Raw genomic sequence first — 111,608 nt, 5'->3', positions numbered from 1 at the left:
GCAGGTGCCGGCCAGTCGGCGGACCAGGGCGAGGTTCTGCTCGACCAGGAGGACGGGCACGGCCGCCGCGGCGCGGGCCAGCACCTCGGCCACCTCGGCCACGATCCTCGGGGCCAGGCCCTTGGTGGGCTCGTCGGCGATGATCAACCGGTTGCGGTTGAGCAGCGTCCGGCCGATCGCCACCATCTGCTGCTGGCCACCGGAGAGTGTCCCGGCCAACTGCCCGGCCCGTTGCTCCAGTTCGGGGAAGAGCTCGTGCACGAGCGGATAGTCCGGCTCGACGGCTCCGGCCCCGCCCTGGGTGCCGCGCTCGGCGAGGCGGAGGTTCTCGGCGACCGTCAGGCCCGCGAAGATCCCCCGGTCCTCGGGCGCGTACCCGATGCCATGACGAACGACCAGATACGTGGGAAGGGAGGAGAGTTCGGCGCCGGCGAAGCGGATCCTGCCGGTGCGCGGAACCAGGCCCATCAGGGCCTTGACGGTGGTGGTCTTGCCCGCACCGTTGCGGCCGAGGAGCGCGGTGACCCCGACGGGGGCCACGTCGAGGTCGACGCCGTGCAGGATGTGCAGCCCGTCGATGACGACCCGCAGATCGCGGACGGAGAGGAGGGGTTCGGTAGCGGAGGAGGGCACGGAGAACGGTACGGAGGATGAGTCGGAGGACGACGAGGAGAGCGGAGAGGAGGTCACAGCGCCTCACCCAGGTAGGCCTGTTGCACGGTCGGGTCGGCCATCACGGCCTCGGGGGTGTCCAGGGCGAGCAGGGTGCCGTGGTGCATCACCGCGAGTCGGTCGGCCAGACCGAGCAGGACGTCCATGTGGTGCTCGACCATCAGGACGGTCCGGCCCAGGTCGCGGTGCACGGAGCGGATCAGCTCGGTGAGGGCGGGCACCTCCTCCGCGCTGACGCCCGCCATCGGCTCGTCCAGCAGGATCAGCCGCGGATCGGAGACCAGCAGGACGGCCAGCTCCAGCTTGCGCTTCTCTCCGTGCGAGAGAGTGCCGGCCAAGGTGTCGGCGCGGTGGGTGAGTTCGGTGCGGTGCAGGGTGTCGGCCAGCTGGTCCTCGTAGTGGTCGGCGCGACGCCAGAGCCGGTACGAGGCGCGGGGCCCGGCCGCCGCCTGGGCGGCCAGGCGGACATGGTCGGCGACCGTCATCCCCGGCCAGAGTGAGGAGGTCTGAAAGGTGCGGCCGAGGCCCCGGCGGGCCCGGGCGTGCACGGTCTCGGCGGTGATGTCCGCACCATCGAGGTGGAGGCTGCCGTGCGTCGCCGGGTGGATGCCGGAGACCAGGTTGAAGAGGGAGGTCTTGCCGGCGCCGTTGGGCCCGATGAAGGCGATGAACTCGCCTTCGCCGACGGAGAAGGAGACGTCCTCGACGATCGGCACACCGCGGACGGACCAGCCGAGCCCGTCCAGGCGCAGCACCGGGGAGGAGGAACGCACCGACGACGCCGAGGGTGTGGAGGCAGTACCGGCGGAGGGCGTACGGGCGGAGGCAGAACGAGAGGAGGACGTACGGGCGGGCACCGGGATCAGCCCGCCATCGGGGCGACCGGAGGGGCCACCTCGTCCGCGGTCAGGGTCTTCTCCACCTTGGGCTTGGCGGCGGCTCCAGTGCCGGTCAGCCGGACCTGGAACATCGGCTGGAGGAGGGCGTGGTCCTCGGCTCGTACCGTGGTCTTCCCCTTCACCCCGTCGAAGCTCCAGCCCTCCAGCGCCTTGACCAGCGCCGAAGTGTCGTCGGCAGAACCGTGGTTGGCCTCGACGGCGTGCACGATCAGCTGCGCGGCGGTGAAGCCGTCGGGCGTGAAGATGTCGCTCTTCCCGCCGGCGGCGGTGACGGCCTCGTCCATGGCCTTCTCCACCGGGGTGCCGGCGGCGCCGCCGAAGTAGTGGTTCAGGAAGGAGATCTTCTCGCCGGCCGGGCCGAACAGCGGGTAGGAGGCGGCCAGGTCGAGACCGGTGACGACCTTGGTGTCGGTGAACACGTCCTGCTGGTTGAGCGCCGTCCACAGGGCCGAGGCGGTGTCGCCGGCCCAGGCGACGAACAGCAGGTCGGGTCTGGCGGTCTTGGCCTGGGTGGCGAAGGGGGTGAGGTCGGTGGCGCTCGGCGGGGCGAGCACCTGCTCGACGGTCGCCCCCTCGGCGCCGAGCACGGCCTTCACGGCGGCCACGTTGGCCTGCCCGAAGGCGTTGTCCTGCGCGAGCACGGTGACCTTCTTGCCCTTGGCGTCACCGACGAACGAGGCCGCGGTCCTGATGTCCTGGTAGGACTGGCGGCCGGAACGGAAGGTGTACGTGTTCAGACCGGTGACCTTGTCGGCGGCGGCCGGGCCGCTGATGAAGAGCACCTTGTTCTGGGCCGCGATCGGGCCGACCTGGAGGGCGACGCCGGAGGCGGTGGAGCCGGCCAGCACCTTGTAGCCCTTGCCGATCAGGTCCTTGGCGGCGGACACCGCCTTGGCCGGGTCGCCCGCGTCGTCCTGCTCCTCGAACTCGATCCTGTGCCCGTCCACCGCGCCGGTGCCCTTGGTCGCGTAGCCCAGGCCGGCCTTGAAACCGTCCAGGTACTGCTTGCCGTAGGCGGCCAACGGTCCGGTCTTGGAGTAGACCAGGCCGACCTTGATCGGGCCCTTGGCTCCGCCGTCCGCAGCGCTCGTCCCGGCGGTGCCGGCCTTGGCGCAGCCTGCGGCGAGCAGGACGCACGCCGCGAGGGCGGCGAGCCTCCGGGCCGGGCCGCCGCCGGCCTGGGGCCCGCCCGGGCGGTCGCCGGAGGCGGTCCTGGTGGGGACTGTCGAGCTGCGCATGGTGACCGACTCCTGAGGTCCGGCGGGGTGGATGCCGGAACCGTAGGTGTGCGGTGGGAAGGGCGACATGTGCCCGGGCGACGTATCAGCCCGGCGGGATGTGGCTGCGGTCGACATACCGCCGACCCGGAGCCGTCCTCCGGGTGCCCGGGTGTGGTGCACCGACACGGGTCATCGCGCACCCATGGAGCCGGCCGCCATGGCTGCGAGGGCCCGCGCCCGGTGACGGTTGGGGGACACCCCTCCCCTCTGCCCCTCCCTCCCACTCCTCATGAGGTGATCCCTTGGACAAGGTCCTGAACTCCCCCGCCGACGCCGTCGGGGACATCCCCGACGGTGCGGTGCTGGCCGTCGGCGGCTTCGGGCTCTGCGGCATCCCGAGCACACTGATCGGTGCGCTGGTGGACGCCGGCGTCACCGGGCTGCGCGTGGTCTCGAACAACTGCGGGGTGGACGACTGGGGGCTGGGCCTGCTGCTGCGGGCGGGCCGGATCGCCCGGATGACCTCCTCCTACGTCGGGGAGAACAAGGAGTTCGCCCGGCAGTACCTCTCCGGCGAGCTGGAGGTGGAGCTGACCCCGCAGGGCACGCTGGCCGAGCGGCTGCGGGCGGGCGGCGCCGGCATCCCGGCGTTCTTCACCCCGGCCGGGGTCGGCACCCAGGTCGAGGAGGGCGGGCTGCCCTGGCGCCACGCGGCGGACGGCTCGGTGGCCCTGGCCTCGCCGCCCAAGGAGGTGCGGGAGTTCGGCGGTCGGCGGTACCTCATGGAGGAGGCGATCACGGCCGACTTCGCGCTGGTCCGGGCCGAGGTGGCGGACCGGCACGGCAACTGCGTGTTCCACGCGGCCGCCCGCAACTTCAACCCGCTCTGCGCGGCGGCGGGCCGGGTCACCCTGGTCGAGGCGGACCGGATCGTCGAACCGGGTGGGATCGCCCCGGACGCCGTGCACCTGCCCGGGGTGTACGTCGACCGGGTGGTGGCCGCCGACCCCGGAGACCGCCGCATCGAGCGCCGGACCGTCCGACCCGCACGCCAGGAGGCCTGAGCCGATGTCCACTCCGAGCAGCGCCCGTACCCTGCACGACACCAGCACCGCACCCGGCGCCACCGCCGTCCCTGCCCTCGCTCCCGCCCGCGCCTCCGCCTCCGCCTCCGCCTCCGCCTCCGCCGCCCCTTCCCCCAGCCCAGGTCTCGACCCGCGCAACTTCCTGGCCGCCCGCGCCGCACGGGAGTTGCTCGACGGGCAGTACGTGAACCTGGGGATCGGCCTGCCCACCCTGATCCCCGACCACCTCCCGCCGGGTGTCGAGGTGGTGCTGCACTCGGAGAACGGCGTCCTCGGTGTCGGCCCGTACCCGGAAGAGGGCGCCGAGCACGCCGACCTGATCAACGCCGGGAAGGAGACGGTGACGGTCGCCCCCGGTGCCTCCTACTTCGACTCGGCCTTCTCCTTCGGCATGGTCCGGTCCGGTCGGATCGACGTCTCCGTGCTCGGCGCGATGCAGGTGTCGGCCGAGGGGGACCTCGCGAACTGGATGATCCCCGGCAAGATGGTCAAGGGCATGGGCGGCGCGATGGACCTGGTGCACGGGGCCCGTCGGCTGATCGTCGTGATGGAGCACACCGCCCGGGACGGCTCACCGAAGATCGTCGAGCAGCTGTCCCTTCCCGCGACGGGACGCGGAGTTGTGGACCGGATCGTCACCGAGTTGGCGGTGATCGACGTGACACCGGAAGGACTGCGCCTGGTGGAGACGGCGCCGGGTGTGGGGTTCGCCGAGGTCCGGGCGGCGACCGGCGCCACCCTCCTCCCTCCGGTGTGACCACTTCGGCGACGGAAGACGTGGACGGAAAGCGTGGACGGCACGCGTGGACGGAAAGCGTGGACCGTACGCGTGGACAGAACTCGTGAAGGGAACTCGCGGACAGCGCGGACAGAACTCGTGAAGGGACTTCGCTCCGCTATCACCTCCGGGCGACAGAATGGCCTGGAACGGCAGGAACTTCATGCCTGAGTGGTGATCATTTCTCGGAACGGTTGCGATCACCGTGACGCTCCGGGAGAGTTGAACACGTCGAGGATCCGAGCGCTCGGAGGGGAAGCCGGGACATCCGCCGGGATCCCGCATTCGAAGTCACCGTGCAGGCGCATAACTGAACCAGTCGCACACGTCATGTGCCGAATAGTCACAGCCCGGTGAACTGCCCGAATGGCCGCAGTTCACCGGGCTGTGTTTCTGCGTGGACGGTGGCTCCGCGACGAGGCCGAGCAGCGAAGCAAGGCGCGAAGACTCCGGGGGGAGCAATCAATGACCACGCCGTTCTCGCGACGGAAGGACGTCGGGACGGCCCGCAGGCGAGGGGCCGGGCACCTGGACGAGGGCGCCCTGGGTTCCTTATCCGTGCCCGAAGCCCCGTACGACTACGGCCACTTCAGCCGTCTCGCCGGGCCGGCCCACGATCCGGACGAGGACGACGACCTCGGCGGCGGCGTCTACCGGCCGGAACCGGCGGCCCACGCGATACCCGCGTCACCGCCCACACCCGCGTCACCGCCCACACCCGCGTCACCGCCCGTACCCCCGACGGCCCCCTACCGCGTCCGGTACCGCAGTCTGCTGCGCCGCGAGCCGCACCGGATCCGCGCCGCCCTGCTGCTGACGGCGGCGCCCGTGGTGGAGGCCGTGCTGCTGGTCTGGCTGCTGCTGCCGGAGCACTGGCCGGAGCGGCTGGACGAGACGAACCCCCTGGTACTGCTGGGCGACAAGGTGATGATCGGGATCATCGCCGTGGTCGAGCTGTTCCGGCTGGTCAATGTGGTCTCCAACACCCACGCCACGCTGGTCGCCCGCGATCCGGTACCGGTGACGCCGGAGCCGGGCACCCGGGTCGCGTTCCTCACCACCTGCGTGCCGGGCAAGGAGCCGCCGGAGATGGTCCGGGCCACGCTGGTCGCGGCCCGTGCGGTGCGGCACGAAGGGCCGTACGAGGTCTGGCTGCTGGACGAGGGAAACGATCCTGCAATGCAGGAGCTCTGCGCCGAGCTGGGCGTCCGCCACTTCAGCCGCGCCGGCCGCCCGCACTGGAACCGCCCGAAGGGCAGGTTCCGCGCCAGGAGCAAGCACGGCAACTACAACGCCTGGCTCCAGGCGCACGGCGACGACTACGACTTCTGGGTGTCCGTCGACACCGACCACGTCCCGCTGCCCGACTTCTGCGAGCGGATGCTCGGCTACTTCCGCGATCCCGACGTGGCATTCGTGGTCGGCCCCCAGGTGTACGGGAACTACCGCAGCTCGGGTTCGGCCGTCACCAAATTCTCCGAGAGCCAGCAGTACCTCTTCCACGCCCTCATCCAACGCGCCGGAAACCGTTACGGCGCGCCCATGTTCGTCGGCACCAACAACGCGGTCAGAATCCGCGCGCTCCAGTCGATCGGCGGGTTGTACGACTCCATCACGGAGGATATGGCGACCGGCCTGGAGTTCCACCGGAGCCGAAACCCGGAGACCGGAGAGCGCTGGAAGTCCGTGTACACCCCGGACGTGCTGGCGGTCGGCGAAGGACCCTCCTCCTGGACCGACTTCTTCTCCCAGCAACTGCGCTGGAGCCGGGGTACCTACGAGACCCTGCTGACCCAGTACTGGCGGGTGCTCTGGCAGCTCTCGCCGGGCCGGCTGCTCAACTACTCCCTGATGGTGGGCTTCTACCCGATGGCCGCGCTGACCTGGCTGCTCGGCGGCCTGTCCAGCGTGCTCTACCTGGGCTTCGGAGCCTCCGGCGTGCACGTCTCCTCCGAGCTCTGGATGATGCTCTACAGCGACGCCGCCGCGCTCCAACTGCTGCTCTACACCTGGAACCGCAAACACAACGTGAGCCCGCACGAGCCGGCCGGCTCCTCCGGGGTGGCCGGCATGATGATGTCGGCGCTGTGCGGCCCGATCTACGCGGCCTCGCTGCTGCAGGCGCTGGTCCGCCGCCGCAGCCGCTTCGAGGTGACGCCCAAGGGGCGCTCGGCCAGCACCGACCGCCTCGGCACCTTCCGCTACCACCTCTTCTGGACGCTGGTGTTCGGCGGCGCGATCGCCGCGTCCTTCGTCACCGGCTACGACCACGTCGCGATGCGCACCTGGGCCTGGATCGCCCTGGCGCTGACCCTCCTGCCGGTGCTGATCCTGGCCGGCGACGCCGTCCGCCGCCTCCGCACCCGCCCCACCGCGACCCTCACCGTCACCGGCGGCCCGGCTGCGACCCCGAAGGTCGTCCTGGAGAAGCGCCGCCCCCGCCACGCCCGCGACCCACGCGCAGCCCAGCACGACCATCCGACGCAGCACGGCCAGCCCGCGCACCCCGCCCATCCGACGCAGCACACCCGGGCCGAGAGCGGCACCCCCATCCACTGAGACTGAGGGAGCAACCACCGTGAGGATCCGCAAGACCGGCCGCACCAAGCGCTTCGCCCTCGGCAGCACCGTCGCGCTGACGGTGGCCGGGATGAACGCACCGGCCGTCCTCGGCTTCGCGTCCCAGCAGTACCACCACTACGTGATCAACCGTCCCGAGTACAAGGCGCAGTACGGCCACTGGCAGACCCTGACGCTGCCCGCCGAGTTCCGGGTCAACGCCGTGCACGCCACCCTGCTGCGCACCGGCAAGGTCCTGATCGTGGCCGGCTCCGGCAACGACGAGAAGCAGTTCGGCGCGGGCACCTTCAAGAGCCTGCTCTGGGACCCGGCGAGGAACGGCTACAAGCTGATACCGACCCCGGCCGACATGTTCTGCGGCGGCCACGCCTCGCTGCCGGACGGCCGGGTGCTGGTGGCCGGCGGCACCCAGCGGTACGAGAAGCTGGCCGGCGCGGTGAAGAAGGCGGCCGGCGTCATGCGGGTCCGCAACGAGAGCCCGGAGCGCGACCGGACCTTCCCCAAGGGCACCGTCTTCGTCGCCCCGAACGGCCGCGAGTACGCCACCACCGGCCCGGTGACCGTCCCGGCCGCGACCAAGAGCGGCTCCGGCCGGCAGACCGTCGTCACCGCCGGCGAGCAGCACGTGTTCGTGGAGGCGGTCGGCACCGGCCCCGACTACGTGGCGGGATCCCCGGCCCAGTACCGGATCAAGGGCCTGACCGGCACCGACGCCCACAACCTCTACGGGCAGAGCGACAAGCTGACCCTGGACAAGCAGGAGTACCAGGGCATCCGCTCCGCCTTCGAGTTCAACCCGGACACCGAACTGTACGAGCCGGTCACCGACATGGCCCACGCCCGCTGGTACCCGACGCTGACCGGGCTGGGCGACGGCCGGGTAGTCACCGTCTCCGGGCTGGACGACACCGGGGAGATCCTCAACGGCAACGACAACGAGATCTACGACCCGAAGAGCAGGACGTGGTCCAGGGCGCCGGAGCGCTACTTCCCGACCTACCCGTCGATCTTCCTGACCGCCTCCGGCAAGCTCTTCTACTCCGCGTCCAACGCCGGTTACGGGCCCGCCGACAAGGGCCGCGAGGCCGGCGTCTGGGACCTGTCGACCAACGCCTTCCAGGCCGTCCCCGGCCTGCGCGACCCGGGCCTGACCGAGACCTCCTCCTCGGTACTGCTCCCGCCCGCGCAGGCGCAGAAGGTGATGGTGCTGGGCGGCGGCGGGGTCGGCGAGTCACCGCTGTCCACGGCCCGCACCGACATCGTCGACCTCTCCGCCGTCAAGCCCGCCTTCACCCCGGGCCCGGACCTGCCGGCCGGCGGCACCCGCTACCTCAACAGCGTGATCCTCCCGGACGACACCGTCCTCACCACCGGCGGCTCCAGCGGCTACCGCGGCCGCGGCGACAGCGACCTGCTCAAGGCGCAGGTGTACCACCCGGATTCCAACAGCTTCAGCACCGCCGCCGAGCCGACCGTCGGCCGCAACTACCACTCGGAGGCCCTGCTGCTGCCGGACGGCAGGGTCGCCGTGCTCGGCTCCAACCCGCTCTTCGCGGACAAGGCCGAGACCCAGCCGGGCGGCTTCGAGCAGCGCATCGAGATCTACAGCCCGCCGTACCTGTACCACGGCGACCGCCCGCAGGTGGGCTCCGCACCGTCGACGGCGAAGCTCGGCGGCACCCTCGCCGTCGGCACCTCCCGAGCGGACGCGGTGGCCACCGCCAAGCTGATCCGGCCGAGTTCGGTCACCCACGTGACGGACGTCGAGCAGCGCTCGGTGGCCCTGGACATCACCGCGCGGACGGCGGACGGCGTCTCGCTCACCCTCCCGAGCAACCCCAACCTGCTGCCGCCGGGCTGGTACATGCTGTTCCTGACGGACGCCGCCGGCACCCCGTCGGTCGCCCGCTGGGTCCAGGTCACGGGGTAGCGCGCCCGCGTCCGACGCCGTCAGCGCGCCGCCTGCGCCAGCCCGAGCGCGTACGGCAGCCAGAACTCGCCCGCCCGGGGCTCGCCGCGGCCGCACTCGCCGTCCGACTCCCCCGGGTTCTTGATCCACAGGTAGGCGTCCACCCCGGGTCGGCCGGTGTCGGCGGTCGGCCGCTCGCCGAGCGCCCGCCCGGGCGGGTTGCACCAGGAGTCGCCGCCCAGCGCGCCGTTGCCGCTGCGGCTGGTGTCGATGACGAAGTTCTTCCCGCCCAGCACCGCCGAGAGCCGGGCGCCGTACGCCGCGTTGCGCTCGGTGTCGTAGAAGTTGGCGACGTTCACCGCGAAGCCGTCCGCCGCGGCGATGCCCGACTTGCGCAGGGCGGCGGCCAGCTCCTGCGGGTCCTGCGCCCAGCCGGGGTTGCCCGCGTCCAGGTAGACCCGGACGTTCGGGCGCTTCTTCAACTCCTGGACGGCGAAGGCCAACAGGCCGTACCGCTCGGCGGCCAGGTCGCCCTTGACCCCGCAGGCGTCCAGGGTGTGCGCGACGGCGTCCGGCTCCAGCACGACCCAGGCCCGGCGGTCGCCGAGGGCCTGCGCGACACCGGTGATCCAGGCCCGGTAGGCGGTCGCGTCGGGGGCACCGCCGGCCGAGTACTGGCCGCAGTCCCGGTGCGGGATGTCGTACGCGACGAACACCGCCGTGCGGCCCGTCTCGGCGGCCCGGCGGCTCACCTGCTCGGCGATCTCCCTGGCGCCGTGCTCGCCGAGCCACTGCGAGGAGGGCTGCGAGGCTATCCGCGCCAGCGTGTCGGCCTCGGCCGTCCGGCCCTGGCCGCGCAGTGCGGCCAGCTGGCGGGCGGCGTTGGTCTGGTCGGAGACGTAGAAGGTCTGCCCGGGGAGCTGGGCGAGGGCGCCGGGAGCGGTGGCACCGGCGGTGGTCGTCGGACCGGCGGAGCCGGTCCTGCCCGGTGCGCCACCGTCCGCGCCACCGTCCGCGGCGCCGGTCGTACCACCGTCCGTACCACCGTCTGCGCCACCGTCCGTGCCGCTGCAGCCGGACCCGGCGAGCAGCACCCCGGCCAGCGCCACCCCCACGGCCCACCGGGACACCCCCGACCCCCGCAACGTCCTCGACCGCCGCAGCCCGTGCACGTACCGCCCCTCCCACGACCGGTCCGGCGACCGGTCGGCACCAGCTAAGCACACCCGGCCCAGGCCGACGGCCGACCGCAGTGAACGCCAAGTGGCCGTGGGCGCACGGGAGATCGAACCCGCCCGGCCCACGGCCACCCGACGATCGGGGCCCCGCCCCGGTGCTCAGGCCTGCTTCAGGTTCGGCACCCGCCAGTCGATCGGCTCGCCGCCGAAGCCGTCCAGCGCCTCGTTGATCTGCGAGAACGGGCGGCTCCCGAAGAACAGCTTCGCGGACAGCGGGGACGGGTGCGCACCCTGCACCACCACGTGCCGGGAGACGTCGATCAGCGGCAGCTTCTTCTTCGCGTAGTTGCCCCACAGCACGAAGACGACCGGCTCCTCGCGGTCGCTCACCGCCTTGATCACCGCGTCGGTGAACTTCTCCCAGCCCTTCGCCTTGTGCGAGTTGGCCTCGTGCGCACGGACCGTGAGCACTGCGTTGAGCAGCAGCACGCCCTGCTCGGCCCAGTGCATCAGGTAGCCGTTGTCCGGAGCCGGGATGCCCAGGTCGGCGTCCAGCTCCTTGAAGATGTTGCGCAGCGAGGGCGGCGTCTTGGTGCCGGGCAGCACCGAGAAGCTCATGCCGTGGGCCTGACCGTTGTCGTGGTACGGGTCCTGGCCGAGCACGAGCACCCGGACCTTCTCGTACGGAGTGGCCTCCAGAGCGGCGAACTCCTGACCGCTCGGCGGGAACACCTCGTGCTCCGCACGCTGGGCCGCCACGAAGGCCTCCAGCTCGGCGAAGTACGGCTTGTCCGTCTCGGCGCTCAGCACCTCGCGCCAGGACCCGGGCAGCTCCAGCCCGCCGCCCGCGCCGGCCCCGACCACGCCCGCCCCGACCGTGTCCGCCTCGACCGTGTCCGTCACGACATCTACCTCCCACACCGCGGCTGCTGTGCCGCACGCCCTCTTTCACCCAGAACGCTACACAGGCCCACCGACAACTCACGTCCCAGGAGCGGTCGGGGGAACACTGGCAGGAACGGGAGCGGCGGCGGCCCGGGAGGTGCGTTCCACCCGGAGGTGCTCCAGCACGTTCAGTGCCACCAGCAGCACCGCCAGTGCCACCAGCACCACCAGCGCCGGAAGCCGCACCACGGCCGGCAGCAGCACCAGCGTCACGGCCGCCGCGCCGATCCGGGTCGTCGCGACCTGGCGGAACATCATCCAGCGCGTGTACCCGAAGGTCAGCAGGTACAGCGCGCACCCGCCGTACAGCAGCGCCACCGCGCCCGGGCCGAGCGCCCGCCACGGGTCGGCGACGGTCTCCCCGAAGCCGACCGCCACCCCGATCACGCCGGCGACCAGCGCCAGGTGCCCGTACTGGAAGATCCGCCGGACCACGTCCCGGCGCGAGTCGGCGGTCACCACGGCGTGCCGCATCGCGTCCGCCGCGTACACGAAGTACTGCCACCACAGGCTTGCCGAGATGGTGAACGCAGCTGCCACGGCGGCTAGTTCGGCCGCGTCCAGCCGGGCCGAGGCGGCCGTGCCGCCGATCCCGACGATCGACTCGCCGAGCGCCACCAGCAGGAACAGCGCGAACCGCTCCGGCATGTGCGCCGGGTGGTAGGCGACCTTGGCCAGCCGCCGCCGGAACACCGTCGGCGCGGCCAGGTCGCCGAGGGCGGCCGCCGCCCACAGTGCGAGCCGCGGCCCGTCCGGCAGCAGTCCGCCCGCCACCAGCAGCGGTCCGCTGACCAGCACGCCCACCCCGTACGGGCCGCGCCAGACGCCCGGGATGCGGACCAGCAGGAGCAGCAGTACCACCCGGGCCAGCCAGTACGCGGCGCCGAGCAGCACGCCCCGCCCGCCGTACGCGCCCGGGATCGCCAGGGCCATGAACAGGCCGGCCAGCCCGACCAGCAGGATGCCCAGGCGGTCCCGCGGGTTGTCCACGTCCCGGATGTTGGCCTGCACGGTGGTGCCGACCCAGCACCAGTACACCGGGACGAACACCACCAGCGCCCGGACCAGGCCGGTCGCGTCGTGGTGGTGGTGCAGCAGCCCGGAGACCTGGGTGATGGCGAGGACGAAGACCAGGTCGAAGTACAGCTCCGCCCAGGTGACCCGCTTCTCCCCGACGTCTTCCGCTTCCGCCGGCGTACTCATCCGCCCACGCCTCCCCCGCACCTACGAACCACGAGCACGAACCACGAGCAGGAACCACACGTACGAACCCACACGTACGAAGCGGGCCCCGCCCCGGCGACCGGCCGGAACGGGGCCCACGACAACACCGCAGAGGCTAGACCAGCTCGATCAGGTCCGCGATCGACTTGACCACGCGGGTCGGCCGGTACGGGAAGCGCTCCACGTCGCCGGCCGAGGTCAGGCCGGTGAGCACCAGGATGGTCTCCATGCCGGCCTCCATGCCCGCGACGATGTCGGTGTCCATCCGGTCGCCGATCATCACGGCGGTCTCGGAGTGGGCGCCGGCGGTGTTCAGTGCCTCGCGCATCATCAGCGGATTGGGCTTGCCGACGAAGTACGGGTCGACGCCGGTCGCCTTGGTGATCAGGGCCGCGACCGAGCCGGTGGCCGGCAGCACGCCCTCGGTGGAGGGGCCGGTCTCGTCCGGGTTGGTGCAGATGAACCGGGCGCCCTGGTTGATCAGGCGGATCGCCTTGGTCAGCGCCTCGAAGGAGTAGGTGCGGGTCTCGCCGAGGACCACGTAGTCGGGGTTGTTGTCGGTCAGCACGTAGCCGGCCTGGTAGAGCGCGGTGGTGAGGCCCGCCTCGCCGATCACGTACGCGGTGCCGTTGGGGCGCTGGCTCTTGAGGAACTTGGCGGTGGCCAGGGCGGAGGTCCAGATGCACTCCTCGGGCACCTCCAGGCCCATGCCGGCCAGGCGGGCGCTGAGGTCGCGCGGGGTGTAGATGGAGTTGTTGGTGAGGACGAGGAAGGGCTTGCCGGACTCCCGCAGCCTGCGCAGGAACTCCTCCGCCCCGGGGATCGGCGTGCCCTCGTGGATGAGGACGCCGTCCATGTCGGTCAGCCAGGACTCGATGGGCTTGCGGTCTGCCACGTGCGTGTCTCCCGGAGTGTTGCAACGTCTTGCGTGATGCGAGGGCCCTGACGCGGCACAGCCTAATCCGCACACATGGCCGACGGCAGTGCGTTCCGCCCACCGGTACGGCGCCGGCCACCGACCGGCCACCGACCGGCCGCCCTGGCGCCACCGGTCGGCTGCCCCGGGCGGCCCGGGCGAAACCGGGAGCAACAGGAGCAACGGGAGCAACCGGTCGGGTCGTGATTGAGTAGGCCGCATGACCCCGCAGACGACCTCCCGCCCCCGGCCCGACCGCCCGTTCCGCGTCGGCCTGATCGGCTACGGCCTGGCCGGTTCCGCGTTCCACGCGCCGCTGATCGCGACCACGCCGGGGCTGCGGCTGGACGCCGTGGTCACCGCCAACCCCGAGCGGCGCGCGCAGCTGGCGCAGGAGCACCCCGACGCCCGGGCCGTCGACACCCCCGAACAGCTGCTCGCCGACCCGGACGCGCTCGACCTGGTCGTCATCGCCTCGCCGAACCGCACCCACGCCCCGCTCGCCCGCGCCGCCCTGCGGGCCGGCCTGGCCACCGTGGTGGACAAGCCGCTGGCCGCCACCACCGCCCAGGCGCTGGAGCTGTGCCGGCTCGCGGAGGAGCGGGGCGTCCTGCTCTCCGTGTTCCAGAACCGGCGCTGGGACGGCGACTTCCTCACCGCCGGCCGGCTGGTGCGCGGCGGCGCGCTCGGCCGGGTGCACCGCTTCGAGTCCCGCTTCGAGCGCTTCCGCCCCAAGCCCAAGGCCGGCTGGCGCGAACTGGCCGACCCGGCCGAGGTCGGCGGCACGCTGTACGACCTGGGCAGCCACCTGGTCGACCAGGCGCTCACGCTGTTCGGACCGGTCGAGACGGTGTACGCGGAGATCGACGTGCGGCGCGACGGGGCGGTCGTGGACGACGACGCCTTCCTCGCCCTCACCCACGCCTCCGGCACCCGCTCGCACCTGTGGACCAGTGCCATCACCCCGCTGATCGGCCCCCGGCTGCGGGTGCTCGGCGACGCTGCCGGCTACGTCAAGCCCGGCATGGACCCGCAGGAGGCCGACCTGCGGGCGGGCCTGCGCCCGGACGGCGCCCGCCCCTGGGGCGCCGACCTGCCCGCCCAGTACGGCACCCTCGGCACCGACGAGTCGGCGGTCCCGCTCCCGACCGACCCGGGCGACTACCCCGCCTACTACGCGGGCATCGCCGCCGCCCTGGCCGCCCCCGGCACCCCGCCCCCGGTCGACCCGCGCGACGCGGTGGCCACCCTCACGGTCCTGGAGGCCGCCCGCACCTCCGCCGCCACGGGAACGACGGTCCGCCTGGGCTGACGGCTCCCCGGGCTGACGGCTCCCCGGGCTGACGGTCACCTGGGCTGACGACCGTCCCACCGAGCGCCGCCCGGGCCGACGGCCCGGCACCGGCGGCGCTCAGATCCCGATGACCTCCACCGCCGAGCCCAGTCCGCGGAAGTCCGCCACGTTGCGGGTGTACAGCGGCAGCCCGTGGGCGGAGGCGACGGCGGCGATCATCAGGTCGATCCGGCGCGGGCGCGGCTGGCGACCGGCGGCGATGGTGAGGGTGACCAGTGTCCCGTAGCGGGCGGCGGCGGCCGCGTCGAAGGGCAGCGGGTCGAAATCGGCCATCGCCGCGCCCAGCACCTCCAGCCGGGCGGCCCGGCTCGCCGGGTCCCGGGCCATCGAGACGCCCTGCTGCAGTTCGGCGAAGGTGATCGCGGTCAGCTCCGGCACGGCCGGCAGGTCGGCCGGGCTGAGCAGCGCCAGGTCGATGTAGACGCAGGTGTCCAGCACCCCGGCCGGCCGCCGCCGTGGCGACCGCCGGCGCTCAGCCACGCCGCCGCTCGAACGGGTCGTCGCCCTCGTCCCCCACCAGCTCCTCGGGCCCGAAGTCCTCCTCGGCCTCCTTGCGCATCTGCTGGTAGTCCACCCGCGGCAGCTTCACGTGCCGCGCCACCAGCTCCTCCGCGGTGAGCCGTCGGCGCCCGGACACCGGCCGCAGCTCCGCGACCTCGACCCCGTTCCTGGTGATGTGGAAGGTCTCCCCCGCCTCCACCGCGTCCATCACCGCGGCGGAGTTGTTCCGGAACTCCCGCTGGGTAATCGTCCTCATCCCTCCACGGTAGCTCCGCGTAGCACCGATGGCTACGGCTCTCGCAGCACCTTCCGGACTTGCAGCACCTGCCCGGCACATCCGGTGCGGAGCGGGAACCCGGGAGGCCGTACGATCGTCCTGCTTGTACGTCCGGACCCGCGGAACACCGAAGGAGGAGCAGGGCCATGGCTGTTGTCGCGATGTTGCTCGGGCTGCTCCGGGTGCTGACCGGGGGCCTGGCGGCCGACAACGGGACGCTGGCGTCCGTTGCCGCCGTCGCGGCCGTGGCACTGGTGGCCGGAGCGGTCGCCGGGGCACTGGCCGGGGCCCGACTCCTGGGGGCGCGGGCGCCCGCGGCGGTGCGCAGCGGGGTGCTGCGACGCCGGGCGTTCCGTACGGCGTTCCTTCCGCAGCGTGATCCGGATGCCCGGGGCCGGCGACGCCCCAGGGCGCCCGGGGCGGCCCTGGCGGCCGCGTAACCCCTCGCCGTACCACGGCTCTTCGCGTCTTCGCGGCCGTCCTCCGCCGATCACTCATGTCCTGAGACCCCGGAGGGCTCGCTTCACCATGTCCGTTCTCGCCGTTCTCGACCCGGCCGTCGCCGCCGCGCACGCCGCCGTCGCCGCCCTCGCCCACGTCCTGCCGACCGCGCTGGCGATCGTGCTGTTCACCGTCGCCGTACGGCTCTCGCTGCACCCGCTGGCGCGGGCGGCGGCGCGCGGGGAGAAGGCGCGGGCCGAGCTCGCGCCGAAGGTCGCCGCCCTGAACACCAAGTACAAGGGCCGGCCGGAGAAGCTGCGGGAGGCGATGGCCGAGCTGTACCGGAAGGAGCAGGTGTCGCCGGCCGCGGGCTGCCTGCCGATGCTGGTGCAGATCCCGTTCTTCTCGGTGATGTACCGGCTGTTCACGACGCCGAACGACCTGCTCGACCACACCCTGTTCGGCGTGCCGCTGGGCCTGCACGTCACGGGCGCGCACGGCGTCGGCCAGTTCGCGGTGTTCGGCCTGCTGTACGCCGGGCTGGCGGCGGTCGGGTACGTCAACTACCGCCGGGCCCGGCGTGCGGCGGCGGCGCAGCCCACCCCGCAGCCGGGGGCGGCGCTGCTGCCGTACCTGTCGTTCGCGTCGGTGCTGTTCGCGCTGCTGGTGCCGGTGGCCGCCGCGCTGTACCTGCTGACGACGAGCGTCTGGTCGGCCGCGGAGCGGGCCTGGCTGTACCGGGACGGGACGCCGGTGCCGGCGGCCGTGCTCGCGGCCTGAGCGCCGGTCGGGACGCCGCTCAGAAGTGGCGCAGCAGCTCGGGGAAGGCTCCGAGCTGCAGCGTCGCCTCGTCCGGGCCCAGGTCCTGGTGCTCCAGCACCCAGGTGTGCTCGTGCGGGATGAAGACGGTGCGCAGGCCGGCCCGGCGGGCGGGGCGATGTCGGACTTGGGCGAGTTGCCGATCATCCAGGTCCGGTCCGGGGCGAGGCCGAGCTCGGCGGTCAGCTGCCGGTAGGTGTCGACGGACTTCTCGGCCACGATGTGGACGCCCCGGAAGTGGTGGTCGATCGTGGACTCCGCCACCTTGCGCCGCTGTTCGTCCTGGTCGCCCTTGGTGAGCAGCAGCAGGTGGTGGCGGTCGGCGAGGGCGGCGAGGGTGGCGGCGACGCCGGGGATCAGCTCGACCTGCCGGCTGTTCAGCGGGGTGAGCAGGTCGTCGATCCGGGCCTGCTCGGCGGACGTGGGGGTGCGGCCGCCGTTGAGCTGCTGCAGGCAGTCGGCGAGGCTCTGCCGGAAGACGGCGGCGCCGTAGCCGAGGGCTGCGGAGTTGGCGGCCTCGATCGCGTCCAGGACGGCGCGGGTGCGGTCCCGCTCGGCGGGGGTGGCGACCCAGTCGAGGAAGCCGTCGATGGCCCGCTCGAAGAGGACGTTGTTCTCCCAGAGGGTGTCGTCGGCGTCGAAGACGAGGATCTGGTCGGTGTGCACGGTGGGTCTCCAGGGGGACGTGCGTCGGGCCGGTGGGGTCAGGTGGGCGGGCTCAGGCGGGCGGGAGCAGGCGGGCCGCGCGGTCGAGGGTCTGGCGGAGGTTCTCCTCGGTGGTGCGCTGCCTGGCCTCCTCGACGGTGAGCCACTCCAGCGGGGAGGCCGGGTTCTCCGGCCGGGCCCGGTCCGGGGTCCCGGTCGCCAGGAGGAAGCGCAGGTCGGCGTGCTCGTGGGCGGGTTCGACGGGCGAGGCCGGGACGGGGACCACGGCGAGGTGGACCAGGGCGGCGTCGGGCCACGGGGTGAGGTCGGTCAGACCGGTCTCCTCCCGGCCCTCGCGCAGGGCGATGTCCAGTGGCAGGGTCTCCCCCGGGTCGCCGTGGCCGCCGACGTGCAGCCAGGCCTGCTGGCGGACGTGCCAGCGCAACAGGACGCGGCGGGTCGGCGGGTGGACGATCAGCGCGGAGGCGGTGAAGTGGAGGGGGAAGGTGCTGCGGGACCAGGCGACGGCCGGGTCGGTGACGTCGGCGAGGCGGCGGGCCCGCTGGTGGTCGGCGGTCTCCACCGGGCCCTGCGGCCGGTGGCGGTCCAGCAGTCGGGCCAGGTCGGGGTTCTGCGGCGAGCCGTCCGTGCTCTCCATGGATCAACAACTCCTCGTTCTGCTCCGGGACCTCGTCAACGGGCTTGCGGGAACGGGTGATCGGGCCCGGGCGTATGGTTCCGGCGAACCCGCGCAGCCTAGCCCGGGGCCGGTCGGCCGGCCCACCGGTTTTCGCCCGCCTCCTCGCCCGCCTCCTCGCCCGCCTCCTCGCCCGCTTCCTCGCCCGCCTCCTCGCCCGCCTCCTCGCCCGCCTCCTCGCCCGCCTGCGGGGCGTACCGCCTGGTCGGGGCGTTTTCCGGAGGCCGTAGCCTGTGGTGATCGTCACGGACAGGTGGAGGGATGTCGTCATGGTGGCTGCTCCGGCGCTCGCCGAGCTGCGCGAGGTGTGCCAGCCGCAGGCCAAGCTGCAGAGCCGCAACGGTGAGCACTGGGCGGGCCGGCTGTACATGCGGCGGATCTCACTGCGGACCACCCGGCAGTTGGTCCGGACGTCGGTGTCGCCGAACACCCTCACCTGGGTGATGGTGGTGTGCGGGGTCGGCGGTGGCGCGGCCCTGCTGATCCCGGGACCGACCGGCGCGGTGCTGGCGGCCGTCCTGTTCCAGCTGTTCCTGCTCTTCGACTGCGTGGACGGCGAAGTGGCGCGCTGGAAGCGCCAGTTCAGCATGGCCGGGGTGTACGTGGACCGGCTCGGGGCCTACCTGGCGGACGCCGCCCTGATGATCGGCGCGGGCGTCCGGGCGGCGCGCGGCGGCTCGGAGCTGTGGGTGTCGGCGGGCCTGGCGGCGGCGCTGGGCGTGGTGCTGCTCAAGGCCTCGACGGACCTGGTGGACGTGGCCCGGGCCCGCAGCGGCCGGCCGCCGGCGGACGAGGAGTCGACGCAGCCGCGCTCCCAGGGCATCGCGACGGCCCGCCGGCTGGCGTCGATCTTCAAGATCCACCGGGTGACCAACGGCATCGAGGCCTCGCTGGTGCTGCTGGCTGCGGCCGCGGTGGACGCCGGGCTCGGCAACCTGGACGCGACGCGGGCGACGCTCGCGGGGATCACGGTGATCACCTGGGGCATGGTGGTCGCGCACCTGGCGTCGATCCTGTCCTCCTCGCGCCTGCGCTGAACTGCGGCCCGGGCGCCGAGCCTCGCCGCCGAGGGGTGAGACGCCCCTCCCCCGCCCGGGGGAGGATCCCGGGCGGGGCCCGCCGCCGGGTGGACGCGGCGGTCCGGGCCGCGCGGGAGGGTGAGGGCATGACGATGACTCAGCCCGTCGCAGCCACCTCCACCGCCCTCACCGCCACCCTCACTGCCGGTCCCGCCGCCGTCCCCGCCCCGCCCCGCTGGGCCGTGCGCGCCGCCCACGTCGCGGCCGTCACTGCGCTGCCGGCCGGGCTGTGGCGGCTCGGGCTGGTCGCGGGCTGGCACGGCGGGTACACCGACGCGGGCTACCAGGCGATGGGCCTCAGCGGGTGGGGTGCGGTGTGGCCGGTCTTCCTGAGCCTGTTCACCGAGGCGCTGGCCCTGCTCACCCTCGGGCTGGTCCGCCCCTGGGGGACGGTGCCCCCGCACTGGGTCCCGTTCGTCGGCGGACGCCCCGTCAACCCGCGGGCGGTGGTCCTCGCGGCCTCCTGCGGCGCTGCTGGGCTGGGCCTGCTGTGGACGCCCTTCGCCGGGTGGTGGGCGATGCCGGGCACGGGCATGACCCCGCTCGGCCACTTCCTGGTCGGCTTCCTCTACCTGCCCGCCGTCGCCTGGGCGCCGCTGCTGGCGGCGGTCACGGCGTCCTACCACCGCCGGCACCGGGCGCGCTGACGCGGCCTCGGGCCGGCCCGTGGGGATCGCCCCCTCCTGTGGAACCAGTCGGACTACATATTCAGTCCAACGACATATACAGTCGTCCGACAGAACAGAAGGGGGCGCGCCCATGCCGCCAGCCACCACACCCCGGCCGAGCCCGCTCCGGCCCGCCACCACCCGGCTCGCTGCCGTCCGGTCCTCGGCCATCCAGTCCGCGGTCATGCGGTCCGCCGCCGCCCGGCCCGGGCTCGTCCTGCTCGCCGGCTACCTCGCCGAACTGCTGTTCCGGCTCGTCCTCGTCCGGCACATGAGCTTCCCGTCCGTCCACCCCGACGAGGACTCCTACCTCGCCCTGACCCGCGTCCTCGCCGGCCGCCCCGCCACCGAGATCCCCGTCGGCGTGGTCATACCGGGCGGCTACCCCCTGCTGATCTCCCCCGCGCTACGCCTGGCCGACGACCCGACGACCGCGTACCACCTGATCATGGGTATCAACGCCGCCGTCAACGCGCTGGCCCTGCCGCTCGCCTACGTCGCCCTGCGCCGCCTCGGCCTGGGCCGGGCACTCGCCTACGTCTTCGGCGCCGCGACCGCCCTGCTGCCACCCCTGGTCTTCTACTCGCAGTTCGTGCTGACCGACGCCGTCCTGCCCGTCCTGATCCTGGCCTGGCTGCTCTGCCTGCACGGCTGGCTCGCCGACGGCACGCTGCGCCGGCGCGCCTGGCACGCCCTCGGGGCGGGCGGGTCCGCCGGTTACGCGATGGCCGTGCACGACCGCGGCGGCGTGGTGGTCGCCCTGACCGCCGTCGCCTTCCTCGGCGTCCTGCTGCTGCGCCTCGCGCCGTGGCGGGCCACGGCCGCCGGGATCGCCGGACTCGGCCTGGGCGTACTCGGCGCCCGACTGCTGGCGTCATGGCTGCACGCGCAGTTCACCGTCGACAACAGCGATGTCGGCGGATACCTGTGGGACGGCCTGACCGACCCGGAGGCGGCCGGACGAACCCTCACCCGGACCGCCGGCCAGCTCTGGTACTTCACCGTCTCCACCTGGGGCATCGGCGGACTGGCCGTCGTCGCCTGCCTGGTCGCCGTGGCCCGCCGCCGCTTCCCGCCCGCGTACCGGATCACCGGCGGGGTGCTGGTGGCGCTGCTGGTCGGCACCGCCCTGGCCTCCGCCGCCGCCCTGCCGCCCGGCGGCCGGATCGACGACTGGGTGTACGCCCGCTACACCTCCTACCTCGTGCCGGCGGCCTTCGTGACGGGCGTCGCGGTGCTCGCCCGCTGCGGGCGCCCCGCCCTGGGCCGGGCGACGGCGGCAGCGGCCGGACTGACCCTGCTGCTCGCCGAAACGGTGGTCCGGTCGGCCGGTTCGCAGCTGCGCACCGGACTCTTCATCCCCTGGTGCATGCCGGACGTCTCGTTCCTGGCCGCCGACTGGGGCCGGCTCAGCATGCTCCGGTCCACCGCCGCCGCCCTGGTCCTCCTCGGCGCGGTGGTCCTGGTGCGGACCTCCGGAGGACGTCGGGTGCTGCCGGCGATCGGCCTCTCGCTGGCGATGTTCGCCGCCTTCGCGACCGCGACGATCACCACCCAGGTCGCCCAGCCGCACGCGAAGTGGCGCGCGGGCCTGGCCACCGGCTTCACCCGCGCCGCCGGGATCGGCGGGGACGACAACGTGGTGTTCGCCTGGGACATCGACTGGGCGCTGCGCGCCGCCCAGGCCTTCGAGGTCTACCGGGGCCGGATCTGGTACCGCGACCCCCGCTGGCAGCCCGTCCCGGCGGAGGCGAACGTCCTGGTCACCCCGCTGCCCGGGGCCGGACAGCCGCCGGAGGCCTACTGGCCCGACCACCCCGCCGACTGGTCCGTCGAGCGGGCCGACGCCGGGCAGAACTGGGCGGTCTGGCGGCGGCACTGAGCGCCGGTCAGCCCTCCTCGTCGCCGGCGCCCCGGCTCTCGGCCCCGGTGTGGGTGCGGGCGTGGGCGGCGAGGACGGTGTCGAGGAGGCCGGGGAAGCGCCGCTCCAGGTCGACCGTGCGCAGGGCGGAGAAGCGGCGGTTGGCCTCCTCGCGCTGGGTGATCAGGCCGGACTCGCGCAGCACCTTGAAGTGGTGACTGAGGGTGGAGGGCGCGACGTCCACCGGGAAGGTGCCGCAGGCGCGCTCGGGTTCGGAGCGCAGGACGCGGACGATGGTCATCCGGGTGGGGTCGGAGAGGGCGTGCAGGACATCGAGGAGGTCGATCTCCTCGGTCGCGGGGTGGGCGAGAGCCGGTCGGCGACGGGTGCTGCGGGGCATGCTCAAACCTCCCTGATCTGCGATGTTCGACATCCATGGAAACGGCGTGGTACCACTGTGTCCGCACCTACTTCGTATTTCGTCGAACATCGTAGCTCAGGGGGACCGACATGCGCGCACTGGTGATGACCGCACCCGGTGGAGCCGAGAACTCGCAGGTACGGGAGGTCGAGGCACCGCGCCCCGGGCCCGGCCAGGTGGCGATCGACGTCGCCTACGCGGGACTGAACTTCGTGGACGTGATGACCCGCCGCGGTGACGCCGCGTACAGCACCGCATGGCCGTACCTGCCCGGCAAGGAGGTGGCCGGAACGGTCCGGGAGCTCGGCGAGGGCGTGACCGGCCTGGCCGTGGGCGACCGGGTGGTGGCCGCACCGGTCGGCGCCGGACTCGCCGAGACGGTGGTCGCCGAGGCCGCGCTCACCGTGCCGCTCCCGGACGGGGTGGGCCTGCGCGAGGCCGCGGCCGTCCCGCTGGGCCTGGCCACCGCGGTCCTGCTGCTGACCGACGCCGGCCGCTTCACCGCGGGCGACACCGTTCTGGTGCACTCGGCGGGCGGCGGCATCGGCACCGCCGTCGCCCAGCTCGTCCCGCTGATCGGCGGCGGCCGGCTGATCGGAACGGTCGGCCGACCGGAGAAGACGGCGGCCGCGATCGCCGCCGGGTACGACCACGCCTTCGCCCGCGGCGAGGCATCGTCCGAGGCCCTGGCCGAAGCGCCTTCCGACGCCCTGGTCGAGGCCGTCCGGGCCGCCACCGACGGCCGCGGCGTCGACCTCGTGCTCGACCCGCTGGGCACCGCGGCCCTCGACCTCGACCTCGCCGTGGCGGCACCCGGCGCCCGGATCGTCCTGTTCGGCAACGCGGGCGGCGGTGCCATCGCCGACCTGCCCCCGCTCGCCCGCCTGATGGCCGGCAACCTCACCGTCACCGGCTTCAGCCACCGCGGCCTGGCCGCCACCGCCCCCGAGCGCGTGGCCCGCGCCATCCGCCGGGTCCTCGACCTGCTCGCCGACGACGGCGCCGACCTGCAGCTCCCGGTCACCGAACTGCCCGACCTGGCCGCCGTCCCGGCCGCCCACGACGCCATGGAGAACGGGCGGGCGACCGGGAAGTACGTGGTGCGGGTGGGCGGTTGAGCCGCCCGAGGTGAGCGCGGGCCGGGCGTCAGACCGTGAAGGTCGCGCCCGGGTCCGCGTGGGCGACCGGACCGGCGAAGCGGGTCCCCGCGCGGGCGACGGCCTCGGCCGGAGCCATGGCGCGGCCCACGTGGGTGACCAGCAGCCGGGCGGCGCGGGCCACGGTGGCGGTGGCACCGGCCTGCTCGGGGGTGTGGTGCACGGGCCCGCTCCCCGACTCGGCCTCCGGGGTCGGACTCTCCGCCTCGCAGAGCAACAGGTCGCAGCCCTCGGCCAGTTCGGTGAGGGCGGCACACGGGGCGGTGTCACCGGAGTAGACGAGCGAGCGGCCGCCGGCCTCCACCCGGAGGGCGAAGGCCGGCATGCCGTGGTCCACCGCCCGGCTGGTCAGCCCGAGCGGGCCGATGTGCACCCGGTGGCCGTCGGCCAACTCGGTGACGGCGAAGGCGGATTCGACCGGACTGCGCCGCGCCGTGTTGGTCAGGAAGTCCGCCAGCCGGTCCGCCGTGCCGGGCGGGCCGTAGAGCGGGATCGGCGCCGCGAGCCGGACGTCCGCGTAGAGGGCGCCGTAGTAGGCGGTGAGCAGGTCGGCGCAGTGGTCGGCGTGCAGGTGCGAGATCCAGATCGCGTCCAACTCGTCCAGCCGGGCGTGGCGTTGCAGCGGGCCCAGGGTGCCGGTGCCGGCGTCCACCCACACGCGGGCGCCACCGCCGGACACCAGGTAACCGGAGCAGGGGTTGTCGGCGCTCGGGTAGGGCGTCGCGCTTCCCAGGACGGCGAGCTGCAGGGGTTCGTCGGACATCCGGCGAGCCTAGCGCCACGGCCCGTCCACGCACCGTACGGGCTCACGTCGGTGGCCGGGCATACCGCCGGGCCGGGCGGCGTTGGGGCGGGCGTGACCAAGGTTCTGGTGATCGGCGCGAACGGCAGTGTGGGCAGGCACGTGGTGGCCTCGTTGACCGAAGGAGGCCATGAGGTAAGGGCGTTGGTGCGGGATCCGGCAAGGTCGGTGCTGCCCGCGGGGGTTGAGGCCGTACGGGGTGATCTGGCGGTGCCGGAGAGCCTGGAGCCGGCGCTGGCCGGCGGGGTGGAGGCGGTCTACCTGATGTGGCCCGGGCTGCCGGTACAGCCCCGGGTGGTGGAGTCGATCGCCCGGCACGCGAAGCGCGTCGTCTACCTGTCGGCGGATGTGCCCGATCTCGCGGACGACGAGCCGGCGGTGATCTTCCACCAGGAGATCGAGCGGCTGATCCGGCGGTCGGGCCTGAGCTGGACCTTCGTCCGGGCGATCGACTTCGCGGGCAACCTGCTCGCCTGGGCCGACCAGGTGCGGGAGGGCGTGGTCCGCTGGCCGTACGGGCAGGCGCGCCGGTCGCTGGTGCACGAGCGGGACATCGCGGACGTCGCTGTGCGGGCTCTCACCGAGGACGGGCACGACGGCGCCCGGTACGTGGTCACCGGGCCGGAGTCGCTGGCGCACGCCGAGCTGGCCCGGATCATCGGCGAGGAGCTGGGCGTCGCGGTGCGGTGGGAGGAGCTGGCGCCGGAGACGGCCCGTGAGCAGCTGACGGCGGCCTGGGGCAACGCGGGGTTCGTGGAGTCCCGGCTACGGGCGTGGGAGTCCTTCACTCGCGAGCCGGAGCGGGTGACCGACACGGTGGAGCGGGTGCTCGGCCGTCCGCCGCGCGACTTCCGCAGCTGGGTGCGGGATCACGCGGCGGACTTCCGGTAGACGGGCTTCCGGTAGACGGCGGACTTCCGGCAGGCGGCGGGCGGGGCCGCGGCGGACGTGACGACGGTCTGCCGCTACGGGACGTTCCAGGCCGAGATGACGGGCTGCCCGTGCTCGACGGCCAGGAAGCTGAGCGTGCCCGGATGCGGATGGCCGAGCAGGCAGGCTGCGGACGCATCGAGCCCGAGCCACCGCACGGTGAGCACACGCGCCAGATGGCCGTGAGCGACCACGGCGACATCGCCCTCGCCGAGCAACGGCCGGATGCGGTCCAGCACCGCATCCGTACGCGCGGCGACCTGCTGGAGCTGCTCACCAGGACGGTCGGTACCGCCGGCAACGACGCCGTCCCGCCAAAGGTCCCAACCCGGCCTGGACTCCTGGATCTGCTCGGCGGTCAGGCCCTCGTAGCCGCCGTAGTCCCACTCCACCAGGTCCGGGTCGGGCTGGACACCGGTGAGACCCGCAAGCTCAGCCGTCCGCATCGCACGGATCAGCGGGCTGCTGAACACCGAAACCAGACGACGAACGAGATGGCTGCTAGGCCGGGTCCACAGCCTCCAGCGAGTCGAGCCAGCGCAGCAGGCGGGCACCCTCGCGGGTCATGACGTCCGGGTCGCGCAGGGCGTTGGCCAGGAGGGACATGCCCTGGTACCCGGCGACGAGGGTGAGGGCCAGGCCGTCCGGGTCGGGCAGGCCCAGCTCGCGGAACTGGCCTGCGGCCCAGTCGAGCAGCCGCCGGAGCATCGCACCTGCCTCCACGTCGAGGTCCCCGTCGGCGCGCTTGTCGAGCTCGACGGCGAGGGTGCCGGTCGGGCAGCCGAACCGGGCGGCGAGGTCGCGCTGGTCGATCCAGGCCTGGACCAGTGCCTTGAGGCGGTCCCGCGGATCGGCCAACTGCTCCAGTCCGCCCGTGAGTTCGTCCAGGTAAGCGCCGTGTTCGGAGAGCGCGGCGCGGACCAGCTCGTCCTTGGTCTTGAAGTAGTAGTAGACGTTCCCGACGGGGACGTCAGCCTCGCGCGCGATGTCGGCGAGGGTCGTTCGCTCGACCCCCTGCTCGTGCAGGACACGGGCCGCGGCGGCCGAGAGCCGTCGGCGCTTCTGCGAGGCGCGTACCCGCCGATCCACTGAGTCAGTCACCCGACTGACTATAGACAACCGCCGGTGGGTGCGTGCTACGGTCCATCTGAGTCAGCCAACTAACTCAGTTGTTCTCACGGGACCATGGGAGGGGATCGCGATGATCACAGTGACGGGCGCCACCGGAAACATCGGACGGACACTGGTGGAGCTGCTGGCCGCACAGGGCGAAGAGGTGGTTGCGGTGTCGCGGCAGGCCCGGCCCGCGCAGCCCGGCGCCGCCGGGGTCCGATGGGCCCAGGGGGACGTCGGCGACGCCGCGAGCCTGCGACCCGCCCTCGACGGGGCCCGGGCGCTGTTCCTTCTGCTGGGCGGCGAGCTCAACACCCGGGGCGAGAGCCCGGACGCCCTGCTGGAAGCCGTCGCGGACGCCGGTGGCGTCGAACGGATCGTCCTGGTGTCCTCGCAGATCAGCGCCACCAGGCCGGACGCCCCGTCGCACGCCCGGCTGCGCGCGTTCGAGGCGGCCGTCCGCACGTCCGGACTGGAAACCACCATCCTGCGACCCGGCGGCTTCGCCTCCAACGCCTTCGCCTGGGCCGAGACGGTCCGCACCAAGCGCACGGTCTTCGCCCCGTTCGGCGACGTGGCCCTGCCCGTCGTCGACCCGGCGGACATCGCGGCGGTCGCGGCGGCCGTACTGCGCGAGGACGGACACGCGGGCCGTGCGTACGAGCTGACCGGGCCCGAGCCGATCAGCCCGCGCGAACAGGCCGCGGTGCTCGCCGAGGCCCTGGGCGAGGAGCTGGTCTTCGTGGAGCTGTCCCGCGAGCAGGCCCACGGCCACCTCGCGCAGTTCATGCCGGCGGAGGTCGCCACCGGCACCTTCGGCATCCTCGGTGCCCCGCTCCCCACCGAAGTGGCGGTCAGCGCCGACGTGGAGACGGTGCTGCGGCGCCCGGCCGCACCGTTCCGGGCCTGGGTCGAGCGCAACCTGCCCGCGTTCCGGTAGGCGGATAGCACCTGCCCACGGCAGGACCCGCCCACCCGGAAGCCGGGCGGGCGGGTCGAACAGACGGGGCTCCGGCTGCCACTCGGCCGGCGACTACGGAGCCGAGGCCCGCCGCACAGGAAGTCGGCCGATCCGACTTCCTGTGCGGCGGGCCTGCCGTCAGGGCATGCGCCAGCAGTCGGCCGGGTCGTCGAGCCACGCCCAGTGACCGTCCGGCATGACGGTCAGGCCCAGTCGTGTGGGCCCGGGGCGGTCATCGGCGGGCCACCACCGATGGGCGGCTTCGACGCCGTTCCGGGAGACGGTGCGCGGGGGCCCGTTGTGCGGTCAGGCGAGGGTGGCGGTGCGGAGGTGGCGAGTGCGGACTTCGCAGAGGGCGCCGAGGAGAGCAGCCGCGAGGTTGAGGGTCAGCAGTCCGAGCATCGGTGGTGGGTGTCCCGGTTGCGCTTGTACTCGCGGAGGAGCGCGAGGAGGTTGATCAGGGTGCTGGCCGGGATGTTGCCGAGGTTGATGAGGCGCAGGCCGTGGAGGTTGGTCTCGCCCGGGGCGGCGGAGGGCCAGAGGAGGCCGAACTCGCGCCCCTCGGTGCGGAGTTCGATGATCAGCTCGGAGAGCTGGCGGATGGTGAGGTGGAGCAGGGCCGGGTCGGCGGGGTGGAGCGGGTGGTGGGCGCTCACGCGGCACCGTCCAGTTCGAACCAGACGGTCTTGCCGAGGTGCTGGGGGTCGACGCCCCATCGGTGGGTGAGGCCGGCGACGAGTTGGAGGCCGCGGCCGGCCTCGGCGAGGACGGAGAGGGGCTGCTGCTCCGGGAGGTCCGGGCCGCGGTCGGAGACGGTGACCCGGAGGGTGTTGGCGAGGAAGAGGATGAGGACGACCGGGGAGGTCGTGTTCGCATGGCGCCACGCGTTGACGATCAGCTCGACCATGGCGAGTTCGGCGTCCGCGATGGAGGAGGGCGGCCAGCCCGCACGGGTCATGCCGTCGCGCAGGGCGTCGCGGGAGAGGCTGAGGGAGGGGGAGTTGAGGTTGCGCACAGGAATCTCCCTGGAATGAGGGGGGATTGAGGTGAGCGGGCTGTCGCCGTGAGCGAGTCCGGACAGGATGCTCTGCGGTGCGAGGCAGCGTTACTGACGCCCGCATCGGTGATCGGTGCATCACCGACTGTAGGGCATCGGTGGTACATGTAGGGGTACTTCTACCCCGCCCTTCACTCGATCGATGGATTGCTGGACCCTTCACGGGATCGAGATGGATGCTTGGGGGCATGCCACCACGAACCACCCCGTCAGCCAGGCAGGAACGAGTAGGCACTGAGCTGCGGAAGATGCGCGACTGTGCCGGCCGCACGACCGCCGACGCTGCCGCGCTGTTCGGGTTTGCCCGAACGAAGATCACCCAGATCGAGAAGGGGCAGTACCCGATCAGCGCTGAGCGGGTGAGGATGCTCGCCAGCGAATACCAGGAGAGCGATCACGCCTTCGTAGAAGCACTCGCGGCCATGGCCGAAGAACGCCACAGGGGTTGGTGGGAGGAGTACCGAGGCTCCGTACCGGTCGGCTTCCTGGACATCGCGGAGGTCGAGTACTTCTCCAAGGGAATGCGCACCTATCAGATCTCGCACGTCCCAGGCGCCATGCAGACCGAGGAGTACGGACGGTCCATCTTCCGAGATCTCTACCCGCCGCTCTCGCCACGTCTGCTGGAAGCCCGTGTAGAGCATCGAGTCCAGCGTTCCGCCTTCCTGATGCGGGAAGATGGCGAACCGTACTCGGCGTTGGTCCATGAAGCGGCCCTGCGAATGCTGTTCGGAGGCCGTGATGCCGCAAAACGACAGATGGACAAGCTGCTTGAGTACTCGGAGCTGCCCCACGTCACTCTTCGGGTGATCACCTTCGGCACCAACGGCTTCATGGGGGCGGGACAAGGCATCGTCTATGCGAACGGCCCAGTGCCTCGCCTCGACACCGTCCAGCTCGATGCGGTCGGCGGTCCTGCGTTCCTCCACGAGCAGCGACAGATGGAGAACTACCGTCACATCATCGACAAGATGACGGAGCGGGCTCTCACCGAGAGCAAGTCTCGCGATGCCATCAGGCTCATCAAGAAAGAGATCTAGCGCCATGGAAACACTTCGCTGGAAGCGACCGGAAGCCTGCCCCGATGGCTCAAGCTGCCCGGAGGTGGCCATAGGCCCCGACGCCGTCTATGTCCGCAGCAGTCTTCTGCCCGAGGCCATCGCCCAACTCACCACCGACGAATGGCGTGACCTCGTCTCGGCCATCCGTGCCGGGGAGTTCGACGTCTGACCTCACCGGGCGGGCGGGCCGTTCCTCGAACGGCCCGCCCTTCCCTCACGCCGCCTTCGCCGTCGCCCGGACGCCGAAGTGCACGTAGCGGCTGCCGTCCGCCAGCGCGTAGAACACCACCGGTATCCACGCGTCCTTCTCGTTCCTCCGCCCCGCGAACACCGTCTTCGCCGGCGTGTGCGACACCGCCGTCAGCTCCCACACCAGCGGGTCGAACGTCCCCGCGAGGCCGTCGGCCCCCTCGTACGTGAGCGTGAGCGCACCGCTCTCCGCCTCCCCGATCGTCATCAGGAAGCCCTCGCGCTTGTACCTCCCGACGAACTCCCCGACCTCGACCGCCACCGGCTCCGCGGGCGGCTCGAAGCCGGGCATCGTCACGCCCGCGAACTCCGCCGACAGCTCCCTGCACAGCGCCTCGAACACCTTGGGCGCCGCTCCCCCGCCGTTCGTCAGCAGCACCACCGCGACGCCCTTCTCCGGCATCGCCCGCAGGTACGCCAGCTGCCCGAACGTGCTGCCGTCGTGACCGAACCCGCGTACGCCGTCCCACTCGAACAGTCCCCAGCCGAGCCCCCAGTGGGCCCCCAGGAACCACTGGTCCGGCATCTCGACCTCGCGGTTCAGCATCGCCTCGACCACCGCCGCCGGCAGCACCCGCGTACCGTCCGGAGCGAGACCCCCGTCCACGAACAGCCTGGCGAACCGGGCGACATCGGCCGCCGTCGCGCAGATCCCGCCGTACGGGCCGGCCGAGCGGGGCAGCATGTTCCACAGCGGGGTGGGCACCGGCTCCTCACCCGGGTCGGCCATGTGCCCCATCGCGGCCCGGAAGCGCAGCACCTCCTCCGGCAGGGTCATGGTGTGCTCCAGGCCGAGCGGGCCGGTCAGCAACTCCTTCAGTGCCGCGTCCCAGGTGCCGCCGGTCACGACCTCCACGATCCGACCGAGGACGTTGTACGCGGTGCTGGAGTACGAGACCGTCGCCCCGGGCGGGTTGGTCAGCCCGACGTTCCGCGCGCCCTCGATGTAGCGGGCCAGGCAGTCGTCCCCGCGGCCGGTGTCGTTGACGTAGTCGCCCTCGATTCCGCTGGTGTGGTTGAGGAGTTGACGCGGCGTGATGCTCCGACTCGCCTCGGCGTCGGCGACGGCGAACTCGGGCAGGACGTCGACCACCGGGGCGTCGAGGTCCAGCTTTCCGGCCTCGGCGAGCAACACCACCATCGCTGCCGTGTAGCCCTTGCTGACGGAGCCGATCTGGAACACGGAGTCGGTGGTCACGGCGACGCCGGTCTCCGAGTGCAGGATGCCGGAGGCCAGTTCGTGGATCTCGCCGCCGGCGAGCACGGCCAGGGTGGCGCCGTGGATGCGGTGCGCGGTGAGCAGTTCGTCGAGGCGGGCCTGCCAGCGGGCGGCGTCGAAGGCCGGCGTCTCCGGCATCGACTCGGGCACGCCCAGCGCGCGGTTGACGGTCCGGGCGACGTCCCGCTCCGTCCGCTCCAGGAGCTTGGCCACCTCCTGGTCGACGACCCTGGACACTGCGCGGCTCAGGTCTTCCGTCATGTGTTCTCCCTCGTGGTCACGACGGTCGGGTGCGGCAGCGGTGGACTCGACATCCGCGCGGCCGGCCGAAGCGACCGTCAACTCCCCCGTGGCCTACGGATACAGGGCTTCGCCCCCGACTGGGTCCGTTGCTGCCGATCACGACACTAGCGCGAACACGACCCATTTCAAACACCGTTTGAAACTCTGCGGCCTTCCACCGCCCCCACACCGGGCGCTGTCGGCCCCCGCGCCTAGGCTGGCGGCCAAGCAAGGGAACGAGGAGCAGAGCTGTGCGGATCGAGCGTCACCAGGTGGACCAGTCGGCGGTTTCGACGGCCCGCGAGGACTTCGTCAACCGGATCGGACGCATGGTCCACTCCTACTCGCGCGCCGGTCTGATGACCGCCACCGAATGGCGGCTGATCACCGACGAGTTCCTCGACTACCTCGGCGCACTCTCCGCCGAGTCCCCGGCCCTGGACACCCCCGAGGCCAAGGCCGTCCTCAAGGACGCCACCGAGGCCGCCGCCGGCGCCATCTCCTTCGCCGCGTACTACTCGTACGACAGCTTCCAGGTCTTCCTCGACTACCCCAACTTCGGGATGAGCTACGACCCCGACGACGCGGAGGAGGGCTTCCGCCGAAGGACCGTCCTCCCACAGCACTGGCTCGACGCGCTCTGCCTGGCGATCCTCTCCGACAAGGTCTCCCGGCACGGCGAGGCCTTCGCCTTCACCTGGCAGGCCATGCCCGCCGGCGGCGGCTACTCCGCCGCCCAACTCGCCAACGGCTTCATGGCGCACCTCTTCGGCGACACCCGCGACGGAGACGCCGAGGACGCACCCGCCGCCGACACCCCCGAACAGCGGCTCGCCGCCATCGACACCGCACTGGAGCAGATCGAGGACCGGGACAGCGAAGCCACCCTGGCGCTGCACACCCTGCGCGCCCTCGCCGCCGAGGACCGCGAAGCCTTCGACACCGGGCTGCACTCCCTCCTCGACCGCACCGGCGGCGCCCTCCCCCGCAGCCTCCTCCCGCTGCTCCCCCTCGCCCTCGCCGCGCTCGCCCACCGCACCCACGGCTGGCTCCCCGCCGTCGACACCGACTACCTGCCGCGCACCGTGATCACCGGCTTCCCGACCTCCGGCCCCCGCGTCGCCGCGCTCGGCCGCGACCGGCTCCCCGAGGCCGCCGCCCGGCTCGCCGCCGGGCCCTTCCACGTCGACCGGCCCACCCCGGCCCTCCCGATCCACCCCGACAGCGAGGCGCTGTACGAGCGGGCCACCCGGGAGGCCGTCAACCCCGGGCCCGACGACCGCCACACCGTTTCCCGCCTCGCCCGCGCCCTGAGCAAGCAGGCGCTCCTGTTCCAGGCCCGCGCATCCCAGTCCGCCGACGTCACCGACACCCAGCTCGCCGGCCTGCGCCTGGCCTCCCAGCTGGGCGCCGCGCTGTTCCGCACCGCCCTCGCCGAGCCCGGCACCGAGGCCGAGGTCACCATCGACGGCCGTACGGTCCGCTACCCCGCCACCCGGGGCGAGGACACCGGGCCCGGGCACTGGCAGCTCGCCCTCGAACTCGCCCTGATCAGCGGTGCCCGCGAGGACCTCGCCCCGATCGTCCTCGCGGGCCCCACCCACTCCACCGCCGACCGCTCCGCGTTCGCCTCCTACCGCGTCGCCCTGCACGACTACTTCCGGGGCGTCGACCCGCTCCCGGCCACCGAACAGGCCCTGCGCGACCTCAAGCGGGCCGAGGACTGGGGGTTCGCCCCGCCGCCCGTCGTCCTCTTCTCCCAGCTGGTCGAGGGCGACGAGACCAGCTTCAACCTGGCACTGGTCGACGCCCTCGAAGCCCACCGCGACCACCACTCCGTCGCCGACCGCGCCACCGACTCCGACGCCGCACTCAACCTCGAAATCCTCGCCCTCGCCTGCCACGCCCGCCGCCGAGGCTGGACCATCCACGTCGACTCCCCGTACCTCCCAGCCCGCCTCCTCGCGTAGCAGCGACGCCGGCAGGCCCGGGGCCCGGGCCGGGACCCGGACCCTGGCTAGGCCCTCGGATGAAATATGTCGACCGGTCTACTGATTCTTCCGGCCCAGGCAGCCGCTCGCATAGGAAGTCGGCCAGGCCGACTTCCTATGCGAGGGCCGGCAGCCCGCGCGCCAGAAAATATGCAGACCGGTCTACATATCGTGGGTGCCCGGGCCGCCGGGGCGGCATCGGGCGGGCGAGCCTGCACCAAAAGTCGGCCAGGCCGACTTCCTGTGCGGGGCGCCCGACTCGGGAGAATATGCCGACCGGTCTACATATTCCCTTTCCAGATAAGCCGGATGCCCGGCGCATCTGCTCGGGCGCCAGAAGTCGGGTCGGCCGACTTCTGGCGTTCGGGATGAGGCGATGTGAGCCGCCGTCGGCGCCGGGCTTCCCCGTGTGCGGCTTAGTGCGTGCGCTGTCTTGCTTAGCCTGCTACCTTGTGATGCATGGTACCTGGCATCACCAACCCGGGCGGCTCTTCCGATGCGTCCGCTGCTTCCGATGGGCCGGTGGCGACCCAGTTGCGCAAGGGCGTGTTGGAGTACTGCGTGCTGGCGCTTCTGCGGGACGGGCCGCGCTACGGCGTCGAGTTGCTGCAGGAGCTCGGCCGGTACCCCATGCTCGCCACCAGCCAGGGCACGATCTACCCGCTGCTGTCCCGGCTGCGCCGTGCCGGCCTCGCCGACACCTTCCTGCGGGACTCCGCCAGCGGTCCGTCCCGTCGCTACTACACGCTCACCGACGCCGGCCGGGAAGCGCTACAGGAATTCGCGGCGCTCTGGCCCGCCTTCCGCGAAACCGTCGACCACGTCCTTGACCTCGACCTCGACCTCGCCCCGGGAGAGAACCCGTGACCAACCCCATCGAGCACCCCCTGGTCCGCGCCCATCTGGACGCGGTCACCCGCTACACCGCGCCGCTGCCCGAGGAGCGCCGCCGCGAGCTCCTGGCCGACCTGCGCGAACACATCGAGGTCACCCTCGCCGAGCACGACCCGACCGACGAAGCCGCCGTCCGCGCCGTGCTCGACCAGTTGGGCAGTCCCCGGCGGATCGCCGACGCCGCACTCCAGGAGGAGGGCATGACCCGGCCCGAGCCGGAGGCGTCCGGCCGCACGAAGCTGACTCTGCTGTTCGCCGTACTGCCGTTCCCTCTGCTGCTCGTCCCGGCCGTCGGGCCCGCGCTGGCGCTGGCCGCCGCCGTCATCGCCGCCACCCGGGTCTCCAGGTCCCAGGTGTGGACGCGTCGACAGAAGAAGCAGGCTGCTCTGCTCCTGCTCGCGCCCGTCCTCACCACTCCGCTGGCCGGCGCCGTGTTCGCCGCCCTGCCGGGCGGGCTGACGCCGGTCAACCTGCTCGCCGCCTGCGCGGTGGGCTTCAGCCCGGTCCTGGTCGCGGCGGCGCTGCTGTCCCGCTCCGCCGCCCGCCTGCGCGGCGCCGCCGCCACGGGCTGAATCAGCGGCCCCGGCGGCGGCGGAACTCCACCAGCCACTCCCGTACCTGCGCCTCGTCGTGCAGGTACGGCCCAGCGGTCGGCCTCGTTCCGGCTCACCCGGCCGTCCGCCACCCCGACGAACCACCGCTCGATCTCGTCCAAGCCCGGCTGCCCGGCGCTCTCCACGGCGTCACCGCGCACAGGTCACCGCTCATAGGTCACCACCCACACGTCGCCGCTCACAGGTCACCGCTCACAGGTCACCTCTCACAGGTCGTCGGACCCGATGACGGCCGGGCCGAGGCCGGCGGGGAGCAGGGCCACCGCAAGGGCGGCCGCCTCCTGCGCCGTCGCTGCCTCGCCGGTCAGGTCCCGGTCGCGCAACTCCGGGTCTTCCGCATGGCCGCGGCTGCACTGCACGAGGAACGGGCGGGTCTCCGTCCCGGGGGTGATGAAGACCGCCAGCGAGCACGGGAAGCCGACGCAGGCCCGGAAACCGACGCGCCACATGCTGGCGAACGGGAACAGCCGCCGCAGCCGCGGTTCGGCATGCGTCGCCTCCACCAGCTCCCCGAACTCCGGGAATTCGGGCGCCTCCGCCGCCTGCCGCCGGAGCCGACCCCAGGCCAGGTCGACCGCCTCGGCCGGGCCGCGCTCGACAGCCTGCGCGAACTCACTGGACTCCAGCCACGGCAACAGCTCGTGCAAGTCCCGCAGGCTCTTCCCGCTCCCCCAGGCCACGCCCGCCCGGACGACGTCCCGGAGGTCCGTGGTGGCACCGCTGATCATCTCGATCCCATGGGTCGTGCCGGTGACGCCGAACCAGCGCCGCTCGGAGCCGATGTGGACGTCCAGTGGCTTGCGGCCGGGGGCCGAGGCGGAGATGCCCGCCGACGTCACACCCCACAACCCCGGCATCACCGTGATGTCCAGGGCCAGCTCGGCCGCCGTCCGCTCCAGGAGCGCGCCCAGGCTGCCGGCGGCGGCGAGGTCGGGGTAGAGCTCAGAATCCATCCCGCAAGTATGGCGATACGGCGATACGGCGATACGACGACCGCGGACCGAGAAACGGCTTGATCGCATCGCTTCCGAACTCCCCGAGCGGAAGGCGGTTTTCCGCTGCGCGAGGCCGGGGTAGTGGTCGAGGCGTTCGCATCCGTACGGTCCACAAGTCCGATGTGGAACCGAATCTTTGACATTCCGTCAATTCAAGGGACTTCCCATGGACAGGCTTCTCCGCAACACCCTCGCGATCGTCGTGACCGCCGGAGCCCTCGGCATCGCCGCCGCACCCGTCGCCACCGCCGTCGACCAGGCGCAGCCGATGGCCGGGGTGCAGGCAGCGGCCGGCGTGCAGGCGCAGGTCCGCAATCCGAAGACGGTCAAGGCCGACGCCTACAACCAGGCCCGCAGCATCCTCGCCAACGCGGGCAGCCAGACCGCCGCCAAGTCGCACCCGATCCACGGCAAGAACGACGTCCCGGTCTCCTACGGCACCGGCCTGCTCGCCTCCGCCCGGGACGAGTTCCGCGCGGCGGACAAGAACCTGCCGGCGGGCCAGAAGAAGTCCGACATGTCGATTCCCCACTACAACGCCATCCACAATGCGGCGAAGGTCATGGGCATCGACCGCTGGTGAGCACCCGGCCGCGTCCGGCGGCAGACCCCAGCGGCAGGCCCCGGTTACCGGCTACCGGCTACCGGCTACCGGCCCGCCGCTACCGGCGGGTGACCTCCGGTCCGGCCGGCCGGCCGTCCCCGTCGACGGTGTAGACCCTGGTCTCGTGCGTCGCGGTCACCGTGATCCGGCCCGGCCCGGTCCACTCGGCCTTCAGGAAGCCGTCGTTCTCCCCCCAGGTGCCCAGGCTCCAGTGCCGGGCGGACCAGCCGCCGCCGGTCAGCAGCTCCACGCGGTAGACCGGGTCGATCGAGAAGGCGATGTCGGTGACCGTCAGCACGTGGTCGGGATGGTCCGGGCCGGGCTTGCGTTCGATCAGCCGCCCGTCACCGCCGACGACGAACGACAACGTCCCGATCGCGATCCCGATGACGATGAGCGGCGACAGGACGGCCGCGAAGCCGATCTGCGCCCATCGCGTCCGGAACTCGAACCGGACCACCACGGAGGCCACCAGGAGGACGACCGCGGCGCCGATCAGCAGCACCGGATGGTTCAGCCGGCGCTCGACCTCCACCAGGCCGCCGGAACGTGAGGACAGGTACCCCGGCAGGTACACCAGAAGCGCCGCCAGCGCCGCGCCTCTGAGCCACCACACGATCCGATTGCGGCGCGTCACCGTCATTTGCTCCCCCCGGAGTTGCCCTTTGCCGGGACTTTACTACGGGATGGCCAGCAGGCCCGGGCAGCGGATTCGCTCCGCCGCCCGGGCCCGGTGGACCACCGGCCGCACCCCCGGTCACCGCCGGTGGAAGACGCTCCTCGACCAGAAGTAGCCGAGCAGCGTCAGCCCGGTGCACCAGGCGAGGGCGCTCCAGGCGCTGGTGCCGATCTCGGTGCCCGTCAGCAGGCCGCGCAGGGTCTCGATGACGGGGGTGAAGGGCTGGTACTCGGCGAACCAGCGCAGCACGGTCGGCATGGAGTCGGGCGGGACGATGGCGCTGCCGATGAAGGGCAGGAAGGTCAGCGGCAGCGGCGTGTTGCTCGCGCTCTCCGGCGTCTTCGACACCAGCCCGATGCCGGCCGAGATCCACGTCAGCGACAGCGTGACGAACATCAGCAGCCCCGCGGCCGCCAGCCACTCCAGCGGGCCCGCGTTCGACCGGAAGCCCATCGCGAAGGCCGCCCCGATCACCAGCACCAGCGCGGCCATGGTCTGGATCACACTGCCGACCACGTGGCCCGCCAGGAACGCCGACCGGGATATCGCCATCGTACGGAAGCGGTTGACGATGCCTTCCGTCATGTCGACGCAGACGCCCACCGCCGTGGCGACCGAACCCGCCGTCGCCGTCATCAGGACGATGCCCGGCGTCACGTAGTCGATGTAGCTGCCGCCGCCGATCCCCGCTCCCAGGGCGCCCCCGTAGGCGTAGTTGAAGAGCGCCAGCATCATCACCGGCATCAGCACGACCGAGAAGGTCATCGCCGGGTACCGCTGCGCGCGCTTGAGGTTGCGCCGCAGCATGGTCAGCGAGTCGCTGACCGCGTAGCTCGTCGTCGCGCTCATCGCGCACCCTCCCCGGTGAGTGTGAGGAACACGTCGTCCAGATCGGCCGTCTCCACGACCAGTGACTCGGCCCGTACGGAGGCGTTGTCGAGCGCGTCCAGTACGGCCTTCACCGTGAGGACGGAGTTGTCCCCCGGGATGTCCAGCCTCAGCGCCTCGGTGTCGACGGCGGCGTAGTCGAACAGTGCCGCGGCGGCGCCCAGTTGACCGGCGTCGGCGAACCGGATCCGGATCCGCCCGCCGGGGACGATCCGCTTGAGCTCCTCGGCGGTGCCCTCGGCGACGATCCGGCCGCCGTCCAGGACGGCGATCCGGTCGGCGAGTTGGTCGGCCTCCTCCAGGTACTGGGTGGTGAGGAAGATCGTCACCCCGTGGTCGGCGACCAGCCCGCGGATGATCTCCCACATGGTGCGCCGGCTGCGTGGGTCCAGCCCGGTGGTCGGCTCGTCGAGGAAGATCACCTTCGGGTCCCCGACCAGCGTCATCGCCAGGTCGAGCTTGCGCCGCATGCCGCCGGAGAAGGTGGCGACGGGTGTGCGCGCGGCCTCGGTGAGATCGAAGCGCCGCAGCAGGTCCTCGGCTCGCCTCCGCCCCTCCCGACGGCGGAGGTGATGGAGGTCCGCCATCAGCATGAGGTTCTCCTCGGCGGTGAGCAGGTTGTCCACGGCCGAGAACTGGCCGGTGACCCCGATCGCCTTCCGTACCCCGTCGGCCTGCCGGGCCACGTCGTGCCCGGCGACCTGGGCCGAGCCGCCGTCGGCGGGGATCAGGGTCGAGAGGATCTGCACGGTGGTGGTCTTGCCGGCGCCGTTCGGCCCGAGCAGGGCGAACACACTGCCTGCCGGGATGGCCAGGTCGACGCCCCGCAGGACCGCCTTCTCCCCGTACGACTTGGTCAGCCCGACTGCGGAGATCGCCGACATCAGGCCCTCCGGATGGTGACGCTGCCGACCTGGGTCTGACCGCGGACCTCGACGGTCTCCCGGGCGTCGCCCGGGCCCTCGCTCGTACCGAGGTCGTGCCGGACGCTGCCGAACTTGCTGTGCACGTCGAGCCAGGCCGCGGTGCCCTCGGCGATGCCGACCTCCAGGTCCCCGACGCTGGTGTTCAGGGCGACCTTGCCCCGGACGACCCGGCCGAGCCGGATGTGGCCGTTGGCCGTCTTGGCGTCCACGCCCGCCAGGGCGACGCCGACGTGGATCCGGCCGTTGGAGGCGTTGGCCGTCAGCTCGCCGTGCACCTCGTCGATCTCGGTGTCGCCGTTGCTGTTCTTGACCGTCAGCCGGCCCTCGACGGTGCCGACCTCGATCCGGCCGGCGCCCGACACCTCGGCGTCACCGGTGACCGTGCCGAGCCGGATGTCCCCGTGGTCGGTCTTGAGCCGGACGTTCTCGGCCCGGTCGAGCTGGATCCGGCCCATGGAGGCCTTCAGCCGGCAGTCGCCGAGCGGGCCTTCGGTGACGAAGTCCGCCATCGGGGACTCGGCGTGCACCTCGGAGCCGGCCGGCAGGTCGAGCAGGACCTCGATCGAGCCCTTCTTGTTGGAGAACACGGTGCGCTGCTTGGGGCCCTTGAGGGTGAGTCGGCCGCCGGAGAAGCCGACCTGGGTCAGCTCGGCGGCCTTGACGTCCGCCTCCCTGGCGGCGTTGGCGGGGCGGACCTCGACCACGGCGTCGGTGCGCTTGCTCGCGCGGATCCACACCGAGCCGATCTCGAAGTCCAGGGTGGCGGAAATCGGTCCGTCGGTCTCGTACGTAGGCATGGCTGTCCCGTCCTGTTGGCTCGTGTTGGTGTTCCCGCTGGTCGGAGCGGGGGTGACGTCGAAGGTGCAGGGGAGGTGCAGAGGGTGGAGACGGAGGCGGTTCAGGCGGTGGAAAGGGTCAGTGGACCCAGCCGGTGAAGCCCTGGCCGCCGCCGCTGCGTGGGGCGCGGGTGCCCGGGTCGGCGGCCGGGCGGGCGGCCGGCTGACCGCCCTCCAGCGCCCCGGCGACGGCCCGGACCAGCCAGGCGTTGAGGGAGAGGCCCTCCTGTCCGGCGGCCTCCTCCGCCCGGGCCTTGAGGTTGGCGGGCAGACGCAGGTTGATCCGGGCGGTGCCGCTCTCGTCCGACTCCGGCACCGCCGCCGTCGGAGCCACCGGAGGCACCATCGGCGGCGCCATGGGCGGCACCATGGGCGGCACCATCGGTGGCACCACGGGCGGCACCACCGGCGCCGCATCGCCGTGGAAACCCTCCGGGCCCGGCGGCGCCGTCACCACGAACTCCGGGTCGAGCCCGCGCAGGCGCACGTCCACCGATCCGGGAGCGAGGTCTCGGGTGACCTCGCCCATGGCGGCCGAGAGCGCATTGAGCAGGGTGAGCCGCACGGCCGACTCCAGCGGGAGCGTCAGCCGATCGGCCAGCGCGCGGGCTTCGTCCCCGCCGGCTGCGGCGGCCACCGCGAGCTCGTTCCGGAGGTTTTCGACGTACGGCGTGAGGTCCATGGCTCAAGCATGGCACAGCAGTGGTGCCATGTCGAGTCATTGATGGCACCACTTTGGCGCCACCCGCTGGAGGGCCCCTCGAAGGGCCCGGAAAACGGCACCGCCCCGCCGGCCGAAGCCGACGGGGCGGTGCGCTGCGGTGCACTACACCAGAGGAAGGGGCAGGTCAGCGCCGCCAGCCCGCCAGGTGGGCGTCGATCTCGCCGACCAGCCTCGCCTTGCCCGCCTGGTCCAGGAAGGACGCCTCGACCGCGTTGCGGGCCAGCGCCGCCACCCCGGCCTCGTCCAGACCCAGCAGCCGCGCCGCCACCGCGTACTCGGTGTTGAGGTCGGTGCCGAACATCGGCGGGTCGTCGCTGTTGACCGTCACCAGCAGACCGGCGTCCACCATCTGCTTGATCGGGTGGTCCTCGATCCGCTCCACGGCCCGGGTGGCGATGTTGGAGGTCGGGCAGACCTCCAGCGCGATCCGGTGCTCGCCCAGGTGGTCGAGCAGCGCCGGGTCCTTGACCGCCTGGGTGCCGTGCCCGATGCGCTCGGCGCCGAGCACCCGGATCGCGTCCCAGACCGTCTCCGGCCCGGTGGTCTCGCCCGCGTGCGGGACGCTGCGCAGGCCGACCGCGCGCGCCCGGTCGAAGTAGGGCTTGAACTGCGGGCGCGGCACGCCGATCTCCGGGCCGCCCAGGCCGAAGCTGACCAGGCCCTCGGGGGCCAGCTCGGTGGCCAGCCGGGCGGTCACCTCGGCCGCCTCCAGACCGGCCTCGCCCGGGATGTCGAAGCACCAGCGCAGCACCACGCCGAGCTCCTTCTCGGCCCGCAGCCGGGCGTCCTCGATCGCCTCCATGAAGGCGACCTCGGGGATGCCCCGCCGGACCGAGGAGAACGGCGTGATGGTCAGCTCGGCGTACCGGATGTTCTGGCGCGCCATGTCCTCGGCGACGCCGTAGGTCAGCGCCCGGACGTCCTCGGCGTCCCGGACCAGGTCCACGACGCTCAGGTAGACCTCGATGAAGTGCGCGAAGTCGGTGAAGGTGAAGTACTCGGCGAGCGCCGCCGGGTCGGTCGGCACCTTGGACGCCCCGGCGTGGCGGGCGGCCAGTTCGGCGACGACGCGCGGCGAGGCCGAGCCGACGTGGTGGACGTGCAGTTCCGCCTTGGGCATCCCGGCGATGAACGCCTCGATGCCGCTCGCGCTTCCGGTGCCACCGGTGCTCCCGGTGTTACCGGTGGGGTTTCCGATCCGACTTCCGTCCGGCTGGACCACGGCGGTGCCCTACTTCCTTCTCCGCGCCTTCTACGCGCGTTCCGACAGTGCTGGCAAGCATAGGCCGAGGCCGGCCCGCCCCGGAGGGACGGCGCCCGGCTCACTCCGGAGGGACGGACACCCCGCCCGCCCCGGAGGGACGGCGCCCGGCTCACCCCCCGAGCGCGGACGCCACGGTGTGGATCAGGAGCCCGGCCAGGGCGCCGACCACGGTTCCGTTGATCCGGATGAACTGCAGGTCGCGGCCGACGTTGGCCTCGATCTTGCGGGAGGCCTCGTCGGCGTCCCAGCCCGCCACCGTCTCGGAGATCAGCGAGGTGATCTCGGCACGGTAGGTGTCGACCAGGTACTGGGCGGCGTCCTGGAGCCAGCCGTCGACCTTGGCCTGCAGCTTGGGGTCGGTGGCCAGGCGCTCGCCGAAGCGCCGCACGCCCTCGCGGATGCGCCGGCGCAGTTCGCTGTCCTCGTCCTCGGCCGCGCCCATCACCAGGGTGCGCACGGCCGTCCAGGTGGAGTTGATCAGGTCCTGCACCTCGGGGCGGGCCAGCAGCTCACCCTTGGCGCGCTCGACCCGGGCAATGGTCTCCGGGTCGGTCTGCAGCTCGGTCGCGAAGTCGGCGAGGAAGTTGTCGATCGCGCCGCGGGCCGGGTGGTCCGGGTCGTCGCGGATGTCGGTGACGAAGCGCAGCAGCTCCTTGTAGACCCGCTCGCCGACCTGGTGGTCGATGAACTTGGGCGTCCAGCCCGGGGTCTTCTGGGTCACCTTCTGCACCACGTCCTCGTGGTTGTCGGTCAGCCAGCCGTGCGCGCGGACGGCCACCAGGTCCACCACGCCGTGGTGGCCGCCGTCCGCGACCACCTTGCCGAGCATCCGGCCCATCGGCTCGGCCACCGAGGTGGCGGCGGCCCGCCTGGTCACCGCCTCGGCGACCACCGCCCGCACGTCGTCGTCGCGCAGCACTGCGAGCAAGCCGCGCAGCGCCGCCGAGGCCTCCTTGGTGACCCGCTCGGCGCTGCCCGGCGCGGCCAGCCACTCCCCCAGCCGGCGGCCGATGCCGAGCGCCGCGAGGCGCCCGCGCACCACGTGCCCGGAGAGGAAGTTGTCGCCGACGAAGTCGCCGAGCGAGCGCCCGAAGGCGTCCTTCTTGGTCGGGATGATCGCGGTGTGCGGGATCGGCAGGCCGAAGGGGCGGCGGAACAGCGCGGTCACCGCGAACCAGTCGGCCAGCGCGCCCACCATGCCCGCCTCGGCGGCGGCCGCCAGGTAGCCCGCCCAGGCGCCGGCCCCGGCCGCCTTGGCCCAGGTGGAGAGGGCGAAGACGAGGGTCGCGAAGGCCAGCAGGCCGGTCGCGATGGTCTTCATCCGGCGGACGCCCTGTCTCTTCTGCTCATCGGCCGCGGTGAACCGGACCCCGGGGCCGGTCCCGCTGAAGGCTTCGTCACTCACCCCGCCAGTCTGCCCGGTGCCCGGCGCGGGCGAGGGCGCGCCTCGCGATCACGCGCCGGGCGTGCAGACCACCCTCACGCCGGGCGTACGCGCCGTCACCCAGGGCACGGCCGGGGCGGGCACCCCGGGACAACCGCCGGACGGCGCCCCCTCACACCCCGGACGGCCGGCCGAGGGCAGCCCGCCACGCCGCCCCGCCCGGCACGATCCGCCGCAGCCCGCGCCGCACCTGGGCCGGGACGACGCCGCGCCACAGCTGCTGGGCGAGGTTCAGCGGCGGAGCCGCCTCGACCACCGGATCCTCCCGCAGCAGGAACAGCTCGTCCGCCAGCCCGAGCCGGCCGTCCCGGAACGCCGGGTAGCCCGCGTAGTGCCGTCGGCCCTCCACGACCGTCGGCGGCTCACCGTGCGCGGCCTCGTAGCGGATCTGGTCGCGCAGCGCCTCCGGCCTTACGGCCGCGGCGAGTTCGAGCCGCACCCGCCCGGCGGCCGGCAGCCGGTGGTACACCTCGCGGGCGCCGAACCGCTCGACCAGCCGGGCCACTTCGCGGCACACCCGCTCCTGCAGCCCGGCGTCCAGCAGCAGGAAGCCGTCCCCCAGCAGCCGCGGCACGTCCCAGCTGAAGCTGCGCACCCGGATGGCGTCCAACTCCTCGCCCGGCTCCGCCAGTTCGGCGGCCACCTGCTGCAGCGCGACGATCCCGCGCAGCCGGTCCAGCACCCCGGCCCGCTCGGTGCGGTAGCCCAGGTCCTCACGCAGCACCAGGAAGCAGCAGTCGCAGTCGGCGAGGACGGACCCCCCGCCCGCCCGCGGGCAGACCTCCGGGGTGAACGGCTGGTCCGAGTAGACCGTCGACTCCTCGTTGCGGCACAGCCCGTGGCACCGGACGAGGTCCGTTCGGAGCAGCTTGGCGTCGGCCGGCGCCCAGGCCGGCGCCGAGTCGGCGAAGCCCACGGACACGGCGTCGGAGACCACGACCACCACGGTCACGTCGGGTACGGCCATCGGGCGGCGGGCCTCCGGTCCTGGTCTCGGCAGGTGACGAACGGCCAACTCGGCTCCGGACCCCGGAGTCACGACCGTCACCCGCACCGGCGACGGCGAGCAGAACACCCGCCCGGCCACCGTACGCACGAACACCACACGCGCCCACGAACGCACAGCGACCGGACGACCCCGACGACCCCGACGCCCTCGCCGCCCGCTCAGCCGATCGCGACCTCCGCGTACATCCGGGCGATCACGTCCTCGATGGCCGGCTCGCGCACCGAGAGGTCCACCAGCGGGTACCGCTCCGCGACCGCCGCCACGATCGGCGCGGCGCTCTGCTGCGCCGGGAAGGCCAGCCACTGGCGCGGCCCCTCGACCTTGACCACCCGCGCCCCGGCCACCTCGATCGGGGCCCGGGCCTCGGCGAGGTCCACCACGAGCGTGCGCTCGCTGCGGCCGGTGGCGTGCAGGCCGTCCAGCCCGCCGTCGTACACCACCCGGCCGTGGTCGATCACCATCACCCGGTCGCAGAGCTGTTCGATGTCGGTCAGGTCGTGCGTGGTGAGCAGCACGGTGGTGCCCCGGTCGCGGTTGACCTCGCGCAGGAACTCGCGCACCTTGCCCTTGCTGACCACGTCCAGGCCGATGGTCGGTTCGTCCAGGTAGAGCACCTGGGGGTCGTGCAGCAGCGCCGCCGCGAGGTCGCCGCGCATCCGCTGGCCGAGCGAGAGCTGACGGACGGGGGTGTCCAAGAGGGCGCCCAGATCGAGCAGTTCGACGCAGCGGTCGAGGTTCTCGCGGTACCGCTGGTCGGGGATGCGGTAGATCCGGCGGGCGAGTTCGAAGGAGTCGCGCAGCGGGAGGTCCCACCAGAGGGTGGTGCGCTGCCCGAAGACGACGCCGATCCGGCGGGCCAGTGTGACGCGTTCGCGGGCCGGGTCGACCCCGGCCACCCGCAGCCGTCCGGAGCTGGGGACGAGGATGCCGGTGAGCATCTTGATGGTGGTGGACTTGCCGGCGCCGTTGGGCCCGATGTAGCCGACGCACTCGCCGGCCTCGACGGTGAAGCTGAGCCCGTCCACCGCGCGCACCTCGCGCTTGGTCCGGCTGAACCGGCCGGTGCGGGCCCGTACGGTGAAGCTGCGGTGGACGTCCTGGAGTTCGATCAGTGCCATGGAAACTCCTTGCGAGCGACGATGGTTCGGTTGACGGCCCGGGCGGCGGCCCCGACGGCCCGGGCGGCGGCCCGGGCGGCCGTTCAGCTGCCCGTCCCGCGGTAGGCGCGCAGCCCGGCGCGCCAGGCGAGCCCGGCGGCGGCGACGCAGAGGGCGGCCGCGACCGGGGAGGCGTACTGGAAGGCCGTGGGCAGGCCGAGCGGGTCCGGGCGGCCGAGGATGTGCAGGGCGGGCAGCCAGTTGACGAAGGCCAGCGGGACGCCGAAGACCACCCCGGCGACCAGTTCCTTGGCGAAGATCGTCGGTGGGTAGTGCAGCAGGGTCGCGCCGCCGTAGGTGAAGGAGTTCTGGATCTCCTTGGACTCGCCCCACCAGAACTGGACGGTGGCGCCGCCGACGTAGATCGCGCCGAAGATGACGCTGCCGCAGACCAGCAGGACGGGTACGAGCAGCACCCGGTCCCAGGTCCAGTGCACGTCCAGGGCGGTGAGCGACCAGACCAGCACCGCCACGGCCTGCAGGGGGCGGCCGAGCCGGCGCAGCGAGAAGCGTTCGGCGCACAGCTGGGAGAGCGCGGGGGCGGGGCGGATCAGCATGGTGTCCAGGGAGCCGTTGACGATCCGCACGCCGAGGCCGTCGACCGAGCCGACCAGCATGTTGGCGACGCCGAGCGAGAAGGTCGCGGTGGCGTAGAGGAAGGCGATCTCCGGCAGGTTCCAGCCGCCGAGCCGGTCGGTGTGCCGGAACATGATCACCAGCACCACGAAGTCGAGGGAGTGGATGGCCAGACTGGCCAGCAGGTTCAGTGCGAAGGACGCCCGGTAGGCCATCATCGAGCGCATCCACATCCGGGCGCAGAGCCACCAGGAGCGCAGCGCCCAGGCGGCCCGCGCCGCGAGCGGATCACGGCGGGTCGCGAGCGGATCGTGGCGGGTCGCGCGGGGATCCCGGCGGGGAGCCGTGAGCTGCTCAGCCACCCTGCACCACCACCCGACGGGTCGCCAGCCACTGCGCGCCCCGGCCGGCGGCCAGCAGCGCGGCCGCCCAGGCGAGTTGGAAGCCGAGCGCGCCGAGCAGGCCGCTGCCGCTCGCGCGCTCCAGGAAGACGTCCGTCGGCACCTTCACCAGCGCCGCCCAGGGCAGCACCGGGGCGAGGTCGCCGAGCAGGCCGGGGAACAGCGCGATCGGCAGCAGCATGCCGGAGAAGAACATCGAGACCACCAGCATCACCGAGCGCACGCCCTCCGAGTCGTGCAGCCAGAAGCCGGTGATCGAGACCAGGAACCGCAGCCCGAAGCTGACCACGACCGCGAGCAGCACCGAGAGCAGGAAGAACGCCCAGGTCAGCGGCTGTTCGGGCATCCGGGTGCGGAACACCAGGGCGCCCACAAGCAGCGGCCCGGTGCCGCGGACCAGCAGTTGGAAGGCGGCACGGCCGAGATCGGTGGCCAGCCACCAGCCCTGGAAGTCGACCGGACGGTAGAGGTCGACGGCGATGTCGCCGCTGCGGAATCGGTCCTGGAGGTCGTCCTGGAAGCCGCCGCCCCACACCGCGACGGTGACCAGCAGGGCCTGGCTGATCCAGATGTAGGTGACGGCCTGGCTCTGGTCGTAGCCGCCGAGGCCGGGGCGGGCCTGCCACAGGGCGAGGAAGGAGGAGGCGAGGATGATGCCGAAGACGGTGTTGGTGAAGGTGCCGGCCAGGGTGGCGGCGCGGTAGGTGGCGTAGCGGCGGAAGGCGCCGCGGGCGACGGCGGCGTAGAGCCCGAACGAGGCGGCGGCGTGGAGCCCAGGCGGGGCGGCCGGGTCGGGCCCGGGGGAGGCGGCCGGGGCCTCCGCCGGATCGGGGGGCCTCGCCCCGGCGGGGGCAGCGTTCAGCATATTGTCTCCTTATCGACAATTACGGGCGCAGGGAGATACCGCCCGACACCGGCGCACACCCCAGCGGCCCCGGCCGGCCACACCCGGGGGTACCGGGCGGGGGGGCGGAGCTGCCGAAGTGGATGCGCTATCCGGTTTGCACCTTTCACCGTACCGCCGACGACCAGCCCCCGCACCCGGATTTCCCGAGCCCACCGACCAGCGCCCGCACCCGGATTTCCGGATCCCACCGACCAGCCCCGCGGCCGGATTTCCCGAGCCCGACGACCAGCCCCACCCACCGCTGAGCGGACGTCAAATAGCACATAATCTCCGCATGACCTTGAGCACCCGCCGCCAGGCCAAACGGGCCGCCCGCCGCGAGGCCCGCCGTGCCCTCCCGCTCTGGCGCCGGCTCCTGCCCACCTGGCGGATCACCCTCGGCACCCTCACCGCGCTGTTCCTGATCGCCGTCGGCAGCTTCGCCGTGCTCTACGTCATCGTCCCGGTGCCCGACGCCAACGCCCACGCCGTCGCCCAGAACAACATCTACCTCTACGCCGACGGCACCACCGAGATCGCCCGCACCGGCGCCGTCAACCGCACCGACGTCACCATCGACCAGATCCCGCTGCAGACCCAGCAGGCCGTCGTCTCCGCCGAGGACCGCACCTTCTACCAGAACCGCGGCATCGACCTGACGGGCATGCTCCGGGCCGGCTGGAACACCCTCACCGGCAAGGGCATGCAGGGCGGCTCCACCATCACCCAGCAGTACGTCAAGAACTACTACCTGACCCAGGACCGGACCATCGAGCGCAAGGGCCGCGAACTCCTCATCGCCCTCAAGGTCGACCAGCAGCGCGACAAGCGGGACATCCTCGCCGGGTACCTCAACAGCAGCTACTTCGGCCGCGGCGCCTACGGCATCCAGAGCGCCGCCCACGCCTACTACGGCGTCGACGCCTCCGCACTCACCCTCACCCAGGGCGCCTACCTCGCCTCCCTGCTCCAGGCCCCCAGCCTCTACGACGTGAAGACGGCCACCCCCGCCAACCGCGAGAAGGCCATGGCCCGCTGGAACTACACCCTCGACGGCATGGTCCAACTCGGCTTCCTCACCACCGCCGACCGCACCGCCGCCACCTTCCCCGACCCCATCGACCCCCAGCCCGCCACCGGCCTCGCCGGCCAGGCCGGCTACCTCGTCGGCGTCGCCGACGACTACCTGATCTCCTCCGGCACCATCGACGCCGCCACCCTCAAGGCCGGCGGCTGGCGGATCACCACCACCTTCGACAAGCCCCACCAGGACGCCTTCGTCAAGGCCGTCCAGGACGAACTCACCGACGAACTCGACCCCACGGCCCGCCCCACCACCGACACCGACGTCCGCGTCGCCGGCGCCTCCGTCGAACCCGCCACCGGCCGCGTCGTCGCAGTCTACGGCGGCCCCGACTATGCCAAACAGCCCTACAACGACGCCCTGCGCCAGGACAACCAGATCGGCTCAACCTTCAAACCGATCGACCTCGCCGCCGGCCTGCTCGCCCAGCACACCCTCGACGGCCGCCCCATCACCACCGAAACCCGCTACGACGGCACCAGCGAACGCCCCGTCACCGGCGGCCCCACCCCCTACGCGCCGCCCAACGAGGACGGCATCGACTACGGCGACATCACCCTGCGCCACGCCATGGTGAAGTCCGTCAACTCCGTCTACGCCCAGGAGGGCGTGGACGCCGGCCTCGCCCGCGTCCGGGAGACCGCCGTCAGACTCGGCATCCCCGACAGCGTCCGCGGCATGGACCCCGCCAACACCTCGATGACCCTCGGCACCGCCACCCCCAGCGCCCTCGACCTGGCCGGCGCCTACGCCACCCTCGCCAACCACGGCCAGGCCCACACCCCGTGGTCCGTCCTCAAACTCGAACGGGTCAACCCCGGCGGCGCCGTCGACGTCCCCAAAATGCCCGACCACAACCCCACCGACGCCATCGGCCGCGGCTTCGCCGACTCCGTCACCGACGTCCTGCGCGACGTCGTCAGCCCCCGCGGCACCGGCGCCGCCGCCCTCGACCTCGGCCGCCCCGCCGCCGGCAAGACCGGCACCACCGACTCCAACCTCTCCGCCTGGTTCGCCGGCTACACCCCCGAACTCACCACCACCGTCGGCCTGTTCCGCGAGAACCCGAAGACCCACGCCAAGGAACCCCTGGCCGGCACCGCCGGACTCACCCGGATCAACGGCGGCACCTTCCCCACCAGGATCTGGACCGCCTACATGACCGCCGCCCTGACCGGCACCCCCACCCAGCAGTTCGACCTGCAGACCGGGGACACCCCCACCACCTACACCTGGCCCACCCCCACCGCCAGCACCAGCCCCAGCAGCACCACCCCCACCGGCGACAGCCGGCCCACCGGCCCCACCCCCGCACCGGACACCGCCCCCACCCACGCCCCCAGCGCACCCCCCGCCACCGGCGAACCCGCCCCCGGGCCCGGCACCCCCAGCCCGCAGGCCCCGCAGCCCACCCCCAGCCGCGAACAGCCCAGCCCCAGCGCCCGGCCCACCCAGACCCGGCCGCCCCGGCCCACCGACCCGCCCACCGCCACCGACGGCCCCGCCACCCACCCGGTGGCGACACCCACGCCCTGACGGCAAGCCCGAGCGGGAACTACCGCCCCGCCACCAACTCCCGCTCCACCGGCGTCCGGAACCGCGGCGTCACCCGCACCTCCCCCAACCAGCCCGCCAAGCGCGCCGCCTCCGCCGCCACCGCCCGCTCCGCCGCCACCCCGACGTCCCGGAACAGTCGCCACACCACCTCGCCGTCGGCCCGCTGCGCCCAACCGCCCACCACCTCACCGCACCACCACACCGTCGGCCCGGCATTGCCCGCCCGGTCGAACAGCCCCGGCACGTCCTCCGGCCGCAGGTACCAGTCCCGCCCCCGCCAGCCCATCACCGCCGGATCCAGCGCCGGCAGCAACGCCGCCCACGGCTCGGGCTCCTTCACCGGCGCCTCGTCCCCCGGCAGCACCAACCCGGCCACCCCGCCCGCCAGCTCCACCTCCTGCGCACCGACGTCCGCCAGCGCCCGGCGGACCTCCCCCAGCGTCCAGCCCGTCCACCACTTCACGTCCTCGACCGTGCCCGGCCCGTACGCCCCCAGCCAGCGCCGCACCACCTCCGCCTTCGCCTCCCGCACCGGCACCTCCGGCCACTGCGGCACCAGCGCCCACGGATAGCTGCTGCTCAGCCACGAACCACGCGGACGGCAGCGCCGCACGTGCCCGTCCGAGGCCAACAGCCGCAGCAGCCGACTGCCCACGCTCTGCCGTGCCTCGTACGGCTTGCCCGCCGACATCAGCATCGTCTCGCGCAACTGCGGGACGTCCTCGGCGAGTTCCTTGGTCGTCGCCTCCCCGCGCACTGCCAACGCCGCCAGCACCTCGCGCTCCGCCGCGGCCAGCCGCGCCTCGTCCCAGCCCTCGGCGTGGTCCCGCAGGTGCTTGAGCAGCGTCGCCCGCTCCTTGGCCGCGATCGCCCGCGCCGCCCCCGAACTCACGTACGGCGCCAGGCCCTCCGTCACCGCGAAGATCGTCCGCCGCATCGACAGCAGCTTCACCAGCGACACGTCCTCGTACAGCGCGCGGTCCACCTCCGCCGCCGAGGGCACCACCAGCCGCGCGCACGCCGACAGGTACACCGTGGCCGCGTCCGTCGCGTGCAGCCCGACCACCGCGTCGGCCACGTCCTCCACCCGCGCCGCCCGCGCCGAAGGAGCCAACGCCTGCCGCCGCCCCAGCCGGGCCCGACGCTCGCCATCACCGATCACCGGCACACGCCTCGTCATGCCCGGACCTTAGCGCCCACCACCGACAATCCCGCCCCACCCGAAGCACCGCCCGGGGCGAGTTCCGCCGCCGGGTGCACCCGCCCACCGGTGCCCGGCCGGCACCGCCGGGCGGCGGCCCGGCCCTGGCCGGAGCGTCGCCGCGAGCATCTGCGGGGCGATCGAGGCCCTGAGCCGGGCCCTCGCGGTGGAACTCGCCCCGATCCGGGTCAACGCCGTCCGGGCCGGCATGATCCGCACCCCGCTCTGGTCCGGCCTGCCGGACACCGACCGCGAACAGCTCTACGCGCAGACCGCCGCCGGCCGCCACGGGCCCGATCGCTACAGGTACAGCCCGGTCGACCCCTCGGTGTCCCCGAAACGGGTCGCCGCCACCGCGTGCAGGTCGCGCTCGCGCAGCAGCACGTAGGTGGCGCCGCGGACCTCGACCTCCAGCTTGTCCTCCGGGTCGTACAGCACCCGGTCCCCCGGCTCCACCGAGCGCACGCTCTGGCCGACGGCCACGGCCTCCGCCCAGGTGCACCTCTTACTGAGCTCCGCGGTCGCCGGGATCAGGATGCCGCCGGTCGACCGGCGCTCGCCCTCGGCGCCCTCGATGCGCACCAGCACCCGGTCGTGCAGCATGCGGATCGGCAGCTTCTCGCCCAGCCGGTCGTGCCGCGTCGGCTCGTGCGGGTGGTCGGGGTGGGTCTCGTGGTTCGTACTCACGGTCCCGAAGGTACCGCCCCCGGACGCGCGGCGTGACGCTGGGCCGACATCCGGAAGGTGCGCGGGAGACACGGGAAACCTCGGCGACCACGCAGACCCCGGAGACCACGCAGACCCCGGCGACGCCGGAGACGCCGGAGACGCCGGGAGACACACGGAAGGCCGGGCACCCACCGGGCCCGGCCCCCACCCGCCCCAGCGGTCAGCCCCGTCAGTCCTTGCGGCGCTTGCGCGACGAGGCGACCAGCAGCACCAGACCCGCGCCGACCAGCGCCGCCGGGACGATCCGCTCCTTGCGCGGCTGCCCCTTCTCGTCCACGAACTGCGCCTTGACCTTGTCCACCAGGCCGCTGGCGGCCACGTACGCCCGGCCCGCCTTCTCCTCGACGGTGGCCACCGCCTTCGCCTTGACCTGGGCGGAGATCGTGCTCGGGTGGACACGGACGGCCAACTCGTCCAGGGTCGCCGCCAGCCGGCCGCGCGCGCTCTCGATGTCCGCCTCGATCTGGGCGGTCGTCCGCGCCGACTTGTCCTGCGTGCTCGCCTCGCCCACTCGGGCCACCCCATTCACTTGCCGATGTTGTCCTGCGACTGACCCAGTGTGTCAGCTGCCGCGCACGACCGCGCGGCCCCACCCACCATCGGAGGTAAGTTGGCCGTGGTACGACCGCCCGTCCAGCCCGTCCCAGCAGCAGCACGCACCAGGAGAGTCCACCCATGACTGAGCGTCTCCAGCCCGGCGACACCGCGCCCGCCTTCAGCCTGTCCGACGCCGACGGCAACCAGGTGTCCCTCGCCGACCACGCGGGCCGCAAGGTCATCGTCTACTTCTACCCCAAGGCGCTCACTCCGGGGTGCACCAAGCAGGCCTGCGACTTCACCGACAACCTGGAGGTCTTCGCGGGCGCCGGCTACGACGTCATCGGCATCTCGCCCGACCAGCCGGAGAAGCTCGGCAAGTTCCGCGAGACCGAGAACCTCAAGGTCACCCTGCTCTCCGACCCGGACCACAAGGTCCTGGAGGCGTACGCCGCCTACGGCGAGAAGCAGAACTACGGCCGCACCTACCAGGGCGTGATCCGCTCCACCGTGATCGTCGACGAGCAGGGCAAGGTCGAGCACGCGCTGTACAACGTCAAGGCCACCGGCCACGTCGCCAAGCTGCTGCGCGACCTCAAGATCGAGGCCTGAGCCCGCTCGCCCACGACGAAGCGGTGGCGGCACACCCCCCGACCGGGTGCGCCGCCACCGCCGTCCCTCACCTCCGCGGGCCGCTCACCGCTCAGCAGGCCCCGAGGTCGCTCCAGACTCCCCACGCGCCGCTCGCCGTGGGGTCATCGCCCTTGGTCCACCACTTGTTCTGGTAGTAGCGGCCCTTCCACGAGACCTTGGTGGGGCTCGCGTAGGTGGTGCCCGCGTCCCAGCTCGGCGCACCCGCGCAACCGGCCGGCGGCGTGGTCGGCGGGGTCGTGGGAGGCGTCGTCGGCGGAGTGGTCGGCGGGGTCGTCGGAGGCGTGGTGGGAGGCGTCGTACCCCCGTCCACCGCGCCCCGGGACAGGTCGCCCTTGATCCCGTACAGCGTGCCGCCCACGTTCACCGTCCAGTTGGACGGCGTGGACACCGGCAGGTAGTAGACGACATCGATGTCGACCGAGGCACCCGGCGCCAGCGACTGCCAGCCCGGAAGCTTGACCGACACCCGGTTGTAGGTGCCCTTCAGCCCGCCCACGTTGCCCGGGCCCGGATTGTCCTGCCGGATGACCTGCAGACCGAAGCCCGACTGGTCCTTGGCGTTGCCCGGAGCCGAGTTGGAGTAGTCGAACTGGAACTCGGTCCCGCCCGGCAGGGTCACCGTCGAATTGTTGACGATGTGCAGCTTCGGGTTGATCGGGTAGTTCGAGTCGCCCAGCGCGAAGTTGGTGAACGACACGTCGACCGGCAGGGTCTGCTGCGGCAGCGCGACCGTCGAACGGGTCGCGCCGTACGGCGTCGCCGACTTGAACTTGTCGTACATCAGCGAGGTCAGCGTCGAACCGGGCACGTACTCGCCCTTGCCGCCGTTGGCCCCGGCGTCCCACCGGTAGTCGCCCGCCAGCTCCCAGATCATCGCGCCGCCGGCGCCCTGGTTGACGATGTAGTCCGCCTTGGCACCCACCGACTGCTCGTCCTCGGTGGAGAGGAACACCTTCTTGGCGTCGTTCCACAGCCACGGCGCCACCAGACTGGAGCTGTAGTTGCGGACGTAGCTGCCCTGCAACGCGGTGTCCGTCACGCCGTACTTGGCCAGGTAGTCGGGCAGGACGCCCTTCTCCAGGTTCTTCGCGTGCCACATCGGGTTCGACCCGGCCGGGGACTCCTTGCCCGCGTCGTCCTTGTCGTTCCAGATGTTGTCGATGCCGACCGCACCGTCACCGCAGGAGGTCAGACCCGAGCCCACCGGACAGCTGGTCGCGGACGCCGTACCCCAGAGACCGTTGGTGCCGCCCTGCACGTTCTTGAAACCACGGGTGTAGTACGGCAGTCCGACATTGATCCGACCACCGGGCATCGCCCCGCGGAAGTAGTGGTACGACCAGTCGGCATTCAGGTAGCCGATGCCGCCGTACTGCGCCGTGCCGTACACGTTGGCGGCCGCCAGCTCACCGTCCTTGCCGTCGTCGAACAGCGAGGCGTTCGGGCCGACGTACTTGTTCCACGCGCCGTGCAGGTCGTACGACATGATGTTGACGTAGTCCAGGTACTGCGCCACCTGGAAGGTCTCCATGCCGCGCAGCAGGTAGCCGGAGGACGGGGCCGCGACCGACAGCAGGTAGTGCCGGCCGTCGGCGGCACCGGCCTTGTCCAGGCTCTCCCGCAGCGTCTTCATCAGCGCCGCGTACCCCTTGGCCAGCGAACCGCGCTTGGAGTTGGCGAGCTGCCAGTCCAGCGGGTTACCGGCATCCTTCATCGAGGTCGGGTACTCGTAGTCGATGTCGACGCCGTTGAAGCCGTACTTGCGGACGAAGTCGACCGACGAGGCGGCGAAGGTGTCGATGCCGGCCTGGTTGACGCTGCCGTCCGGGTTGACGGTCATCGAGTAGAAGCCGCCGGAGTTCACCCGCTTGCCGTCGTCCCCGAAATAGCCGCCGGTCTCGGTCCAACCACCGACCGAGATCAGCGTCTTGACGTTCGGGTACTGCTTCTTGAACTTCGTCAGCAGGTTGAAGTGACCCTTGTACGGCAGGGTCGGGTCCAACTCGGCACCGGGCACGCCCGGGAAGGAGATCCCGGTCGCCTCGTTGGCCGGGCCGTCCGCACCGACCGACAGCTTGTTGTCGCCACCGACGTGCCCGAAGGCGTAGTTGAGGTGGGTGACCTTGTCCCAGGGGACGTCGCTCACCAAGTACGGCTGGTCACCGTTCTTCCCGGTGCGCCAGCCCGTGAAGTAGCCGATGATGCGGCGCTGGTGGTCCGCGCCCATCTTCTCGCGCCCGCCGGAGTCGTAGACGGAACAGTACGGGACGTCCACCCCGGGGGTCTGGTACAGCCCGTCCGGCCGACAGGACGCGTTGTCGACAGCCGCCGACGCCTGCGAGGGCGCCGCACCCAGCGTCGCCATCAACAACCCGGCCAACGAAGCCGCCGCCAACGAGGCCACACCGGCCCGGGCGCTCTTCCGGCGGACGGCAGCGGTGGGACGCTGCTCCGCCGTGGTTCGGATCAACACTCGGTCCTCCAGGAGAGAGTGTCGGCGCATGCCTGTGGGGGAGCACGCACGTGGGGGATTCAATTGGCGCAGAAGCTATGTGGTCTGAACCACATAGGTCAATAGGTCTGTACCAATTGGTAATCAGCAGCCAAACATCCCGCAGCGCTTCGGCCGAACTCGGCCGCCCCGAGCGATGCGAGGGCTGCGACACCGGCCCCGAGTGGCGCGGTAGGCCGATGACCCCGGAGGTCGGCCACCTCAACGGCGACTGGTCGGACAATCGGCCGGACAACCTCCGGCTGCTCTGCCCGAACTGCCACTCCGTCACTCCGACCTCCTGCGGCCGAAACCGGAATCCTCGCGCTGGAACCCCCGATACCCGGTAGGCTTGAGCTGGTATGCGCCCGTACTCCAGCGGTAGAGAGGAGCGGTTTAGGTCCGCTTTGTCGTGGGTTCGAATCCCTCCGGGCGTACGCGTGAAATGGCCCGCCTCCCTTCGAATCGAAGGGAGGCGGGCCATCCTCGTTCCTGCGAGTCGTCAGCCGATGAGCTCCCTGACCACCGGCGCCAGGGCGCGGAAGGCCTGGCCGCGGTGGCTGATGGCGTTCTTCTCGGCCGCCGTCAGCTCGGCGCAGGTGCGGGTTTCGCCGAGGGGCTGGAGGATCGGGTCGTAGCCGAAGCCGCCGTCGCCCGCGGGAGCGGTGCGCAGGGTGCCGAGGAGGCGGCCCTCGACGACGCGTTCGGTGCCGTCCGGCAGGGCCAGGGCGGCGGCGCAGAAGAAGTGGGCGCCGCGGTGGGGTTCGGCGATGTCGGAGAGCTGGGCGAGCAGCAGGTCGAGGTTGGCGCGGTCGTCGCCGTGCTTGCCGGCCCAGCGGGCGGAGAAGATGCCGGGTGCTCCGTTGAGGACGTCCACGCAGAGGCCGGAGTCGTCGGCGACGGCGGGCAGGCCGGTGGCGCGGGCCAGGGCGTGGGCCTTGAGCAGGGCGTTCTCGGCGAAGGTGACGCCGGTCTCGGGGACGTCGGGGATCTCCGGGTAGGCGTCGGCGCCGACGAGTTCGACATCGAGGCCGGCGTCGGTGAGGATGGCGCGCAGCTCGGCGACCTTGTGCTGGTTGCGGGTGGCGAGGATCAGACGGGTGGACATATCGCCCACCCTATCCAGAGGCTCGGGACCGTCAGCCGGTGCAGGCCGAGGTGAGGTTGCCGGCGGCGTCGCCGAGCGGTTTGAGGTCGGGGACCTGGTTCTTGTCGGCGGCGTGCTGCACGTTCTCGACCTGCTTCTGCAGGTCGGTGACGGCCTTGGCGACGTCGGTGTTCTTGGAGTTCTTCCCGACCTGGTCGAGGTCGTTCTTGAGCTTCTGCAGGGCCTTCCCGGCGGCGGCCGAGTCGTTGCTGGAGTTGTCGTAGGCCTTGGTGACGTCGGCGATGTCGCCGGTGATCTTCACGGCGGTGTTGCCGCAGTCGATCGCCTTCTGCGCGGCGGAGCAACTCACCATGCTGAGCGGGAGGATCGCGATCAGTCCGGCCACGGCGAGGGCGGCGGGGCGGGCGATGCTGGACGGCATCCGGTCCTCCTGTGGGGCGCGGGTTCCGTAGTGGGGGACGCGCGCCGGGGGGTGCGCGGTTCCCGCAGCGGGGGTGCTGCGGGAACCGTACGGTCTGCGGGCCCGGCCTGTACAGCGGCTGGGGTCCGGCAGTGGGGCGTCCGGCCCGGACTACGGCCGTGGGGCCCGGGCCGGTTCAGCCTTCGAGGGCCTTGCGCTGGATCTCGTCCAGTTCGGCGCAGCCGAGGCTGCCGAGGTCGAGGAGCCGGTTGAGGAGGTCGCGGTCGAAGGGTGCACCTTCGGCGGTGCCCTGGACCTCGACGAAGCGGCCGTCGGCGGTGCAGACGATGTTCATGTCGGTCTCGGCGCGCACGTCCTCCTCGTACCGGAGGTCGAGCATGGGGGTGCCGTCGATGATGCCGACGCTGACGGCACTGACGCCGCCGGTGATGGGCTGGCCCTTGGCGCGCAGGATCTTCTTGTCGCGGGCCCAGGCGACGGCGTCGACGAGGGCGACGTAGGCGCCGGTGATGGCGGCGGTGCGGGTGCCGCCGTCGGCCTGGAGGACGTCGCAGTCGAGGACGATGGTGTTCTCGGCGAGGGCGCGGTGGTCGATGACGGCGCGCAGCGAGCGGCCGATGAGCCGGCTGATCTCGTGGGTACGGCCGCCGATGCGGCCCTTGACGGCTTCGCGGTCGCCGCGGGTGTTGGTGGCGCGGGGGAGCATGGAGTATTCGGCGGTGACCCAGCCTTCGCCGCTGCCCTTGCGCCAGCGCGGGACGCCTTCGGTGACGCTGGCGGTGCACAGCACCTTGGTGTCGCCGTAGGAGATGAGGACGGAGCCTTCGGCGTGCTTGCTCCAGCCGCGTTCGATGGTGATCGGGCGGAGTTGTTCGGGGGTGCGGCCGTCGATGCGTGACATAGGCACTGAGCGTAGTGGCTCCGGACGGCGGTTCGGATGCGTCCGGGCGCACGGTCGGCTTGTGGCACGCCTCGGCCCGCCGTTCCCGTGGAGGGGGCGGCGGGCCGGGGTTGGTGGGCCGGGGTGGCTCAGCTCACATCATGTCTTCGATGTCGGCGGCGATCGGGTCGGCGTCGGTGCCGATGACGACCTGGATCGCGGTGCCCATCTTGACGACGCCGTGGGCGCCGGCGGCCTTGAGGGCGGCTTCGTCGACCAGGCCGGCGTCCTTGACCTCGGTGCGCAGGCGGGTGATGCAGCCTTCGACCTCTTCGATGTTGTCGATGCCGCCCAGACCGGCGACGATCTTCTCAGCCTTGCTGGCCATCTGTTTTCTCCCTCTGTCTCGGCTCGTCGGCGGCTCTGCCGGGTGCCGTTTCTGCGCTGTGCGGTGGGGCTGTGCTGTGGGCTGTGCGGTGGGGGGTGTCCCTCGGCCGTGGGGCGGCGAGGTCCGTACCGCTGGCTGACGCGGATTCAGCTGCGGTCGTGCCGGCGTGCGGCGCGACCAGCATCACCCGGGTCGGTCCGGTCTGCCACGTTAGTCCACTTTCGGCCCATTCCGGCGGGCAGGCTCCTGGTCGTCGCCCGAGGATGACGATCAGCGGGGCCGGAGTCCCGGAGTGCGACCTGCGTCCCAAAGTGGTCTACACCAATATATGTGTACTCCGATGAACGCAGAAAGGACCCCGGGCGTTCCTGGACTCCGCCCGGGGTCCCGCAGGGGCCTCCGGCCGGCAACCGGTTCCGGAGGGTGAAGGATGAGTTCGGCAGGAGCCACGGCCCCGCAGACCGTGTGGTGGCACACCTTCTACGGCGGTCTCCAGAAGATGGGCCGCTCGCTGCAGCTGCCGGTGGCGGTGCTCCCGGCCGCGGGCATCCTCAACCGGCTCGGCCAGCCGGACGTGTTCGGCAAGGACGGCCTGGGCTGGAACAACGTCGCCAAGGTCTTCGCCGCGGCCGGCGGCGCGCTGCTCGACTCCTCGCTCGGCCTGCCGATGCTGTTCTGCATCGGCGTGGCGATCGGCATGGCCAAGAAGGCGGACGGCTCGACGGCTCTGGCGGCCGTGGTCGGATTCCTCGTCTACTACAGGGTGCTGCACGCCTTCCCGGAGCACTGCAAGCCACCGACCGTCCTGGTCGGCGAGCAGTGCGTGGACTACACCTCGGCGAAGGCGGCCGTCGCGACGTACCAGAACCCGGGGGTGCTGGGCGGGATCCTGATCGGCCTGATGTCGGCCTGGCTGTGGGTGCGCTTCCACCGCACCAAGCTGGTCGACTGGCTGGGCTTCTTCAACGGGCGCCGTCTGGTGCCGATGATCACCGCCCTGGTCGGCATGCTGACCGCCTGCCTCGCGCTCTGGGTCTGGCCGCCGATCGGTCGCGGCCTCAACGACTTCTCGCAGAACCTGGCCGATCTGGGCGCGGGGGGCGCCGGCATCTTCGGCCTGTTCAACCGGGCGCTGCTGCTGATCGGCATGCACCAGCTGCTGAACACCTTCGTCTGGTTCCAGTTCGGCGAGTTCACCAAGCCGGACGGCTCCGTCGTGCACGGCGACATCCCGCGCTTCCTGGCGGGCGACCCGACGGCCGGCCAGTTCCAGACCGGCTTCTTCCCGATCATGATGTTCGCGCTGCCGGCGGCCGCCCTCGCCATCGCGCACTCGGCCAAGCCGCACCGTCGCAAGGAGATCTACGGCCTGATGCTCTCGGTCGGCCTGACCTCCTTCGTCACCGGTGTCACCGAGCCGATCGAGTACTCCTTCGCCTACATCGCCCCGGCCCTGTACGCGGTGCACGCCCTGCTGACCGGCGCCTCGATGGCGGTGACCTGGGGACTGGGGGTGCACGACGGGTTCAGCTTCTCGGCCGGCCTGATCGACTACGTCATCAACTGGGGGCTGGCCACCAAGCCCTGGCTGATCATCGTCATCGGCCTCTGCTTCGCCGCCGTGTACTACGCGCTCTTCCGGTTCATCATCGTCAAATTCGACCTGAAAACGCCGGGGCGGGAGGAGGAGGGCGAAGTCGAGGACGTCACCAAGGCCTGAAACAGAGCGTCACCGGTCATCACCCGCATTGGCCTCCGGACTCGCCGTCCGGGGGCCTTCGGCATTTCCACAAAGGACCGACGTCCCTGACGGGCGGGGTCGTGCTTTTGTTGCGCAATTAGCCAAAATCCCCATCACGGCGGGTAATCATGATCGTTGTCCGGTGAGTAGGTTTCGATTTCATAGCGCTTCCCGGAGACGGCGCTTTCCGGGTTCCTCCGGTTCTCCGCCCGTGCTACAAAACTGGTCTACACCACCCGTGGTGTAGACCAGTTCGCGGTCCGGCCCCTGTGCCTTCCCCCGACCGACCGCCATGCCGTTAGGAACCCACCCCCATGAGTCAGTCTGCGCAGGCACCGGCGCCCGCCACGGCTCCGGCCACGCCCAGCCCCGCCAAGAAGTTCGGCCAGAACCTCCTCCAGGGTCTGCAGAAGATCGGCCGCAGCCTGCAGCTGCCCATCGCGGTGCTCCCCGCCGCCGGCCTGCTGATGCGCCTCGGCCAGGACGACGTCTTCGGCAAGGACGGCCTGGGCTGGGACAAGGTCGCCGCGGTCTTCGCGGCCGCCGGCAACGGCGTCTTCGGTGCCCTGCCGCTGCTGTTCGCCGTGGGTATCGCGATCGGCTTCGCCAAGAAGGCCGACGGCTCCACCGCCCTCGCCGCCCTCGTCGGCTTCCTGGTGTACCAGAAGGTGCTCACCGCGTTCCCCGTCACCGAGGGGCACATCGCCGACGGCAAGTGGGTCGAGCCGGTCTACCAGGACCCGGGCGTGCTCGGCGGCATCGTGATCGGCCTTCTGGCCGCCGTGCTCTGGCAGAAGTACCACCGCACCAGGCTGGTCGACTGGCTCGGCTTCTTCAACGGCCGTCGCCTCGTCCCGATCATCATGGCCTTCGTCGGCACCGCCGTCGGTGTGCTCTTCGCCCTGACCTGGGGCCCGGTCGGCGATGCCATCAAGAGCATGAACGACACCCTGATCGGCGCCGGCTCGTTCGGCGCAGGTGCCTTCGGCCTGGTGAACCGCGGTCTGCTGCCCGTCGGCATGCACCAGTTCGTGAACTCCTACGCCTGGTTCCAGACCGGTGACTTCACCGGCCCCGACGGCGTCGTCGTGCACGGTGACCTGCACCGCTTCTTCGCCGGCGACCCGACCGCCGGGCAGTTCATGTCGGGCTTCTTCCCGATCATGATGTTCGCGCTGCCCGCCGCCGCGCTGGCCATCGCCCACACCGCCAAGCCTCACCGCCGCAAGGCCGTCACCGGCATGATGGTGTCGCTGGCCCTGACCTCCTTCGTCACCGGTGTCACCGAGCCGATCGAGTTCTCCTTCGTCTTCATCGCCCCGGCCCTGTACGTCATCCACGCGCTGCTCACCGCCGTCTCGATGGCCGTCACCTGGGCGCTCGGCGTGCACGACGGCTTCACGTTCTCCGGCGGCCTGATCGACTACGCGCTGGCCTGGAGCAAGGCCACCAGTCCGTGGATGATCATCCCGCTCGGCCTGGTCTTCGCCGCGATCTACTACTTCGTGTTCCGCTTCGCGATCACCAAGTTCAACCTCAAGACCCCCGGTCGCGAGGACGACGACGAGATCGAGGACGTGGCCAAGGCCTGACGCCCCGCGTCACACCCGCCCGAAGGGCCCCGCCCCGCCGCTGCTCCCCCAGCGGCGGGGCGGGGCCCTTCGCGCACCGCTCCTCCGGGATGCGGAAACGGCGGTTGACGAACCGACGGAGGCCCTGGTCAACTGAAGCGGTGAACGCCTCGTGCCCGCTGGTCACCCGCAGCCACATCGACTTCGGTCGCGTGTGGTCCGCGGCGTGTCGCGGCTGAGCTGACCGTTCCCCCGCCGCCGCCCGGCTGACGTCCCGCCCGGTGCCGGCTCCTCCCCTCCCGCCCGTCCGGGCTCCGCCCGCGGGCCGTCACCGCGCATCCGCGTGCCCGCCCGCCCCCGCACCCGTACGGGTCCGCCGGTGCGCGCACGCGTCCGCACGAGGAAAGTCAGGCTCACCATGCCCCGCCCGTTGCACCTGTCCGCCGCCCTCGACAGCCCCGACACCCCCGGCCGTCCCGGCCGCTTCGACGCCGGGCACTACACCGTCCTCGCCCGCCTCGCCGAACGGGCCACCCTGGACTTCGTCACCCTCGACGACTCCTTCGCCGCCGTGCCGAGCCGCCCCGACGCGCTCGCCACCCTCTCCCGCACCGCCCCGCTGACCGGCCGGGTCGGGCTGGTGCCGACCGTCACCACCACCCACACCGAGCCCTTCCACACCTCGATCTCGGTCAACACCCTGGACTGGGTGAGCGAGGGCCGGGCCGGCTGGCTGGTCGGCGTCTCCACGACCGAGGCCGAGGCCAGGGCCTTCGGCCGCCGCCCGGTCGCCCCCGAGGACGAGCTGTGGGCCGAGGCGGCCGACGCCGTGGAGGTCGCCGCCCGGCTCTGGGACAGCTGGGAGGACGACGCGGAGATCCGCGACACCGCCACCGGGCGCTTCATCGACCGCGACAAGCTGCACTACGTCGACTTCGAGGGCCCGCACTTCTCGGTCCGCGGCCCGTCCATCACCCCGCGCCCCCCGCAGGGCCGCCCGGTGGTCGTGGTGCCGGTGACCGCGGCCGACCTCGCGCCGGACGCCTCCCCCGGCGGCCGCGCCCGGGTCGCCACCGCCACCCGGCACGCCGACGTCGTCCTGCTCGACGCCTCCGACCGCGCCACCCGGCTGAGCGCCGCCACCGAACTGCGGCTGCGCGCCGGCGAGGGCCTGCGGATCCTCGCCCGCCTCGACACCACCCTGTCCGCCCTGCCCGACCGGGCCGCCGACGAACGCCTGCTCGCCGAACTCACCGCCACCGGCACCGGCGTCGACGGCTTCCACCTCACCCCCGCCGACCCGCAGCGCGACCTCGCCGCCCTGGCCGACCGGATCGCCCCGGCCCTGCGCGCCGCCGGACTGCTGCGCACCGACTACACCGGCCGCACCCTGCGCGACCACCTCGGCCTGGCCCGCCCGGCCAGCCGCTACGCCGCCCCGCTCTCGCCCGCCGCCGCAACCCCCGCCCTCGCCGAGGTGACCCGATGACGGACCGCCCGCTCAAGCAGATCCACCTCGCCGCGCACTTCCCCGGCGTCAACAACACCACGGTGTGGAGCGACCCCGCCTCCGGCAGCCACATCGAGTTCGCCTCCTTCCGCCACCTCGCGCAGACCGCCGAGCGCGGGAAGTTCGACTTCTTCTTCCTCGCCGAGGGCCTGCGGCTGCGCGAGTCCAAGGGCCTCATCCACGACCTGGACGTGGTCGGCCGCCCCGAGTCGATCACCGTGCTGAACGCGCTGGCCGCCGTCACCGAACGGCTCGGACTGGCCGCCACCGTCAACGCGACCTTCAACGAACCGTACGAACTGGCCCGCCGCTTCGCCTCCCTGGACCACCTCTCCGGCGGCCGCGCGGCCTGGAACGTGGTCACCTCCTCGGATGCCTTCACCGGCGAGAACTTCCGCCGCGGCGGCTACCTGGACCGCGCCGATCGCTACACCCGGGCCGCCGAATTCGTGCAGCTGGCACGGGAGTTCTGGGACGCCGGGGAGGAGGGCGTACGGCACCGCGGCCCGCAGTTCGACGTCGAGGGCCGGCTCTCGCTGCCCCGCCCGCCGCAGGGCCACCCGGTGGTGATCCAGGCCGGGGACTCCGACGAGGGCCGGGAGTTCGCCGCCGCCACCGCCGACGTGGTCTTCAGCCGGCACTCCACCCTCGCCGACGGCCAGGCCTTCCACGCGGACGTCAAGCGCCGGCTCACCGCGTACGGGCGCAAGCCGGACGAGCTGAAGATCATGCCCGGGGTCACCTTCGTGCTCGGCGACACCGACGCCGAGGCCGCCGAACGCGCCACCGCGATCCGACGGGCTCAGGTCGGACCGCAGACCACGATCGCCTTCCTGGAGCAGGTCTGGGGCATCGACCTGTCCGGCCACGACCCGGACGGGCCGCTGCCGGCCGTCGACCCGGACCCCGACAGCGCCCTGGTCCAGGGCCGGGTCCGGCACGGCGACCCGGTCGCCGTCGCCCGGCGGTGGCGGGCGGTGGCGGCCGAGAAGCAGCTGACCAGCCGCGAACTGGTGATCGAGCTGACCGGCCGGCAGTCCTTCATCGGCGCCCCCGCCACCGTCGCCGCGCAGATCGACCACTTCGTGCAGAACGACGCCGCCGACGGCTTCATCCTCGTCCCGCACCTCACCCCGGGCGGCCTGGACGAGTTCGTCGACCGGGTGGTGCCGCTGCTCCAGGAACGCGGGGTCTTCCGCACCGACTACACCGGCCACACCCTCCGGGACCACCTCGGACTGCCCGTCCCCGGGCGGCGTTAGGCACTCTGGATCCCCTGGATCCAGGGGATCCACCCCCGCCGGGCGGCATGCACGCCGGCCTGGAAGCGGCTCTCCGCTCCCAGGCCGGCGATGACCTGACGCCCAGTCACGTCAGTCTCTTCCGGCGCGAGTTGGGACTCTCCATCGGCGCAGCCTGGTGAGACGAACTGGCTGGCCCCGGTGGGGTCAGCCAGTGCCGGCAGCGTCCGTCAGAGCTCGTACACCGCGCCCGCGCGGGCGATCTCGACCGGCCCGGCGTACGCGGCGGCGGCGTCGCGGCGGTTGTGCTCGGCGTCGGTCCACGGGGGGATGTGGGTGAGGACGAGCCGGCGGGCGCCCGCGGCGGTGGCGTGCTCGCCGGCTTCGCGCCCGTTGAGGTGGACGGCCCGGTAGGTGTCGCGGCCGTCGATGTACGCGGCCTCGCAGAGGAAGAGGTCGGTGTCGCGGGCGAGTTCGACGAGTTCGGCGCTCTCGCCGGTGTCGCCGCTGTAGACGAGCGAGCTGCCGCCGTGTTCGAGCCGGAAGGCGAAGGCGTCGACGGGGTGGTTGACCCGGGCGACGGTGATCCGGAACGGGCCGAGCCGGAAGCTGCCGGGGGTGAGGGTGCGGAACTCGAACACCTCCTTCATCCCCGGGTTCTCGGGCATGTCGTAGGCGCGGGCGAGCCGTTCGGCGGTGCCGGCCGGGCCGTACACGGGCAGCAGCTCGGGGCAGCCCTCGGCGCGGTAGTTGCGGGCGACCCAGTAGGCGCACAGGTCGACGCAGTGGTCGGCGTGCAGGTGGCTGAGCAGGACGGCGTCGACGTCGTAGAGGCCGGTGTACTTCTGCAGGGCGCCGAGGGCTCCGTTGCCGAGGTCGAGGACGACGCGGTACCCCTCGGCCTCGACCAGGTAGCTGGAGCAGGGCGAGTCGGCGGACGGGAAGCTCCCCGAGCACCCCACCACGGTCAGTTTCATCCGAGCCCCTCCGCCCCGACACGTCCTGGCTGCTGTTGGAAAACGGCATGGAAAACAGCATGGAAAACGGCAGGCCGGGCCGGTTCGACCGGCCGGGAGCACTGCATTGGTGTGTCGAGGGTAAGGGCGGAGGGGCACTTTGCCCCCGTCCCCGTGCCGCGCTGTGGCTGGAATCACCAGAACGCCGGGGACGGGGGCGGGGGCCGGGGACGGGAAGGCGGTCAGCGGTGGCGGGGGCGGTTGCGGGCCCAGGCGCGGATGGTGTCGGGGTACCAGCGGGGGTGGCCGCTGCCGTCGATGACGTCCGGGTCGGGCAGCAGCCCGTGCCGGCGGTAGCTGCGGACGGTCTCGGGCCGGACGCTGATGTGGCGGGCGATCTCGGCGTAGGACCACAGCTCGGATCCACTCACGAGGAACACCTCCGGAGGGGGCGGGGGCGGGCGGTCGTGAGGCAGCCTCTCCGGAGTCCACCGGAGCCTCCGGCGCAGAAGGGGCACGGTGGCCGTTCCGTGACGAACCGGGAGCAACGTACGGACAAATACTCAACTGTCACAGCCGTCACGGTGGTGGCGTCCACCCTGGGCCCGGTACGGTTCGCGGCATGAACGGCATGACTGGTACCTGGGTCGTCCTGGCACTGGCCGGCATCGCGCTGGCGGCGGCCGTCGCGGCGCTGCGGGCGCGGCGCACCCGGCCGGCCGCGCGTCCGGCCGGCCCGACCGGCCCGCGGCCGCGCCCCGGCACCAGGGCCCTCCCGGAGCCGCAGGAGATCTGGTGGGCGGAGGTGCCGTTCGAGGACGGCCCGGGCTCCAAGGACCGCCCGTGCCTGGTGCTGCGGGTGCGGGGCCGGACCGCCACCGTCGCGAAGATCACCAGCAAGCACCACGCCGACCGCCCGGGCGTGCTGCCGCTGCCGCCGGGCTCGGTGGGCGACCGGCAGGGCCGGGCCAGCTGGCTGGAGACGGACGAGCTGCGCGACGTGCCGCTGTCGGCCTTCCGCCGCCGGGCCGGCACGGTGGACCGCCAGGTCTGGGCCCGGGCGCAGAAGGTGCTGAACTAGGGCCAATGCCAGTGACTTTGGTGTCCCTGTCTCGTTGGTTGTGGTGTGGCGAGGGTGGGACAGGTCAAGTCGCCTGCGGGTGAGCGGTTGTCGGACCGGATCGCGATCGGGGTGTTGACCCGGGCGTTTCCGCCGGGTCTGGTGGATGAGGTGATCGCGGAGACCGGGCGGGGCGAGAAACGCAGCCGGTTGTTGCCGGCGCGGGTGGTCGTGTACTTCGTGCTGGCGATGTGCCTGTTCTTCGGGCAGGGCTATGAAGAGGTCGCCCGGGTGCTGGGCGAGGGGCTCGGGGACGGGCGGCGGTCGTGGCGGGTGCCCACGACCGCCGCGATCGGCCGGGCCCGTCGGCGGCTGGGTCCAGAGCCGTTGCGGTTGCTGTTCGCGCGGGTGTGTCGGCCGATGGCGGTGCCCGGGACAGCGGGGGCCTGGTACCGGCGCTGGCGCCTGGTCGCGGTGGACGGCACCACGCTGGACCTGGCGGACACCGAGGCCAACGACGCCTTCTTCGGCCGCCATGTGTCGGGACGCGGAGCGAGCGCGTTCCCGCAGGCCAGGGTGGTGGGGCTGGCCGAGTGCGGCACCCACGCGGTGTTCGCCGCCGTCACCGGTCCGCTGTCGGCGAGCGAGCAGTCCCTGTCCCGGCAGCTGTTCGACCGGCTTCGCGAGGGGATGCTGCTGCTGGCCGACCGGGGCTTCTACGGCTTCGAGCTGTGGCAGCACGCACGGGCCACCGGCGCGGACCTGCTGTGGCGCGTGCGCAAGAGCGCGAACCTGCCCGTCGTGCGCGTGCTCAGCGACGGCTCGTACCTCAGCACGGTGCACGCCGAACCGGACAGAAGGAGTCGCCGCAACCCGGTGACCGTCCGGGTCGTCGAATACACCCTCGCCTCCACCGGTGATGGCACCGTCTACCGCCTGATCACCACTCTCCTCGACCCCGAGGAGGCACCGGCCGCCGAGTTGGCCGCGCTCTACGTCCAGCGCTGGGAGATCGAGACCACCCTGGACGAGATCAAGACCCACCAGCGCGGACCCAAACTCGTCCTGCGCTCGAAGTACCCGTGGGGCGTCGAGCAGGAGGTCTACGGCCTCCTGCTCGTCCACCACGCCATCCGACAACTCATGCACCAAGCCGCCCTGCATGAGGGCGTGGACCCCGACCGCTTGTCCTTCACCCGCAGTCTGCGGGTCGTGCGCCGCCAGGTCCCCGCCCAGGCGGCGCTTTCCCCCCGGCAGACTCACCAGGGCGCTGAACCGCACCCTGGCTGAGATCACCGAACGCCTCCTACCCCCGCGCCGTCAACGGACCTGCCCCCGCGTCATCAAACGCAAGATGTCCAACTGGCCCCTCAAACGCGCCCAACAGCACGACTGGCCACCACCAACCCCCGCAACCATCACGATCACCAGAGCGGACACAACCTAAGTCACTGGCATTGGAACTAGGGCCCGTCCGGAACCGGATCAGGCCCAGAGCTGGCCCTGCAGCGCCTCGACCGCCGCCTCGGTGGACTCGGCGGTGTAGATGCCGGTGGACAGGTACTTCCAGCCGCCGTCGGCGACCACGAAGACGATGTCCGCGCGCTCCCCCGCGGCTGCCGCCTTGCGGCCGACGCCGATCGCCGCGTGCAGGATGGCGCCGGTGGAGACGCCCGCGAAGATGCCTTCCTGCTGGAGGAGTTCGCGGGTGCGGCGGACGGCGTCCGCGGAGCCGACGGAGAAGCGGGTGGTGAGCACCTCGGCGTCGTACAGCTCGGGGACGAAGCCCTCGTCGAGGTTGCGCAGCCCGTACACCAGGTCGTCGTAGCGCGGTTCGGCGGCGACGATCTTCACGCCGGGGACCTTCTCGCGCAGGTAGCGGCCGACGCCCATGAGGGTGCCGGTGGTGCCGAGGCCGGCCACGAAGTGGGTGACGGTCGGCAGGTCGGCGAGGATCTCGGGGCCGGTACCGGTGTAGTGGGCGCCCGCGTTGTCGGGGTTGCCGTACTGGTAGAGCATGATCCAGTCGGGATGCTCGGCGGCGATCTCCTTCGCCATCCGCACGGCGGTGTTGGAGCCGCCGGCGGCCGGGGAGGGGATGATCTCGGCGCCCCACATGCGGAGCAGTTCGCGCCGTTCCTCGCTGGTGTTCTCGGGCATCACGCAGACCATCCGGTAGCCCTTGAGCTTGGCGGCCATGGCGAGGGAGATGCCGGTGTTGCCGCTGGTGGGCTCCAGGATGGTGCAGCCCGGGGTGAGCCGGCCGTCGGCCTCGGCGCGCTCGATCATGTGCAGCGCCGGGCGGTCCTTGATCGAGCCGGTCGGGTTGCGGTCCTCCAGCTTGGCCCAGAGGGTCACCAGGCCCTCGTCGTTGCCGGGGACGGCGGCGGACAGCCTCGGCAGGCGGACCAGCGGGGTGTTGCCGACGGCTTCGAGCGGGCTGTCGTAACGCAAGGGGGCCTCCGGCCACGGCGGTGAGGGTCACCCGGCGGTGAAGGCAGCGGGTGCTGGGGGTCGCGGATGGTGAGGGTTGCCGGGTGGCTCCCCCGCCGGCGGCGGGGGAGCCGGTGGATCAGCGGGCGCCGCCGGCCACGGCGGGCAGGATGGTGACGCTGTCGCCGTCGGCGAGGGCGGTGGAGATGCCCTCCAGGAAGCGGACGTCCTCGTCGTTCAGGTAGACGTTGACGAAGCGGCGCAGCTCGCCGCCGTCGACCAGGCGGGCGGCGATGCCCGGGTGGCGGGCGTCGAGGTCGGTGAAGAGTTCCGCGAGGTTGCTGCCGTTGCCCTCGACGGCCTTGGCGCCGTCGGTGTAGGTGCGGAGGATGGTCGGGATGCGGACCTCGATGGCCATGGGTGCGCTCCTGTGCGAGTCGTGGAGTGGGTGGGCCGCAGCGGGCGCGGCGGGACGGCGGTGCCCGGGGCTCGGCGTCGCCGGTGGGGCGGCGGGCCCGGGTGGGGCTGGGCGGCTCTCAGCGCGAGCGCGCGGACGTGCCGGGACAGATCGCGCCGGCGTGCCGGCACAGGTCGATGTGCAGGCGCGCCACGAGGCGGGTGCCCGGGGCCTGGTTGCTCACATCGACGGAACGCATGGGCTCATCGTATAGATTCCCGGGCCCGCTCCGACATGCCCGTCTCGGGATCCGGATGTTCTCGTCCCCAGTGCTGAGACACCGGGGCCCGCCGACCGGTTCGGAACGGTCGGCGGGCGGGGTGCGGGCGGGGGCCGGTCAGGCCGCGTACTCCTCGACGACCTGGACGTCTTCCTCTGTGATCTCGCCGTCCACGATGCGGAACGAGCGGAACTGGTACGGGTCGTCCTCGCCGTTGCCGTCGGCGGTGGAGACCAGGACGTAGTGGGCGAACGGCTCGGAGGCGTAGCTCACGTCGGTGCGCGAGGGGTAGGCCTCGGTGGCGGTGTGGGAGTGGTAGACGATCACCGGCTCCTCGTCGCGGTCGTCCATCTCGCGGTAGAGCTTGAGCAGGTCGCCCGAGTCGAACTCGTAGAAGGTGGGCGAGCGGGCCGCGTTGAGCATCGGGATGAACCGCTCGGGCCGTCCGCTGCCGGCCGGTCCGGCGACCACGCCGCAGGCCTCGTCCGGGTGGTCGGCGCGGGCGTGGGCCACGATCCGGTCGCGGAGTTCTCGGGTGATGGTCAGCATGCGGGTCAGGATAGCCACGCCCCGGCAGGTGCCTGCCGGGGCGTCCGAGGCGCGGTCGGCCGGTGTCCGCGGTGCGGTCGGCACCCCCCGGCCCAGGGGCGGACCGGGGGCCGGTCAGCCGGACCGGGGCCGGTCAGCCGGCGTCGCGGGCGGGCAGGTGGTCGTGGGCGGTGGCGTGGACGGCCTGCGGGTTGCGGCGTTCGAGGAAGCGGTAGCCGACCACCAGCAGGACGGCCCAGGCCGGGAAGACGTACAGCGAGATCCGGTTGTCCTCGTCGAGGGCGATCAGGACGACGACCAGGGCGAGGAAGGCGAGCGCGGCCCAGCTGACCCAGGCGCCGCCGGGCGCCTTGAAGGTGGGCCGCGGCAGGTGGCCGCCCTTCCAGGCCTTGCGGTAGCGGATCTGGGAGATCAGGATCATCGCCCAGGTCCACAGGCCGCAGACGGTGGCGACCGAGGTGATGTACTCGAACGCCCGCTCCGGGACGAGGCCGTTGAGCACCACGCCGACGCCCATCAGCAGGCAGGAGACGGTGATCGCGACGGCCGGGCTGCGGCGGGAGTTGAGCTTGGTGAGCCGCCCGGGGGCCTGGCCGCGCAGCGCGAGGTCGCGCAGCATCCGGCCGGTGGAGTACATGCCGGAGTTGCAGGAGGACAGCGCGGCGGTGAGCACCACGAAGTTGATGATGCCGGCCGCGGCGGGGATGCCGATCTTGCCGAAGGCGGCGACGAACGGGCTGACGCCGGGCTGGAATTCGGTCCACGGGACGAGCGAGAGGATGACGACCAGGGCGCCGATGTAGAACAGCGCGATGCGCCAGGGCAGGGTGTTGATGGCCCGCGGCAGGGTCTTCTCGGGGTTCTCGCTCTCGCCCGCGGTGACGCCGACGAGTTCGACGCCCAGGTAGGCGAACATGACGATCTGCAGGGTCATCACGGTGGCGCCGATGCCCTTGGGGAAGAAGCCGCCGTTCTCCCACAGGTTGCTGACCGACGCGGTGTCACCGGCCTTGCTGAAGCCCAGGGTGAGCACCCCTATGCCGATCAGGATCATGCCGATGATGGCGGTGACCTTGACCATGGAGAACCAGAACTCGATCTCGCCGAACACCTTCACCGAGATCAGGTTGGCCGCGTAGAGGATGACCAGGAAGGTCAGCGCGCTGAGCCACTGCGGGATGTCCGGCGCCCAGAACTTCACGTACACGGCGGCTGCGGTGGTCTCGGCCATGCCGGTGACGACCCAGAACAGCCAGTACGTCCAGCCGGTGACGTAGCCGGCGAAGGGGCCGAGGAACTCCCGGGCGTACTCGGCGAAACTGCCGGAGACCGGGCGGTAGGTGAGCAGTTCGCCGAGGGCCCGCATGATCACGAAGATCACCAGGCCGGCGACGGCGTAGGAGAGGATCAGGCTCGGGCCGGACTTGGAGATCGCGGTGCCGGCACCGAGGAAGAGGCCGGTGCCGATGGCGCCGCCGATGGCGATCATCTGGATCTGGCGGCTTCCGAGTCCCCGCTCGTAGCCCTCTTCGTCCGGAGTGGTGTCGACGACTTCGTCGGACAACTTCTCGGCCATGCGCACACCGTCCTGGTCGGTCTCGGGGGTGGAGAAGTCGTACCACGCACCATCCGAATAGCGGTGTTCGTCTGAGCGATATTTGAGCATGGCCTGGTAGGGTTCGCCCGATTTTGTGCGGAAAAGCCCCGGCGGATCGTCCACATGCTGGACGAAACCGTCGGGGCTTGCCCGAAAGCGGGCAGGATCACCCCTGAACGTGGGCCGGGATTCAGCTCCCGTTCACCCGGCCATCGCCTCCAGCAGCGACTCCTGCAGCGCCCCCAGCCACAGGTACGCCATCACCAGCGGCTTGCGCTCGTCGCCGTCCGGCAGGTCGTAGAGGCCGTCCTCGTCGTCCTCGGTGACCTCCAGCCGGACGCCGAGGGCCAGCCGCAGGTCGTTCAGCGCGCCCAGCCAGCGCGGGCAGTCCTCGGTGCCCAGCTTGAGCACCCCGCCACCGCCGAGCCCGTCCAGCGCCCGGATGACGAACAGCGCGTCGTCCCGCTTGCGGGCCCGCAGGTCCAGCTCGGTGAAGCGGCGGAACTCCCCGGACGCCGCCTCGGCCTCGCCGTCGTCCGGCTTCTCCGGATCGCCGTAGGCGTCGGGGAAGAACCGGGCCAGCACCGGATCGGCGGGCGCCTCGGTCGGCCCCTCGGCGAACAGCGCGGCCAGCGGGTCGCCGCCCTCCCCGCCCGGCCCGGGGCCGATCAGCTCCAACACCTGCACTTCCAGCGAGCGCAGGATGGAGGCCTCCCACTCGTCCAGCGCGATCACCGCGCCGCCACCGCCGGTGCTCTCGAACAACCCAGCCATCTGTATCGGTCAGCCCGTCTTCGTCGTCGTCGTCGTACGGCCGGCGGTCCGGCGTCGGTCGTACCGCAGCGCCGGTCGCACCGCGGCGTCAGTCGTGCCGCGGCGTCAGTCGTGCTGCAGCGTCGCCCAGAGGCCGTAGCCGTGCATCGCCTGGACGTCGCGCTCCATCTCCTCGCGGGAACCGTTGGAGACCACCGCCCGCCCCTTGGTGTGGACGTCCATCATCAGCTTCCGGGCCTTGTCCTTCGGGTAGCCGAAGTAGGCCTGGAAGACGTACTGGACGTAGCTCATCAGGTTGACCGCGTCGTTGTGCACGATGGTCACCCAGGGCGTGTCCGGTTCTGCCACCGGCAGCCCCTCGACCTCGGGGCGCTCGATCTCCGCGGGCGCGACACTCACGCCGGGTCCTCCTCGCTGCACACTCGTCCGTTGCTCCTCAAGCCCCATGCTGCCATCCGGGGGACACCCGGGCGATTCCGACCCGGTCCGCTCGACGAGAAATCGTCACTCTGACGCTAAGTGGTAGTAGCATCATCTCCATGGACGCCACTTCCGTGCGCGCGGCCGGCTCGACCGCGCTCCTCACCGACCGCTACGAGCTCACCATGCTGCAGGCCGCCCTGCGCAGCGGGGCCGCGCACCGCCACTCCGTCTTCGAGGTCTTCACCCGCCGTCTGCCGGGCGGCCGCCGCTACGGCGTCATGGCCGGCACCGGCCGGGTGCTCGACGCCGTCGAGGCCTTCCGCTTCTCCACCGCCCAACTGGACTGGCTGGCCGGCCAGGGCGTGGTCGACGAGGACACCCTGCGCTACCTCGCCGACTACCGCTTCCGCGGCGACATCCACGGCTACCCCGAGGGCGAGGTCTACTTCCCCGGCTCGCCGCTGCTCACCGTCGAGGGCAGCTTCGCCGAGGCGGTGATCCTGGAGACGGTGATTCTCTCGATCCTCAACCACGACTCGGCGATCGCGGCCGCCGCCTCCCGGATGACGGCCGCCGCCGGCGGCCGCCCGGTCATCGAGATGGGCGCCCGCCGGGCCCACGAGCAGGCTGCCGTCTCCGCCGCCCGGGCCGCGTACGTGGCCGGGTTCGCCGCCACCTCCGACCTGGAGGCCGGTTTCACCCACGGCATCCCGACCACCGGCACCGCCGCCCACGCCTTCACCCTGGTCCACGACAGCGAACGGGACGCCTTCCGCGCGCAGATCGCCTCGATGGGCAAGGGCACCACGCTGCTCGTCGACACCTTCGACCTGCGCGAGGCCGTACGCACCGCCGTCGAGGTGGCCGGCCCCGAACTGGGCGCCGTCCGGATCGACTCCGGCGACCTCACCCTCCTCGCCCACCGGGTCCGCCGCCAGCTCGACGAACTGGGCGCCGAGAAGACCAGGATCATCGTCACCTCGGACCTGGACGAGTACGCGATCGCCGCCCTGGCCGCCGCCCCGGTCGACGGCTACGGCGTCGGCACCAGCCTGGTCACCGGCAGCGGCCACCCGACCTGCGCCATGGTCTACAAGCTCGTCGCCCGGGCCGAGACCGAGGGCGGACCGCTGGTCCCGGTCGCCAAGCGCGCGGCCGGCGGCAAGACCAGCATCGGCGGCCGCAAGTGGGCGGCCCGCCGGCCCGACGCCGAGGGCGTGGCCGAGGCCGAGGTGGTCGGCACCGGGCCCGTCCCGGAGGAACTGCGGCCGCACCTGGTGCAGGTGCCGCTGGTGCTGGCCGGCGAGACCGTCGGCCGGGAGCCGCTGAGCGCCGCCCGCGAACGGCACGTCCGGGCCCGGGCCGCACTGCCGCTGTCGGCCACCCAGCTCTCCAAGGGCGACCCGGTGCTGCCGACCGAACTGGCCCTGCCGGCCGACCCGGCCCACTGACCCCCGGTCCCGCCGGCCGGGCCTGACCCCCGTCGGCCGGGCCTGACCCTCGCCGGCCCGGCCGGGCCGGCGGGCCCGAACGCAGGCCCCGGCCCGGCCACCGGACCGGCCCCCGGGGGCTTCCGCCCCCGCGCAGCACTCCCTAGAGTCAGCCGTAGAGTTCCCCGGAGCTCCCCGAGAACCCCCCGAGTCCCGCACAGCCGGGCCGAGTACTCCCGAGGGCTCCCCCACCGGGGCGCCGCCTCCCGCGGGCCCCCGACATCCGAGGATGCGAGCCATGCACCGGGCACTGATCGTCGTCGACGTGCAGAACGACTTCTGCGAGGGCGGCAGCCTGGCCGTCGCCGGCGGCGCCGAGGTGGCCGCCGCCATCACCGACCTCATCGCCGAGTCCTCCCCCGGCTACCAGCACATCCTCGCCACCCGCGACCACCACATCGACCCGGGCGACCACTTCTCCACCCAGCCGGACTACGTCGACAGCTGGCCGTCGCACTGCGTGGCCGGCACCGAGGGCGTGGGTTTCCACCCCAACTTCGCGCCCGCCGTCATCTCCGGCGCGGTCGAGGCGGTCTTCGACAAGGGCGCCTACTCGGCGGCGTACAGCGGCTTCGAGGGGCTGGACGAGAACAACCGCGGCCCGGTGGAGTGGCTGCGCGAGCGGCAGGTCGACGAGGTCGACGTGGTGGGCATCGCCACCGACCACTGCGTGCGGGCGACCGCGCTGGACGCGGCCCGGGCGGGCTTCACCACCCGCGTCCTGCTGGACCTCACCGCCGGGGTGGCCGCGGAGACCACCTCCGCCGCGCTGGAGGAGCTGCGGGCGGCCGGCGTCGAGCTGGTCGGCACCCCGGTGGTCCGGTCCTAGCGCCTTCCGGCCCGGCCTGGCGGCATCCGGCCCGGCGACACCCCCGGCTCAGACCACCAGCAGCTCCACCACGTCCGTGCCCCCGGCCTGGTACGCCTCGCGCAGCTCGCCGCCGACCGCGTCCGGGTCGGCGGCCAGCCGGGCACCGGAGACGTACACCACGCGGATGCCCAGGTACTCCATCCGGTGCTGGCCGCCGCGTACCCAGGCGGCCTCGCCCTCGCTGACGCAGCGCAGGTCGGAGTCCACCTCCACCGCGACGCCGCGCTCCGGCCAGTAGAGGTCCGGCACACCGATGTAGGTGCCGCCGCACATCCGCAGTTCGGGGGCGCTCAGCGGGGCGGGCAGCAGCCACTCGTCCACCAGGTGGCCGACCCGCTCCAGCACCGCGTCCCGCTCGGCGGCGAGGAGTTCGTCCAGCGCGGCCCGCACCCGGGGTTCGGCGGTCAGCCCGGACTCGGTCAGCTCCGCCACCAATTCCCGTACCGTGCACCGGTTCTCCGGCCGCGCGACGGCCTCCCGCAGCACCTCGCGCACCGGCGCCGCAGCCTGCGGGTCCGCCGTCCACTCGCCCAGCGCGTCCGCGACCGCCCGGGCCACCGGCGCACAGGCCAGGCCGTGCACCGAGCGGGCCACCAACTCCCTTTCGGTGCGCCGGATCCGCACCGCGCCGACGTCCTTCAGGCGACGCTGACGGGGCACCAGGACGTCCACCCCCGTCACCGCGGGCAGCCGGGGCACGGCGGCGAAGCCGTACAGCGCGAGCGCGGCCGCACCGGTGATCACCGCGCCCTCGCGGCGGCCCTCCTCACGGCCGTTCTGCGCGGCGTACAGCAGCGCGGCCCAGATCCGCTGCTCCGGGGTGGGCTCCTCGGACTGCAGCAGGTAGACCCTGGGCAGCAGTCGCTGCCAGGGGCCGCCCCGGCGGCAGTGCCCGGTGATGACCCGGGCCGGCACGCCCCGGGCGCGGAGCTGACTCGCGGTGACGACGTTCTGCTGACGCTGCGCCAGTTCCTCCAGGGACGGCGGCGGCGAGGGAATCCGGTAGCTCATGCCGACACCATCCCCAACCACCCGGACCTGCGACCGAAAGGCTGACGCACTGTTACCCAACCGTCGCGAAACCGGGACCAGCCCGCACTAAAGTCCTCATACCCTCACTCATTTGGAGTAATTGACGCTCATCAGGTTGTCATACCTGATCGAAAACGATTGCCAGCCTGGTTGCCTGACCCAGAGTGACCAACCACATACGGCGAGGAGCCCCCAAGCGTCAATCGCACCCCAAGGATTGCCTAGGCTTACGTCATGTCACGTGACGAGACCGCCGGCCTCCGCGCGGCCCAGCTCCGCCTCGGCCGCCTGCCCGGATACGTCCGCCGCCCGGACCCGGCGCGCCGCAGCGGCGAGAAGGGCCATACGTACAAGAAGGGCTGGGAGGTCCGCTTCACCGCCCGCAGCGAGGCGGAGATAGCAGAGATCCGCGACCTCGTGGTCGCCGCCGGATTCGCCCCGGCCAGGCCGTTCTTCAAGGGCCACCAGCTCATCCAGCCGGTTTACGGCATGGCAGCGGTGCAGGCCTACCTCGCCGCTAGACAGGCGGCCGAGGAACACGCCGCCCGGGCCGCCCTCGGCCGGCGGCGACGAGCGGCGGGGCGGGCCGCCGGCGGGCACGGCGCCGCGGGTGCGCACCCGGCCGGTGCGCACACCCCTGGCGTGCACGCGGCCGGCGCGCACGCGGCCGGTCCGCACGCCGGGGGTGCGGCACACCGGTGCGAGCGCGAGGAGGCCGCCGCTGCGGCGACTGCGGCCGCAGCGGCGGCGACCGCCGTGCAGGCGGCCCGACGGCGGGCCGTCGAGGCCTTCCCCACCCAGGTCGAACGGGACACCGCCGCCGACCGGATCTCCCCCGCGGAGGCCCGGACGACCTCCTGACGGTCGGACACACCGCCCGTCCCCCCGCCCCGGTCGGCCGCACGCGGGTCCAGGCCGCCGGGGCACGGTCGAGCGGCACGGAGCCATTGGCAGCCGGGGCCGCACACCCCCGCCCGTCGCCACGCCCGGGACCGTGGTGATCGACGCCATGATCGTGCGCGCGGTTGTGAGGGCGGTAGTGCGGGCGCGGGTTCGCGCCGTAGGCGTGGACGTCCGCCGTCGGAACGCCTACGGTGGCACATCAACTGCCTTGCAGCCGAAGCCGTCCACACCCTCTGACCAGCCGCGACACGCTCGCACCTACGCTCCACGCACCACTGCGCAGCACCGTACCGCCGGCCCCGCGCCGGCTCCCCGTCGGCCCCCTGCCCGTCCGCCCCGCCGCCCCTCCGCTCCCGGTCGCACCGGAACCGGCCGGGCGGCGGCAGGTTCCGGGCATTCCATCGGATTGGTCACCCAGCGCACCGAGGGCCTACCGTAGAGTGAGCACAGATGATCGACCGTCAGAAACCCATCTCCCTTTCCGAGAAGACGAGATGACCAACCGTCACACGACTTCCGCCGGACCACCCCCGGGGCCCGGCGAGCCGGAGGACGTACCACTGGAGTTCACCGCGTTCTGCGAACTCCACCGCCCCCGGTACCTCAGCTACGCGCGGGTGTGGCTGACCGAGCACAGCACCGCGGCCGCCGCCGTCCAGCAGGCCTTCGCCGAAATCGCGGTGCACTGGCGCGAGTTGATGGGAAGCGCCAACCCGACCGCGCACGCCTGGGAGATCCTGCGCGGCATCGTCGCCGACCACACCCACCGGGCACCCGCGGCCCCGGACCGCCACCCGGCCGACGACGACCTGGCGATCCTGCACTACGTCGTCGGCCTCGCCGCCCCCGAGATCGCCGACGTCATCGGCACCGACGCCGCCAGCGTGGCCGGGCGACTGCGCCGCACCATGCTGCACGAGGCCTCCGGCTGGTGACCCCGCGCGCCGCCCGTCCCGGGCTCGTCCCCGGACGCCTCAGACCCGCTCGCCCGTGACGTCGTACAGGTGATGCACCGGGTCGTGGATCAGGTACCGGGCGAACGACTCCACCGTGAACCGCGCCCCGTCACTGCGGTTCCCGGTCCGCTGCCACTGCTCGCCGGCCACCCGCTCGAAGGCCGCGGCCAGCGCCTCCGCGGCCTCCGCCAACTCCGCCGCCACCACCTTCGGCTGCTGCTCGCCGTACCGCTCGGCGACGGCCGTCCCGTCCTGGTCCCAGTTCGGGAACACCGGGTCGTCCAGGTCCAGCATCAGGCCCAGCCGGACGTCGAACAGCCGGAAGACGTCCCGGACGTGGCACGCGTACTCCAGCTCCGACCAGACGCCCGCCTCCGGCCGGCGGCGCAGCCCGTCCTCCTCCCCGGCCAGCACCGCCAGCCAGCCCGCCGCATTGGCCCGGATCATCCCCGCCACGTCCTCGCGCACCACCCCGGGGGTGTCCAACCCGCAGTCCGGGCACCGGCGTTCCAGCACCCACGTCCAGTCCTTGGTGTCGGGGACGATCTCCCCGGCGGCAGCGCCAGCGGTGTTCTCAGAAGTGCTCATGGGCCCAGCATGGCGGCCACCGCAGCCACCCCACCAGCGGCAATGCCGCCAGCCGCCGCCGAAATGCTGCCAGCCCACCGGCGCATGCCCCCCGCCCCCGCCCCCGCCGACCTCGCCATCGCCGTCGTCGACCGATCCCGACCGGCGCCACTCACCACCGCCTCCGCCGCCCCCGCACCACCGCAAACACCGACAGCCCCAGCACGAGCACCCCTCCGGCGGCCGCCGCCCCGACGACAACAGCCGTCCCGCTTCCGCTGCTCCCCCCGCCGTCCGCTCCTGGCGCCACAGCCTCGTCCGTCGAATCATCAGCCGGCGGCGCGCCCTGCGATTCGTGCCGCCCCACCAACGGATTCTCACGGGGCCCGTTGTCCACACCCGGATTCGCCGCCAACGCCTTAGCGGGGTCGAGGATCCCATACCCGTACCGGTCGTTCGGCACCGTCGCTCCGTCCGAGGCGGGCGTAGCCGACTTGATCATCCGATTGATCACCTGCCCGGCCGACAGATTCGGATTCTTCGCCCGAATCAGTGCGGCAGTGGCGGACACATAGGCAGAGGCATCCGAGGTACCGTTGGCGACCCCGTACCCCGTTGAGGACTTCGCACTTGCCCGGTAGATCTCCGCCCCAGGGCCCGCCAGTGTGGTCTCCGGTCCGTAGGTGGATTTCTCCCACAGGTGTCCCTGCCGGTCGACCGCACCGACCGCCACCACTCCCGGATACGCGGCCGGGTACTCGACGGGGGCAGCTTGCTGTCCGCTGTTTCCGGTCGACGCCACGAGGACCACATCGTGGTCGACGGCATACTTGACCGCCGTTCTGGTCTCCTGGTCGGTCCCCGAGTAGCCGCCGATCGACATGTTGATCACCTTGGCGCCATGGTCAACGGCGAACCGGATGCCCTTGGCCAAGCCACTCTGTGCCATCGCACCCTCAGTGCTCCAACTCACCCGGACCGGAAGGATCTTGGCCTTCGGGGCCAATCCCATGATCCCGGCGTTGTCACCGTGGCCATGACCGGCGACAAGGCTCGCCATCCCGGTTCCGTGGCCGTCCTTGTCGACCGTGCCGTCAGTGCCTTCGCCAGTGAAGTCCGCACCGGCGACGACCTGGCCGACCAGGTCCTGGTGGTCCTTCATGACACCGCTGTCGATGACGGCGACCGTGACACCGTTGCCCTGCGATTCCGGCCACAACACGCTACTGGCTCGATAGTCGGACAACACCCACTGCGCGTCACGGGCGCTGTCCGCACAGGCCGGGCCTGTTCCGATCGCGGCGACCAGACCCCCTGCCGCCAGCGCAGCCATCCCACGCCGAAGCTGCCAGTCACCCAAGGCCGGTCACCCCACTCAGCACAGCGGCAACCCTCGTGGTCCATCAACCGCGAGGGCCCTGATCGAATCACCTGGTCTCCTGAGGACCAGGGTCATTTCACCACGTCGGGATTGGCGACCTCCTCCGACGCCCAGGTCTCCTCGTCCTCCACCAGGTAGTCCGGTCGCGTGCGCCCCTTCTCCTTGTCCGCGGCGCGCCCGTGAGCACCGCCGAACGGCACTGCCGGGCCTGCTGCGGCCCCGGAGGCACCCGCCGACTCCGCCCGGAGCCGACCGCGCTGCCCCAGACCGGACCCACCCTCGGTGAAGGCCCGTTTGCCGCCCGGGGCCGCTTCCCTCACCGGCACCTTTCCTCCTGGTACCGCCGGCTCGCCCTTACCGACCACCGTTCCGCCTGTCCGCGCGGTTCCAGGGCCCGCTACGCCGGGACTTCCGCCATGGATACCCTCAGCGGCCTTTGCGGATCCTCGCGGACCGGATCCAGGGCCGACCGGCTCGCCGCCTCGGCCACTGACCCCCCGCTCCACGGCCACCTGCTTCTCTCGTCCGCCACCGAACAGCCCTGGTACTGGCTCTCCCTTTCCAAGCCCGAACCAAGTGGGACCAGCGCCGATCTGAGGCCCGGATCCGATGAGGGTTGGTGCACCCGTCACTCCGGCCGGCTTTGACCCGCCCGTCATCGGCTGCGGAACGATGGTCACACCATCGACAGCGGTTCCTGCACCGAAGTTGGCGGGGCCGGGCTTCCCCGTAGCCTTGACCGTCCCGCCCGTGATCCCCGGTTCCGATGGAACCGGGGTGCCTCGTGAAACTGTCGACGGCTTCGGAGCGGCCCCGCCGGTGCTCACGCTGCGGCCCCGGGGATCTGCAGGGGCAACTGCGGATTTACCCACAACGCCTCCGGCCGAGGTCAGGTTGCCTGCTCCCGTACCGGCCATCACGCCGCCCACGGCGGCAACTGCGCTCTGATCGCCCGGGGTCTGGTCGTCGAAGTCATCCCGTCCGCCGGGATTCACCGGCGGCTTCTTCGGGTCGTAGGGCGGTGGAGCCTTCAGGGCCGGGGTCGCGATGCGGTAGTGCATGGCGAGGGTCTGCATGATGGCGGCGGCTTCGGCCTTCTTGCGGTTGGCGATGGGGATGTGGTCGTCGTCGCCGTCGCCGAAGAGGGAGGAGACGCCGTCGGCGACGTGGTCCTTGAAGCTGTCCCAGTTGCCGGGTTCCTCGGGCATGTCGTGTTTGGCCTTGGCCATGGCCTCGGAGACGTTGTGGAGGATGTTGGCCGCGTCGTTGGCGTAGGCGGCGGCGTTGTTGATGCTGGCGGCCAGGTTGAGCATGCGGGTGTGGAAGGCGTTGCTGGTGGTGCCTTCCCAGGTGGTGGCGGCTTCGGTGCTGGCCTTGGTGAGGGCGAGGCGGATCTGCTTGAGGGTGTCGGCGGCGTTTCGCCAGGGGTCGCCGGCCGCCATCACCGCGCCGGGGTCGAGGGCCTGCGCCATCGTGCGGAGCTGGGCGTGGCTGTACTTGGTGAAGTCGGTGTAGACCATGGGCGGTTCGCCTCCGTTCGTGGCCGGGCGGGTGGTGGCTAGATGGTGGCGTTGCCGCGGTGGGACGGGGTGAGGTTCTTCTCGTAGGCGGCCTGGCTGCTCGCCGAGGGCTTCTCCACGGACCAGCCGTCGCCGCCGAGTTTGAGCTTGCCGGCGGTGTGCTGGTCCTGTTCCTCGTAGTTGGTGGCGGTGAGTTCGGCCTTGTGCTGGGCGTCGTCGACGGCTTCCTGGAGCTGGTTGAGGACGTCGCGCAGCGCGTCCCGCATGGTGCTGTAGCGGCCGTGGATCTCGGTGGCTTCGGCGAAGGTGCCGAAGGCGTTCTTGCCGAGGCCGCTGCGCCCGTGGGTGTCGTTGCCGTCGGCGTGTTTCTGGAAGTCGGCGAGCAGGAGCCGTACTTGGCCGGCGAAGGTACGAAGCTGTTCGACTTCGACGCGGTAGCCCTGTCCGCTTCCCCCGGTCGATCCGGTTCCACCGGTGCTTCCGGTACCGGTCCCTGATCCCATGGCGGCGCCTCCCCCGTGCGTCCGTTCCTGGCGGTCGGGGCCGGGCCCCGGTGTCTCATGTCTAACACACGGGGCCCGAACCCCGCCCGGGGCTTGGTCAGTTCGCGGTCGTCCGGCTGTCGTGGGCTTCGGCGCGGCCTTCGGCGAGGGCTTCGGCGAGGGCGCGGCGGCAGAGGGAGTCGGCGTGCCGGGTGGTTTCGGGGAGGCGGTAGCGGGAGGCGAGGTGGAGGGTGGTGCGGACGGCGGTGTCGAGGTCGATCCGGTGGCCGACGGAGACGTAGACGGGTTTGACGCCGGGGCGGGTCCGTACGGCGCGGCCGACTTCCTCGCCGGTGGCGGGGTCGGTGAGCGGGGCGGTGGAGCCGCGGGGTGCGTCGGGCTCGTGGTGCTCGAAGGTGAAGGGGGTCTTGGCGACGCCGAGGGTGCGCAGCCCGGTGAGGACGCCGAGGTGGCTGGCGAGGCCGAGGCGGCGGGGGTGGGCGAGGCCGTAGCCGTCACAGACGACCGTGTCGGGGGTGCGGGTGAGGGCGGCCAGGGCGTCGAGGACGGCGGGGAGTTCGCGGAAGGCGAGGAGCCCGGGGATGTAGGGGAAGGCGATCCGGCCGACGGCGGTGGCCTGTTCGACGACCTCCAGGGTGTCTCGGTCGAGCAGGACGGCTGCGGCGGCGACGAGGTCGTGGTCGTCGTCGTAGGCGACGTCCACGCCGGCGATCAGCCGGCCGGGGACGCCCGGAACACCGGTACCGTCGTCGGGGTCGTCGGTGTCGTCGTGGGCCTGGACGAGCGGGCGCAGCCGCTGCTGTTCGGCGAGTGCCTCGGCCTCGGTGGTGGGCCAGTCGGCGGGGATGGGCACGGTCGGTTCCCCCGGTGCGTGGTGTCGACAGGTTGCGGTTCACCGTACCGACCGACGCGGACGACCCTGAGGTGAGCCCGTGCGCCCCCTGTGCCCCCGGGTCGGCGGGCTAGCCTGGAGGCAGTGAACTCCCTTGCCGGGTAGGACTTCTGGCACCGGTACCACTCCCGCCCGTTTCCCCCGACGTGCGAAGGACCCCCGTCATGCCGCGTCCGTCCGCTGCCCAGGCCTGCCTCGGCTCGTTCACCGTCGTCGCCGCCACGGTGGCGCTGTTGGCCGCCTCGGGCGCCTCGGGCGTCCTGGCGGTCACAGTGCTGGTGGTGTTCGCGTTGACGCTCGGCACCGTGGTGACGGTGCTCTCGCTGTCGGCGTCCTCGAAGCCGGACCCCGCCGTCGCGGCCCGGCCGTCCCCGGAGCCGCTTCCCGCCGAGAGCACCCCTGTCTCCGAGAACATCCCTGTCGCCGAGGACGCCCCGGCCGCCGAGGACGCCCCGGCCGCCGGGAGCGCCGCCGCCGGACACGCGTACGCCCGGCAGCGCTGATCCGCCGCCGGGCGCAGGCGCGTTGCGCGCCGCCGTTCAGACCTCCGTGGTGACCACCACGGTCTTCGCGACCTTGTCGTGGATGCACTGCCGGTACGGCTTGTCGAAGACGCCGAAGATCCCGTCGACGATCCACCAGATCGCGGCGCAGCAGAGCACGGCCGGGAGGATGAACACCGCGGCGCGGGTCCAGGCGGCGGACTGGGTGGGCGTGCTCCCGTCGACGAGCATGGCGACGCGGACCTTCACCGCCTTCTTGCCGAGGGTCTGGCCGTCCCGGCTGGTCATCAGGGCGTCGTAGATGAGGTAGAGGGCGCAGCCGATCCAGAACGCCTCGGCCGAGCCGTTGCGCTCGCTGAGGTCGGTGAAGGGAGCCACCACGATCACGCCGACGGCCTGCATGAGGACGTAGTCGATGAGCCGGGCGAGGATCCGCTTGGGCCAGGTGCCGATCGGCGGCATGCCGGGGACGGGCCCGGTGCCGGGGCCGCCGTACGTGCCGGGGCCGTAGCCGTACCCGGGCGGCGGCTGGTCCTGCGGCGGTCGGCCGTACGGGGACTCCCCGGACGGGGCTTCGCCGTACGGGTTCTGATCGCGGTTCGGCCCGGGGTACGGGGTGCCGCCGTAGGTGCCCTGGTACGCGCCGGGGCCGCCGGACGGGGTCTCCGCCGGGCCGTTGGACGGGGTCGGGCCCGACGGCTCGCCTTCCGGCGTTCCGCCGCCGGGCTGCGGGGACTGCTTGTCGAAGGAGGGCTTGCCGCCCCCCTCCGGCTGGGGGCCTGAGGGGTCGTGGTCGCTCATCCCCCGAGTAGAACACCGCCCATTCTCGACCTCCGGGATATTCCGTCCGTTTTGCCGCCGGGGGCGCGGAAGGGCGGGGACGGGCGCGGAAGCGCGGAGAAGCGCCGGCTTCAGCCGCGCACCACCCGGGTCCGGGCCGCGCGGTCCTGCCAGCCCCGCCGTGCCGGACGGTCGGCCACCGGCCAGACCAGGCCGAGCAGCAGCACGGTACCCAGCTGCCGGACGGCCCAGCGGAGCAGCGAACGGCCGAGGCTCAACCTGCCGCGGGCGGTGGGGGCGGTTGCGTCCACCACTCGGATCCCGACCAGCCGCTTGCCGAAGGTCTGGCCGGTCCGCGCGATCGGCAGCACCTCGTACAGCAGACCGGCGAACAGCAGGATGCCGATCAGTACGGCGATCTTGCCCAGCACGACGTCGTCCACGAGCCAGACCTGGACCTGGCGGCGGGTGAGGGCGCTGGCCATCCGGGCCTGGTCGAGTTTCTCCTGGAGGTGGTCGGACACCGAGCGGCCGAGCGGGATCCCGGCGGCGACGGCGACCACCAGCAGCACGAGGGTGTCCACCACCCGTGCGGCCAGCCGCCGCCCCAATCCGGCCGGCACGGCGGCGGGCGCGGAGGCGGCGGGCCGGCGCCGGACGGTGGCCTCCCGGGCCGGTCGCGGCACGGCGGGCATCGGCGTGGTGGGGGCGACCGCCGCGGGCTCCGCCTTGACCACGGGCACTGCGCCCGAGGCCTCGACGAGGGGCGTCGGGGACACCGCGGCCACCGAGCCTGACGCGGTCGCCGAGGCCACCGAGCCTGACGAGGGCGCCGAGGCCGCCGAAGTCTCCCGCACCGCCACGGCCATGGCCGGCGCAGCGGCCGCGGCCACCTCCACGGCAACCGCAGCGCGCTCCGGTTCCGCGCGCCCCTCCTCCGCCTCGGGCGCCCCCGGAAGCACCCCCCAGGAGACCCAGCGCGGCACGTCCCCGGTCTCCGCCAGCCCCCGCTGGGCCCGCGGATCGGCCTGCCAGCCGGACTCCCCGGACTCCCCGGACACCGGCTCGGCCACCGACCCGACCGTACGGAACACCGGCCCGCCGATGACCTCCGCCACCCGGGGCCCGAACACGAAGGACGCCCCGCCCGAGGTCTGGTCGAAGTACACCGGCCCGGTGTCACCCCCACCCGCCGGCATCAGGGTCTCCGGCCTCTGCCCAGAACCCGCTTCCGCCTCCGGCTCCGGCTCCGGCCCCGAGACCGCCTCCGGCTCCGAAACCGCCTCCGGGACCGCCACCGCCTCCGGCCCGGACCCCGGGGCCGCCACCGCAGGAACCACCGGCGGCGGCACCGCCCGGGCCGGCGGCACTGCCGCCCCGCTGCGCCGGGTCGCGTACCGGGGCGGCACCAGCACCTCGCCCTCGGCGGGCGCGAGCCGACTGGTGCCGGGCACCCAGGCCGAGCCGCCCCAGTACCGGACGAAGCCGGGGATGGAGGGGTCGGGGTAGTACCCCGGTCCGGGTGCGACGGCCGGGTCGCCGCCGTCGGCGAAGGGGCGGTCCGTCATGGGGGTCTTCTTTCCTGGCAGGTCCTGACGCGGGCAAGGGCGGGCAAGGAGGGACAACGGAAGGACGGGGGACGCCGTTACGGCACATCCGTCCGCGCGCGCACCCGGCGCACACCCGGCGCTCGGCGCACGTGGGGGCGCCGCCGATGGGCGGACAGTCGCTGGGCAGTCACAAAGGGTAGTACCTCGCCGAAGTCGCGACGGGAAGTTCGTCAATCCCCGGACAACGGCGGCCCGCCCGCGGTAAGGAACCGGGCGCGCGACCGGGCGCGCGCGCCGCGCAGCCGCCCGTTCACCACCCCTCGCCGAACTTCCCGAAGAAATCCCGGAAACGTGTGTAAGAGCCGGTGCGGACCGCCCTCTCAAAGGTCACAGGGCCCGGAACCGGGCACGACCCGAAGGCAGAGAGGAAGACGATCATGGAGCGCCCCGTCAGCGTCGTCGAGCACGAGCTGGAGCTCAACCTGGTGCTCTCGCCGGAGCACAGCGTGCCCGTCCCGGCGCGGTTGTCCTACGGCAGCCACGACCCGTACGCGGTCTACATCACCTTCCACCTGGACACCGGTTCCCCGGTGACCTGGGTGTTCGCCCGCGAGCTGCTGGTCGAGGGCACCTTCCGCCCGTGCGGCCAGGGCGACGTGCGGATCTGGCCGACCCGCTCGGGCCGGCGCAGCGTGCTGTGCCTCGCGCTGAGCTCGCCCGCCGGGGACGCGCTGCTGGAGGCGCCGCTGCCGGCCGTCGCGGCCTGGCTGGAGCGGGCTCACCGGCTGGTCCCGCCGGGCAGCGAGCTGGCGGCGCTGGACATGGACGGCTCGCTCGCCGAGCTGCTCGCCTAGGCGTGCGCGACAGCGTGCGCCGCAGGGCGCACCCGTACGTCCCACCCGAGCAAGGGCGCAACAGAGGTGACAGGAGCGGCCGCCCCCGCCGCCTCAGCGGGCCGCGGGGGCCTGCTGACGGCCGCGGGCGGTGTCCGGGCCGCCGCTGCCGTCGCGCTGTTCGGGCAGCCGGACCAGCGGGGCACCGGCGGAGCGCCGCCGGGCCCTTATCCGGACCGCGGCCGCGAGCAGGAAGCAGAGCCCGACCCACGGGTAGACCGAGGTGGGCAGCTGGCGCCACGGCGGCATGTGGAGGACGGCCGCACCCTCCGGCTTCGCCGCCCACATCGCGAAGGAGAGGAAGGCGACCAGCGTGGCCCAGAAGACGGCCCGCCAGCGCAGCCGGCGCACGGCGGCCGGGCGGGCGCGCTCGACGGAGGCCTCGGCGGCGAGCAGGACGAGCAGCGGAACGCACCAGACCCAGTGGTGGGTCCAGCTGATCGGGGAGATCAGCACGGCGGTGACGGCCGCGCAGCAGACGCCCCAGGCCTCGGCCCGGGGCAGCCAGCGGCCGCTGCGGGCGGCCCAGGCGGCGACGGCGAGCCCGGCCAGCGCGACCAGGCCGCCCCCGAGGGTGGCGAGGGTGCCGGGGTCGGTGCTGTGCAGCAGGCGGGCGAAGGCGCCGCGCATGGACTGGTTGTCGACGATCCAGGTCTTGCCGACCCGGGAGGAGTCGTAGAGGTACTTGGTCCAGAAGCCCCAGGTGGCGTCGGGCAGGACGAGGGCGCCGAGCAGGAACGTGCCGAGGAAGGTGAGGCCGGCCACGAAGGCGGCCCGGATCCGGCCGGTGATCAGCAGGTAGACCGCGAACAGGCCGGGGGTGAGCTTGATGCCGGCGGCGATGCCGATCGCCACGCCCTTGCTGCGGCGTCCGTCCGGGCGGGTGAGGTCCCAGAGGATCAGGCAGGCGAGCGCGAGGTTGATCTGGCCGTACCGGAGCGTGGTGAACACGGGTTCGAGCCAGACGCCGAGGCCGGTCACCAGGACGACGCCGATCGGCCGCAGCTCGCGGCGCGGCCAGCCGACCAGCTTGAAGGACAGGTGGGTCAGCAGGGCGAGCAGGCCGATGTTGCCGAGAGTGATCACCACCCGGAGGACGGGGACCGGGAACCAGGTGGTCGGGACGAACAGCATCGCCGCGAAGGGCGGGTAGGTCGCGGGCAGGTTCCACTCGGTGACGCGCAGCGCGTACAGGTCGGTGCCGTGGGCGACGGCGGCACCCTCGGCCCGGTAGACGATCATGTCCACCATCGAGGTGTGGACGAAGTGGCGCACCACGGCGTACCCGACCAGGGACAGCAGCGCCACGGCGGAGGCGGCCAGCAGCGGTCGGCGGGGAGCCCCGCGCAGGGCCCGGACGGGGGCGCCGAGCGCCCGGCTCAGCCGGTCCGACAGGGGGGCGGGCGAGGGGTCGGGTGCGGTCCGCACCGGGCTTCGCTCGTCTTGCACCGCTGTCACTTGTCCACTCCGTCCACCGCTCGGCCAACCAGCGACGATACCGGATGCCACCCGAACGGAGCCGAACGCAATCGACTACGCAAAGTGACAAAGACGCCCCGACCAGCCGTGCTGGGCTGCGGACTCGGCACGGACGGCCGGGGCAGAACAGGAACCCGGGCAGGCGGGCCTCAGCCCTTGTACGCCCCGAAGGCCCGGGTGAAGTCCAGCGGCTGCTGGACGATGCTGCTGCAGGTCGCGTCCGCATAGCCCTTGGCGCCGCCGTCGCAGGCCTTGTCGCGGGTGCCGGACCACATGGCCAGCCAGGCCAGGTGCTTGGCCGTCGCGAAGTCGGCGAGCTGCTGGGCGTCGGCCACGGTGAAGACCTCGCTGGCGACGTCGTTGACGCCGATCATCGGGGTGACCGCGACCTTGCGCCAGGCGGCCGCGTCGTCCAGCCCCAGCACGCTTTTGACCTGGGCCTGGGTGGCGGTGGCCGCGGCGATCGCGTACTTGCCCATCCGGCCCTGCGGGTCGGGGGCGACCCCGTCGCCGAAGTCCATCGCCATGATGTTGACGGCGCCGACGGCGACGCCATTGGCCTTGGCGCCCGCGACCAGGTCGACGCCCTCCTGGGTCAGGCCGGAGGGCAGCGCGGGCAAGGTGAAGGAGACGTCGAGGGCCTTGCCCCTGGCGGCGGCGTTCTTCTGCAGCTGGGCGACGGCCTGGGCGCGCCGGGTGTTGGCGGCGGCGTCGGCGATCGCGCCGCCCTCGACGTCGAAGTCCAGCTTGGTCGCCCCGTAGGCGTCCACGACCTTCTGGTACGCGGCCGTGAGGTCGGCGGTGGAGCCGCAGGCGAGGGCCAGCTCGTTGCCGTTGGCGCCGCCGAAGGAGATCCGGACGTCGCCGCCGATCGCCCGCAGCTCGCCGATACGGGCGGCCACCGCGTCGGTGGACAGGTCGCTGACGCCGCCCCACTTGGGCACGCAGCCGCCACCGGACACCACGAAGGCCAGGTTGAAGTCCTTCACACCGCTCGCCTTGGCGGTGGCGACCAGGTCGTACGGCGGGTAGAGCGAGGTGTCCACGTACGGGGCGAAGCCGGCCCCGGCGCCGGCCGGGGGAACGGGCACACCGGTCGCCGTGGGGGTGGCGGTCGGGGTCGGCGCCGGGGTGGTCGGCTTCGCCGTGGCGGTGGGGCTGGGCTTCGTGGACGCGGTCGCGGTCGCCGTCGCGGTGGCGGTCGGAGCGGTGGTCCCCGTCGGCGAGGCGGTGGCGGTCGGGCGCCCCGAGGGGGTGGGCGCGGTGCCGTCGCCGGGCTTGCAGGAGGCGTTGTTGATCAGGCAGTCGGCCGGTTCGGCCTGGGCCGCGCCCGTGCCCTGGGCGACGAAGCCGACCACCACGCTCCTGCCGGGCTCCAGTCGCCTGCTCCAGGCCTCCGGCTTGACCGTGACGTGCCGGCCGACGGCGGTGAAGGTGGCGTTCCAGAGGGAGTCGATCTTCGCCCCGACCGGCAGGTCGAAGCTGAGCGTCCAGTCCTCGATCGGGCTGCTGTCCGGGTTGGTGACCAGGTACTGCCCGGTGTAGCCGGAGTCCCAGCTGCTGGTGCGGCTGTAGACGGCGCCGAGCGAGGCGGCGCTGGCCGAGGTGGCGAGGAGGACCGTCCCGCCCGCGACCAGGGTGGCGGCGACCGCGGCGGCCCCGATGATCGCGCTCTTGCGGCTGCGCCTGCGGCGGCCGGAGCGACGGGTGGGCTGGGTGGTCATGGCGCGTTACCTCCGCGGATGCCTTCGGTCGGGTGACCGACGCTAGCGGCGGCCCGAGGGCGGAACGGGCGGGCTGAGCGAGCGGTAGAACTCCCTTAGGCCACCGTTAAGGAAGACGCCTCCCCGGGCACCTGACCCCTCCTCACCTCACCGCGGGAAGAGCATCCCCCGCGCTGCCGCCCGCGACCGCCTCCGCCCGGTCCGCACGGGCGCCGCCGCCTCCGGCCGGGTGCGCAGCCGCAGGCGGGTCTCGGCGCCGCCGAGCACGGCCGAGCGGCCGAGGGCGAGGTCCCCGCCGGTGGACTCGGCGAGCTTGCGGACGATGTCCAGCCCGAGCCCGGTGGAGCCCTCCCCGCCGTGGCCCTCGCCGCGCTTGAGGGCGGCGGCCGGGTCGCTGTAGCCCGGTCCGCCGTCGCCGACCAGCACGATCACCGAGCTCTCGGTGGCCAGGACGTCGACCGAGAAGGCGGTGCCGACCGCGGTGTGCCGGAAGACGTTGCCGAGCAACGCGTCGACGGCGGCCGCCAGGTCCCCGCGCTGGACGGGTACGGGGGCCGCCCGTTCGGCGCCGGCGAGCTGCCAGCGGCGCCCCTCGTCCTCGGCCAGTGCGGACCAGAAGGCGACCCGTTCGCGGATCACCTCGGCGGCGTCGCAGCCGACCGCGACGGCGGGCGCGGCCTCGGGGGCGCGGCGGGCGGAGCGGATGATCTGGTCGACCTCGCGCTCCAGTTGGGCGACCGCGTGCCGGGTGGCGTCGGCCGCGTCGCCGTCGCCGAGCGAGGCGGCGTTGAGGCGCAGCACGGTCAGCGGGGTGCGCAGCCGGTGGGACAGGTCGGCGGCCAGTTCCCGTTCGGCGGCGAGGAGTTGGACGACCCGGTCGGCCATGGTGTTGAACGCGTGGCCGGCCTCTCGCAGTTCCTCCGGGCTGCCGTCGACCTGCTTGCCCGCCACCGGGACGCGTACCGCGAGGTTCCCGGCGCCGAGCGAGCGAGCGGCGCCGGCGAGCCGGCGGGCGGAGGCGACGATCCGGTTGCCCATCCGGTCGGCGACCAGCACCGAGATGGCGACCAGGGCGAGCGCGACGGCGGAGAGCACCAGCCAGGCGGTGGAGACGCCCCGGGTGAGGTCGCTCTCGGCCACGAACACCTCGACCACGGCGGTCCGCCCGGTGTCCACCGCGACCGGCTGGAGCAGCGCGTAGCCGCCAGCCACCTTCACGGTGAAGGAGCGGCCCTGCCCGCCGGCCGTGGCCACGTCGGCGTCGGCGGCCCGCCCCTCACCCAGCGTCGGCCCGACCGGCCCGGCCGGGGGGCCGATGGCGACCGGCTGCTCGGCGGCCGGCAGGTGGACCGCCATCCGCCCCTGCCCGCCGGCGTCCGTACTGGCCAGGGCCCGATCGACGGCGTCCCGGTCGGTGGTGATCGCCAGGGCCGGCCCGAGCGCCGCCGCCTGCCGCTCGGCGGCGGTGAACGCCCGGTCCCGCGCGGTCTGTTGGACCATCAGGCCGAGTGGGATGAGGAAGGCCAGCGCGACCATGGTGGTGCCGGCCACGGCGGCCTTGATCAGGGCCCAGCGCAGCGAGCGCCCGAACCTCCTCATGTCCGGTGGCCCGCCGGTCCCCCGGCGGCTCCCGCCCCTCCGGCGGCTTCCGGTCCCCCGGCCGCTCCCGGCCCTCCGGCGGCCTCCAGCCGGACCCCGACGCCCCGGACGGTGTGCAGGTAGCGGGGGCTGGAGGCGGTCTCGCCGAGCTTGCGGCGCAGCCAGGAGAGGTGGACGTCGATGGTCTGGTCGCCGCCGTAGGTCTGCTGCCAGACCTCGGCGAGGATCTCCTTGCGCGGTACGACCACGCCGGGCCGCCCGGCCAGGAAGGCCAGCAGGTCGAATTCACGGCGGGTCAGGTCGAGCAGCCGTCCGTCCAGGGAGGCCTCGCGCCGCTGGAGGTCGATGGCCAGCCCCCCGACGCGCAGCACCTGGGTGACGGGTGCGGCGCCCCCTCCGAGCCGGCGCAGTACGGCGGCCATCCGGGCACTGAGGTGTTCCCCGGAGAAAGGTTTCACCAGGTAGTCGTCGGCACCGTCGTTGAGCAGTCGGACGATCTCGGCCTCGTCGTCCCGGGCGGTGGAGATGATCACCGGCACGTTGGTCAGGCCCCGGATCATCTTGAGCGCCTCGCTGCCGTCCAGGTCGGGCAGCCCCAGGTCGAGGATCACCAGGTCACAGCCCACCTGGGCGACCTCCCGCAGCGCCTCCAGCGCGGTGCCCACGCTGCGGACCGCATGACCGGTGTCGGTCAGGTGGCGGATGAGGGCGGAACGTACGAAGGGGTCGTCCTCGACCACGAGCACTGTTGCCATGGGCCTGCACGGTACGCCATCGGCGGGCAGTGGTCTGTACCTCGGGGGCGGTCCGGACAGTGGGCAACTGCCCTGAGGAACAGCCGGGGTGCCGGTCTCGGACGGGGTGGAGATGCGGCAGGATGTGCGGACGATGCGGAACGGACTGGTACAGCTCGGCGCCTGGGCGGCGGCCACCGGGGCGGCGGTGGCGCTGGCCTGGCTCGGCGTGCATGCAGTCCTGACCGACGCCGCGTTCGAGCAGCCCACGGCGCTGCCGCTGCCCTCCCCGAAGGCCGACGGCACGCCGTACTCCCCGACCGCCGCCCCCGAGCAGCCGCGCTCGGCCGTGCAGTCCGAGCCCCCGGCCCCGCCCACCACCCCGGCCGCCGCCACCACGCACCCGGCGGCACCCACCGCGACCGCCCCGCCCTCCCGTCGGCCCGCGCCCACCGCCACCGCGACGTCCACCGTGAAGAGCTACCCGATCCCGGGCGGCAAGGTCGCACTGGACCTGAAGGCCGACAGCGCCTCCCTGGTCTCCGCCACCCCGGACCCGGGCTGGCAGATGCAGGTGTGGAACGGCCCGCAGTGGATGCGGGTCGACTTCACCAAGGACAACCAGGCCAACTCGGTCTTCGTCTCCTGGAACGGCCACCCGCCGGTGGTCGAGACGGCCGTCCGCTGACGGCGCCCGGCCCCCTGAAGCGCCCCTCAGAACTGGTCAAGCCGTGCCCCGGGGCGGGAGAATCGGCCGCGCCGCTGTACAGCATGCCCACCCCAGGACGGTGCCGTGATGCCCCCCGCCCACTCCCCGAGCTCCCCCGGTTCGCCCGACTCCGCTCCGATCTCCACTTCCGTCTCCGCGTCCCCGCAGGCCACTTCGACCGTGGGCAGCACGAACGACACGATCGACGCCCTGGACGGCCGGCTGATCCGGCTGCTCGCCGAGGAGCCGAGGATCGGGGTGCTGGAGTGTTCGCGCCGGCTGCAGGTCGCCCGGGGCACCGTGCAGGCCCGGCTGGACCGGCTCCAGGCCAAGGGCGTGATCGGCGGCTTCGGCCCCGAGGTGGATCCGGCGGCGATCGGCTACCCGGTGACGGCCTTCGCCACCCTGGAGATCTCCCAGGGCCAGGGCTCGGACGTCCGGGCGCACCTGGCGAGCGTGCCGGAGGTGCTGGAGCTGCACACCATCACCGGGATCGGGGACATGATGGTGCGGATCGTGGCCCGGTCCAACGCCGACCTGCAGCGGGTGATCGACCGGGTGGTGGGCTTCGACGGGATCGTCCGCTCGTCCACCGCGATCGTGCTGGAGAACCCGGTGCCGTACCGGATCCTGCCGCTGGTGGACCAGGCCGCCGCCGAGTAGATCCCCGGATCAGCAGGAGGGAACGCTGCCGCCGCTCTTGAGCGCCTGCAGCGCCGCCACCGACTCGCCGAGCGTGCCGACCGGCACCAGCCGCAGCGTCCCGGGCAGGTTCACCTTGGCGTCCGTGCACTCGTCCCTGGGCAGCAGGAACACCGTCGCGCCGTCCCGGGCGGCCGCCTGCGTCTTCAGCGGGACACCGCCGACCGGGCCGATGGTGCCGTCCTTGTCGATGGTGCCGGTGCCCGCGACGGTGAGCCCGCCGGTGAGGTCGCCGCCCTTGCCGTCACCGGCGAGCTTGTCGACGATGCCCAGGGCCAGCATCTGGCCGGCGCTGGGGCCGCCGACGTCGCCCAGGTCGACCTTGACCTTCACCTGGTCCGGCGACAGGTGGAGGTAGTTCAGCGCGGCCGCGGTGGCGCTGTCCTGCGACTGGGCCATCTGCTCGGCGATCACCTCGTTGGCCTTCGCCGGGTCGCTCTCCGCGTAGACGGTGTCGGTGGGACGGACCGCCTCCTTCGGGTCGAACCAGGCCTGCATCGACCGCAGGAAGGTGTTGCGCTGGTCGGCGTTGGTCGCCGTGATGGTGACCATCCGCAGCTGGCCCTCGGTGGTGCGCAGCGGCGCCCCGGTGATGGTGAGCACCGGCTTGTCCTGGTAGGTGCCCAGGGTGTCCGCGGTCGAGCCCGGCCAGGTGATGGTGTACGGCAGCGGGACGAAGGCGGCCACGCCGAACAGCGAGGCGACCAGCAGCCCGCACAGCGCGAGCGCGCGGGTCCGCGGGGAGGTGAGGGCCTGGGGCAGCTTGGTGTCGGACACAAGGGGAATCCAAACACACGCTGCTACTCGCCCGCTCGCCTCCGGGGCGCTCCGGCGCGGTGCCGACGGTCGGCGCTCCCTCGCTTCTCCCTTTCGGTACCGGCGCGCCCCTTTGGCTCGGGGCGGGGTCGCCCGGGCCCCTTCGGCTCGGGGCGGGGTCGCCCGGGCCCCTTCGGCTCGGGGCGGGCGGGCGCGGGGCGCTACCGCAGGGCGTCGGCCACCTCGGTCGCCGCCTCCACCACCCGGGGGCCGACCCGCTCGGGCACCATCCCGTTGAGCATCACCACGCCGACGCTGCCCTCGATGCCGCTCAGCCCGAGCAGCGCGGCGGCCGCCCCGCAGGCCCCGGACTGTTCCTCCGCGCGGGTGATGACGAAGCCCTGTTCGGGCCGGCGCTGGCTGGGGAAGGTGCGGGCCTCCAGGATCGCCCGGCCGGCCGCGCTCTCGCCGAGCGGGTGGCGCTGCCCGGTCCGGTAGGCGACGTGGAAGTCGGTCCAGCTCGGCTCGACCACCGCGACGGCCAGCGCCTCGTTGCCGTCCACCAGGGTGAGGTGGGCGGTGGCGCCCAGGTCCTCGGCGAGGCTGCGCAGGGCCGGCAGCGCGGCCTCGCGCAGCAGCGGGTGCACCCGGTGCGCGAGCCGCAGGACGCCGAGGCCGACCCGGGCGCGGCCGCCGATGTCCCGGCGGACCAGGCCGTGCTGCTCCAGGGTGGCGAGGAGCCGGTAGACGACGGTGCGGTTGACGGCCAGCCGGGCGGCCAGTTCGGTGACGGTCAGCCCCCGCTCGGAGTCGGCGAGGAGCTTGAGGACCCGGACACCACGGTCCAGGGTCTGGGAGGTCTCGGCTGTCACGACGGGCAATCCTTTCCGCGGCGCTCGCGGGGCGTGCGGCGCCGGTCCAAGGTCGGTGTCGCGCGCAGGTGGGGGTGGCCGCGCTCGGACCGGTCGGTGTCTCCTTGACGCCCGTACGGTCCTGCGGCGCCCGTCCCGCGGGGGGGTTGCCCGGCGGAAGAGCGTGGGGGAAAGGTAGTGAAGGAAAGGTCCCGGCGGAAGTGGTTGTCCAAAATTCGGGCGTGATCGACTTCGACACCGCCGAAAATTCCGGACAAACGCCCCCAATTCACCTGGTACATCAGCGCACGAGTTCGACTTCGGTCCGAAGTCCGGACACACCGGGGCAGACGGCCCCTCCCGCGACCGCCTGCCGGACCGTTACTTCGCCCACTCCCGGATCTTCGCGATCCGCGCCTTGAGCTGGTTGGCGGTGGCCTGCGCGGTGAGCGGCCCGCCGCACTGGCGGCGCAGCTCGTTGTGGATGGTGCCGTGCGGCTGGCTGGTGCGGTGGTGCCAGGCGGCCACCAGCGCGTTCAGCTCCTTGCGCAGCTCCCGCAGCTCCTGGTGGGTGACGACCGGCCGCTGCTCGGCGGGCAGCTCCAGCAGGTCCGCCTCCTCGGCGGGCTTGGTCTTGCTGCGCTGGATCTGCCGGTGCTGGCGCTTCTGCAGCAGCATCTGCACCTGGTCGGGCTCCAGCAGGCCGGGGATGCCGAGGTAGTCGTCCTCCTCCTCGCTCCCCGGGTGGGCCTGCATGCCGAATTCCATGGCGTTGTACAGGACCCGGTCGAAGACCGCGTCGGAGCCGAGCGCCTCGTAGGAGAACTCCTCGCCGCCCGCGCCGTCCGGCCCGTCGTTGGCCCGCTCCGCCTCGGCGAGCAGCCGGTCCTCCTCGTCGAAGAGGCCCTCGCCCTCCTTCTTCGGCCGGTCCAGCACGTGGTCGCGCTGGACCTCCATCTCGTTGGCGAAGCCCAGCAGCATCGGGATGGTCGGCAGGAACACCGAGGCGGTCTCGCCACGCTTTCGGGCGCGCACGAAGCGGCCGACGGCCTGGGCGAAGAAGAGCGGGGTGGAGATCGAGGTCGCGTACACCCCGACGCACAGCCGGGGCACGTCGACGCCCTCGGACACCATGCGGACCGCGACCATCCAGCGCGAGGTCCCGGCCGCGTAGTCGGAGATCCGCTTCGAGGCCTCGGCCTCGTCGGAGAGCACCAGGGTAACCTTCTCGCCGCTGATCTCGCGCAGCATCTTGGCGTACGCGCGGGCGACGTTCTGGTCGGTGGCGATCACCAGGCCGCCCGCGTCCGGGATCGCCTTGCGGACCTCGGTGAGCCGGCGGTCGGCGGCCTGCAGCACGCTCGGGATCCACTCGCCCTGCGGGGAGAGCGCGGTGCGCCAGGCCTGGGCGATCAGGTCCTTGGTCATCGGCTCGCCGAGCCGGGCCTCCAGCTCGTCGCCGGCCTTGGTGCGCCAGCGCATGTTGCCGCTGTAGCTGAGGAAGATCACCGGACGGACGACGTGGTCGGCGAGCGCGTGCCCGTAGCCGTAGGTGTAGTCGGCGACGGACTTGCGGATGCCGTCGCTGCCCGCGTCGTACGCGACGAACGGGATCGGGTTGGTGTCCGAGCGGAACGGCGTACCGGTCAGCGCCAGTCGGCGGGTGGCCGGCTCGAAGGCCTCGAAGCAGGCCTCGCCCCAGGACTTGGAGTCACCGGCGTGGTGGATCTCGTCCATGATCACGAGGGTCTTGCGGGCCTCGGTCCGGTTGCGGTGCAGCATCGGGTTGACCCCGACGCCCGCGTAGGTGACCACGATGCCGTGGTAGTCGCGGGACAGCGGCCCGGAGGAGTACGCCGGGTCGAGCCGGATGCCTATCCGTGCGGCGGCCTCGGCCCACTGCTTCTTCAGGTGCTCGGTCGGTGCGACGACCGTCACCTGCTGCACCAGGTGGTTGTGCAGCAGGTACGAGGCCAGGGTGAGTGCGAAGGTGGTCTTGCCTGCGCCCGGGGTCGCGACCGCGAGGAAGTCGCGCGGCTGGGTCTCGATGTACTTGTCCAGCGCCCCCTGCTGCCAGGCCCGCAGCTTGCCCGCGGTGCCCCAGGGGGCGCGGCCGGGGAAGGCGGGCGAGAGGTGGTGCGAGGCGGCGGGCGCGGCGTGGCCGACGGCCCGTACGGGGGGCTGCGGCTCCGACACGTCGGAGAACAGCGGCATCGAGGAGGCGGCGGCAGTACTCACGGTCTCCGAGGGGGATCATCGCAGGTCAGAGGCAGTTTTGCGGCCCCGTCCCGCGGTCGGGCGGCGATCGGACAACCCGCCCAGCCTACCGGCCCGGCGCCGTCGGGGCCTCCAGGAGAGGCGCCGCGCCGGGCCCGCACGGCCGGAAATCGATGTGACGCACGTCACATCGGATCGGCGTCGAAACCGGGTAATCACGGTGATCACCAGGACTCTCACCAGGGTGAGGCCGCACCGCCCCTCCTGCCCCAGCGCGGCCTCGCACCGAACCGAAGGGACCTCCCGTGCGCACCGTCGAAGAGACCGTCCAGGCCCGTCTGATCCTCTCCTCCCACCGCTCCGTCCGGCTGCGGGCCGTCCTGTCCTACCTGCCGGAGGACCCGCTGGCCGTGCGGATGGCCTTCCCCGCCGAGTTCTCGCTGGACGAGGCCCCGGAGGTGCAGGGCGGCGAGGACATCGTCTGGGTCTTCGCCCGCCGGCTGCTCTCGACCGGAATCGAGGTGCCGACCGGCCTCGGCGACGTCCACGTCCGCCCCGCGCCCGGCGGCTGCACCATGGTCGAGCTGCGGGCCCCGGAAGGCACCGCGCTGCTCCGGTTCGACACCGGCGACCTGCGCCGCTTCCTGTGGCGCAGCCGCCTGGTCGTCCCCGAGGGCGAGGAGCACCTGCACCTGGACGCCGACCGCGCCCTCGCCCAGCTGCTCGGCTGAGGGGGCAGGCCGCCATTCGCCCGCTCGCCTCCGGGGCGGCCCCCCTCAGCCCGAGAGCTTGCGCATCAGCCGGACCCCCTGCGCCGCCGTCAGGTGCGGCAGGTACGCCTTGCCGATCGCCCGGGTGATGCCGGGCAGCGCGGCCGGGTCGGGGTAGGCCATGTACATCGGCCGGTACTCCGGCTGGAACTTGGCCTTGAACGCGAGCAGCGAGCGGAAGCCGTACACCGGCTCCAGCGCCTTGCCCATCCAGTCCAGCATCCGCTGCAGGCCGGTGGGCTCCTCGTCCTGCCCGGTGCGGGCCAGCGGTGCGCCCGACAGCGACAGGAAGCGCGCGCCCTCCTCCTTGAAGCCGAGCGCGGCCGAGGCGATCAGGAACTCGCTGACGCCGCGGAAGCCGTCCGAGCGCCGGCGCATGAAGTCGAGCGTCCAGCCGACCGGCACACCGTCCTCGTACACCGGCATCCAGCTGGTCAGCCCGTGCACGACCCGCTGCTCGTCCACCGCGATCAGCACCCGCACGTCCGGGTCGTCCAGCTCCTCCAGCCCGCCGAGGGTGAAGCCCATCTCGGGCAGGCCCTTCTCGGAGACCCACTCCTCGGAGATCGCCCGGATCTGGTCCCGCAGCGCGAGCGGCGCCTCGTGGTAGGCCCACCACTCCGCGGTGATGCCCTGCTTGCCGGCCTTGTTGAGCGCGGTGCGGATGTCCTGCCACTTGCGGCCGGTGAAGGCCAGCTCGGGCAGCGCCACGACGGTGTCCTCGGCGACCTGCACCGAGCGCCAGCCGAGCTGCGCGGCGGCGTCCCTGGTCTGCCCGCAGACGCTGTAGAAGCACGGCGTCCAGCCCCGGGCGTCGCAGTACCGGGCGAAGCCGGCCACCGCCCGGGCCCGGTCCTCGGGCGCGCCGAAGGGGTCGCCGGTGGTCAGGGCGACGGTGCCCACCAGCCGGTAGGCGACGGCCGCCCGGCCCTGCTCGTCGAACCAGTAGTGGTTGCCGTCCCAGGTGGTGATGAAGGACAGCGTCCCGCCGCCGTGGGCGGTCAGCAGCGCCCGGGCCCGGGCGGCGGCCTCGGCGTCGGTGTGCACCGACGGCCGGCGGAAGGCCGACAGCAGGACGGCCAGTGCCACCACCCAGAACGCCAGCCCGCAGTACGTCTCCAGGAAGCGCGCCACCGGGCCGACCGCGATCGGGTAGTCCGGCGTCAGGTCGTTGTACGCGGGCGGCAGGAACTGCGCCGGCAGCCCGTGCAGCAGCCGGCGCACGGTCGCGCCCGGTTCGAACTGGCTCGCCACCAGCCGCCCGAGCCCGACGTACGCGGCCGAGGAGACGAATGCGGCCCCGCCGAGCACCAGCAACAGCCGGCGCACCGAGCGGCCGGACAGCCGCACCCGGAACCGCTTGCGGGTGGCCAGCAGCAGCCCGGTGGTCAGCAGCGGCAGCAGCATCGCCTCGACGAAGTACTGCACCACGTCCCGGCTGACCGGCCCGGCGTCCAGGTACAGCCAGCCCAGCAGCGCCCCCCAGAGCAGTTCGGTGGCGACGGTCACCAGCCAGGCGAACCGCAGCCCGCGGCGCAGCCCCTCGGCGAGCACCAGCAGCAGTGCGGGGAACAGCGCCGCCATCAGCCGGCCGGGGGTGTCGAAGATCCGGACGACGGCGTGCGCGCGGGCACAGTCGTGCGCCGAGATCGCGCAGAAGTCGGCGACCTCCTCCGGGCTCAGCCGGTGCGAGAAGTACAGCTCGGAGAAGGTGTTGAAGGGCCCGCTGGCGGTGTCGTACAGCGAGGCGATCAGCGGTCCGAGGGCGGCGGCCACCAGGCAGAGCGCGACCAGCACCCGGGTCTCGGAGTGCGAGGAGCGGTGCGAGCGCAGGTACGGGCGGCCGCGGCTGAGCAGCGCGCCCACGCCGAGCCCGGCCAGCGCCGCGGCGCACCGCTGGACGCTCTGCAGGTGGCCGACGTACAGCGTCATGACCAGCGGCAGGAGCAGCACCAGCAGGTGCAGTCGGCGGCGCCACAGCACGGTGAGCCGGTAGCCGAGCACCCCGGCCAGCGCGAACAGGCCGACGGCGGGGCCGACGGAGATCTGGTCGGACACCGAGGCGGTCCACTGCTCCCCGGCCGAGGAGCCGAGGGCGACCAGCCCGGTGCCCAGCAGGGTGCCGACGATCTGCCCGCCGACCAGCACCGCGAGGGTGCGCAGCCGGCCGAGCCGCTGCTCGGCGGCCGGGCCGACCAGGAGCAGCAGCAGGCTGGCGAACACGTACGAGCCGATGCCCGAGCACCAGAACATCGAGGTGAACGGTGCCCACCAGTGGCCGTCGGTGAGCGTGGGCACGCCGACCCCGGCCCGGCCCAGCAGCCGTTCGGACGGCCCGCGGGTCAGGCTGCCGGTGGCCGCGCCGAGCAGCCAGAGTCCGGCGAGCAGCGCCAGGGTCAGCGGCGCCGCGCGCAGCCGGACGCCGAGCGCCCGGGCCGCCCGCCGGGCCCGCTGCGGGCGCGGTTCCGGCGTCCGGGTGACGGGTGCGCGGTCCGCGCCGCGTTCGGCCGCGCGCTGGGCGACGACCCGGGGCACCTTCTGGTCCTGCTCGCCGGCGGCGACGACGGCCGTTCCCGCCCCCGTCACCGGGTCAGCCCGGTCTGCTGGGCGAGCCACGGGATCTGCTGGGCGATGCCGGGTCGGAAGACGACCCAGCCGTGGCCGCCCGGCATCAGCTCGAACTTGGACTTCATCCCGGCCGCCTGCACGGCCTGGTTGACCTTCTCCATCTGCGGCCTGAACTCCTCGTCGGTCTCCCCGACGAGCAGGGCGACATTGGTGTCCGGGAACTTCCTGCGGGCCATCACGTGCAGCGGGTCGACCGCGTCGAACTTCTTCCCGTCGCCGCCGAACGCGGCCTTGACGGTCTGCTCGCGGCTGCCGAGGGTCGGCTCCAGCTGCCCGGACATGTCCAGGACGGTGCCGTACACGTCGGGCGCGTTGACGCCGAGCTGGAGCGCGCAGGTGCCGCCCATCGAGGCGCCCCCGATCGCCCAGGTGTTGCGTCCGGTCGCGGTCTGGAGGTTCTGGTGGATCCAGTTGGGGACGTCCACCGCCAGGTAGGTCTGGGTCTTGGCGATCTTGGAGTCGAGGCAGAGCGTGTTGGCCCAGGTCGAGCCGAGCTGGTCGGGCATCACCACGATCGGGGCGAGGCCGCCGTGCTCCGCGGCGTAGGCGTCAAGTGCCTCGTTGATCTGCGCGGAGAGCACCCAGTCCCCCGGGATGCCGGGCTGACCGGTGATCATCACGACCACCGGGAGCAGCGGCCGCGGGTTGGCCTGGTAGGCGGGCGGGAGGTAGACGTACGCGTCCCGGGCCTTGAAGCCCGACCGGGCGCCGGGGATCGGCACCACCGAGACGGTGCCCTTCTCCGGCAGGCCCGCCGGCGGCTGCCAGACGTCCTCCAGCACCTTCCCCGGCGGCGTGGCCACGGTCTGGGCGGCCTTGTCCATGACCAGTCCGTCGGTCTTGGTCAGCCACGGCGCCAGCATCACGCGCCCGCTCGGGAACTGGCCGAAGCCGATGTTGACCTCGGAGGAGGCCATCAGCACCACCAGTGCGCTCAGGCCCAGCACGAGCCCCCGCCGCTTCCAGCCGGGCCGGCGCATCCGGTAGCCGGCCAGGCAGAGCCCGAGCAGGGCGACGGCTATCCACCAGGTCACGTACTCGGGCGTGCCCTCCGGGAAGGGGTGCCACCAGCCGTCGACCACGACGTCCAGCAGCAGGCTGAGCGCGGCGGCGGTGAACAGCGCGGCGGGCAGGCGGAAGCGCCACCAGCGCCGGTCCCGGCCGACGGCGAGCGCGAGCAGGGCCCCCCACCCGACGACGTACACGACGTGCGGGATCAGGCCCTCGGTGAGCGGCCAGTCGATCGGGTTCCAGCGGGAGGCGAGAGTCAGCGTGGTCATACGGCTTTGCCCGGCGGGGTGGTGTCGGCCAGGAACCCGTAGGCGACGACGTTGCCGTCGTAACCGTGTTCCTCGCTGTAGGCGCCGCCACAGGTGATCACCCGTAGTTGCGCGTCGGCGGCCTGACGGTAGACCCGATCGTCCGGGAAGTCCTTTCGGTCGTGCACTTCGATGGCGTACAGCTGGTAGACGGCGGTGGCGCCGTCGGCGCGGGCGATCTCGATCCGGTCCCCTCGACGGAGCGCTCCCAGATGGTAGAAGACGGCCGGACCCGACTTGTTGTCGACGTGCCCCGCGAGGATCGCGGTGCCGCGCTGGCCGGGGCTGGCGCCGCCGCGGTACCAGCCCGCCAGGTTCCGGTCGGCCTCGGGCGGGGCCTGCAGGTGTCCGTCGGAGTCCAGCCCGAGCGCGGTGACCGGGGCGTCCAACCGGACGGCCGGGATGCGGATCCGGGTGGGTGCGGACGGGCCCAGCGGCGGGACGACGGAGACCGGCGCGATGCCGGCCTGTGCCTGGCCGGCGCCCGGGGCGGGCGGCAGCACCAGCGGGCCGCCGTCGTGCAGCAGCCAGGCGCCGAGCACCAGCGCGGCCCCCGCCGCCAGGGTGCCCGGCCAGGGGCTCCTGCTCTGCTGGACGCCCACGGGCGCTCCCCTCTGCCGACGGAACCCCGCTTCCTGGGAGTTTCCTGGGAACAATTGAACCGGATGGGACTGTATGGCACGTCCATACGATGGTCATATCGACACCCCCCGATCGGCAGGGACGCCGGCGCTTTCCCCTGCGCCGGGTGGGCACCCGGTCGCGGAGCGCGACGGCCGCCTCCCACGCGCGGACGCCACGGGACCGCGCCTGGCAAGACCTACCGACGGTTTACGGCCCCGATCGGTTGCGTCGTTCGAGCGATCACTCATGACCGCGCGCTGCGCCTCTTCGACCGTTTCCACCCTCGTGCCATGCTGACGCGGTCACGGGTTCGATCCCCCGCGTGTCCGACCGGGCCCATCCTCCCGCACGCAGTCGAACGCCACATGAACGGAGTGACCATGGACGCTCTGTCCCGCCGCACCCTGCTGGCGGCCGGCGCCGCCACCGCCGCCACCCTGGCGGCCGGCTGCGGCAGCAACCACGCCACCGGCGGGGAGCGGGCGACCGGCGCCGCCGGCCCGGCCACCGGCGCGGCCGACGAGCAGGGCACGACTCCGGCCCCGGCACCGGTCGTCCCCAAGCCCCAGGCCGTCCTGATCGGCGACGGCTCCACCTCCGACACCGGCGCCCAGCCGCACCAGCCCGTCCCCGAGCAGCTCCGCCCCGGACAGCGCCCGCCGCAGTTCGTGGTCTTCTCCTGGGACGGCGCCGGCGAGCTCGACAACGGCCTCTTCGCCCGCTTCCGCCGGCTGGCCCAGGAGCACGACGCGAAGATGACCTTCTTCCTCAGCGGCCTCTACCTGCTGCCCGAGTCCAAGAAGGACCTCTACCGCCCGCCGCAGCACAAGGTCGGCGCCTCCGACATCGGCTACCTCAGCGACCAGCACATCCACGACACCCTGGAGAACCTGCGCGCGGCCTGGCTGGAGGGCCACGAGATCGGCACCCACTTCAACGGCCACTTCTGCGGCGCCACCGGCGTCGGCAAGTGGTCCCCCGAGGAGTGGGACAGCGAGATCCAGCAGGCGATGGACTTCGTGACGAAGTGGCGCACCAACACCGGCTTCACCGACCTGCCGGCCCTGCCCTTCGACTACCGCAAGGAGCTGATCGGCAGCCGCACCCCATGCCTGGAGGGCCAGCGCAACCTGCTGCCCACCGCGGTCAAGCGCGGCTGGCGCTACGACAGCAGCGGCAACGGCTCCCAGGTGTGGCCGCAGAAGATCCAGGGCGGCGCGCTGTGGGACCTCCCGCTGCAGTCCATCCCCTTCCCCGGGCACACCTTCCAGGTGCTCTCGATGGACTACAACATCATGTACAACCAGTGCGGCCCCAACACCAAGGCCGACCCGGCGCTCTACCCGGGCTTCCAGGCCCAGGCCCGCGACGCCTACCTGATGGGCTTCGACCGCACGTACAACGGCAACCGGGCGCCGTACATCATCGGCAACCACTTCGAGGAGTGGAACGGCGGCATCTACATGAACGCCGTCGAGGACGTCCTCAAGTCCATCGCGGGCAAGCCGGAGGTCCGGCTGGTCTCCTTCCGCCAGCTGGTCGACTGGCTGGACGCCCAGGACCCGGCGGTCCTGCGCAAGCTGCAGACCCTCGCCCCGGGCCAGTCCCCGGCCGGCGGCTGGGAGGCCTTCCTCGGCACCCCGGCGGCGCCGCCGGTCCCCGCCGCCACCGGCGCCGCCCCCGCCCCCGTCGGCTGACCGTCAGGACCGGGTACGGACCCGGCCGGAGAGCAGCGCCCCCAGCAGGGCCACCCCGGCCATCACCAGCAGGATCACCGCGAAGGCGCCGGACGACCCGGCGCCTTCGGCCGTTTCGTGGCCGACCGCCAGGGCTCCGCCGCCCAGCGCCGCGAACAGCACCCCGGCCAGGCCGGTGAGCAGCACGTTGCCCAGCGCGTCGCTCATCTGCAGCGCCGCCGAGTTGGCCCCGGAGTCCTCCGGCGCGGAGAGCCTCATCATCAGCACGCTGATGCTCGCGATGGCCAGCCCCATCCCGACGCCGCCGATCCCCCAGGCCACCGCGGCCACCCAGGCCGGCACCGCCGGAACCAGCACCAGCGCGGCTCCCGCGATCGCCACTGCGGTCAGCACGAAGCCGACCCGGATCAGCGCCTCGCGGTAGCGCTCGGCCCCCGGCCGGCCCTGCAGCCAGGAGCCCAGCGCCCAGGAGAGCCCGCCGCTGGTCAGGGTGAGCCCGGCCAGGGTCGGCGACAGGCCGCGCTGGGTGGTCATCATCAGCGGGATGAAGGCCTCGGAGGCGAAGAACGCCCCGGCCGCCACCCCGCGCAGCAGGATCACCGTCGGCAGCCCGCGCCCGGCCCGCAGGGTCCGCTGCGGCAGCAGCCCCAGGACGGCCGGCGCCAGCAGCGCCGCCCCGGCGATCCCGGGGAGCAGCCCGACGAGGTCGCGGCGCTGGCCCGCGTACTGCAGCAGGCCTGCACCGAGCGCGGCCATCGCCGCCAGCCGGGTGCGCCGGCGGTCGAAGTCCGCGCCCCTGGGCACCGGGTGCTCACGCTCGGAGCGGGCCAGCGCCGGGCCCATCACGGCCAGCGGCAGCAGGATCAGCACCGGTACGGCCAGGAACACCCAGCGCCAGCCGAGATGCTGGGTGACCGCTCCGGCGACCAGCGGGCCGACGATCGAGGGCAGCACCCAGGCCGAGGAGAAGGCCGCGAACACCGACGGCCGCAGCCGCTCCGGGTAAGCCCGGCCGACCACCACGTACAGCGCGACGATCACCAGCCCGCCGCCCAGGCCCTGGACCGCCCGCCCGGCCACGAACACCCACATCCCGGGCGCCGTCCCGGCCACCAGCAGGCCGACGCCGAACACCCCGATGCCGGTGAACAGCGGCTGCAGCGGCCCGCGCCGGTCGCACCACTGACCGGAGACGACCAGGGCGAACAGCGTGGTGGTGAAGTAACCGGAGAAGGCGAAGGCGTACAGCCCGAGGCCGTCCAGCTGGCGGGCCGCGGTCGGCATCGCGGTGTTGACGGCGGTCGCCTCGAAGGCGATCACCAGGACCACCGAGACGATCCCCAGGGTGAGCGCGCGGTAGCGACCGCTGAGCACCCCGCCGGCGGCGTCGTCGTCGAGGGGTATCGGAACGGGGTCGACCGAGGTGGGGGAGGCAGTGGTCATACCTGACATCGTAAGAGCCGTCCGCCTCGATGACCCCTGACCAGGGTCGGTGATCGACTCGGTCCCGGGGCCTAGGACCAGGCGGCCCGGGACCGGCCGGGCACCGGGAGGGCCCCGGGGGCGTCAGTGCAGCACCTTGAGGCCGACCACGCCGGAGACGATCAGCAGCAGGCAGGCGATCCGGGCCGCGGTCACCGCGTCCCCCAGGACGGCCATGCCGTAGAGCGCCGTGCCGACCGCGCCGATGCCGACCCAGACCGCGTAGCCGGTGCCGATCGGGATGGTGCGCATCGCATACGCCAGGCCGCCCATGCTGAACAGCAGCGCGACGCCGAAGACGAGGCTGGGGACGAGGCGGGAGAAGCCCTTGGAGGATTCCAGGGCGACCGCCCACACGGTCTCCAGGATTCCCGAGACGATCAGAACGAGCCAGGCCATGACGGTGATTCCTCCGCAGTCCACAGCGGCCGGATTGCCGCTGAACTGCGCCGTCTTGTCGTCACCGGGTACGACGCGCTCGTCCGGGGTGGCGGGAAAAAGCCACCGGACTTCGAACGTAGCACACCTTGCCATACAGAATTTACACAACGGCGTTGACCCCGCTCCGCCGGATCCGCCACCATGAATTCACTGGCCGTGTGCCCGAGTGGTTTAGGGAACCGTCTGCAAAGCGGTGCACGCGGGTTCGATCCCCGCCATGGCCTCGCGGAAAAGGAATTGCCGGTCGACTTCCGAAGAAGTCGGCCGGCAATTCCTTTCGCTTTTCTCCGCTCAGCCCGTGACGGCGTCCTCCGCCCGGATCGGCAGCCGGCCGACCGGCAGGCCGGTCGCGGCCCGGACGGCCGCGGCGACGGCCGCCGGGGCCACCACCGCGGGCACCGCGCCGACCGCCTTGGCGCCGAAGGGGGCGACCACGTCGCGCTCCTCCAGCAGCGCCGCGATCCGCACCTCCGGGGTGTCCAGCGCGGTGGGCAGCCGGTAGCCGGTGAGCGAGGGGTTCTGCAGCACGCCGCCCTCGGTGCGCAGGTCCTCCAGCAGCGCCAGGCCGACGCCCTGGGCCACGCCCGCCTCGATCCGGTCCTCGATCTGCCGCGGGTTCAGCGCCCGGCCGACGTCCTGGGCGACCGTCATCTCGACCACCCGCACGGCGCCCAGCTCGATGTCCACGTCCACCACCGCCCGCATCGCGCAGAACGAGATGGAGACGAAGGCGTCGCCCTGCCCGGCCTCGTCCAGGGGCTCGGTGGGGTGCGGGCGGCACTGCGCGGTGGCCCACAGCTCCTTGCCCTCCAACGCCTCGGCGACCGGCATGCCGAGCACCCCGTCGTACGAGGTGATCTTGCCGTCGGCGATCTGCAGCAGCTCCGCCGACATCCCGAAGTTCGCCGCGATCGGCTGCAGCAGCTGGTGGCGGACCATCAGCGCGGCCCGCTCGACGGCTCCGCCGGAGACCCAGGTGTGCCGGCCGCGGGCGGAGGGCCCGGCGATCGACTGGTCGCTGTCGGCGGGCGCGATGTAGACCTCGCTGACGCCCAGGACGGTCTGCACGATCTGCCGGGCCAGCGTGGCGAAGCCCTGCCCGGAGTCGACGGCCGCGCAGATCACCGTGGCGTGGTCGCCGCTGACCCGGACGGTCGCGGTGGAGACCTCGTCCTCGCCCTCTGCGCCCAGCATGTGCACCATGCCGACGGCGTAGCCGATGCCGCGGCGCACCGCCGCCGGGTCGCCCGCGCCGCCGGGCCCGCCGGGCAGCAGCCACTCGGCGTCCGGGTCGTCCACCGGCAGGGCCGGCAGCGGCTCGTCCGCGACGGCGTCCAGCAGCGCGCGCACCGGCGCCGGGCAGGTGACGGCCTGTCCGGTGGGCAGCGGGTCGCCGGTGGACATCGCGTTGCGCCGGCGGATCTCCACCGGGTCCACGCCGACCCGCGCGGCCAGCTGGTCCAGCTGCGATTCGTACGCGAAGCAGGCCTGCAGTGCGCCCTCGCCGCGCATCCGGCCGGCCGGCGGGTTGTTGGTGCGCACCGCCCAGGCGTCCACGAAGACGTTCGGGCAGACGTACGGGCCGACCGAGAACGCCGTCGCGGCGGCCAGCGCCTCGGCGGAGACGTCCGCGTAGGCGCCGCCGTCCAGCAGGATCTGCGCCTCGACCTTCACCAGGGTGCCCTCGGCGTCGGCGTGGTGGCGGTAGCGCAGCAGCGCGGGGTGGCGCGAGGTGTGGGTGTGGAAGGACTCCTCGCGGGTGAGGGTCATCTTCACCGGGCGGCCGGTGCGCAGCGCCAGCAGCGCCAGGGTGACCTGGAAGGACAGGTCCTCGCGGTCGGTGGTGGCGCCCGGCACGCCGGTGACCACCAGTCGGACCCGGTCCGGCTCCAGGCCCAGGCAGGCGGCGGTGCGGTCGCGGTCGCCGTGCGGGTCGGTGGAGGACAGGTGCAGCTCGACGCCGCCGTCCGGCCGCGGCACGGCCAGCCCGGCCTCGGCGCCGAGCGGAGCCGGGTCCTGCCGGCCGACCTGGTACAGGCCCTCGACGACGATCTCGCCGACCGCGTCCGGGTCCCCGGTGCGCAGCGGAAGGTGGCGGAACAGGTTGCCGTCCGGGTGCAGCGCCGGCGCGGTGAAGGACTGCTCGGGGTCGGTCACGGCCTCCAACGGCTCGTAGTCGACCGCGATCAGACCGACCGCCAGCCGGGCGGTGTCCGGGTGGTCGGCGGCCACCGCGGCGATCGGCTCGCCGTGGTGGCGCACCACGCCGGCCGCCAGCACCGGCCGGTCGGCGACGATCGGGCCGGCCGGAGCGCCGTCGGGGGTGCCCTCCGGGCCGGGCGGCAGGTCGGCGGCGGTGACCACGGCGTGCACGCCGGGCAGGGCCAGTGCGGCCGAGGTATCGATGCCGCGGATCCGGGCGTGCGGGTGCGGCGAGCGCAGCAGCGCGCCCCACAGCAGCCCCTCCGCCCACAGGTCGGCCGCGTACGGGTAGATGCCGAGCGCCTTGGGCAGCGCGTCACTGCGCAGCGGGGAGCTGCCCAGGCCGAACGGCTCCGGTGCGCCGCCCTCGCCGCCGTCCTGCTGGAGTGCTGCGCCGATGTCGGTAGGCGACGTCATGATGCGTGGTCGTCCTCGGGGAGCCGGATTCCGTGGGCGGGGGTGGCGCCGTACGGGACGCCGGCCGGGGCACCGCCCTCGGCCTGGGCACCGTGCGGGGCGGCGTACGGGGTGCCGTGCGGCGGCGTGCCGTCGAAGGCGGCGCCGGGCAGCGGGGTGCCGTGCGCGGGGGTGGGCTCGTAGACCGGGGCGTCGTACCCGGTGTCGTAGCCGTTCTGCTGCTGGTGGCCGTCCGGGTAGGGCAGGTACGTGCCGTGGGCGGGGGTGCCCTGGTACGCCTGCTCGGGGTAGGCCTGCGGCGGGTAGTACACCTGGTCGTCGACGGCCTGGGCGGGGATGCCGCCGTGGACCGGGGCCGGCCCGGCGGTGTCGTACACGCCGGTGTCGTAGCCGCCCGCCGGGTCGCCGTACGGTGCCCCGGCCGGGGCCTGCACCTGGTCGACGGGGGCGGCGGGCTGCTGCGGGACGTGTTCGATCCAGGCGTCGGCGTAGACCGGCGGCTCGACGGCCGGCTCGGGCGCGACGGCCACGGCCGGTGCCTCGGCGACGGCCTCGGCGGGCGACTCGGCGGCCTCCTGGGCGGGGGCGGCGGCCTCCGCGGCGGCAGCCTCCTCCGCCTCCTCGGCCAGCAGCGCCCGGGCGTCCGCGACGGTCTGGACGGCGGCCAGCACGCCCTTGTAGCCGGTGCAGCGGCAGAGGTTGCCGCAGAGCGCCTGCCGGGCCTCGACCTCGGTGGGCCGGTGGTTGCGCTGCAGCAGGTCGTGCACGGCCATCGCCATGCCGGGGGTGCAGTAGCCGCACTGCACGGCGCCGGAGGCGGCCAGCGCCTGCTGGACGTCGCTCGCGCCGCCGGCGGCCGACAGGCCCTCGACGGTGTTGATCTCGCTGTCGGCGGCCAGCGCCGCGGGCACCAGGCAGCCGGCCACCAGCTGGCCGTCCACCTGCACCGAGCAGGCCCCGCACTCGCCCTGCTCACAGCCGTCCTTGGCGCCGGCCAGGCCCAGCCGCTCGCGCAGCACGTAGAGCAGGCTCTCGCCGATCCAGGCGTCGGTGACGGGCCGTTCGAAACCGTTGACCCGCAGCGTGTAGGAGGCGCACGGGCGCAGCTCACGACTGACCTGCGGGGAGAGGCCGAGCGGGTCGGCGTCGAGGGTCTCGATGGGGTCTGTGGTCACTTCAGCGCCCTTCCCAGTGCCCGTCGGGCCAGCACCGCTACGGTACGCCGCAGCCGAGTGGCGGCCGCCGTCGGCCCCTCGGTCACGGCCTCCCAGGCGCCCTCGGCGCCGTAGTTGTCGGGGACGCAGGCGGCGGCCACGTACTCGCCGAAGGCGGCGGTCGCGGCCGGGTCGATCTCCCGGCTGCCGTCCCAGTCGATGCAGCCGGCCACCCAGGCCTCGGCCTCCAGCGGGCGCAGCGGCACCGGGGCGACGGCCCCGACCGCGCAGCGCACCGAGCGCCGGGCCGGGTCGAGGACGAGGGCGACGGAGGCGGTGGCGCGGGCCGGGCCGCTGCGGCCGGTGGCCTTGAGGAAGACCTGCGGGGCGTGCAGCAGCGGGACGCGCACCCAGGTGAGCAGTTCGCCGGGGCGCACCGGGTCGAGGCCGGTGAGCAGGTGACTGACCGGCACCTCGCGGCTGGCGCCGGCCCGGGCGAGGGTGACGGTGGCCTCCAGCGCGGCGAGCACCGGCAGGGTGTCTCCGGCCGGTGCGGCGGTGACGATGTTGCCGCCCAGGGTGCCGACGTTGCGGACCTGCGGCGGGCCCGCGGTGCGGGCGGCGTCGGCGAGCGCGGGGATGAGCGCGGCGAAGTCGGGGCGGTCCATCCGGGCGTGGGTGAGTCCGGCGCCGAGCACGGCGGTGCCGCCGTCCTCGTAGCGCCAGCCGCGCAGTTCGGTGATCCGGCCGAGGCCGACCAGGGCGGCGGGGCGCAGCCGTCCGGCGTTGACGGCCTCCATGAGGTCGGTGGCTCCGGCCACCGGTACCGCGGCCGGGGCGGTGGCCAGCGCGTCGACGGCCTCGTCGAGCGAGGCCGGCAGCATGATCGTCCGGTTCACCTGGGTCCCACCGTGCTCCACTTGCTCATCGATCGCCTGCCGCCCGCCGGCCCACGGCCGTGTCGTCCCGCGTCAGCAGCCCGGCCTGGCCCGTAGGGTACGGGCGATCGGGCCGGGTTGGGCAACTCTGGCACACAATGCTCGATGATCATTTCGGGGCCCGTGAACGGGACTGCCCGATTGGGACGGATACCGGGCGGTATCTGCCCCGACCCGGTCCGGGCCAGGGCAGATGTTCATCTGTTCTTGACGTCGGACGACCGCCCGGAAGTTCCCGGACACCCTTTGCCCAGCGGGAACCACACGCGGAGAGCTACCGCACCGGCGGCGGCCCCTCGATCGGGCGGCCGGCCACGCCGGGCCACCGCTGCCAGGGCAGCGGCCCGTCGGCCGGGCGGTACTCGACGCCGAGCGCGTCCAGCACCCGCAGGTGGGCCGTCAGCCGCCGCTCGAAACCGGCGAAGTCGCGCTCGGCCGGCTCGGCGGGCAGCTCGGACCAGGCGACCTCGGCGAAGGCGACCAGCCGCGGGAACGCCCGGTAGTCGATGTCCCGGGCGCTGTCCATGAACTCGCTCCACAGGTTGGCCTGGGTGCCGATCACGTGCCGTGCGGCGGCCTCGTCCAGCTGCGCGGGCACCGGCTCGAAGCGGTAGACGTCCTCCAGCGTGCGCACGAAGCCGACCGGGATCGGCTCGTCCGGCCCGTCCGCCTGCCGGTGGTCGAAGTAGACGTGCTGCTCGGGGCACATCACCACGTCGTGCCCGGCCTTCGCCGCGGCGATCCCGCCCCCGAAGCCGCGCCAGGACGACACCGCGGCACGTGACCGCCCCCACGACTCCGGGCGCTCGGTACCCGACGCCGACGCTCCTCCCTCCGTCGGTTGCTTGTCGCCC

The 111,608-nt window shown here is 72.7% G+C and carries 107 protein-coding genes, 2 tRNA genes, 2 pseudogenes and 1 riboswitch (2 of these 112 cut by a window edge); of the genes and pseudogenes, 40 read left to right on the top strand and 71 right to left on the bottom strand.

The features are described 5' to 3' along the window. From CRP52_RS20860 to CRP52_RS20850, 3 genes are all read right to left on the bottom strand, one after another. Positions 1-633, bottom strand: partial view of an ABC transporter ATP-binding protein gene (locus CRP52_RS20860; RefSeq protein ID WP_097240234.1) — the 5' portion only. The gene continues 174 nt to the left of window position 1, outside the view; only the first 633 of its 807 coding nucleotides appear in the window; the start codon lies at positions 631-633; its stop codon lies off the left edge, out of view. A gap of 53 nt (positions 634-686) precedes the next feature. Further along, positions 687-1,445 carry an ABC transporter ATP-binding protein gene (locus CRP52_RS20855; protein WP_097237786.1) on the bottom strand — a complete coding sequence of 253 codons (759 nt, stop codon included), beginning with the start codon at positions 1,443-1,445 and terminating at the stop codon, positions 687-689. Positions 1,446-1,534: 89 nt separating this feature from the next. Next, complete coding sequence (locus CRP52_RS20850) at positions 1,535-2,809, bottom strand: substrate-binding domain-containing protein (RefSeq protein WP_097237785.1); 1,275 nt, start codon at positions 2,807-2,809, stop codon at positions 1,535-1,537. A 284-nt stretch (positions 2,810-3,093) separates the two neighbouring features. Between CRP52_RS20850 and CRP52_RS20845 the strand changes: the two genes are divergently transcribed. From CRP52_RS20845 to CRP52_RS20830, 4 genes are all read left to right on the top strand, one after another. After that, on the top strand, positions 3,094-3,855 hold the full coding sequence (locus CRP52_RS20845) for a CoA transferase subunit A (RefSeq protein WP_097237784.1): 762 nt from the start codon (positions 3,094-3,096) through the stop codon (positions 3,853-3,855). Between the two features lie 4 nt (positions 3,856-3,859). Beyond that, a complete protein-coding gene (locus CRP52_RS20840) occupies positions 3,860-4,633 on the top strand; it encodes a 3-oxoacid CoA-transferase subunit B (RefSeq protein ID WP_097237783.1) in 774 nt (257 codons plus the stop codon). 486 nt (positions 4,634-5,119) lie between these two features. Then, positions 5,120-7,213: a glycosyltransferase family 2 protein gene (locus CRP52_RS20835; RefSeq protein WP_097237782.1), complete on the top strand. Its 2,094-nt coding sequence runs from the start codon at positions 5,120-5,122 to the stop codon at positions 7,211-7,213. 19 nt (positions 7,214-7,232) lie between these two features. Then, positions 7,233-9,164, top strand: a complete 1,932-nt coding sequence (locus tag CRP52_RS20830; protein ID WP_097237781.1) for a kelch motif-containing protein — start codon at positions 7,233-7,235, stop codon at positions 9,162-9,164. Between the two features lie 20 nt (positions 9,165-9,184). On the opposite strand, the gene CRP52_RS20825 is transcribed toward CRP52_RS20830, so the two are convergent. The 4 genes from CRP52_RS20825 to CRP52_RS20810 all read right to left on the bottom strand — a co-directional run bounded on the left by CRP52_RS20825 (position 9,185) and on the right by CRP52_RS20810 (position 13,385). Beyond that, entirely contained in the window at positions 9,185-10,273 is a 1,089-nt protein-coding gene (locus CRP52_RS20825) for a glycoside hydrolase family 6 protein (RefSeq protein WP_179852866.1), read from the bottom strand. 207 nt (positions 10,274-10,480) lie between these two features. Continuing rightward, positions 10,481-11,158 (bottom strand): uracil-DNA glycosylase, encoded by a 678-nt coding sequence (locus CRP52_RS20820; protein ID WP_097240233.1) that lies wholly within the window; start codon positions 11,156-11,158, stop codon positions 10,481-10,483. A 144-nt stretch (positions 11,159-11,302) separates the two neighbouring features. After that, positions 11,303-12,469, bottom strand: coding sequence for a low temperature requirement protein A (locus CRP52_RS20815; RefSeq protein WP_097237779.1), 1,167 nt, complete (start codon positions 12,467-12,469; stop codon positions 11,303-11,305). Positions 12,470-12,605: 136 nt separating this feature from the next. After that, positions 12,606-13,385 carry an HAD-IIA family hydrolase gene (locus tag CRP52_RS20810; RefSeq protein WP_097237778.1) on the bottom strand — a complete coding sequence of 260 codons (780 nt, stop codon included), beginning with the start codon at positions 13,383-13,385 and terminating at the stop codon, positions 12,606-12,608. Positions 13,386-13,626: 241 nt separating this feature from the next. Between CRP52_RS20810 and CRP52_RS20805 the strand changes: the two genes are divergently transcribed. Beyond that, positions 13,627-14,718, top strand: coding sequence for a Gfo/Idh/MocA family oxidoreductase (locus CRP52_RS20805; protein ID WP_097237777.1), 1,092 nt, complete (start codon positions 13,627-13,629; stop codon positions 14,716-14,718). 99 nt (positions 14,719-14,817) lie between these two features. Here the strand turns inward: CRP52_RS20805 and CRP52_RS20800 are convergent, their stop codons facing one another. Together CRP52_RS20800 and CRP52_RS20795 are read right to left on the bottom strand one after the other, a co-directional pair. After that, positions 14,818-15,240 (bottom strand): type II toxin-antitoxin system VapC family toxin, encoded by a 423-nt coding sequence (locus tag CRP52_RS20800; protein WP_257032739.1) that lies wholly within the window; start codon positions 15,238-15,240, stop codon positions 14,818-14,820. Continuing rightward, the gene (locus tag CRP52_RS20795; protein ID WP_097237775.1) at positions 15,233-15,517 is read right to left on the bottom strand and encodes a type II toxin-antitoxin system Phd/YefM family antitoxin; all 285 of its coding nucleotides are present in this window, start codon (positions 15,515-15,517) and stop codon (positions 15,233-15,235) included. The genes CRP52_RS20800 and CRP52_RS20795 overlap by 8 nt, the downstream gene beginning before the upstream one ends. A 167-nt stretch (positions 15,518-15,684) precedes the next feature. On the opposite strand from CRP52_RS20795, the gene CRP52_RS20790 reads away from it, so the two are divergent. Both CRP52_RS20790 and CRP52_RS20785 read left to right on the top strand, forming a co-directional pair. Next, complete coding sequence (locus tag CRP52_RS20790) at positions 15,685-15,978, top strand: DUF6412 domain-containing protein (protein WP_097237774.1); 294 nt, start codon at positions 15,685-15,687, stop codon at positions 15,976-15,978. Between the two features lie 88 nt (positions 15,979-16,066). Beyond that, entirely contained in the window at positions 16,067-16,759 is a 693-nt protein-coding gene (locus CRP52_RS20785) for a YidC/Oxa1 family membrane protein insertase (RefSeq protein ID WP_097237773.1), read from the top strand. Positions 16,760-16,972: 213 nt separating this feature from the next. Here the strand turns inward: CRP52_RS20785 and CRP52_RS20780 are convergent. Next, positions 16,973-17,464, bottom strand: a pseudogene (locus tag CRP52_RS20780) (HAD family hydrolase); the annotation flags it as partial. A 52-nt stretch (positions 17,465-17,516) separates the two neighbouring features. Next, positions 17,517-18,101, bottom strand: a complete 585-nt coding sequence (locus tag CRP52_RS20775) for an NUDIX hydrolase (protein WP_097237772.1) — start codon at positions 18,099-18,101, stop codon at positions 17,517-17,519. Positions 18,102-18,409: 308 nt separating this feature from the next. On the opposite strand from CRP52_RS20775, the gene CRP52_RS20770 reads away from it, so the two are divergent. The 3 genes from CRP52_RS20770 (at position 18,410) to CRP52_RS20760 (ending at position 21,769) form a co-directional block, all read left to right on the top strand. Continuing rightward, the gene (locus tag CRP52_RS20770) at positions 18,410-19,177 is read left to right on the top strand and encodes a CDP-alcohol phosphatidyltransferase family protein (RefSeq protein WP_097237771.1); all 768 of its coding nucleotides are present in this window, start codon (positions 18,410-18,412) and stop codon (positions 19,175-19,177) included. Positions 19,178-19,305: 128 nt separating this feature from the next. Continuing rightward, positions 19,306-19,866, top strand: a complete 561-nt coding sequence (locus CRP52_RS20765; RefSeq protein ID WP_257032737.1) for a hypothetical protein — start codon at positions 19,306-19,308, stop codon at positions 19,864-19,866. Positions 19,867-19,978: 112 nt separating this feature from the next. Beyond that, on the top strand, positions 19,979-21,769 hold the full coding sequence (locus tag CRP52_RS20760) for a hypothetical protein (protein ID WP_097237770.1): 1,791 nt from the start codon (positions 19,979-19,981) through the stop codon (positions 21,767-21,769). Between the two features lie 7 nt (positions 21,770-21,776). Here the strand turns inward: CRP52_RS20760 and CRP52_RS20755 are convergent, their stop codons facing one another. Then, positions 21,777-22,148 carry an ArsR/SmtB family transcription factor gene (locus CRP52_RS20755; RefSeq protein ID WP_097237769.1) on the bottom strand — a complete coding sequence of 124 codons (372 nt, stop codon included), beginning with the start codon at positions 22,146-22,148 and terminating at the stop codon, positions 21,777-21,779. Between the two features lie 110 nt (positions 22,149-22,258). On the opposite strand from CRP52_RS20755, the gene CRP52_RS20750 reads away from it, so the two are divergent. After that, positions 22,259-23,287, top strand: coding sequence for a quinone oxidoreductase family protein (locus tag CRP52_RS20750; protein ID WP_097237768.1), 1,029 nt, complete (start codon positions 22,259-22,261; stop codon positions 23,285-23,287). 28 nt (positions 23,288-23,315) lie between these two features. Here CRP52_RS20750 and CRP52_RS20745 read toward each other — a convergent pair whose 3' ends face one another. Then, positions 23,316-24,089, bottom strand: coding sequence for an MBL fold metallo-hydrolase (locus tag CRP52_RS20745; RefSeq protein WP_097237767.1), 774 nt, complete (start codon positions 24,087-24,089; stop codon positions 23,316-23,318). A 93-nt stretch (positions 24,090-24,182) separates the two neighbouring features. On the opposite strand from CRP52_RS20745, the gene CRP52_RS20740 reads away from it, so the two are divergent. After that, a complete protein-coding gene (locus CRP52_RS20740; RefSeq protein ID WP_097240231.1) occupies positions 24,183-25,019 on the top strand; it encodes an NmrA family NAD(P)-binding protein in 837 nt (278 codons plus the stop codon). A gap of 74 nt (positions 25,020-25,093) precedes the next feature. On the opposite strand, the gene CRP52_RS20735 is transcribed toward CRP52_RS20740, so the two are convergent. Next, the gene (locus CRP52_RS20735; RefSeq protein ID WP_257032736.1) at positions 25,094-25,531 is read right to left on the bottom strand and encodes a histidine phosphatase family protein; all 438 of its coding nucleotides are present in this window, start codon (positions 25,529-25,531) and stop codon (positions 25,094-25,096) included. Positions 25,532-25,559: 28 nt separating this feature from the next. Further along, on the bottom strand, positions 25,560-26,159 hold the full coding sequence (locus CRP52_RS20730) for a TetR/AcrR family transcriptional regulator (protein WP_179852865.1): 600 nt from the start codon (positions 26,157-26,159) through the stop codon (positions 25,560-25,562). Positions 26,160-26,259: 100 nt separating this feature from the next. Here CRP52_RS20730 and CRP52_RS20725 point away from each other — a divergent pair, with 100 nt between their 5' ends. Beyond that, the gene (locus tag CRP52_RS20725; protein WP_097237764.1) at positions 26,260-27,111 is read left to right on the top strand and encodes an SDR family oxidoreductase; all 852 of its coding nucleotides are present in this window, start codon (positions 26,260-26,262) and stop codon (positions 27,109-27,111) included. 407 nt (positions 27,112-27,518) lie between these two features. Here the strand turns inward: CRP52_RS20725 and CRP52_RS20720 are convergent, their stop codons facing one another. Together CRP52_RS20720 and CRP52_RS20715 are read right to left on the bottom strand one after the other, a co-directional pair. After that, entirely contained in the window at positions 27,519-27,788 is a 270-nt protein-coding gene (locus tag CRP52_RS20720; protein WP_097237763.1) for a hypothetical protein, read from the bottom strand. Further along, positions 27,785-28,147 carry an ATP-binding protein gene (locus CRP52_RS20715; protein WP_097237762.1) on the bottom strand — a complete coding sequence of 121 codons (363 nt, stop codon included), beginning with the start codon at positions 28,145-28,147 and terminating at the stop codon, positions 27,785-27,787. Before CRP52_RS20715 ends, CRP52_RS20720 begins: the two co-directional genes overlap by 4 nt. Positions 28,148-28,365: 218 nt before the next feature. Between CRP52_RS20715 and CRP52_RS20710 the strand changes: the two genes are divergently transcribed. Both CRP52_RS20710 and CRP52_RS40840 read left to right on the top strand, forming a co-directional pair. After that, positions 28,366-29,229, top strand: coding sequence for a helix-turn-helix domain-containing protein (locus CRP52_RS20710; protein WP_107474902.1), 864 nt, complete (start codon positions 28,366-28,368; stop codon positions 29,227-29,229). Then, positions 29,198-29,419 (top strand): DUF397 domain-containing protein, encoded by a 222-nt coding sequence (locus tag CRP52_RS40840; protein ID WP_373560508.1) that lies wholly within the window; start codon positions 29,198-29,200, stop codon positions 29,417-29,419. Before CRP52_RS20710 ends, CRP52_RS40840 begins: the two co-directional genes overlap by 32 nt. Before the next feature lie 45 nt (positions 29,420-29,464). Here CRP52_RS40840 and CRP52_RS20705 read toward each other — a convergent pair whose 3' ends face one another. Continuing rightward, a complete protein-coding gene (locus tag CRP52_RS20705) occupies positions 29,465-30,979 on the bottom strand; it encodes a serine hydrolase domain-containing protein (protein ID WP_257032734.1) in 1,515 nt (504 codons plus the stop codon). A gap of 272 nt (positions 30,980-31,251) precedes the next feature. Between CRP52_RS20705 and CRP52_RS20700 the strand changes: the two genes are divergently transcribed. The 3 genes from CRP52_RS20700 to CRP52_RS20690 all read left to right on the top strand — a co-directional run bounded on the left by CRP52_RS20700 (position 31,252) and on the right by CRP52_RS20690 (position 34,457). Further along, positions 31,252-32,970 (top strand): immunity 49 family protein, encoded by a 1,719-nt coding sequence (locus CRP52_RS20700; protein ID WP_257032733.1) that lies wholly within the window; start codon positions 31,252-31,254, stop codon positions 32,968-32,970. Between the two features lie 480 nt (positions 32,971-33,450). Continuing rightward, on the top strand, positions 33,451-33,858 hold the full coding sequence (locus tag CRP52_RS20695) for a PadR family transcriptional regulator (protein WP_097237760.1): 408 nt from the start codon (positions 33,451-33,453) through the stop codon (positions 33,856-33,858). After that, entirely contained in the window at positions 33,855-34,457 is a 603-nt protein-coding gene (locus tag CRP52_RS20690) for an HAAS signaling domain-containing protein (RefSeq protein ID WP_097237759.1), read from the top strand. Before CRP52_RS20695 ends, CRP52_RS20690 begins: the two co-directional genes overlap by 4 nt. Before the next feature lie 248 nt (positions 34,458-34,705). Here CRP52_RS20690 and CRP52_RS20685 read toward each other — a convergent pair whose 3' ends face one another. Beyond that, positions 34,706-35,452, bottom strand: coding sequence for a DUF6193 family natural product biosynthesis protein (locus tag CRP52_RS20685; protein WP_097237758.1), 747 nt, complete (start codon positions 35,450-35,452; stop codon positions 34,706-34,708). Between the two features lie 208 nt (positions 35,453-35,660). Between CRP52_RS20685 and CRP52_RS20680 the strand changes: the two genes are divergently transcribed. Then, a complete protein-coding gene (locus CRP52_RS20680; protein ID WP_097237757.1) occupies positions 35,661-36,077 on the top strand; it encodes a hypothetical protein in 417 nt (138 codons plus the stop codon). A 79-nt stretch (positions 36,078-36,156) separates the two neighbouring features. Here the strand turns inward: CRP52_RS20680 and CRP52_RS20675 are convergent, their stop codons facing one another. The 11 genes from CRP52_RS20675 to CRP52_RS20625 form a co-directional block, all read right to left on the bottom strand. After that, entirely contained in the window at positions 36,157-36,735 is a 579-nt protein-coding gene (locus tag CRP52_RS20675) for a hypothetical protein (RefSeq protein WP_143685794.1), read from the bottom strand. A gap of 120 nt (positions 36,736-36,855) precedes the next feature. Beyond that, a complete protein-coding gene (locus CRP52_RS20670; RefSeq protein ID WP_097237755.1) occupies positions 36,856-37,626 on the bottom strand; it encodes an ABC transporter permease in 771 nt (256 codons plus the stop codon). Beyond that, entirely contained in the window at positions 37,623-38,549 is a 927-nt protein-coding gene (locus tag CRP52_RS20665) for an ATP-binding cassette domain-containing protein (RefSeq protein WP_097237754.1), read from the bottom strand. The genes CRP52_RS20670 and CRP52_RS20665 overlap by 4 nt, the downstream gene beginning before the upstream one ends. Then, positions 38,549-39,388, bottom strand: a complete 840-nt coding sequence (locus tag CRP52_RS20660) for a DUF4097 family beta strand repeat-containing protein (protein WP_097237753.1) — start codon at positions 39,386-39,388, stop codon at positions 38,549-38,551. The genes CRP52_RS20665 and CRP52_RS20660 overlap by 1 nt, the downstream gene beginning before the upstream one ends. Before the next feature lie 118 nt (positions 39,389-39,506). Further along, positions 39,507-40,109: a toxin-antitoxin system HicB family antitoxin gene (locus CRP52_RS20655; RefSeq protein ID WP_097237752.1), complete on the bottom strand. Its 603-nt coding sequence runs from the start codon at positions 40,107-40,109 to the stop codon at positions 39,507-39,509. Between the two features lie 166 nt (positions 40,110-40,275). Beyond that, positions 40,276-41,349: an adenosine deaminase gene (locus CRP52_RS20650; protein ID WP_373560566.1), complete on the bottom strand. Its 1,074-nt coding sequence runs from the start codon at positions 41,347-41,349 to the stop codon at positions 40,276-40,278. A gap of 175 nt (positions 41,350-41,524) precedes the next feature. After that, complete coding sequence (locus CRP52_RS20645; protein ID WP_097237751.1) at positions 41,525-42,820, bottom strand: DUF445 domain-containing protein; 1,296 nt, start codon at positions 42,818-42,820, stop codon at positions 41,525-41,527. 151 nt (positions 42,821-42,971) lie between these two features. Further along, positions 42,972-43,826 (bottom strand): hypothetical protein, encoded by an 855-nt coding sequence (locus tag CRP52_RS20640; protein WP_097237750.1) that lies wholly within the window; start codon positions 43,824-43,826, stop codon positions 42,972-42,974. A 200-nt stretch (positions 43,827-44,026) separates the two neighbouring features. After that, complete coding sequence (locus tag CRP52_RS20635) at positions 44,027-44,986, bottom strand: ABC transporter ATP-binding protein (protein ID WP_097237749.1); 960 nt, start codon at positions 44,984-44,986, stop codon at positions 44,027-44,029. An 83-nt stretch (positions 44,987-45,069) separates the two neighbouring features. Next, positions 45,070-45,963 carry an ABC transporter permease gene (locus tag CRP52_RS20630; protein ID WP_257032728.1) on the bottom strand — a complete coding sequence of 298 codons (894 nt, stop codon included), beginning with the start codon at positions 45,961-45,963 and terminating at the stop codon, positions 45,070-45,072. Beyond that, the gene (locus CRP52_RS20625) at positions 45,956-46,867 is read right to left on the bottom strand and encodes an ABC transporter permease (protein WP_097237748.1); all 912 of its coding nucleotides are present in this window, start codon (positions 46,865-46,867) and stop codon (positions 45,956-45,958) included. Before CRP52_RS20625 ends, CRP52_RS20630 begins: the two co-directional genes overlap by 8 nt. Before the next feature lie 316 nt (positions 46,868-47,183). On the opposite strand from CRP52_RS20625, the gene CRP52_RS20620 reads away from it, so the two are divergent. After that, positions 47,184-49,508, top strand: a complete 2,325-nt coding sequence (locus CRP52_RS20620) for a transglycosylase domain-containing protein (RefSeq protein WP_143685792.1) — start codon at positions 47,184-47,186, stop codon at positions 49,506-49,508. A 19-nt stretch (positions 49,509-49,527) separates the two neighbouring features. Here CRP52_RS20620 and CRP52_RS20615 read toward each other — a convergent pair whose 3' ends face one another. Beyond that, positions 49,528-50,709: a winged helix DNA-binding domain-containing protein gene (locus tag CRP52_RS20615; protein WP_097237747.1), complete on the bottom strand. Its 1,182-nt coding sequence runs from the start codon at positions 50,707-50,709 to the stop codon at positions 49,528-49,530. Between the two features lie 28 nt (positions 50,710-50,737). On the opposite strand from CRP52_RS20615, the gene CRP52_RS20610 reads away from it, so the two are divergent. After that, a complete protein-coding gene (locus CRP52_RS20610; RefSeq protein ID WP_097237746.1) occupies positions 50,738-51,118 on the top strand; it encodes an SDR family oxidoreductase in 381 nt (126 codons plus the stop codon). Here CRP52_RS20610 and CRP52_RS20605 read toward each other — a convergent pair. Both CRP52_RS20605 and CRP52_RS20600 read right to left on the bottom strand, forming a co-directional pair. Next, positions 51,031-51,333 carry a GroES family chaperonin gene (locus tag CRP52_RS20605; protein ID WP_097240225.1) on the bottom strand — a complete coding sequence of 101 codons (303 nt, stop codon included), beginning with the start codon at positions 51,331-51,333 and terminating at the stop codon, positions 51,031-51,033. The two genes, CRP52_RS20610 and CRP52_RS20605, sit on opposite strands and share 88 nt — an antisense overlap. A gap of 295 nt (positions 51,334-51,628) precedes the next feature. Beyond that, positions 51,629-51,970 (bottom strand): DUF3618 domain-containing protein, encoded by a 342-nt coding sequence (locus CRP52_RS20600; RefSeq protein ID WP_097237745.1) that lies wholly within the window; start codon positions 51,968-51,970, stop codon positions 51,629-51,631. 164 nt (positions 51,971-52,134) lie between these two features. Between CRP52_RS20600 and bcp the strand changes: the two genes are divergently transcribed. Further along, on the top strand, positions 52,135-52,608 hold the full coding sequence (gene bcp, locus CRP52_RS20595; RefSeq protein WP_097237744.1) for a thioredoxin-dependent thiol peroxidase: 474 nt from the start codon (positions 52,135-52,137) through the stop codon (positions 52,606-52,608). A 91-nt stretch (positions 52,609-52,699) separates the two neighbouring features. On the opposite strand, the gene CRP52_RS20590 is transcribed toward bcp, so the two are convergent. Continuing rightward, positions 52,700-55,015: a chitinase C-terminal domain-containing protein gene (locus CRP52_RS20590; protein WP_257033102.1), complete on the bottom strand. Its 2,316-nt coding sequence runs from the start codon at positions 55,013-55,015 to the stop codon at positions 52,700-52,702. Between the two features lie 490 nt (positions 55,016-55,505). On the opposite strand from CRP52_RS20590, the gene CRP52_RS20580 reads away from it, so the two are divergent. Next, positions 55,506-55,578, top strand: a tRNA-Leu gene (locus CRP52_RS20580). Positions 55,579-55,643: 65 nt separating this feature from the next. Here the strand turns inward: CRP52_RS20580 and rdgB are convergent. From rdgB to CRP52_RS20560, 4 genes are all read right to left on the bottom strand, one after another. Further along, positions 55,644-56,249 carry an RdgB/HAM1 family non-canonical purine NTP pyrophosphatase gene (gene rdgB, locus CRP52_RS20575; protein WP_097237742.1) on the bottom strand — a complete coding sequence of 202 codons (606 nt, stop codon included), beginning with the start codon at positions 56,247-56,249 and terminating at the stop codon, positions 55,644-55,646. Between the two features lie 31 nt (positions 56,250-56,280). After that, entirely contained in the window at positions 56,281-56,670 is a 390-nt protein-coding gene (locus tag CRP52_RS20570; protein ID WP_097237741.1) for a hypothetical protein, read from the bottom strand. 175 nt (positions 56,671-56,845) lie between these two features. Further along, on the bottom strand, positions 56,846-57,571 hold the full coding sequence (gene rph / locus CRP52_RS20565; protein ID WP_097237740.1) for a ribonuclease PH: 726 nt from the start codon (positions 57,569-57,571) through the stop codon (positions 56,846-56,848). Between the two features lie 133 nt (positions 57,572-57,704). Next, entirely contained in the window at positions 57,705-57,938 is a 234-nt protein-coding gene (locus CRP52_RS20560; RefSeq protein ID WP_097237739.1) for a glucose PTS transporter subunit EIIB, read from the bottom strand. Between the two features lie 430 nt (positions 57,939-58,368). On the opposite strand from CRP52_RS20560, the gene CRP52_RS20555 reads away from it, so the two are divergent. The 4 genes from CRP52_RS20555 to CRP52_RS20540 all read left to right on the top strand — a co-directional run bounded on the left by CRP52_RS20555 (position 58,369) and on the right by CRP52_RS20540 (position 64,022). Next, a complete protein-coding gene (locus CRP52_RS20555) occupies positions 58,369-59,658 on the top strand; it encodes a PTS transporter subunit EIIC (RefSeq protein ID WP_097237738.1) in 1,290 nt (429 codons plus the stop codon). Between the two features lie 335 nt (positions 59,659-59,993). Then, positions 59,994-61,271: a PTS transporter subunit EIIC gene (locus CRP52_RS20550; RefSeq protein WP_097237737.1), complete on the top strand. Its 1,278-nt coding sequence runs from the start codon at positions 59,994-59,996 to the stop codon at positions 61,269-61,271. 397 nt (positions 61,272-61,668) lie between these two features. Then, entirely contained in the window at positions 61,669-62,739 is a 1,071-nt protein-coding gene (locus tag CRP52_RS20545; protein WP_097237736.1) for an LLM class flavin-dependent oxidoreductase, read from the top strand. After that, entirely contained in the window at positions 62,736-64,022 is a 1,287-nt protein-coding gene (locus tag CRP52_RS20540) for an LLM class flavin-dependent oxidoreductase (RefSeq protein WP_097237735.1), read from the top strand. The genes CRP52_RS20545 and CRP52_RS20540 overlap by 4 nt, the downstream gene beginning before the upstream one ends. A gap of 209 nt (positions 64,023-64,231) precedes the next feature. Here the strand turns inward: CRP52_RS20540 and CRP52_RS20535 are convergent, their stop codons facing one another. Further along, the gene (locus CRP52_RS20535) at positions 64,232-64,978 is read right to left on the bottom strand and encodes an MBL fold metallo-hydrolase (protein WP_097237734.1); all 747 of its coding nucleotides are present in this window, start codon (positions 64,976-64,978) and stop codon (positions 64,232-64,234) included. Between the two features lie 221 nt (positions 64,979-65,199). Next, a complete protein-coding gene (locus tag CRP52_RS20530) occupies positions 65,200-65,388 on the bottom strand; it encodes a MerR family transcriptional regulator (protein WP_097240224.1) in 189 nt (62 codons plus the stop codon). Positions 65,389-65,588: 200 nt separating this feature from the next. On the opposite strand from CRP52_RS20530, the gene CRP52_RS20525 reads away from it, so the two are divergent. Beyond that, positions 65,589-66,038: a type II toxin-antitoxin system PemK/MazF family toxin gene (locus tag CRP52_RS20525; RefSeq protein ID WP_097240223.1), complete on the top strand. Its 450-nt coding sequence runs from the start codon at positions 65,589-65,591 to the stop codon at positions 66,036-66,038. Between the two features lie 45 nt (positions 66,039-66,083). After that, a complete protein-coding gene (locus tag CRP52_RS20520) occupies positions 66,084-67,307 on the top strand; it encodes an IS4 family transposase (RefSeq protein ID WP_097234600.1) in 1,224 nt (407 codons plus the stop codon). A 195-nt stretch (positions 67,308-67,502) separates the two neighbouring features. Here CRP52_RS20520 and CRP52_RS20515 read toward each other — a convergent pair whose 3' ends face one another. The 7 genes from CRP52_RS20515 to clpS form a co-directional block, all read right to left on the bottom strand. Beyond that, on the bottom strand, positions 67,503-68,471 hold the full coding sequence (locus CRP52_RS20515) for a PLP-dependent cysteine synthase family protein (protein ID WP_097237733.1): 969 nt from the start codon (positions 68,469-68,471) through the stop codon (positions 67,503-67,505). 118 nt (positions 68,472-68,589) lie between these two features. Continuing rightward, complete coding sequence (locus tag CRP52_RS20510) at positions 68,590-68,868, bottom strand: MoaD/ThiS family protein (RefSeq protein ID WP_097237732.1); 279 nt, start codon at positions 68,866-68,868, stop codon at positions 68,590-68,592. A 118-nt stretch (positions 68,869-68,986) separates the two neighbouring features. Next, on the bottom strand, positions 68,987-69,106 hold the full coding sequence (locus tag CRP52_RS40835; protein WP_310794195.1) for a putative leader peptide: 120 nt from the start codon (positions 69,104-69,106) through the stop codon (positions 68,987-68,989). 138 nt (positions 69,107-69,244) lie between these two features. Continuing rightward, a complete protein-coding gene (locus CRP52_RS20505; protein ID WP_097237731.1) occupies positions 69,245-69,676 on the bottom strand; it encodes a Mov34/MPN/PAD-1 family protein in 432 nt (143 codons plus the stop codon). A 133-nt stretch (positions 69,677-69,809) separates the two neighbouring features. After that, positions 69,810-71,252 (bottom strand): amino acid permease, encoded by a 1,443-nt coding sequence (locus CRP52_RS20500; RefSeq protein WP_097237730.1) that lies wholly within the window; start codon positions 71,250-71,252, stop codon positions 69,810-69,812. Positions 71,253-71,474: 222 nt separating this feature from the next. Next, entirely contained in the window at positions 71,475-72,047 is a 573-nt protein-coding gene (locus tag CRP52_RS20495; protein ID WP_097237729.1) for a DUF2017 domain-containing protein, read from the bottom strand. Between the two features lie 105 nt (positions 72,048-72,152). After that, the gene (clpS, locus tag CRP52_RS20490; RefSeq protein ID WP_097237728.1) at positions 72,153-72,446 is read right to left on the bottom strand and encodes an ATP-dependent Clp protease adapter ClpS; all 294 of its coding nucleotides are present in this window, start codon (positions 72,444-72,446) and stop codon (positions 72,153-72,155) included. 140 nt (positions 72,447-72,586) lie between these two features. Between clpS and CRP52_RS20485 the strand changes: the two genes are divergently transcribed. Continuing rightward, positions 72,587-73,921 carry a nicotinate phosphoribosyltransferase gene (locus tag CRP52_RS20485; protein ID WP_097237727.1) on the top strand — a complete coding sequence of 445 codons (1,335 nt, stop codon included), beginning with the start codon at positions 72,587-72,589 and terminating at the stop codon, positions 73,919-73,921. A 277-nt stretch (positions 73,922-74,198) separates the two neighbouring features. Continuing rightward, positions 74,199-74,789 carry an isochorismatase family protein gene (locus CRP52_RS20480; RefSeq protein WP_097237726.1) on the top strand — a complete coding sequence of 197 codons (591 nt, stop codon included), beginning with the start codon at positions 74,199-74,201 and terminating at the stop codon, positions 74,787-74,789. A 48-nt stretch (positions 74,790-74,837) separates the two neighbouring features. On the opposite strand, the gene CRP52_RS20475 is transcribed toward CRP52_RS20480, so the two are convergent. Continuing rightward, complete coding sequence (locus CRP52_RS20475; protein WP_097237725.1) at positions 74,838-75,842, bottom strand: hypothetical protein; 1,005 nt, start codon at positions 75,840-75,842, stop codon at positions 74,838-74,840. A 255-nt stretch (positions 75,843-76,097) separates the two neighbouring features. On the opposite strand from CRP52_RS20475, the gene CRP52_RS20470 reads away from it, so the two are divergent. Further along, positions 76,098-76,724, top strand: a complete 627-nt coding sequence (locus tag CRP52_RS20470) for a hypothetical protein (RefSeq protein ID WP_097237724.1) — start codon at positions 76,098-76,100, stop codon at positions 76,722-76,724. Positions 76,725-77,260: 536 nt separating this feature from the next. Next, positions 77,261-77,701, top strand: coding sequence for a hypothetical protein (locus CRP52_RS38370; RefSeq protein ID WP_097237723.1), 441 nt, complete (start codon positions 77,261-77,263; stop codon positions 77,699-77,701). A gap of 39 nt (positions 77,702-77,740) precedes the next feature. On the opposite strand, the gene CRP52_RS20460 is transcribed toward CRP52_RS38370, so the two are convergent. The 5 genes from CRP52_RS20460 to CRP52_RS20430 all read right to left on the bottom strand — a co-directional run bounded on the left by CRP52_RS20460 (position 77,741) and on the right by CRP52_RS20430 (position 82,546). Continuing rightward, a complete protein-coding gene (locus CRP52_RS20460; RefSeq protein ID WP_097237722.1) occupies positions 77,741-78,310 on the bottom strand; it encodes a DinB family protein in 570 nt (189 codons plus the stop codon). 151 nt (positions 78,311-78,461) lie between these two features. Then, positions 78,462-79,649: a S8 family serine peptidase gene (locus CRP52_RS20455; protein ID WP_143685791.1), complete on the bottom strand. Its 1,188-nt coding sequence runs from the start codon at positions 79,647-79,649 to the stop codon at positions 78,462-78,464. Between the two features lie 92 nt (positions 79,650-79,741). Then, positions 79,742-81,190: a WXG100 family type VII secretion target gene (locus CRP52_RS37700; protein ID WP_143685790.1), complete on the bottom strand. Its 1,449-nt coding sequence runs from the start codon at positions 81,188-81,190 to the stop codon at positions 79,742-79,744. A gap of 38 nt (positions 81,191-81,228) precedes the next feature. Then, positions 81,229-81,693 (bottom strand): hypothetical protein, encoded by a 465-nt coding sequence (locus tag CRP52_RS20435; RefSeq protein WP_097237717.1) that lies wholly within the window; start codon positions 81,691-81,693, stop codon positions 81,229-81,231. 97 nt (positions 81,694-81,790) lie between these two features. Then, positions 81,791-82,546 (bottom strand): endonuclease V, encoded by a 756-nt coding sequence (locus CRP52_RS20430; RefSeq protein ID WP_097237716.1) that lies wholly within the window; start codon positions 82,544-82,546, stop codon positions 81,791-81,793. A gap of 203 nt (positions 82,547-82,749) precedes the next feature. Between CRP52_RS20430 and CRP52_RS20425 the strand changes: the two genes are divergently transcribed. Continuing rightward, positions 82,750-83,088 carry a hypothetical protein gene (locus CRP52_RS20425; RefSeq protein ID WP_097237715.1) on the top strand — a complete coding sequence of 113 codons (339 nt, stop codon included), beginning with the start codon at positions 82,750-82,752 and terminating at the stop codon, positions 83,086-83,088. A gap of 36 nt (positions 83,089-83,124) precedes the next feature. Here CRP52_RS20425 and CRP52_RS20420 read toward each other — a convergent pair whose 3' ends face one another. Both CRP52_RS20420 and CRP52_RS20415 read right to left on the bottom strand, forming a co-directional pair. After that, positions 83,125-83,889 carry an RDD family protein gene (locus CRP52_RS20420; RefSeq protein ID WP_097237714.1) on the bottom strand — a complete coding sequence of 255 codons (765 nt, stop codon included), beginning with the start codon at positions 83,887-83,889 and terminating at the stop codon, positions 83,125-83,127. Between the two features lie 110 nt (positions 83,890-83,999). Continuing rightward, positions 84,000-85,436 (bottom strand): RDD family protein, encoded by a 1,437-nt coding sequence (locus tag CRP52_RS20415; protein ID WP_097237713.1) that lies wholly within the window; start codon positions 85,434-85,436, stop codon positions 84,000-84,002. 419 nt (positions 85,437-85,855) lie between these two features. On the opposite strand from CRP52_RS20415, the gene CRP52_RS20410 reads away from it, so the two are divergent. Further along, positions 85,856-86,272, top strand: coding sequence for an SsgA family sporulation/cell division regulator (locus CRP52_RS20410; RefSeq protein WP_097237712.1), 417 nt, complete (start codon positions 85,856-85,858; stop codon positions 86,270-86,272). A gap of 93 nt (positions 86,273-86,365) precedes the next feature. Here the strand turns inward: CRP52_RS20410 and CRP52_RS20405 are convergent, their stop codons facing one another. From CRP52_RS20405 to CRP52_RS20390, 4 genes are all read right to left on the bottom strand, one after another. Beyond that, positions 86,366-87,769: a glycosyltransferase 87 family protein gene (locus CRP52_RS20405; RefSeq protein WP_097237711.1), complete on the bottom strand. Its 1,404-nt coding sequence runs from the start codon at positions 87,767-87,769 to the stop codon at positions 86,366-86,368. Positions 87,770-87,939: 170 nt separating this feature from the next. Beyond that, the gene (locus CRP52_RS20400) at positions 87,940-89,514 is read right to left on the bottom strand and encodes a glycoside hydrolase family 18 protein (protein ID WP_097237710.1); all 1,575 of its coding nucleotides are present in this window, start codon (positions 89,512-89,514) and stop codon (positions 87,940-87,942) included. A gap of 147 nt (positions 89,515-89,661) precedes the next feature. Then, positions 89,662-91,092, bottom strand: a complete 1,431-nt coding sequence (locus tag CRP52_RS20395) for a sensor histidine kinase (protein WP_097240222.1) — start codon at positions 91,090-91,092, stop codon at positions 89,662-89,664. Positions 91,093-91,109: 17 nt separating this feature from the next. Continuing rightward, the gene (locus CRP52_RS20390) at positions 91,110-91,868 is read right to left on the bottom strand and encodes a response regulator transcription factor (protein ID WP_257032720.1); all 759 of its coding nucleotides are present in this window, start codon (positions 91,866-91,868) and stop codon (positions 91,110-91,112) included. 133 nt (positions 91,869-92,001) lie between these two features. Between CRP52_RS20390 and CRP52_RS38365 the strand changes: the two genes are divergently transcribed. Further along, the gene (locus CRP52_RS38365) at positions 92,002-92,535 is read left to right on the top strand and encodes a hypothetical protein (RefSeq protein WP_179852864.1); all 534 of its coding nucleotides are present in this window, start codon (positions 92,002-92,004) and stop codon (positions 92,533-92,535) included. A 201-nt stretch (positions 92,536-92,736) separates the two neighbouring features. Continuing rightward, positions 92,737-93,219, top strand: a complete 483-nt coding sequence (locus CRP52_RS20380; RefSeq protein WP_179852863.1) for an Lrp/AsnC family transcriptional regulator — start codon at positions 92,737-92,739, stop codon at positions 93,217-93,219. 9 nt (positions 93,220-93,228) lie between these two features. Here CRP52_RS20380 and CRP52_RS20375 read toward each other — a convergent pair whose 3' ends face one another. The 3 genes from CRP52_RS20375 to CRP52_RS20365 form a co-directional block, all read right to left on the bottom strand. Continuing rightward, positions 93,229-94,035, bottom strand: a complete 807-nt coding sequence (locus CRP52_RS20375) for a S16 family serine protease (protein WP_257032717.1) — start codon at positions 94,033-94,035, stop codon at positions 93,229-93,231. A 200-nt stretch (positions 94,036-94,235) separates the two neighbouring features. After that, on the bottom strand, positions 94,236-94,886 hold the full coding sequence (locus CRP52_RS20370) for an IclR family transcriptional regulator (RefSeq protein ID WP_097237708.1): 651 nt from the start codon (positions 94,884-94,886) through the stop codon (positions 94,236-94,238). A gap of 360 nt (positions 94,887-95,246) precedes the next feature. Then, the gene (locus tag CRP52_RS20365) at positions 95,247-97,079 is read right to left on the bottom strand and encodes a DEAD/DEAH box helicase (RefSeq protein ID WP_257033101.1); all 1,833 of its coding nucleotides are present in this window, start codon (positions 97,077-97,079) and stop codon (positions 95,247-95,249) included. 308 nt (positions 97,080-97,387) lie between these two features. Between CRP52_RS20365 and CRP52_RS20360 the strand changes: the two genes are divergently transcribed. After that, the gene (locus CRP52_RS20360; protein WP_097237707.1) at positions 97,388-97,813 is read left to right on the top strand and encodes an SsgA family sporulation/cell division regulator; all 426 of its coding nucleotides are present in this window, start codon (positions 97,388-97,390) and stop codon (positions 97,811-97,813) included. Between the two features lie 45 nt (positions 97,814-97,858). Here CRP52_RS20360 and CRP52_RS40555 read toward each other — a convergent pair whose 3' ends face one another. Genes CRP52_RS40555 through CRP52_RS20345 form a run of 3 tightly spaced genes read right to left on the bottom strand, consistent with a single transcriptional unit; the run spans position 97,859 to position 102,401 of the window. Beyond that, positions 97,859-100,468, bottom strand: coding sequence for a rhomboid family intramembrane serine protease (locus tag CRP52_RS40555; RefSeq protein ID WP_143685789.1), 2,610 nt, complete (start codon positions 100,466-100,468; stop codon positions 97,859-97,861). Continuing rightward, complete coding sequence (locus CRP52_RS20350) at positions 100,435-101,760, bottom strand: alpha/beta hydrolase (RefSeq protein ID WP_097237705.1); 1,326 nt, start codon at positions 101,758-101,760, stop codon at positions 100,435-100,437. Before CRP52_RS20350 ends, CRP52_RS40555 begins: the two co-directional genes overlap by 34 nt. Then, positions 101,757-102,401, bottom strand: a complete 645-nt coding sequence (locus CRP52_RS20345; RefSeq protein ID WP_257032715.1) for a class F sortase — start codon at positions 102,399-102,401, stop codon at positions 101,757-101,759. The genes CRP52_RS20350 and CRP52_RS20345 overlap by 4 nt, the downstream gene beginning before the upstream one ends. 402 nt (positions 102,402-102,803) lie before the next feature. Here CRP52_RS20345 and CRP52_RS20340 point away from each other — a divergent pair, with 402 nt between their 5' ends. Next, the gene (locus tag CRP52_RS20340) at positions 102,804-104,120 is read left to right on the top strand and encodes a hypothetical protein (protein ID WP_179852862.1); all 1,317 of its coding nucleotides are present in this window, start codon (positions 102,804-102,806) and stop codon (positions 104,118-104,120) included. Between the two features lie 3 nt (positions 104,121-104,123). Here the strand turns inward: CRP52_RS20340 and CRP52_RS20335 are convergent, their stop codons facing one another. Then, on the bottom strand, positions 104,124-105,563 hold the full coding sequence (locus CRP52_RS20335; RefSeq protein ID WP_097237704.1) for an MFS transporter: 1,440 nt from the start codon (positions 105,561-105,563) through the stop codon (positions 104,124-104,126). A gap of 123 nt (positions 105,564-105,686) precedes the next feature. Then, positions 105,687-106,001, bottom strand: a complete 315-nt coding sequence (locus CRP52_RS20330; protein WP_097237703.1) for a DMT family transporter — start codon at positions 105,999-106,001, stop codon at positions 105,687-105,689. 44 nt (positions 106,002-106,045) lie between these two features. Then, positions 106,046-106,112: riboswitch (guanidine-III (ykkC-III) riboswitch) on the bottom strand. Between the two features lie 83 nt (positions 106,113-106,195). Between CRP52_RS20330 and CRP52_RS20325 the strand changes: the two genes are divergently transcribed. Continuing rightward, a tRNA-Cys gene (locus CRP52_RS20325) sits at positions 106,196-106,267 on the top strand. A 67-nt stretch (positions 106,268-106,334) separates the two neighbouring features. On the opposite strand, the gene CRP52_RS20320 is transcribed toward CRP52_RS20325, so the two are convergent. The 4 genes and pseudogenes from CRP52_RS20320 to CRP52_RS20310 form a co-directional block, all read right to left on the bottom strand. Further along, positions 106,335-108,662 carry a xanthine dehydrogenase family protein molybdopterin-binding subunit gene (locus CRP52_RS20320; RefSeq protein WP_097237702.1) on the bottom strand — a complete coding sequence of 776 codons (2,328 nt, stop codon included), beginning with the start codon at positions 108,660-108,662 and terminating at the stop codon, positions 106,335-106,337. A 581-nt stretch (positions 108,663-109,243) separates the two neighbouring features. Next, a pseudogene (locus tag CRP52_RS41045) lies at positions 109,244-109,762 on the bottom strand ((2Fe-2S)-binding protein); the annotation flags it as partial. A gap of 71 nt (positions 109,763-109,833) precedes the next feature. Next, positions 109,834-110,700, bottom strand: coding sequence for an FAD binding domain-containing protein (locus tag CRP52_RS39700; RefSeq protein WP_257033099.1), 867 nt, complete (start codon positions 110,698-110,700; stop codon positions 109,834-109,836). 328 nt (positions 110,701-111,028) lie between these two features. Then, a protein-coding gene (locus CRP52_RS20310; protein WP_097237700.1) for a beta-N-acetylhexosaminidase crosses the window boundary here: on the bottom strand, positions 111,029-111,608 show its 3' portion. The gene runs 1,142 nt beyond the window's last position; the window shows 580 of its 1,722 coding nt (coding positions 1,143-1,722); the start codon falls outside the window, past its right edge — the gene reads right to left on this strand; it ends in the stop codon at positions 111,029-111,031.

This window comes from Streptomyces sp. 1331.2, assembly GCF_900199205.1.
Classification (GTDB): domain Bacteria; phylum Actinomycetota; class Actinomycetes; order Streptomycetales; family Streptomycetaceae; genus Kitasatospora.
Note: the sequence above shows the minus strand (reverse complement) of the source record. Positions and strands in the feature narration are given on the sequence as shown.

What these genes read in the sequence shown, in the direction of transcription:
- CRP52_RS20545 (WP_097237736.1), top strand. Translation starts at nt 61,669, where the DNA reads ATGCCCCGCCCGTTGCACCTGTCCGCCGCCCTCGACAGCCCCGACACC.
- CRP52_RS20850 (WP_097237785.1), bottom strand. Translation starts at nt 2,809, where the DNA reads ATGCGCAGCTCGACAGTCCCCACCAGGACCGCCTCCGGCGACCGCCCG.
- CRP52_RS20655 (WP_097237752.1), bottom strand. Translation starts at nt 40,109, where the DNA reads ATGGACCTCACGCCGTACGTCGAAAACCTCCGGAACGAGCTCGCGGTG.
- CRP52_RS20840 (WP_097237783.1), top strand. Translation starts at nt 3,860, where the DNA reads ATGTCCACTCCGAGCAGCGCCCGTACCCTGCACGACACCAGCACCGCA.
- CRP52_RS20665 (WP_097237754.1), bottom strand. Translation starts at nt 38,549, where the DNA reads ATGTCGGCGATCTCCGCAGTCGGGCTGACCAAGTCGTACGGGGAGAAG.
- rdgB (WP_097237742.1), bottom strand. Translation starts at nt 56,249, where the DNA reads ATGTCCACCCGTCTGATCCTCGCCACCCGCAACCAGCACAAGGTCGCC.
- CRP52_RS40840 (WP_373560508.1), top strand. Translation starts at nt 29,198, where the DNA reads ATGCCATCAGGCTCATCAAGAAAGAGATCTAGCGCCATGGAAACACTT.
- CRP52_RS20725 (WP_097237764.1), top strand. Translation starts at nt 26,260, where the DNA reads ATGATCACAGTGACGGGCGCCACCGGAAACATCGGACGGACACTGGTG.
- CRP52_RS20415 (WP_097237713.1), bottom strand. Translation starts at nt 85,436, where the DNA reads ATGACGGACCGCCCCTTCGCCGACGGCGGCGACCCGGCCGTCGCACCC.
- CRP52_RS20410 (WP_097237712.1), top strand. Translation starts at nt 85,856, where the DNA reads ATGGAGCGCCCCGTCAGCGTCGTCGAGCACGAGCTGGAGCTCAACCTG.
- CRP52_RS20340 (WP_179852862.1), top strand. Translation starts at nt 102,804, where the DNA reads ATGGACGCTCTGTCCCGCCGCACCCTGCTGGCGGCCGGCGCCGCCACC.
- CRP52_RS20350 (WP_097237705.1), bottom strand. Translation starts at nt 101,760, where the DNA reads ATGACCACGCTGACTCTCGCCTCCCGCTGGAACCCGATCGACTGGCCG.
- CRP52_RS20710 (WP_107474902.1), top strand. Translation starts at nt 28,366, where the DNA reads ATGCTTGGGGGCATGCCACCACGAACCACCCCGTCAGCCAGGCAGGAA.
- CRP52_RS20785 (WP_097237773.1), top strand. Translation starts at nt 16,067, where the DNA reads ATGTCCGTTCTCGCCGTTCTCGACCCGGCCGTCGCCGCCGCGCACGCC.
- CRP52_RS20330 (WP_097237703.1), bottom strand. Translation starts at nt 106,001, where the DNA reads ATGGCCTGGCTCGTTCTGATCGTCTCGGGAATCCTGGAGACCGTGTGG.
- CRP52_RS38365 (WP_179852864.1), top strand. Translation starts at nt 92,002, where the DNA reads ATGCGGAACGGACTGGTACAGCTCGGCGCCTGGGCGGCGGCCACCGGG.
- CRP52_RS20510 (WP_097237732.1), bottom strand. Translation starts at nt 68,868, where the DNA reads ATGGCCATCGAGGTCCGCATCCCGACCATCCTCCGCACCTACACCGAC.
- CRP52_RS20835 (WP_097237782.1), top strand. Translation starts at nt 5,120, where the DNA reads ATGACCACGCCGTTCTCGCGACGGAAGGACGTCGGGACGGCCCGCAGG.
- CRP52_RS20485 (WP_097237727.1), top strand. Translation starts at nt 72,587, where the DNA reads ATGGACGCCACTTCCGTGCGCGCGGCCGGCTCGACCGCGCTCCTCACC.
- CRP52_RS20400 (WP_097237710.1), bottom strand. Translation starts at nt 89,514, where the DNA reads ATGACCACCCAGCCCACCCGTCGCTCCGGCCGCCGCAGGCGCAGCCGC.
- CRP52_RS20795 (WP_097237775.1), bottom strand. Translation starts at nt 15,517, where the DNA reads ATGAGGACGATTACCCAGCGGGAGTTCCGGAACAACTCCGCCGCGGTG.
- CRP52_RS20775 (WP_097237772.1), bottom strand. Translation starts at nt 18,101, where the DNA reads ATGGAGAGCACGGACGGCTCGCCGCAGAACCCCGACCTGGCCCGACTG.
- CRP52_RS20605 (WP_097240225.1), bottom strand. Translation starts at nt 51,333, where the DNA reads ATGCTGCACGACCGGGTGCTGGTGCGCATCGAGGGCGCCGAGGGCGAG.
- CRP52_RS20320 (WP_097237702.1), bottom strand. Translation starts at nt 108,662, where the DNA reads ATGACGTCGCCTACCGACATCGGCGCAGCACTCCAGCAGGACGGCGGC.
- CRP52_RS20550 (WP_097237737.1), top strand. Translation starts at nt 59,994, where the DNA reads ATGAGTCAGTCTGCGCAGGCACCGGCGCCCGCCACGGCTCCGGCCACG.
- CRP52_RS20365 (WP_257033101.1), bottom strand. Translation starts at nt 97,079, where the DNA reads ATGCCGCTGTTCTCCGACGTGTCGGAGCCGCAGCCCCCCGTACGGGCC.
- CRP52_RS20635 (WP_097237749.1), bottom strand. Translation starts at nt 44,986, where the DNA reads ATGGCACTGATCGAACTCCAGGACGTCCACCGCAGCTTCACCGTACGG.
- CRP52_RS37700 (WP_143685790.1), bottom strand. Translation starts at nt 81,190, where the DNA reads ATGGTCTACACCGACTTCACCAAGTACAGCCACGCCCAGCTCCGCACG.
- CRP52_RS20770 (WP_097237771.1), top strand. Translation starts at nt 18,410, where the DNA reads ATGGTGGCTGCTCCGGCGCTCGCCGAGCTGCGCGAGGTGTGCCAGCCG.
- CRP52_RS20435 (WP_097237717.1), bottom strand. Translation starts at nt 81,693, where the DNA reads ATGGGATCAGGGACCGGTACCGGAAGCACCGGTGGAACCGGATCGACC.
- CRP52_RS20505 (WP_097237731.1), bottom strand. Translation starts at nt 69,676, where the DNA reads ATGCTGACCATCACCCGAGAACTCCGCGACCGGATCGTGGCCCACGCC.
- CRP52_RS20815 (WP_097237779.1), bottom strand. Translation starts at nt 12,469, where the DNA reads ATGAGTACGCCGGCGGAAGCGGAAGACGTCGGGGAGAAGCGGGTCACC.
- CRP52_RS20660 (WP_097237753.1), bottom strand. Translation starts at nt 39,388, where the DNA reads ATGCCTACGTACGAGACCGACGGACCGATTTCCGCCACCCTGGACTTC.
- CRP52_RS20590 (WP_257033102.1), bottom strand. Translation starts at nt 55,015, where the DNA reads ATGGCGACGCTGGGTGCGGCGCCCTCGCAGGCGTCGGCGGCTGTCGAC.
- CRP52_RS20640 (WP_097237750.1), bottom strand. Translation starts at nt 43,826, where the DNA reads ATGGCCGTACCCGACGTGACCGTGGTGGTCGTGGTCTCCGACGCCGTG.
- CRP52_RS20495 (WP_097237729.1), bottom strand. Translation starts at nt 72,047, where the DNA reads ATGGCTGGGTTGTTCGAGAGCACCGGCGGTGGCGGCGCGGTGATCGCG.
- CRP52_RS20460 (WP_097237722.1), bottom strand. Translation starts at nt 78,310, where the DNA reads ATGAGCACTTCTGAGAACACCGCTGGCGCTGCCGCCGGGGAGATCGTC.
- CRP52_RS20555 (WP_097237738.1), top strand. Translation starts at nt 58,369, where the DNA reads ATGAGTTCGGCAGGAGCCACGGCCCCGCAGACCGTGTGGTGGCACACC.
- CRP52_RS20625 (WP_097237748.1), bottom strand. Translation starts at nt 46,867, where the DNA reads ATGCTGAACGCTGCCCCCGCCGGGGCGAGGCCCCCCGATCCGGCGGAG.
- rph (WP_097237740.1), bottom strand. Translation starts at nt 57,571, where the DNA reads ATGTCACGCATCGACGGCCGCACCCCCGAACAACTCCGCCCGATCACC.
- bcp (WP_097237744.1), top strand. Translation starts at nt 52,135, where the DNA reads ATGACTGAGCGTCTCCAGCCCGGCGACACCGCGCCCGCCTTCAGCCTG.
- CRP52_RS20335 (WP_097237704.1), bottom strand. Translation starts at nt 105,563, where the DNA reads ATGACCACTGCCTCCCCCACCTCGGTCGACCCCGTTCCGATACCCCTC.
- CRP52_RS20535 (WP_097237734.1), bottom strand. Translation starts at nt 64,978, where the DNA reads ATGAAACTGACCGTGGTGGGGTGCTCGGGGAGCTTCCCGTCCGCCGAC.
- CRP52_RS40835 (WP_310794195.1), bottom strand. Translation starts at nt 69,106, where the DNA reads ATGCGTTCCGTCGATGTGAGCAACCAGGCCCCGGGCACCCGCCTCGTG.
- CRP52_RS20765 (WP_257032737.1), top strand. Translation starts at nt 19,306, where the DNA reads ATGACGATGACTCAGCCCGTCGCAGCCACCTCCACCGCCCTCACCGCC.
- CRP52_RS20420 (WP_097237714.1), bottom strand. Translation starts at nt 83,889, where the DNA reads ATGAGCGACCACGACCCCTCAGGCCCCCAGCCGGAGGGGGGCGGCAAG.
- CRP52_RS20390 (WP_257032720.1), bottom strand. Translation starts at nt 91,868, where the DNA reads ATGGCAACAGTGCTCGTGGTCGAGGACGACCCCTTCGTACGTTCCGCC.
- CRP52_RS20560 (WP_097237739.1), bottom strand. Translation starts at nt 57,938, where the DNA reads ATGGCCAGCAAGGCTGAGAAGATCGTCGCCGGTCTGGGCGGCATCGAC.
- CRP52_RS20760 (WP_097237770.1), top strand. Translation starts at nt 19,979, where the DNA reads ATGCCGCCAGCCACCACACCCCGGCCGAGCCCGCTCCGGCCCGCCACC.
- CRP52_RS20670 (WP_097237755.1), bottom strand. Translation starts at nt 37,626, where the DNA reads ATGAGCGCGACGACGAGCTACGCGGTCAGCGACTCGCTGACCATGCTG.
- CRP52_RS20615 (WP_097237747.1), bottom strand. Translation starts at nt 50,709, where the DNA reads ATGACGAGGCGTGTGCCGGTGATCGGTGATGGCGAGCGTCGGGCCCGG.
- CRP52_RS20745 (WP_097237767.1), bottom strand. Translation starts at nt 24,089, where the DNA reads ATGTCCGACGAACCCCTGCAGCTCGCCGTCCTGGGAAGCGCGACGCCC.
- CRP52_RS20620 (WP_143685792.1), top strand. Translation starts at nt 47,184, where the DNA reads ATGACCTTGAGCACCCGCCGCCAGGCCAAACGGGCCGCCCGCCGCGAG.
- CRP52_RS20425 (WP_097237715.1), top strand. Translation starts at nt 82,750, where the DNA reads ATGCCGCGTCCGTCCGCTGCCCAGGCCTGCCTCGGCTCGTTCACCGTC.
- CRP52_RS20475 (WP_097237725.1), bottom strand. Translation starts at nt 75,842, where the DNA reads ATGAGCTACCGGATTCCCTCGCCGCCGCCGTCCCTGGAGGAACTGGCG.
- CRP52_RS20500 (WP_097237730.1), bottom strand. Translation starts at nt 71,252, where the DNA reads ATGGCCGAGAAGTTGTCCGACGAAGTCGTCGACACCACTCCGGACGAA.
- CRP52_RS20570 (WP_097237741.1), bottom strand. Translation starts at nt 56,670, where the DNA reads ATGCCGTCCAGCATCGCCCGCCCCGCCGCCCTCGCCGTGGCCGGACTG.
- CRP52_RS20540 (WP_097237735.1), top strand. Translation starts at nt 62,736, where the DNA reads ATGACGGACCGCCCGCTCAAGCAGATCCACCTCGCCGCGCACTTCCCC.
- CRP52_RS39700 (WP_257033099.1), bottom strand. Translation starts at nt 110,700, where the DNA reads ATGCTGCCGGCCTCGCTCGACGAGGCCGTCGACGCGCTGGCCACCGCC.
- CRP52_RS20685 (WP_097237758.1), bottom strand. Translation starts at nt 35,452, where the DNA reads ATGGATTCTGAGCTCTACCCCGACCTCGCCGCCGCCGGCAGCCTGGGC.
- CRP52_RS20695 (WP_097237760.1), top strand. Translation starts at nt 33,451, where the DNA reads ATGGTACCTGGCATCACCAACCCGGGCGGCTCTTCCGATGCGTCCGCT.
- CRP52_RS20790 (WP_097237774.1), top strand. Translation starts at nt 15,685, where the DNA reads ATGGCTGTTGTCGCGATGTTGCTCGGGCTGCTCCGGGTGCTGACCGGG.
- CRP52_RS20480 (WP_097237726.1), top strand. Translation starts at nt 74,199, where the DNA reads ATGCACCGGGCACTGATCGTCGTCGACGTGCAGAACGACTTCTGCGAG.
- CRP52_RS20470 (WP_097237724.1), top strand. Translation starts at nt 76,098, where the DNA reads ATGTCACGTGACGAGACCGCCGGCCTCCGCGCGGCCCAGCTCCGCCTC.
- CRP52_RS20705 (WP_257032734.1), bottom strand. Translation starts at nt 30,979, where the DNA reads ATGACGGAAGACCTGAGCCGCGCAGTGTCCAGGGTCGTCGACCAGGAG.
- CRP52_RS20750 (WP_097237768.1), top strand. Translation starts at nt 22,259, where the DNA reads ATGCGCGCACTGGTGATGACCGCACCCGGTGGAGCCGAGAACTCGCAG.
- CRP52_RS20525 (WP_097240223.1), top strand. Translation starts at nt 65,589, where the DNA reads ATGACTGGTACCTGGGTCGTCCTGGCACTGGCCGGCATCGCGCTGGCG.
- CRP52_RS20680 (WP_097237757.1), top strand. Translation starts at nt 35,661, where the DNA reads ATGGACAGGCTTCTCCGCAACACCCTCGCGATCGTCGTGACCGCCGGA.
- CRP52_RS20755 (WP_097237769.1), bottom strand. Translation starts at nt 22,148, where the DNA reads ATGCCCCGCAGCACCCGTCGCCGACCGGCTCTCGCCCACCCCGCGACC.
- CRP52_RS20805 (WP_097237777.1), top strand. Translation starts at nt 13,627, where the DNA reads ATGACCCCGCAGACGACCTCCCGCCCCCGGCCCGACCGCCCGTTCCGC.
- CRP52_RS38370 (WP_097237723.1), top strand. Translation starts at nt 77,261, where the DNA reads ATGACCAACCGTCACACGACTTCCGCCGGACCACCCCCGGGGCCCGGC.